Source organism: Thiomonas delicata (assembly GCF_900088825.1).
In the GTDB taxonomy this organism is placed as follows: domain Bacteria; phylum Pseudomonadota; class Gammaproteobacteria; order Burkholderiales; family Burkholderiaceae_C; genus Thiomonas_A; species Thiomonas_A delicata.
This window is the reverse complement of sequence record NZ_LT592171.1, coordinates 1,167,147-1,280,124: the sequence shown is the minus strand read 5'-3', so window position 1 is coordinate 1,280,124 and position 112,978 is coordinate 1,167,147. Positions and strand designations below refer to the sequence as shown.

At 63.6% G+C, this 112,978-nt stretch carries 112 protein-coding genes and 1 tRNA gene (1 of these 113 running past the window's edge); 35 read left to right on the top strand and 78 right to left on the bottom strand.

The genetic code is table 11. From position 1 onward, the window contains the following. From nusA to THIARS_RS15535, 7 genes are all read left to right on the top strand, one after another. Positions 1–180, top strand: partial view of a transcription termination factor NusA gene (gene nusA, locus THIARS_RS15565; protein WP_094161694.1) — the final stretch only. 1,299 nt of this gene lie to the left of the window's left edge; 180 of the gene's 1,479 nt are visible here — the last part of the coding sequence; its start codon lies off the left edge, out of view; it ends in the stop codon at positions 178–180. A gap of 24 nt (positions 181–204) precedes the next feature. Continuing rightward, entirely contained in the window at positions 205–3,078 is a 2,874-nt protein-coding gene (gene infB / locus THIARS_RS15560; protein WP_094161693.1) for a translation initiation factor IF-2, read from the top strand. A gap of 79 nt (positions 3,079–3,157) precedes the next feature. Next, complete coding sequence (rbfA, locus tag THIARS_RS15555; RefSeq protein ID WP_094161692.1) at positions 3,158–3,526, top strand: 30S ribosome-binding factor RbfA; 369 nt, start codon at positions 3,158–3,160, stop codon at positions 3,524–3,526. A 23-nt stretch (positions 3,527–3,549) separates the two neighbouring features. Then, positions 3,550–4,503: a tRNA pseudouridine(55) synthase TruB gene (gene truB / locus THIARS_RS15550; protein WP_094161691.1), complete on the top strand. Its 954-nt coding sequence runs from the start codon at positions 3,550–3,552 to the stop codon at positions 4,501–4,503. Continuing rightward, positions 4,500–6,326, top strand: a complete 1,827-nt coding sequence (gene typA / locus THIARS_RS15545) for a translational GTPase TypA (protein ID WP_094161690.1) — start codon at positions 4,500–4,502, stop codon at positions 6,324–6,326. Before truB ends, typA begins: the two co-directional genes overlap by 4 nt. A gap of 43 nt (positions 6,327–6,369) precedes the next feature. Then, positions 6,370–7,302, top strand: a complete 933-nt coding sequence (locus THIARS_RS15540; protein WP_094161689.1) for a DMT family transporter — start codon at positions 6,370–6,372, stop codon at positions 7,300–7,302. Between the two features lie 2 nt (positions 7,303–7,304). Further along, positions 7,305–8,183, top strand: a complete 879-nt coding sequence (locus tag THIARS_RS15535; protein ID WP_094161688.1) for a spherulation-specific family 4 protein — start codon at positions 7,305–7,307, stop codon at positions 8,181–8,183. Between the two features lie 48 nt (positions 8,184–8,231). Here THIARS_RS15535 and THIARS_RS15530 read toward each other — a convergent pair whose 3' ends face one another. After that, positions 8,232–10,130, bottom strand: a complete 1,899-nt coding sequence (locus THIARS_RS15530) for a diguanylate cyclase domain-containing protein (protein ID WP_186436709.1) — start codon at positions 10,128–10,130, stop codon at positions 8,232–8,234. A gap of 463 nt (positions 10,131–10,593) precedes the next feature. Here THIARS_RS15530 and THIARS_RS15525 point away from each other — a divergent pair, with 463 nt between their 5' ends. From THIARS_RS15525 to THIARS_RS15515, 3 genes are all read left to right on the top strand, one after another. Continuing rightward, positions 10,594–11,796, top strand: coding sequence for a BaiN/RdsA family NAD(P)/FAD-dependent oxidoreductase (locus tag THIARS_RS15525; RefSeq protein WP_094161686.1), 1,203 nt, complete (start codon positions 10,594–10,596; stop codon positions 11,794–11,796). 67 nt (positions 11,797–11,863) lie between these two features. Further along, positions 11,864–12,880: an alpha/beta hydrolase gene (locus THIARS_RS15520; protein ID WP_094161685.1), complete on the top strand. Its 1,017-nt coding sequence runs from the start codon at positions 11,864–11,866 to the stop codon at positions 12,878–12,880. 67 nt (positions 12,881–12,947) lie between these two features. Beyond that, complete coding sequence (locus THIARS_RS15515) at positions 12,948–13,832, top strand: YbgC/FadM family acyl-CoA thioesterase (RefSeq protein ID WP_186436708.1); 885 nt, start codon at positions 12,948–12,950, stop codon at positions 13,830–13,832. On the opposite strand, the gene THIARS_RS15510 is transcribed toward THIARS_RS15515, so the two are convergent. Further along, the gene (locus THIARS_RS15510; protein WP_186436707.1) at positions 13,833–14,705 is read right to left on the bottom strand and encodes an NRDE family protein; all 873 of its coding nucleotides are present in this window, start codon (positions 14,703–14,705) and stop codon (positions 13,833–13,835) included. It abuts the gene before it with no gap. Between the two features lie 22 nt (positions 14,706–14,727). Next, positions 14,728–15,675, bottom strand: coding sequence for a CAF17-like 4Fe-4S cluster assembly/insertion protein YgfZ (gene ygfZ / locus THIARS_RS15505; protein ID WP_186436706.1), 948 nt, complete (start codon positions 15,673–15,675; stop codon positions 14,728–14,730). A 178-nt stretch (positions 15,676–15,853) separates the two neighbouring features. On the opposite strand from ygfZ, the gene mltG reads away from it, so the two are divergent. The 7 genes from mltG (at position 15,854) to THIARS_RS15470 (ending at position 20,915) form a co-directional block, all read left to right on the top strand. Further along, a complete protein-coding gene (gene mltG, locus THIARS_RS15500) occupies positions 15,854–16,822 on the top strand; it encodes an endolytic transglycosylase MltG (RefSeq protein WP_094161682.1) in 969 nt (322 codons plus the stop codon). Continuing rightward, complete coding sequence (gene tmk / locus THIARS_RS15495) at positions 16,819–17,466, top strand: dTMP kinase (protein WP_094161681.1); 648 nt, start codon at positions 16,819–16,821, stop codon at positions 17,464–17,466. Before mltG ends, tmk begins: the two co-directional genes overlap by 4 nt. Beyond that, entirely contained in the window at positions 17,459–18,454 is a 996-nt protein-coding gene (locus THIARS_RS15490; protein ID WP_094161680.1) for a hypothetical protein, read from the top strand. The genes tmk and THIARS_RS15490 overlap by 8 nt, the downstream gene beginning before the upstream one ends. Position 18,455: 1 nt before the next feature. Then, entirely contained in the window at positions 18,456–18,839 is a 384-nt protein-coding gene (locus tag THIARS_RS15485) for a PilZ domain-containing protein (RefSeq protein ID WP_094161679.1), read from the top strand. A 75-nt stretch (positions 18,840–18,914) separates the two neighbouring features. Continuing rightward, positions 18,915–19,709: a TatD family hydrolase gene (locus tag THIARS_RS15480; RefSeq protein WP_094161678.1), complete on the top strand. Its 795-nt coding sequence runs from the start codon at positions 18,915–18,917 to the stop codon at positions 19,707–19,709. A 44-nt stretch (positions 19,710–19,753) separates the two neighbouring features. After that, positions 19,754–20,413: an ankyrin repeat domain-containing protein gene (locus THIARS_RS15475; protein WP_094161677.1), complete on the top strand. Its 660-nt coding sequence runs from the start codon at positions 19,754–19,756 to the stop codon at positions 20,411–20,413. A 97-nt stretch (positions 20,414–20,510) separates the two neighbouring features. Then, a complete protein-coding gene (locus THIARS_RS15470; protein ID WP_186436705.1) occupies positions 20,511–20,915 on the top strand; it encodes a hypothetical protein in 405 nt (134 codons plus the stop codon). Between the two features lie 3 nt (positions 20,916–20,918). On the opposite strand, the gene THIARS_RS15465 is transcribed toward THIARS_RS15470, so the two are convergent. Then, positions 20,919–21,416 (bottom strand): hypothetical protein, encoded by a 498-nt coding sequence (locus tag THIARS_RS15465; protein ID WP_094161676.1) that lies wholly within the window; start codon positions 21,414–21,416, stop codon positions 20,919–20,921. 67 nt (positions 21,417–21,483) lie between these two features. Further along, a complete protein-coding gene (locus THIARS_RS18410) occupies positions 21,484–21,687 on the bottom strand; it encodes a hypothetical protein (RefSeq protein WP_141202441.1) in 204 nt (67 codons plus the stop codon). 82 nt (positions 21,688–21,769) lie between these two features. Here THIARS_RS18410 and THIARS_RS15455 point away from each other — a divergent pair, with 82 nt between their 5' ends. After that, a complete protein-coding gene (locus THIARS_RS15455; protein WP_094161674.1) occupies positions 21,770–22,972 on the top strand; it encodes an acyl-CoA dehydrogenase in 1,203 nt (400 codons plus the stop codon). A 63-nt stretch (positions 22,973–23,035) separates the two neighbouring features. Here THIARS_RS15455 and THIARS_RS15450 read toward each other — a convergent pair whose 3' ends face one another. The 6 genes from THIARS_RS15450 to guaB form a co-directional block, all read right to left on the bottom strand. Next, on the bottom strand, positions 23,036–23,986 hold the full coding sequence (locus THIARS_RS15450) for an LD-carboxypeptidase (protein ID WP_094161673.1): 951 nt from the start codon (positions 23,984–23,986) through the stop codon (positions 23,036–23,038). Continuing rightward, a complete protein-coding gene (tadA, locus tag THIARS_RS15445; protein ID WP_245846001.1) occupies positions 23,983–24,579 on the bottom strand; it encodes a tRNA adenosine(34) deaminase TadA in 597 nt (198 codons plus the stop codon). The genes THIARS_RS15450 and tadA overlap by 4 nt, the downstream gene beginning before the upstream one ends. Before the next feature lie 32 nt (positions 24,580–24,611). Continuing rightward, on the bottom strand, positions 24,612–24,833 hold the full coding sequence (locus THIARS_RS15440) for a hypothetical protein (RefSeq protein ID WP_094161671.1): 222 nt from the start codon (positions 24,831–24,833) through the stop codon (positions 24,612–24,614). Between the two features lie 59 nt (positions 24,834–24,892). After that, positions 24,893–25,726, bottom strand: a complete 834-nt coding sequence (locus THIARS_RS15435; protein ID WP_141202440.1) for a polysaccharide deacetylase family protein — start codon at positions 25,724–25,726, stop codon at positions 24,893–24,895. A 228-nt stretch (positions 25,727–25,954) separates the two neighbouring features. Continuing rightward, a complete protein-coding gene (gene guaA / locus THIARS_RS15430) occupies positions 25,955–27,538 on the bottom strand; it encodes a glutamine-hydrolyzing GMP synthase (protein ID WP_094161669.1) in 1,584 nt (527 codons plus the stop codon). 58 nt (positions 27,539–27,596) lie between these two features. Continuing rightward, positions 27,597–29,072, bottom strand: coding sequence for an IMP dehydrogenase (gene guaB / locus THIARS_RS15425; RefSeq protein ID WP_094161668.1), 1,476 nt, complete (start codon positions 29,070–29,072; stop codon positions 27,597–27,599). Positions 29,073–29,248: 176 nt separating this feature from the next. Here guaB and THIARS_RS15420 point away from each other — a divergent pair, with 176 nt between their 5' ends. Then, positions 29,249–29,788 (top strand): DUF4124 domain-containing protein, encoded by a 540-nt coding sequence (locus tag THIARS_RS15420; RefSeq protein WP_245845944.1) that lies wholly within the window; start codon positions 29,249–29,251, stop codon positions 29,786–29,788. Between the two features lie 51 nt (positions 29,789–29,839). Here the strand turns inward: THIARS_RS15420 and THIARS_RS15415 are convergent, their stop codons facing one another. Further along, entirely contained in the window at positions 29,840–30,811 is a 972-nt protein-coding gene (locus THIARS_RS15415; RefSeq protein ID WP_094161667.1) for an asparaginase, read from the bottom strand. Positions 30,812–30,898: 87 nt separating this feature from the next. Between THIARS_RS15415 and lexA the strand changes: the two genes are divergently transcribed. After that, positions 30,899–31,570, top strand: a complete 672-nt coding sequence (lexA, locus tag THIARS_RS15410; RefSeq protein WP_094161666.1) for a transcriptional repressor LexA — start codon at positions 30,899–30,901, stop codon at positions 31,568–31,570. Between the two features lie 19 nt (positions 31,571–31,589). Here the strand turns inward: lexA and rraA are convergent, their stop codons facing one another. Then, positions 31,590–32,114: a ribonuclease E activity regulator RraA gene (rraA, locus tag THIARS_RS15405; RefSeq protein WP_094161665.1), complete on the bottom strand. Its 525-nt coding sequence runs from the start codon at positions 32,112–32,114 to the stop codon at positions 31,590–31,592. Between the two features lie 191 nt (positions 32,115–32,305). Here rraA and THIARS_RS15400 point away from each other — a divergent pair, with 191 nt between their 5' ends. Continuing rightward, positions 32,306–33,184, top strand: coding sequence for a cytochrome c oxidase assembly protein (locus THIARS_RS15400; protein ID WP_094162177.1), 879 nt, complete (start codon positions 32,306–32,308; stop codon positions 33,182–33,184). Positions 33,185–33,244: 60 nt separating this feature from the next. Here the strand turns inward: THIARS_RS15400 and THIARS_RS15395 are convergent, their stop codons facing one another. Together THIARS_RS15395 and clpB are read right to left on the bottom strand one after the other, a co-directional pair. Next, complete coding sequence (locus THIARS_RS15395; protein ID WP_094161664.1) at positions 33,245–33,844, bottom strand: SCO family protein; 600 nt, start codon at positions 33,842–33,844, stop codon at positions 33,245–33,247. 273 nt (positions 33,845–34,117) lie between these two features. After that, positions 34,118–36,715 carry an ATP-dependent chaperone ClpB gene (gene clpB / locus THIARS_RS15390; protein WP_094161663.1) on the bottom strand — a complete coding sequence of 866 codons (2,598 nt, stop codon included), beginning with the start codon at positions 36,713–36,715 and terminating at the stop codon, positions 34,118–34,120. Between the two features lie 237 nt (positions 36,716–36,952). Between clpB and THIARS_RS15385 the strand changes: the two genes are divergently transcribed. The 3 genes from THIARS_RS15385 to THIARS_RS15375 are packed head-to-tail and all read left to right on the top strand — an operon-like array spanning position 36,953 to position 37,997. Then, positions 36,953–37,276, top strand: coding sequence for an ElaB/YgaM/YqjD family protein (locus THIARS_RS15385; RefSeq protein WP_094161662.1), 324 nt, complete (start codon positions 36,953–36,955; stop codon positions 37,274–37,276). A gap of 8 nt (positions 37,277–37,284) precedes the next feature. Then, on the top strand, positions 37,285–37,668 hold the full coding sequence (locus THIARS_RS15380; RefSeq protein ID WP_094161661.1) for a phage holin family protein: 384 nt from the start codon (positions 37,285–37,287) through the stop codon (positions 37,666–37,668). After that, on the top strand, positions 37,665–37,997 hold the full coding sequence (locus THIARS_RS15375) for a YqjK family protein (protein WP_094161660.1): 333 nt from the start codon (positions 37,665–37,667) through the stop codon (positions 37,995–37,997). Before THIARS_RS15380 ends, THIARS_RS15375 begins: the two co-directional genes overlap by 4 nt. A 9-nt stretch (positions 37,998–38,006) precedes the next feature. Here the strand turns inward: THIARS_RS15375 and THIARS_RS15370 are convergent, their stop codons facing one another. The 7 genes from THIARS_RS15370 to THIARS_RS15340 form a co-directional block, all read right to left on the bottom strand. Further along, positions 38,007–38,525, bottom strand: coding sequence for a molybdenum cofactor biosynthesis protein MoaE (locus THIARS_RS15370; RefSeq protein WP_094161659.1), 519 nt, complete (start codon positions 38,523–38,525; stop codon positions 38,007–38,009). Between the two features lie 35 nt (positions 38,526–38,560). Beyond that, positions 38,561–38,818, bottom strand: coding sequence for a molybdopterin converting factor subunit 1 (gene moaD / locus THIARS_RS15365; RefSeq protein WP_094161658.1), 258 nt, complete (start codon positions 38,816–38,818; stop codon positions 38,561–38,563). 11 nt (positions 38,819–38,829) lie between these two features. Beyond that, entirely contained in the window at positions 38,830–40,062 is a 1,233-nt protein-coding gene (locus THIARS_RS15360; protein ID WP_094161657.1) for a molybdopterin molybdotransferase MoeA, read from the bottom strand. Further along, positions 40,059–40,577, bottom strand: a complete 519-nt coding sequence (gene mobB / locus THIARS_RS15355; protein WP_094161656.1) for a molybdopterin-guanine dinucleotide biosynthesis protein B — start codon at positions 40,575–40,577, stop codon at positions 40,059–40,061. The genes THIARS_RS15360 and mobB overlap by 4 nt, the downstream gene beginning before the upstream one ends. Before the next feature lie 16 nt (positions 40,578–40,593). Further along, positions 40,594–42,003, bottom strand: a complete 1,410-nt coding sequence (gene thrC / locus THIARS_RS15350) for a threonine synthase (protein ID WP_094161655.1) — start codon at positions 42,001–42,003, stop codon at positions 40,594–40,596. Position 42,004: 1 nt separating this feature from the next. Then, a complete protein-coding gene (locus THIARS_RS15345; protein WP_094161654.1) occupies positions 42,005–43,315 on the bottom strand; it encodes a homoserine dehydrogenase in 1,311 nt (436 codons plus the stop codon). Between the two features lie 64 nt (positions 43,316–43,379). After that, positions 43,380–44,624, bottom strand: a complete 1,245-nt coding sequence (locus tag THIARS_RS15340) for a pyridoxal phosphate-dependent aminotransferase (protein WP_094161653.1) — start codon at positions 44,622–44,624, stop codon at positions 43,380–43,382. Positions 44,625–44,726: 102 nt separating this feature from the next. Here THIARS_RS15340 and THIARS_RS15335 point away from each other — a divergent pair, with 102 nt between their 5' ends. From THIARS_RS15335 to THIARS_RS15325, 3 genes are all read left to right on the top strand, one after another. Further along, positions 44,727–45,128, top strand: coding sequence for an Mth938-like domain-containing protein (locus tag THIARS_RS15335; RefSeq protein WP_094161652.1), 402 nt, complete (start codon positions 44,727–44,729; stop codon positions 45,126–45,128). Positions 45,129–45,261: 133 nt separating this feature from the next. Next, positions 45,262–45,726 carry a peroxiredoxin gene (locus tag THIARS_RS15330; RefSeq protein ID WP_094161651.1) on the top strand — a complete coding sequence of 155 codons (465 nt, stop codon included), beginning with the start codon at positions 45,262–45,264 and terminating at the stop codon, positions 45,724–45,726. Between the two features lie 185 nt (positions 45,727–45,911). Next, positions 45,912–47,603 (top strand): PhoH family protein, encoded by a 1,692-nt coding sequence (locus tag THIARS_RS15325; RefSeq protein ID WP_094161650.1) that lies wholly within the window; start codon positions 45,912–45,914, stop codon positions 47,601–47,603. A gap of 11 nt (positions 47,604–47,614) precedes the next feature. Here THIARS_RS15325 and dnaB read toward each other — a convergent pair whose 3' ends face one another. The 6 genes from dnaB to ppsA all read right to left on the bottom strand — a co-directional run bounded on the left by dnaB (position 47,615) and on the right by ppsA (position 52,983). Further along, complete coding sequence (gene dnaB / locus THIARS_RS15320) at positions 47,615–48,979, bottom strand: replicative DNA helicase (RefSeq protein ID WP_094161649.1); 1,365 nt, start codon at positions 48,977–48,979, stop codon at positions 47,615–47,617. 100 nt (positions 48,980–49,079) lie between these two features. Beyond that, on the bottom strand, positions 49,080–49,532 hold the full coding sequence (gene rplI, locus THIARS_RS15315; protein ID WP_094161648.1) for a 50S ribosomal protein L9: 453 nt from the start codon (positions 49,530–49,532) through the stop codon (positions 49,080–49,082). Between the two features lie 17 nt (positions 49,533–49,549). Beyond that, positions 49,550–49,831 (bottom strand): 30S ribosomal protein S18, encoded by a 282-nt coding sequence (gene rpsR, locus THIARS_RS15310; protein ID WP_094161647.1) that lies wholly within the window; start codon positions 49,829–49,831, stop codon positions 49,550–49,552. Further along, positions 49,803–50,111 (bottom strand): primosomal replication protein N, encoded by a 309-nt coding sequence (locus THIARS_RS15305; protein WP_425444263.1) that lies wholly within the window; start codon positions 50,109–50,111, stop codon positions 49,803–49,805. Before THIARS_RS15305 ends, rpsR begins: the two co-directional genes overlap by 29 nt. A 17-nt stretch (positions 50,112–50,128) precedes the next feature. Beyond that, positions 50,129–50,491, bottom strand: a complete 363-nt coding sequence (gene rpsF / locus THIARS_RS15300; protein ID WP_094161645.1) for a 30S ribosomal protein S6 — start codon at positions 50,489–50,491, stop codon at positions 50,129–50,131. Between the two features lie 92 nt (positions 50,492–50,583). Continuing rightward, positions 50,584–52,983, bottom strand: a complete 2,400-nt coding sequence (gene ppsA, locus THIARS_RS15295) for a phosphoenolpyruvate synthase (protein ID WP_094161644.1) — start codon at positions 52,981–52,983, stop codon at positions 50,584–50,586. 194 nt (positions 52,984–53,177) lie between these two features. Between ppsA and ppsR the strand changes: the two genes are divergently transcribed. Beyond that, positions 53,178–53,996: a posphoenolpyruvate synthetase regulatory kinase/phosphorylase PpsR gene (gene ppsR / locus THIARS_RS15290; protein WP_094162176.1), complete on the top strand. Its 819-nt coding sequence runs from the start codon at positions 53,178–53,180 to the stop codon at positions 53,994–53,996. 58 nt (positions 53,997–54,054) lie between these two features. Next, on the top strand, positions 54,055–55,134 hold the full coding sequence (locus THIARS_RS15285; protein ID WP_094161643.1) for a DegV family protein: 1,080 nt from the start codon (positions 54,055–54,057) through the stop codon (positions 55,132–55,134). 3 nt (positions 55,135–55,137) lie between these two features. Here THIARS_RS15285 and THIARS_RS15280 read toward each other — a convergent pair whose 3' ends face one another. From THIARS_RS15280 to rpsB, 16 genes are all read right to left on the bottom strand, one after another. Beyond that, complete coding sequence (locus THIARS_RS15280) at positions 55,138–55,920, bottom strand: TrmH family RNA methyltransferase (protein ID WP_094161642.1); 783 nt, start codon at positions 55,918–55,920, stop codon at positions 55,138–55,140. 12 nt (positions 55,921–55,932) lie between these two features. Continuing rightward, on the bottom strand, positions 55,933–56,538 hold the full coding sequence (rnhB, locus tag THIARS_RS15275) for a ribonuclease HII (protein WP_094161641.1): 606 nt from the start codon (positions 56,536–56,538) through the stop codon (positions 55,933–55,935). Positions 56,539–56,543: 5 nt separating this feature from the next. Next, complete coding sequence (gene lpxB / locus THIARS_RS15270; RefSeq protein WP_094161640.1) at positions 56,544–57,683, bottom strand: lipid-A-disaccharide synthase; 1,140 nt, start codon at positions 57,681–57,683, stop codon at positions 56,544–56,546. A 20-nt stretch (positions 57,684–57,703) separates the two neighbouring features. Further along, a complete protein-coding gene (lpxA, locus tag THIARS_RS15265; RefSeq protein ID WP_222423100.1) occupies positions 57,704–58,498 on the bottom strand; it encodes an acyl-ACP--UDP-N-acetylglucosamine O-acyltransferase in 795 nt (264 codons plus the stop codon). Between the two features lie 7 nt (positions 58,499–58,505). Beyond that, complete coding sequence (gene fabZ, locus THIARS_RS15260; protein ID WP_094161638.1) at positions 58,506–58,952, bottom strand: 3-hydroxyacyl-ACP dehydratase FabZ; 447 nt, start codon at positions 58,950–58,952, stop codon at positions 58,506–58,508. An 18-nt stretch (positions 58,953–58,970) separates the two neighbouring features. Continuing rightward, a complete protein-coding gene (gene lpxD, locus THIARS_RS15255) occupies positions 58,971–60,044 on the bottom strand; it encodes a UDP-3-O-(3-hydroxymyristoyl)glucosamine N-acyltransferase (protein ID WP_094161637.1) in 1,074 nt (357 codons plus the stop codon). A 2-nt stretch (positions 60,045–60,046) separates the two neighbouring features. Continuing rightward, positions 60,047–60,613 (bottom strand): OmpH/Skp family outer membrane protein, encoded by a 567-nt coding sequence (locus THIARS_RS15250; protein ID WP_186436704.1) that lies wholly within the window; start codon positions 60,611–60,613, stop codon positions 60,047–60,049. A gap of 17 nt (positions 60,614–60,630) precedes the next feature. Next, positions 60,631–62,916 (bottom strand): outer membrane protein assembly factor BamA, encoded by a 2,286-nt coding sequence (gene bamA, locus THIARS_RS15245; protein WP_094161636.1) that lies wholly within the window; start codon positions 62,914–62,916, stop codon positions 60,631–60,633. 18 nt (positions 62,917–62,934) lie between these two features. Further along, positions 62,935–64,293: an RIP metalloprotease RseP gene (rseP, locus tag THIARS_RS15240; protein ID WP_094162174.1), complete on the bottom strand. Its 1,359-nt coding sequence runs from the start codon at positions 64,291–64,293 to the stop codon at positions 62,935–62,937. A 57-nt stretch (positions 64,294–64,350) separates the two neighbouring features. Then, a complete protein-coding gene (gene ispC, locus THIARS_RS15235; protein ID WP_094161635.1) occupies positions 64,351–65,526 on the bottom strand; it encodes a 1-deoxy-D-xylulose-5-phosphate reductoisomerase in 1,176 nt (391 codons plus the stop codon). Beyond that, complete coding sequence (locus THIARS_RS15230; protein WP_094161634.1) at positions 65,523–66,356, bottom strand: phosphatidate cytidylyltransferase; 834 nt, start codon at positions 66,354–66,356, stop codon at positions 65,523–65,525. Before THIARS_RS15230 ends, ispC begins: the two co-directional genes overlap by 4 nt. A gap of 16 nt (positions 66,357–66,372) precedes the next feature. After that, complete coding sequence (uppS, locus tag THIARS_RS15225; protein ID WP_094161633.1) at positions 66,373–67,116, bottom strand: polyprenyl diphosphate synthase; 744 nt, start codon at positions 67,114–67,116, stop codon at positions 66,373–66,375. 31 nt (positions 67,117–67,147) lie between these two features. Then, positions 67,148–67,708, bottom strand: coding sequence for a ribosome recycling factor (frr, locus tag THIARS_RS15220; RefSeq protein WP_094161632.1), 561 nt, complete (start codon positions 67,706–67,708; stop codon positions 67,148–67,150). A gap of 26 nt (positions 67,709–67,734) precedes the next feature. Then, entirely contained in the window at positions 67,735–68,445 is a 711-nt protein-coding gene (pyrH, locus tag THIARS_RS15215) for a UMP kinase (protein WP_094161631.1), read from the bottom strand. 32 nt (positions 68,446–68,477) lie between these two features. Further along, entirely contained in the window at positions 68,478–69,386 is a 909-nt protein-coding gene (gene tsf, locus THIARS_RS15210; RefSeq protein WP_094161630.1) for a translation elongation factor Ts, read from the bottom strand. 72 nt (positions 69,387–69,458) lie between these two features. Further along, entirely contained in the window at positions 69,459–70,217 is a 759-nt protein-coding gene (gene rpsB, locus THIARS_RS15205; RefSeq protein WP_094161629.1) for a 30S ribosomal protein S2, read from the bottom strand. A gap of 314 nt (positions 70,218–70,531) precedes the next feature. Between rpsB and THIARS_RS15200 the strand changes: the two genes are divergently transcribed. After that, the gene (locus THIARS_RS15200; RefSeq protein ID WP_094161628.1) at positions 70,532–71,815 is read left to right on the top strand and encodes a DUF3422 family protein; all 1,284 of its coding nucleotides are present in this window, start codon (positions 70,532–70,534) and stop codon (positions 71,813–71,815) included. Positions 71,816–71,825: 10 nt separating this feature from the next. Here the strand turns inward: THIARS_RS15200 and THIARS_RS15195 are convergent, their stop codons facing one another. The 3 genes from THIARS_RS15195 to THIARS_RS15185 all read right to left on the bottom strand — a co-directional run bounded on the left by THIARS_RS15195 (position 71,826) and on the right by THIARS_RS15185 (position 75,832). After that, a complete protein-coding gene (locus THIARS_RS15195) occupies positions 71,826–74,171 on the bottom strand; it encodes a DUF1631 family protein (RefSeq protein WP_094161627.1) in 2,346 nt (781 codons plus the stop codon). A gap of 183 nt (positions 74,172–74,354) precedes the next feature. Next, on the bottom strand, positions 74,355–75,101 hold the full coding sequence (gene rlmB, locus THIARS_RS15190; protein WP_094161626.1) for a 23S rRNA (guanosine(2251)-2'-O)-methyltransferase RlmB: 747 nt from the start codon (positions 75,099–75,101) through the stop codon (positions 74,355–74,357). Further along, positions 75,098–75,832: an ABC transporter ATP-binding protein gene (locus tag THIARS_RS15185; RefSeq protein WP_094161625.1), complete on the bottom strand. Its 735-nt coding sequence runs from the start codon at positions 75,830–75,832 to the stop codon at positions 75,098–75,100. The genes rlmB and THIARS_RS15185 overlap by 4 nt, the downstream gene beginning before the upstream one ends. Here THIARS_RS15185 and THIARS_RS15180 point away from each other — a divergent pair, their 5' ends adjacent. Together THIARS_RS15180 and mnmH are read left to right on the top strand one after the other, a co-directional pair. After that, positions 75,833–76,501 (top strand): arylesterase, encoded by a 669-nt coding sequence (locus THIARS_RS15180; RefSeq protein WP_425444251.1) that lies wholly within the window; start codon positions 75,833–75,835, stop codon positions 76,499–76,501. Positions 76,502–76,503: 2 nt separating this feature from the next. Further along, positions 76,504–77,565 carry a tRNA 2-selenouridine(34) synthase MnmH gene (gene mnmH, locus THIARS_RS15175; RefSeq protein WP_094161624.1) on the top strand — a complete coding sequence of 354 codons (1,062 nt, stop codon included), beginning with the start codon at positions 76,504–76,506 and terminating at the stop codon, positions 77,563–77,565. An 18-nt stretch (positions 77,566–77,583) separates the two neighbouring features. Here the strand turns inward: mnmH and THIARS_RS15170 are convergent, their stop codons facing one another. Genes THIARS_RS15170 through hyfB form a run of 6 tightly spaced genes read right to left on the bottom strand, consistent with a single transcriptional unit; the run spans position 77,584 to position 84,752 of the window. Next, positions 77,584–78,102: an NADH-quinone oxidoreductase subunit B family protein gene (locus THIARS_RS15170; RefSeq protein ID WP_094161623.1), complete on the bottom strand. Its 519-nt coding sequence runs from the start codon at positions 78,100–78,102 to the stop codon at positions 77,584–77,586. 13 nt (positions 78,103–78,115) lie between these two features. Then, complete coding sequence (locus THIARS_RS15165) at positions 78,116–79,636, bottom strand: hydrogenase large subunit (RefSeq protein ID WP_094162172.1); 1,521 nt, start codon at positions 79,634–79,636, stop codon at positions 78,116–78,118. 5 nt (positions 79,637–79,641) lie between these two features. Beyond that, a complete protein-coding gene (locus THIARS_RS15160) occupies positions 79,642–81,096 on the bottom strand; it encodes a hydrogenase 4 subunit F (protein WP_094161622.1) in 1,455 nt (484 codons plus the stop codon). Further along, positions 81,097–81,777: a formate hydrogenlyase gene (locus tag THIARS_RS15155; protein ID WP_186436754.1), complete on the bottom strand. Its 681-nt coding sequence runs from the start codon at positions 81,775–81,777 to the stop codon at positions 81,097–81,099. Between the two features lie 24 nt (positions 81,778–81,801). After that, positions 81,802–82,752: a respiratory chain complex I subunit 1 family protein gene (locus tag THIARS_RS15150; protein ID WP_094161620.1), complete on the bottom strand. Its 951-nt coding sequence runs from the start codon at positions 82,750–82,752 to the stop codon at positions 81,802–81,804. Further along, on the bottom strand, positions 82,749–84,752 hold the full coding sequence (gene hyfB, locus THIARS_RS15145) for a hydrogenase 4 subunit B (protein ID WP_094161619.1): 2,004 nt from the start codon (positions 84,750–84,752) through the stop codon (positions 82,749–82,751). The genes THIARS_RS15150 and hyfB overlap by 4 nt, the downstream gene beginning before the upstream one ends. A gap of 67 nt (positions 84,753–84,819) precedes the next feature. Between hyfB and THIARS_RS15140 the strand changes: the two genes are divergently transcribed. Continuing rightward, complete coding sequence (locus THIARS_RS15140; protein WP_094161618.1) at positions 84,820–85,011, top strand: ribbon-helix-helix protein, CopG family; 192 nt, start codon at positions 84,820–84,822, stop codon at positions 85,009–85,011. An 86-nt stretch (positions 85,012–85,097) separates the two neighbouring features. Here THIARS_RS15140 and dusA read toward each other — a convergent pair whose 3' ends face one another. The 7 genes from dusA to THIARS_RS15105 all read right to left on the bottom strand — a co-directional run bounded on the left by dusA (position 85,098) and on the right by THIARS_RS15105 (position 91,420). Further along, the gene (dusA, locus tag THIARS_RS15135; RefSeq protein WP_094161617.1) at positions 85,098–86,042 is read right to left on the bottom strand and encodes a tRNA dihydrouridine(20/20a) synthase DusA; all 945 of its coding nucleotides are present in this window, start codon (positions 86,040–86,042) and stop codon (positions 85,098–85,100) included. Between the two features lie 208 nt (positions 86,043–86,250). Further along, positions 86,251–86,502, bottom strand: coding sequence for a hypothetical protein (locus tag THIARS_RS15130; protein ID WP_094161616.1), 252 nt, complete (start codon positions 86,500–86,502; stop codon positions 86,251–86,253). A 230-nt stretch (positions 86,503–86,732) separates the two neighbouring features. After that, complete coding sequence (locus THIARS_RS15125) at positions 86,733–87,503, bottom strand: ABC transporter ATP-binding protein (protein WP_245845943.1); 771 nt, start codon at positions 87,501–87,503, stop codon at positions 86,733–86,735. Then, the gene (locus THIARS_RS15120; protein ID WP_094161615.1) at positions 87,500–88,333 is read right to left on the bottom strand and encodes an ABC transporter ATP-binding protein; all 834 of its coding nucleotides are present in this window, start codon (positions 88,331–88,333) and stop codon (positions 87,500–87,502) included. The genes THIARS_RS15125 and THIARS_RS15120 overlap by 4 nt, the downstream gene beginning before the upstream one ends. Continuing rightward, entirely contained in the window at positions 88,330–89,277 is a 948-nt protein-coding gene (locus THIARS_RS15115; RefSeq protein ID WP_094161614.1) for a branched-chain amino acid ABC transporter permease, read from the bottom strand. The genes THIARS_RS15120 and THIARS_RS15115 overlap by 4 nt, the downstream gene beginning before the upstream one ends. Next, the gene (locus tag THIARS_RS15110; RefSeq protein WP_094161613.1) at positions 89,274–90,179 is read right to left on the bottom strand and encodes a branched-chain amino acid ABC transporter permease; all 906 of its coding nucleotides are present in this window, start codon (positions 90,177–90,179) and stop codon (positions 89,274–89,276) included. Before THIARS_RS15110 ends, THIARS_RS15115 begins: the two co-directional genes overlap by 4 nt. 92 nt (positions 90,180–90,271) lie before the next feature. Continuing rightward, positions 90,272–91,420 (bottom strand): branched-chain amino acid ABC transporter substrate-binding protein, encoded by a 1,149-nt coding sequence (locus THIARS_RS15105; RefSeq protein ID WP_094161612.1) that lies wholly within the window; start codon positions 91,418–91,420, stop codon positions 90,272–90,274. Positions 91,421–91,599: 179 nt separating this feature from the next. On the opposite strand from THIARS_RS15105, the gene THIARS_RS18405 reads away from it, so the two are divergent. Beyond that, positions 91,600–91,824, top strand: coding sequence for a hypothetical protein (locus THIARS_RS18405; protein WP_141202438.1), 225 nt, complete (start codon positions 91,600–91,602; stop codon positions 91,822–91,824). Then, the gene (putA, locus tag THIARS_RS15100) at positions 91,815–95,663 is read left to right on the top strand and encodes a trifunctional transcriptional regulator/proline dehydrogenase/L-glutamate gamma-semialdehyde dehydrogenase (protein WP_094161611.1); all 3,849 of its coding nucleotides are present in this window, start codon (positions 91,815–91,817) and stop codon (positions 95,661–95,663) included. The genes THIARS_RS18405 and putA overlap by 10 nt, the downstream gene beginning before the upstream one ends. Before the next feature lie 109 nt (positions 95,664–95,772). On the opposite strand, the gene THIARS_RS15095 is transcribed toward putA, so the two are convergent. The 18 genes from THIARS_RS15095 to fliF form a co-directional block, all read right to left on the bottom strand. After that, positions 95,773–95,849 (bottom strand) — tRNA-Pro (locus THIARS_RS15095). A gap of 26 nt (positions 95,850–95,875) precedes the next feature. After that, positions 95,876–96,334 carry a MerR family transcriptional regulator gene (locus THIARS_RS15090; RefSeq protein ID WP_094161610.1) on the bottom strand — a complete coding sequence of 153 codons (459 nt, stop codon included), beginning with the start codon at positions 96,332–96,334 and terminating at the stop codon, positions 95,876–95,878. A 121-nt stretch (positions 96,335–96,455) separates the two neighbouring features. Beyond that, entirely contained in the window at positions 96,456–96,788 is a 333-nt protein-coding gene (locus THIARS_RS15085; RefSeq protein ID WP_094161609.1) for an integration host factor subunit alpha, read from the bottom strand. A 35-nt stretch (positions 96,789–96,823) separates the two neighbouring features. Further along, the gene (pheT, locus tag THIARS_RS15080; RefSeq protein ID WP_094161608.1) at positions 96,824–99,256 is read right to left on the bottom strand and encodes a phenylalanine--tRNA ligase subunit beta; all 2,433 of its coding nucleotides are present in this window, start codon (positions 99,254–99,256) and stop codon (positions 96,824–96,826) included. 54 nt (positions 99,257–99,310) lie between these two features. Then, positions 99,311–100,360: a phenylalanine--tRNA ligase subunit alpha gene (pheS, locus tag THIARS_RS15075; RefSeq protein ID WP_094161607.1), complete on the bottom strand. Its 1,050-nt coding sequence runs from the start codon at positions 100,358–100,360 to the stop codon at positions 99,311–99,313. A 117-nt stretch (positions 100,361–100,477) separates the two neighbouring features. After that, positions 100,478–100,834, bottom strand: coding sequence for a 50S ribosomal protein L20 (gene rplT, locus THIARS_RS15070; protein WP_094161606.1), 357 nt, complete (start codon positions 100,832–100,834; stop codon positions 100,478–100,480). A 41-nt stretch (positions 100,835–100,875) separates the two neighbouring features. Further along, positions 100,876–101,073, bottom strand: a complete 198-nt coding sequence (gene rpmI / locus THIARS_RS15065) for a 50S ribosomal protein L35 (RefSeq protein ID WP_094161605.1) — start codon at positions 101,071–101,073, stop codon at positions 100,876–100,878. 161 nt (positions 101,074–101,234) lie between these two features. Next, the gene (infC, locus tag THIARS_RS15060) at positions 101,235–101,780 is read right to left on the bottom strand and encodes a translation initiation factor IF-3 (RefSeq protein WP_094161604.1); all 546 of its coding nucleotides are present in this window, start codon (positions 101,778–101,780) and stop codon (positions 101,235–101,237) included. Positions 101,781–101,819: 39 nt separating this feature from the next. Continuing rightward, the gene (gene thrS / locus THIARS_RS15055; RefSeq protein WP_094162170.1) at positions 101,820–103,727 is read right to left on the bottom strand and encodes a threonine--tRNA ligase; all 1,908 of its coding nucleotides are present in this window, start codon (positions 103,725–103,727) and stop codon (positions 101,820–101,822) included. Positions 103,728–104,051: 324 nt separating this feature from the next. Beyond that, positions 104,052–104,504: a flagellar motor switch protein FliN gene (fliN, locus tag THIARS_RS15050; RefSeq protein ID WP_141202437.1), complete on the bottom strand. Its 453-nt coding sequence runs from the start codon at positions 104,502–104,504 to the stop codon at positions 104,052–104,054. A 47-nt stretch (positions 104,505–104,551) separates the two neighbouring features. Next, positions 104,552–105,559: a flagellar motor switch protein FliM gene (fliM, locus tag THIARS_RS15045; RefSeq protein ID WP_094161602.1), complete on the bottom strand. Its 1,008-nt coding sequence runs from the start codon at positions 105,557–105,559 to the stop codon at positions 104,552–104,554. Continuing rightward, positions 105,559–106,167 carry a flagellar basal body-associated FliL family protein gene (locus THIARS_RS15040; RefSeq protein ID WP_141202436.1) on the bottom strand — a complete coding sequence of 203 codons (609 nt, stop codon included), beginning with the start codon at positions 106,165–106,167 and terminating at the stop codon, positions 105,559–105,561. The genes fliM and THIARS_RS15040 overlap by 1 nt, the downstream gene beginning before the upstream one ends. Continuing rightward, complete coding sequence (locus THIARS_RS15035; protein WP_186436702.1) at positions 106,164–107,459, bottom strand: flagellar hook-length control protein FliK; 1,296 nt, start codon at positions 107,457–107,459, stop codon at positions 106,164–106,166. Before THIARS_RS15035 ends, THIARS_RS15040 begins: the two co-directional genes overlap by 4 nt. A gap of 116 nt (positions 107,460–107,575) precedes the next feature. Further along, positions 107,576–108,064 carry a flagellar export protein FliJ gene (locus THIARS_RS15030; RefSeq protein ID WP_094161599.1) on the bottom strand — a complete coding sequence of 163 codons (489 nt, stop codon included), beginning with the start codon at positions 108,062–108,064 and terminating at the stop codon, positions 107,576–107,578. A gap of 42 nt (positions 108,065–108,106) precedes the next feature. Beyond that, positions 108,107–109,417 carry a FliI/YscN family ATPase gene (locus tag THIARS_RS15025; protein WP_425444262.1) on the bottom strand — a complete coding sequence of 437 codons (1,311 nt, stop codon included), beginning with the start codon at positions 109,415–109,417 and terminating at the stop codon, positions 108,107–108,109. A 101-nt stretch (positions 109,418–109,518) separates the two neighbouring features. Further along, positions 109,519–110,241: a FliH/SctL family protein gene (locus THIARS_RS15020; protein ID WP_094162169.1), complete on the bottom strand. Its 723-nt coding sequence runs from the start codon at positions 110,239–110,241 to the stop codon at positions 109,519–109,521. 28 nt (positions 110,242–110,269) lie between these two features. After that, positions 110,270–111,283: a flagellar motor switch protein FliG gene (gene fliG, locus THIARS_RS15015; RefSeq protein ID WP_094161597.1), complete on the bottom strand. Its 1,014-nt coding sequence runs from the start codon at positions 111,281–111,283 to the stop codon at positions 110,270–110,272. Then, positions 111,273–112,952: a flagellar basal-body MS-ring/collar protein FliF gene (gene fliF, locus THIARS_RS15010; RefSeq protein WP_094161596.1), complete on the bottom strand. Its 1,680-nt coding sequence runs from the start codon at positions 112,950–112,952 to the stop codon at positions 111,273–111,275. Before fliF ends, fliG begins: the two co-directional genes overlap by 11 nt. Between the last annotated feature and the right edge of the window lie 26 nt (positions 112,953–112,978).

Sequence of the window (112,978 nt, the reverse complement as noted above, 5' to 3'; positions counted from 1 at the left end):
CTCAAGAGCCTCGAGGGCTTGTCCACCGATCACATCGCGAAGCTGGCCGACGCCGGCATCCACACCCGTGACGATTTGGCCGATCTGGCCGTCGACGAACTCACGGCCATCACCGGGGCCGACGAGGCCCAGGCCAGCGCGCTCATTCTCAAAGCTCGCGAACATTGGTTCAACGCCTGAGATCCGCTGAGCAAGGAACCACACATGGCACAAACCACCGTCGCGCAACTCGCCACCGAACTGCACATCCCCGCCGCCCAGCTGCTGGAGCAACTGGCCGCCGCCAGCGTGCACAAGCAAACGCCCGACGATCCCATCAGCGAGGCCGACAAGGCCCGCCTGCTCGATCATCTGCGCGTGGCCCACGGCGTGGCTGGCGCCGAGCGCAAGAAAATCACCCTCACGCGCAAGCAGACGACCGAGATCAAGCAGGCTGATTCCACCGGCAAGGCGCGCACCATCCAGGTCGAGGTACGCAAGAAGCGCGTGTTCGTCAAGCGCGACGAGGCCCCGCCTGCCGAGGTTGCAGCGCCTGTCGCCCATGAACCCGTGGTCGACGAGGCCGAACTGCGTCGCCGCGAGGAGGAGGCCAAGCACCAGTCGGAACTGCTGGCACGCCAGGCAGAGGAGATCAGCAAGCGCCAGCGCGAAGAGGAGGAGGCAGCGCGGGCGCGCGCCGCCGAGCAGGAGCGCATCGAGCAGGAACGCCGTCTCGAGGCCGAAGCCAAGGCCAAAGCCGCACAGCAAATCCAGCAGGCCAGCGAGCAGACGAGCGAGCAGGTCGCCGAAGCCAGCCGCAAGGCCGCGGAAATGGAAGCCGAGCAGCAGGCCGCGTCGCAAGCCAAGGCTGACGCCAAGCGTGCCTCGGATGCAGCGGTGACCGCCTCGCGCGCTGCGGAACTTGCGTCCGTGGAAAAGCGACGTAAAGCAGCGGAGAAAGAAGCGGCTGCGATTCGCGACATGCTTTCGCGCCCCCGCACCGTGCTGCACGCGCCCAAGCCCGAGGTGGCTAAGCCCGCCCCCGAGGCCGCGGCCAAGCCGGGCGCCACGATCAAGGGCACCATTCACAAGCCGGCCGCCGGCCCCGCCAAACCTGCATCGGCCACTGCCGGGGCGGGGGCGGCCGACGCCAAGGCGAAGAAGCAGGTCAAGTCCGAGCAGTTGTCGTCCTCCTGGGCAGACGAGGCGGCCAAGCGCCGCGCCATCAAGACGCGTGGCGACACCAGCGGCGGCACCGCCGCCTGGCGCGGCGCCAAAGGTGGCTCGCGCCGCGATTCGCGCGAGAAGGAGCAGCCGCGCTTCGTCGCCCCGGTCGAACCCCAGGTGCGCGAGGTGCACGTGCCCGAGACCATCACCGTCGGGGATCTGGCGCACAAGATGGCGGTGAAGGCGTCGGAAGTCATCAAGGTGCTGATGAAACTGGGCCAGATGGTCACCATCAACCAGGTGCTGGACCAGGAAACCGCGATGATCATCGTGCAGGAGATGGGGCATCAGGCGATTGCCGCCAGGCTGGACGACCCGGAGACTTTCCTGGAAGAGGAGGGCCAGGCGCATCACGAGGCGGAATTGCTGCCCCGTGCCCCGGTGGTCACCGTCATGGGCCACGTCGACCATGGGAAGACCTCGCTGCTCGACTACATCCGCCGCGCCAAGGTTGCATCAGGCGAAGCCGGAGGCATCACCCAGCATATCGGCGCGTATCACGTGACCACGCCGCGCGGCATGATCACCTTCCTCGACACGCCCGGCCACGAGGCGTTCACCGCGATGCGCGCGCGTGGCGCCAAGGCCACCGACATCGTGATTCTGGTGGTGGCGGCCGACGACGGGGTGATGCCGCAGACCAAGGAAGCCATTGCTCATGCCAGGGCCGCCGGCGTGCCCATCGTCGTGGCGATGAACAAGATCGACAAACCCGAGGCGAATCCGGACCGCGTGAAGCAGGAACTGGTCACCGAGCAGGTGGTGCCTGAAGAGTACGGCGGCGACTCTCCGTTCGTCCCCGTCTCGGCCAAGACCGGCCAGGGCATCGACGAATTGCTGGAAAACGTGCTCCTCCAGGCCGAAGTCCTCGAACTCAAGGCGCCCGTCGACGCGCCGGCCAAGGGGCTGGTGATCGAAGCCCAGCTCGACAAGGGCCGCGGTCCCGTGGCCACCGTGCTGGTGCTCTCGGGCACGCTCAAGCGCGGCGACGCGGTGCTGGCGGGTTCGAGCTACGGCCGCGTCCGCGCCATGCTGGATGAAAACGGGCGTCCGGTGCAAAGCGCCGGCCCGTCCATCCCCGTGGAAATCCAGGGCCTGACCGAGGTGCCGAGCGCGGGTGAGGAAATCATCGTGCTGCAGGACGACCGCAAGGCGCGCGAGATCGCGCTGTTCCGCCAAGGCAAGTTCCGCGACGTCAAACTCGCCAAACAGCAGGCCGCCAAGCTGGAGAACATGTTCGAACAGATGGCCGAGGGGGCGCAGACGCTGAACCTCATCATCAAGTCCGACGTCCAGGGCTCGCAGGAGGCCTTGGTGCACGCGCTGACCAAGCTGAGCACCGAGGAGATCAAGGTGCAGGTGGTGCACGCCGCGGTCGGCGGCATCACCGAAAGCGACGTCAATCTGGCGATCGCTTCGCAGGCCGTGATCATCGGGTTCAACACCCGTGCCGACGCCGGCGCGCGCAAGCTGGCCGAGCAAAACGGCATCGACATCCGCTACTACAACATCATCTATGAGGCTGTCGACGAGATCAAGGCGGCCATGTCGGGCATGCTCACCCCCGAGAAGCGCGAGGAGGTGCTGGGCTTGGTCGAAGTGCGCCAGGTGTTCCGCATCACCAAGGTCGGCACGGTTGCAGGCTGCCGCGTGCAGTCGGGCGTGGTCCGGCGCTCGGCCCAGGTCCGCGTGTTGCGCAACAACGTGGTCATCCACACCGGCGAGCTGGATTCGCTCAAGCGCTTCAAGGACGACGTGCGCGAGGTCCAGGAAGGTTTCGAGTGCGGTCTGTCGTTGAAGAACTTCCAGGACCTGGAAGAGGGCGACCAGCTCGAGGTCTTCGAGGTCAAGGAAGTGGCGCGCACGCTCTGATGCAACACGCCCCTGCGCCAACCCCTGACAGGTGGCGCGCCGGGGCGGAATGCTTTCTTCCCGACACACTCAAACGACCATGCCACGCCAGGCCACCAGTCCGCACCGGATTCACCGCATCGCCGACCAGATCCAGCGCGATCTCTCGGAGTTGATTCCGCGCGAACTGCGCGACCCGCGCATGGGCCTGGTCACCATTGCAGACGTGCAGCTCACCCCCGATTACGCCCACGCGCGTGTTTACTTCACCGTTCTCGGCGCCGAACCCGATCATGTCATGGCCGCATTGAACGAGCGCGCCGGCTATCTTCACAGCTTGTTGTTCAAGCGTTTGCGCATTCACACCGTGCCGACGCTGCATTTCGTGTTCGATGAATCCACGCGCAAGGCCAGCGACATGAACAGTCTGATCGCGCAGGCTGTCGCCAGCTCCGCGAAAGACGACTGAGCAACAGGCCTCGGCAGGCAGTCATGGCGGCAACACAACCATCCCGGTGGCAGTCGGTGCACGGCGTCGTGCTGCTCGACAAACCGCGCGGCTGTACGTCGCAGAATGCCCTGCAGCAAGTGCGTCGCGCCCTGCGTGCGGAGAAGGCCGGCCATACCGGAACGTTGGATCCTCTGGCCGACGGCTTGTTGCCGCTGTGCTTTGGCGCGGCAACCAAGTTCGCTCAAATCCATCTCGAGGCCGACAAGGCTTATCGGGCCGTGCTGCAACTCGGCGTGACCACCACCACGGACGATGCCGAAGGCGAGGTGGTCGAACGCAGGGACGTGCCGAACATCACGCAAGACGGCTTGCACGCCGTGCTGCAAGGCTTCATTGGCAACATCGCCCAGACTCCACCCATCTACAGTGCACTCAAGCGCGCAGGCAGGCCGCTCTATGCCTATGCCCGGGCGGGGCTGGAGGTGCAGGCGCAACCCAGGACGGTGCGCATCGACGCCATCGAATGGGCCGGGCTCGAAGGGTCTCTGCTGACCCTGGACGTGCGCTGCGGCAAGGGGACCTATATCCGCGCCTTGGCCCGCGACATCGGCCAGGCGCTGGGGTGCGGCGCGCACCTGGCGGCCCTGCGCCGCACCGCGAGCGGTGGTTTCGACGTGCGCCAGGCCTGTACGCTGGATGCACTGCGCGAACTGGATGCCCAAGGCGCCCAGAGCCATCTGCTCCCGGTGGACTGCCTGGTGCAGGATTTGCCGCGTGTCGACCTGGACATGTCGCAAAGCGCCCGTATGCTCCACGGCCAGTCCATGACCCTGGACACGGCGCCAGATCTGCCCCTTGGTTCCGTGCGCCTGCACGGTTTTACAGATTCGAAGACGCCATGCTTTCTTGGCATTGCCCGTTGGGACGGCCACGCGCTGTCGCCGCAACGCCTGCTCAGTAACGAGGAACTGCAACACGCAGTCAACACACCATGACCCGATCCATCCGCAACATCGCCATCATCGCCCACGTCGATCACGGCAAAACCACCATGGTCGACCAGCTGCTCCGGCAGTCCGGCACCTTTCGCCAGAATCAGCAGATCGCCGAACGGGTGATGGACTCCAACGATCTCGAAAGGGAACGCGGCATCACCATTCTGTCGAAGAATTGCGCGGTCGAGTGGAAGGGCACGCACATCAACATCGTCGACACCCCCGGCCACGCCGACTTCGGCGGCGAGGTCGAGCGCGTGCTGTCGATGGTCGACAGCGTCCTGCTGTTGGTGGACGCGGTGGAAGGCCCGATGCCGCAAACCCGCTTCGTGACCAAGAAGGCCTTGGCGCTGGGCCTCAAGCCCATCGTCGTGGTCAACAAGGTGGACCGACCCGGGGCGCGCGCCGACTACGTGATCAACGCCACGTTCGAGCTGTTCGACAAGCTCGGCGCGACCGAGGAGCAGCTCGATTTCCCGGTGGTTTACGCCTCGGGACTGAACGGCTGGGCGACGTTGACCCCGGGCGAGATCGGCACCGACCTCGCGCCGCTGTTCGACGCCGTGCTGCAACACGTGCCGCCGCACCAGGGGCTGGCCACCGACCCGCTGCAGCTGCAGATCTGCTCGCTCGACTACTCCACCTTCGTCGGGCGCATCGGCATCGGGCGCATCAACAGCGGGACCCTCAAGCCGATGCAGGAGGTCGCGGTGTACAGCGGCCCCGATTCCACGCCGTTCAAGGCGCGCGTGAATCAAGTGCTCAAGTTCGAAGGGTTGGAGCGCAAGCAGGCCGAAAGCGCGGAGCCGGGGGACATCGTGCTGATCAACGGCATCGAGGACATCGGCATCGGCGTGACCCTCACCAACATCGACAATCCCCGTCCCTTGCCGATGTTGCTGGTGGACGAACCGACCCTCACGATGAATTTTTGCGTCAACACCAGCCCGCTGGCCGGGAGAGAGGGCAAGTTCGTCACCAGCCGCCAGATCCGCGACCGTCTGGACCGTGAACTGCAGAGCAACGTGGCGCTGCGCGTGCGCGACACCGGCGAGGACGGCGTGTTCGAAGTCTCGGGTCGCGGCGAGTTGCACCTCACCATTCTGCTGGAGAACATGCGCCGCGAGGGGTATGAACTGGCGGTATCGAAGCCGCGCGTGGTGTTCCACGAGGTCAACGGCCAGCGTCAGGAGCCGATCGAACTCGTGACCGCCGACGTGGAGGAGCAGCACCAGGGCGGCGTGATGCAGGCGCTAGGCGAGCGCCGCGGCGAACTGGTCAATATGGAACCCGATGGCATGGGACGGGTGCGTCTGGAATACCGCATCCCGGCGCGCGGCCTCATCGGCTTCCAGAACGAGTTCATGAATCTGACGCGCGGCACCGGCCTCATCAGCAATATCTTCGACGGCTACGACGCCTACAAGGGCGAGATCTCCGGGCGCAAGAATGGCGTGCTCATCAGCCAGGACCAGGGTGAAATCGTCACCTACGCCCTGGGCAAGCTCGACGACCGCGGCCGTATGTTCGTCAAGCCTGGCGACCCGGTGTACGAGGGCATGATCGTGGGCATTCACAGCCGCGACAACGACCTCATCGTGAACGCGGTGCGGGCCAAGCAGCTCACCAATTTCCGTGTTTCCGGCAAGGAAGACGCCATCAAGATCACGCCGCCGATCGAACTCACGCTCGAATACGCGGTCGAGTTCATCGAGGACGATGAGCTGGTCGAAATCACGCCCAAGTCGATTCGTCTGCGCAAGCGCTACCTCACCGAGCACGAGCGCAAACGTGCCGGGCGCGCCGACGCGCAAGCGGCCTGACGCGCCTTCAGCCGCAAGCGCCAGCCCGCTTTGCCACGCTGCCATGACGGTTCGATCCACAGTTCTGGCGCGGCATGCCGGGGCGGCGCTGGCCATGGTCGTGGCCACCTTGATGTGGAGCCAGGCCGGGGTCATCACCCGTCATCTGCACAGCGCCGACGGCCTGGTGCTCGTGTTCTGGCGCAGCGCCTTTGCCGCGCTCGGCGTGCTGGCCTGGCTGCTGTGGCAGCAGGGGCCTCGTGCCACGGCCCGAGACCTGCGCACGGCGCCGCGCCTGTTGTGGCTGTCGTCCGTGTTCTGGGGCCTGATGTTCACCGCTTTCATGGTCGCGCTCACGTTGACCACGGTGGCACAAACCCTGGTGGCAGACAGCCTGAGTCCTCTGATCGCAGCGGTTCTCGGCTGGGCGGTGTTGCACCACAGGCTTCCCGCGCGTACCTGGGGTGCGATCGCTCTGGCCATGCTGGGCATGGGCTGGATGGTGTGGAGCAATCTGCGGTCCGCACCCGGTGACGGGCACTTGGCAGGCCTGCTGGTGGCTTTGATCGTTCCCTTTGCCGCGGCGGGCAATTGGGTCAGCCTCCGCCGCGCCGGCAGTGCCGTGCCCATGCAGGCCGCGGTGATGATCGGCGCTTTGTTGTCCGCACTTGCCGTTTCCATCCCCGGTTGGCCGGTGGCGGTCGACGGACATGACCTGTTCTGGCTGGCCTATCTCGGCGTTTTCCAACTTGCCTTGCCCGGGATGCTCGCCGTCTGGGCCGCGCAGCGGTTAGCACCGGCCGAGGTGGGATTGCTGGGTTTGCTCGAAGTCGTGTTCGGCACGCTCTGGGCCTGGATCGGCGCTGGCGAACGCCCTGCCGGCAGCACCCTGATTGGAGGCGCACTGATTCTGGCCGCGCTGATCGGCAACGAGATTCTGGGCAGGCACCAGGCCCGTCGCCTTTGTAAGGCACGAGAGGAATTGGCGGGCGTTTGAGCATGGCGCATTCCCGGTTTGCCTTGCTGATGACCGCCGTCACGGCAATCACGGCGATTTGGCTCACGTCTTGCGGCGGAGGCGGCTCATCGCCCCCGGCAACCGCGCAGCGCAAGGCGATGGGCATTCTCGTGCCCTTGTATGCCTATCCGCAGGTAACCAGCGGCAGCGGCGCCAGCCAGGTGGCACAAGCCAGCCCGGCGTGGACCGCCGTCGCCTCGGGGGCGGCCCTCGTTCCCACCATCGCCATCATCAATCCGGCCAGCGGTCCCGTCGCATGCACGAACCCGGCTTCGGCCACGCTGCTGGACTTCCAGCGCGGCATCGCACAGCTGCACGCCAGTGGCGTGACGGTGCTGGGCTATGTGCACACCAGCTATGGCCAGCGCCCGCAGTCGGCGGTTTTGCAGGACGTGCAGACCTATGCGCAGTGCTATGGCCTGGATGGCATCTTCTTCGACGAAATCTCGGCCAGCGCCAGCTATGCGAGCTACGACGCGTCCATCGCGAATGCCGCGCGCGGCGGGATCAGAGCACCGAGCGGCGCCCCGGCGCTCGTCGTCTTCAATCCCGGCACCTACCCAGAGCCACAGGTGGCGCAAAGCGCCGACATCACCGTGATGCATGAAAGCGCCGATCTCAACGTGCCTGCAGCGCCTGCAGCCTTGGCAGCCTATCCGGCAGGCCGCTGGGCTTATCTTGCTTTCGGTATCAGCCAACCTGTGCAAGGCGCGCTGTCCAAGTTGTTTGCCGACGGCACCGGGGATGTCTACATCACGGATCAGGGTGCCGGCGGAACCGATCCGTGGACACAGATCGCCACGGATTACGTTGGCTTGGTGCAGGCGATCCAGGCCCTCAACCGTACTGCCGCGCCATGATGCGCGTCGGTGACGTTCATGGCCGGCGGCCGCTGGCCATGAACGAATTCATGATCCTGCCCTGGGCGAAGGTGTCGCCTGCGAGAAGAAGCGATAGGTGCCACGCCCGGCTTCCTTCGCGACATACATCGCCGTATCGCTGTTCTTGAGCAGGGTTTCGACATCGTCACCGTCCTGCGGGTAAGCCGCGATACCGATGCTTGCGCCGATGTGCAAGACGAGGCCGTTGATCAGAAAGGGTTCGGCGAGGGCATCGAGTATTTTCCTGGCCACGAGGGCAGCGTCCTGGATTGCGTTGAGCCATGCGAGGAGGACGATGAATTCGTCCCCGCCCTGTCGGCCAACCGTGTCTTCCCCACGCAGCGTTGTTTTCAGGCGCTGGGCGACGGCTTGCAGGAGCTGATCGCCTGTGTCATGCCCGAGTTCATCATTAATGCTCTTGAATCGATCCAGATCGATGAACATGACAGCGAACTGAGCCTGGGTTCGTCGTGCGCGAGCCAGGGTTTGCTGCATGCGGTCCTGGACGAGGCGACGGTTGGGGAGGTCGGTCAACGCATCGTATTGTGCGAGGTGGTTGATTTCCGCCTCTGCCGCCTTGCGCTCGGTGATGTCGTGCATGATGCCGATGAACTTGCGCTCGCCGTTCAGAGAAAACTCTGAAATCCTGATTTCCATCGGAAAAATCTGGCCATCGCTCCGACGCGCCTGTACCTCGCGTGTGGTGCCAATCACATGGGCTTCCTCCGTTTGCAGATAATGTTCCAGATATCGATTATGTTCGCTGGCACTGGGTTCTGGCATCAGTAACGAGACATTTTTCCCGATAACCTCCGCAACGTCGTATTTGAAAATGCGCTCGGCCGCCGGATTGAAAAGCTCGATGTCGCCGTTGGCAGCAATGCTCACAATGCCTTCGTCCACATTGTCGAGAAGCAGACGTACGCGATTCTCACTGTCGCGCAGACGTGCGTTTGTGGCGCGCGCCTTCCGCTCGGAATGAGCCAATGCATTAACCAGAGGCGCCAGCAACCAGCGGAGTGACAGGAGTGCCGCGCCAAGAAGGCCGAGCATCAAGGGCAGGAGATAATATAGTTGACCCCATATCGGAGCATAAAGCTCAGAGCTGTCTATTTTGAGAACCATGCCAAGGCCCGAGTCACCCAGGGGTCTGTAGGCCGCGACAACTTGCTGGTGTCTGTAGTCCTGCGAAATAATGAAACCCGTTTTTCCATCCAGGGCATAATCCATAGGAAATGGGCTGCCTTGGGAGGAAGTTCGAGGTAGGTTGAAAATATTATGCATCAGCGTAGTGGGGAAGCATCGCATCATGTCTTTCCCGGATGAGGCGCACAAGGCCAAATCCGATGTTGTGTGCAACCCCTTGCGCCGAACGAACATGCTGCCAAGGGTTGGTAGGGGTTTTTCCGTGAGTGCCGACCCGATCACATGCTTTCCATCCACGATCGAGACTGACATGCGCAAAAAGAACCGACCTCCTTTATAGAGGAGTTGCGTCTGGTCGGGGACGTGAAGGGGGGCTTCAAGTTCGGGGCGCTGCAAGAAATGACCCGCCCGGACAATTTCGTGCCCGCGCCGATCGAACAGCGCGATGGCCGAGAATCCGGTTGAAACGAATGATTGCACGCCTTTTTGCAATGCGGCCACGTCGGCATCATGATGGCCCGGTGAATTCAGGAGCTCTATTTGTTGAATGATAAACGGGCGCGTCGCCACCATGGTAGTTTTCTCGAAACCTTGACGTAGCTCGGTCATGGCGAGGGATGCATGATTTTCCAGGGATGATTGCAGACTATTGATAAGTAAGTTTTCAGCATGATTTTTCATGATGTAGAAAACCATCACGCCGGCCGATACTGTCATTGCGATTAAAATCGCCCTTGCGATAGCAATGATATATTTTGGATTGATTTTTGATCGTTGCATGCTTGAATTCCATGGCGTGCCGAGATGTTTGACGTTTCTCGTGCTGCGCAATCGAGGTCGAATTTCGATGTGTAGGTTGCATCTATGCGGCACATGCAGCCTATATGAAAATGGGAATCCAGGAAATGGGATGAGCACTGACCACATCGGCATGGGAGGTAAGGTGTAGGCCTTGTAATTACGTGGCTTGCCGGCCTTGAGCGCCGCGATCAATCAGGCGCAGAGTCGGAGCGCGTTCATGCCAAGCATTGAACTCCGCACGCCGTCGTCCGGCGTCTTTCACCGTCTTCAAGGACATTTGGGCCTTGAGGTTGGTGGCGCGGTTGCGTCCGGCTTCGTGTTCGTCACTGCTTGCGTTCGATCAGGCAAAATCCTTCCCACGCATGCAAGCCATCGACTTATCCCGTGTTCAGTTTTGCCGAGCCGCTTTTCCGCGAGAGGCAAGGTCAGACGAGATCGCCGCATGCAGGTAGGCCGCTATGACGTGGCCATCATCGGCGCCGGTGCTGCCGGCATGATGTGCGCGGCCGTGGCGGGGCAACGCGGTCGGCGTGTGGTTCTCATCGAACATGCACACCGGGTTGGCGAGAAGATCCGGATCTCCGGCGGCGGACGTTGCAACTTCACCAATGTGCATGCCGGCCCCCAGCACTATCTCTCGCGCGAGCCGCAGTTCGCACGCGACGTGCTGCGCGCCTATTCGCCCCGCGACTTTATGGCATTGGTGAAGCTGCATCGCATCGGTTTCCACGAAAAACACAAAGGCCAGCTGTTCTGCGACGACAGCAGCCAACGCATCATCGACATGCTGCGCGCGGAATGTGCTCAGGGCCGCGTGCAGTGGATGCAACCTTGCGGCGTACGGCATGTCGAGCCGACCGGCGCCGGTTTTCGTCTCGGTACCGATCACGGCGTTTTGTTGGCCAGGCGCGTCGTGGTGGCCACGGGCGGCTTGCCCGTGCCCAAGATCGGGGCCTCCGATTACGGCCTGCGCCTGGCGCGCCAATTCGGCCTGCAGGTGGTGCCGCCTCAGCCAGCGTTGGTTCCCTTGACCTTTGCCACGGAGCATTGGCAGCCCTTTGCCGGGCTGGCCGGCGTGGCTGGCGAGGTCAAAGTGTCGTGCGGCGCGCAGAGCTTTGACGAAGATCTGTTGTTCACGCATCGGGGTTTGTCGGGCCCGGCCATTTTGCAGATCTCCAGCTTCTGGACTCCGGGCGATAGTCTCCGGATCGATCTGGCCCCGGGCCACGACCTCGGCAGGCTGTTGCGGCAGGCCAAAACGCAGTCGCGCCAGTCGCTGCTGAATGTGCTGGCGCAATGGATGCCCAGGCGCCTGGCCCAGGTCTGGGTGGAAGCGCAGGGCCTTCCGGGCGACCGGCGCCTTGCTGAAGTGGCGGACGCCAAGCTCACGGCGCTCGGCGCTACGCTGGCCGCCTGGTCGGTGCGGCCCAGCGGCACGGAGGGCTGGCGCAAGGCCGAGGTGATGCGCGGCGGCGTCGACACGGCTGAGCTTCACCCGCTCACACTCGAGGCGCGCCGGGTTCCGGGCCTGCACTTCATTGGCGAAGTGGTGGATGTGACGGGTTGGCTGGGCGGCTACAACTTCCAGTGGGCCTGGGCCAGCGGCCATGCGGCCGGTATGGCCGTCGGCGCGTCGCCGGACTGACGCACGCCAGGCGTCGCCCTTATGCTGCGTGATCCCGAGTCCCGATACGAATCCGAACCGCCCCGCCATGCCTGAGACGTCCGATGCCGCGCCGCATGTCCGGCCATCTGCGAACGCGTTTGCCGAACCCAGCCCCGTGATGCGGGCGTTGCTGCAACGCATGGCCCGCGCCGGACACCCGCCCCTGTGGACATTGAGCGTCCAGCAGGCGAGGCAGGCCTATGACCTCGCGACCGGTGTGCTGGATGTGGCACCGCCATCCGAGGTGGACGTCATCGACCTGGACTGTCCGACGCGCGATGCGAAAAGGCTGCGCGTGCGCCGATACCAGGCCAGAGGCGACAAGACCGCCGCGGCATGGGAAGAGCCGTCCGGAGCCTTGCTCTACACGCACGGCGGCGGTTTCGTCATCGGCAGCGTGACCACGCACGACATCCTGTGCCGGCAACTGGCGCTGTATTCCGGTTGCGCCGTGTTGTCGCTGGACTACCGCTTGGCCCCCGAGCATCCGTTTCCAACAGCGGTGGATGACGCCTGGGATGCGCTGATCTGGCTGCGCGAAAATGCGCCCATGCTCGGCATCGACCCCGAGCGCATCGCCGTCGGCGGCGATAGCGCGGGGGGCACCCTGGCGGCGGTATGCGCCATCATGGCGCGCGATGCAGGCTGGCCGCTTGCCCTGCAGATGCTGTTCTACCCCGGTACCGCCGGATGGGCCAACACGGCCTCGGCTCAGCGCTACGCGCATGGCTATTTGCTTGAGCGCGAGCACTTGGACTGGTTCTTCGGCCATTACCTGCGCGACCCCGGCGAACGCGACGACTGGCGTTTCGCACCTTTGCTGGCGAGTGATCTTTCCGCGCTCGCTCCGGCGTGGATCGGCGTTGCCGGGTGCGATCTGTTGCACGACGAAGGCGTGCTCTACGCCGATCGGCTGCGGCAGGCCGGTGTGGCGGTGGAGTTGCGCGAATGGCCGGGTGTGACCCATGATTTCATCCGCATGGGACGCGCTCTGCACGAGGCGGGAGAGGCTGTCCGCGCTGCGGCTGCGGCCCTGCGCACGGCCTTGTGCGTGCAGACTTGACGCCGGCCAACCCGCAGACCTCCAGCGGGAATCCGCTTTCATCAGCCACTTCACCACACGCATGCCCATGATGCATTCGCAACGCGCAGATTTCCGTTTTTTCCATCGGCTCCAGGTGCGCTGGGCCGAGGTCGACATGCAACAGGTCGTCTTCAACGGACATTACCTCCTGTATTTCGACACCGCCATGAGCGCGTACTGGAAAGCGCTCGGCCTGCCCTATGCACAGGCGTTGCAAACCCTGGGTGGCGACTTCTACGTGAAAAAGGCGGCTCTGACGTACCACAGCCCTGCGCGTTTGGACGACTGGATCGAGATCGGCATCGGCCTGGCCAGGCTCGGCAAGAGCAGCATGGTGCTGCGCACGGCGATGTTCGTACAGGACCGCCTGCTCACCAGCGGCGAAATGGTCTACGTGTTCACCACGCCAGGCCCGCAAGCCCGCGCGCAAGCCATGCCGCAAGCCCTGCGCGAATTGCTCGAGTCCTACGAGCGCGGCGAACCGATGCTGCGCGTTCAACTGGGGGATTGGCATGCGCTCGGCGAGCATGCGCGCGCGATTCGCACGGCCGTCTTCGTGCACGAACAGGGCATCCCCGCCGAGCTGGAATGGGACGAGCACGACGTGCGTTGCCGCCACGCCGTCGTGTTCAACCGCCTGGGCATGCCGGTGGCCTGCGGCCGGCTTTTGCCCGACGGGCATATTGGCCGCGTGGCGGTGATCCAGGCCATGCGCGGCAGTTTGACCGGCCGATTGCTGATGCGCGATCTCATGCACGAGGCGAAATTGGCGGGTCATCGGCACGTGGAGATCTCGGCGCAGCAGGCCGTCACGGAGTTCTATCGCAAGCTGGGTTTTGCCAGCATCGGCCCACCGTATCTGGAAGCCGGCATCCCCCATGTGCCGATGCGGGCGGATCTGGCCCGACTGCCGGTCTCGCCGGCGCCATGATTATTTCATCGCATCGACGTGAGGCAAGCCGCTGGACCCGGCGCCGCGCAAGCGCTCCCGATGTGCTTGCCGTGCGCGCCAGTTCCAGACGAAATCCACCGGGGCAGCGGGCATCGGTTGATGCTGCAGTTCGCGCACATGCACGCCGCCGTCCTGCTCCAGGCGCAGAAGGGTAGAGCTACGCGTGCCATAGCCTGGCATGCGGATGAAGTTGGCGGAAAGCGCGCGCTCCCGCTCCAGGCTCACGCCGGTGCTGGGCAGTGCCGCGTCAGCGGCCGAACGGTCGTGGAGCAGGGCGCCGCGCAAAGCCTCAAACTGGTCTGGCAACTCGCGCGACACCTGCTGCGCCAGCGCCGTTTTCATTCCGACGACCTTGGGCCAGGGGGTGTCCAGCGCGGCGTTGGACAAGCCATGCACCCCAGGCTCCACCTCACGCAAGGCCTGGGGATGGTTGGACAGCCAGACCAGTTGACCACACGCCGCGTCCCCAAGCAGCAGATTGAAGCCGGCGTAGTTCTGCGCGTCTTGCATGACTGCCTCGGCATAAGCGCCTGGGCCGCGGTTCGGCATGGCATGCTCACCGCGCGGGTCGACACCGAGGAGGTAGCGTAGGGGCAGAAGGCCGCGCGATGGGGCCTGCGGCCGTTCGCGCCCAGGGTCGCGCACATTGGTCACGGCGGCGAAGCGCCCAGTGTCGGACAAGCCGAGCCAAATGCCGCCGCTACGCGAATCCCGTCCGCTCAACACCAGGACTGGCAGCTGCGGATCGGGCTGCCACCAGCGCATCGGCAGGGTGGGGCGGTCCAGCCACTCGTCGCGATTGGCGGCCAGCAACAGGGTTTGCGCATGCCCCGGCTGCCATGACCAAGCCATCAGGCACATTGCATCGATGGGCTCAGTCTTGCGGCGGCAAGATGTAGGGCAGATCGGCCACACGCAGGACGGGGCCGTCAACGGTTCGTGCGTGCAGGCTGCCAGGTTCCCCGGTGGCACTGATTTTCAACTCCGCCAAGGACTCCCAACCGGTCCGGGCCGGGGCGGCGTTGATCACCATGCCGCACGGTTGCGCCGCGTCTGCGCTGTGGACGATTTCGTCACCCGGCTGGAGCGGCCCCTCGCTGAGCACGCGGTAAGTGCGGCGCTTGATGGTTCCCCTGTACTGCATCCGGGCGACGATTTCCTGCCCGGGGTAGCACCCCTTCTTGAAGTCGACCGCCCCGAGAGCTTCGTAATTGAGCATTTGCGGCACGAACTGCTGCGCCGTGGCGGCCGTGATGTGCGGGATGCCGGCCCGAATTTCGGCAAGCGCCCAGTCCTGCGTCGTGCCCGCGGCCAAATGGTTTTGCAGATTCTCGATGCTTTGCATGCCGATGGGGGATTCGGCGACAAGCAATATGCGCCGCATGCCCGGAGCGTCCGGCAGGCGCAGCAGAACCAATCCTACGCGCTCCAGCTGCGTCCATGGGGGGGCGGGGCAGGGCCAGGCGTCCGGCCCCAGGGTCCCGGCATCGTCCGATGGCTGGAGCACGCCGAACACGCCGCGCTGGGCGGTCACATCGTCGAGTTTGCACTGGAGCCGCAGGATGAACATGCGCAAGCGCTTGAGCACGGCTTCAGCCAGCGTGCCGTCGAGCAACAAGTCGATCGCATGATTCCCTTTCTTCCACATCAGGAAATCCGCCAGCATGCGGCCCTGGGGGGTGCAGAACGCTGCCATACGCGCCGTGCCCGGCGGCCAGCTCTTCACGTCCTGGGTCAACTGGGCCTGCAACAATTCGGCGGCTTGCGGGCCGTGGGCCTGCAGGACGGCTAGATGGGGCAGTGCGGTGATGGTTGCGGTCATGCTTGGGGAATCTATGGAGCGAAATGAGGGGCAAGGGCGTCAACATGCTTGGCGAGCCTTGGATGGACGGCCGGTTGCCGCAGCCCGGAAAAAGGCTAGGCTAGTATAGAAAGTTGTCCGTTTTGCCGAGAGTCCGTCCTTGAAAACTCGTTGGCCAGTCCGTCTTTTCCTTCTCGGCATGATCCTCGCGCTCATCGCCGCCGCGTCGTTCGTCGACTGGGCCCTGACACCGATGCGGTTAAGCTCCACGCCGCTGGATTTTTCCGTGAAACCCGGCAGCACGGCGCGCGTGGCGGCCATGCAAATTCGCGATCAAGGAGCAGGGCTCTCGCCGCGCTTGTTCTACTGGCTCGCCCGCCTGAGCGGCAAGGGTACCCAGCTCAAGGCCGGCAGCTATGAAATCGAGCAGGGCACAAGCCCATGGCAATTGCTGCAAAAAATGGCGCGTGGCGACCAGTCCCTGCTGGCCGTCACGGTGCCGGAAGGCTGGACCTTCAAGCAGTTCCTCGATACGTTGAATCAAGCTCCGGGGCTCGACCATGATGCGCAAGGTTTGAGCGCGACGCAGATCATGCAGCGCATCGGCGCCCCTCCTGGCACCCCGCCCGAGGGTTGGTTCTTTCCCGACACATATCTTTATGCGAACGGCTCCTCCGAGTTGACCATTCTCAAGCGTGCGTATCACGCCATGCAAAGGCAGCTCGATGCCGCCTGGGCCGCTCGCCAGCCTGGCCTGCCCTTGCAGACGCCTTATCAGGCTTTGATCCTCGCCTCCATGGTCGAAAAGGAAACCGGCAAGCCAAGCGACCGCGACAAGATCGCCGCCGTGTTCATCAACCGTCTGCGCAATGGCATGCCGCTGCAGAGCGATCCCACCGTGATCTATGCCTTGGGAAGTCGTTATACGGGGGCAATCACGCGCCAGGACCTGCAGATCCCATCGCCATACAACACCTATATCCATGCTGGCTTGCCGCCGACACCGATCGCTTTGCCGGGAGACGCGGCGCTGCAGTCGGTTCTGCATCCAGCTGCCACACGGGCCTTGTATTTCGTCGCCCGCGGCGATGGCAGCAGCGCGTTCTCGGACACGCTCGCGGAGCACAATGCAGCCGTGAACCGCTACATCCTCAAGAGGTCCCCTTGAACACGAACAACAACCGTGGCTTGTTCATTACTCTGGAAGGAATCGACGGGGCGGGCAAGACCACCCAGTTCGACACCATTGCGGGGTTCCTGCGCGCCGCGGGCCGGCACGTGACGACCACACGCGAGCCTGGCGGAACCCCACTGGGCGAGCGCATCCGTGCCTTGCTGCTGACGGAAGCCATGACCACCTCGACCGAGGCGCTGTTGATGTTCGCGGCGCGCCAGGAACATGTCTTGCGGGTGATCGAGCCGGCCTTGCTGCAAGGGCACGACATCGTCTGCGATCGCTTCACCGAAGCCACTTTCGCCTACCAGGGCGCCGGCAAGGGCATCCCACAAGATCGGCTGCAGACTCTTGCACGCTGGGTGCATCCTGGGCTGAAGCCCGATTACACCTTTCTGATCGATGTCCCCGCCGAACTCGCGGCGCGGCGCCTGCATGCGCAAGGCCGAGCACGCGACCGGTTTGAGAACGAATCGCTCGATTTTTTCATGCGCGTGCGCCAACATTACCTCAATATGGCCGAGGCAGAACCTGCGCGCTGGGGCGTAATCGACGGGACGCAGAGTACTGATCAGGTTCGTCTCGACATCATCTATTACATGAAAAATATCATCCAACCTACTGTTTCAAATGGATGATTTTCAACCTATTCTCCTGCATGGCGCTGCCGGCCTGGGCATCTGGAATGCATTGTTCACGGCCGCCTCGGCCATGCTCTGCGAGCAAGCTTCATCGGCTGAAATTCCTGACCCCACCGATCGGAACCTCCGCGCCTGCGGCGAATGCGCGGCGTGCCGCCTGGTTCGCGCGGGGACGCATCCCGATTTGATGGCTCTCGTCCCCGAAGCCATGGCATCGGAATTAGGCCTGAACATTGCCGAGGGCGCGGAATCCTCCACTAGCGGCGAAAAACGCAGCCCCAGCAAAGACATCCCCATCGACGCCATCCGCCAGCTCGTGGACTGGGCGCATGGCACCAGCCATCGAGGCGGACTCAAGGTCGCCGTCGTCTACCCGCTCGATGCGTTGGCGCCCCCTGCCGCCAATGCATTGCTCAAAACACTTGAAGAACCGGCCCCAAGCCTTTATTTTTTAACGGGAACGCATCATCTCGATCGCATTCTTCCTACGCTACGCAGCCGTTGCCGGCTCAAGCCCATGCCGCGCCTGGGGCAAAACGAGGCCTTGCGCATCCTGCGGGAACGAGGCGTTGCAGACCCCAAGGATGTGGCCAACTGGTGCCGCAATGCCGTGCATGGGGCGGACCCCGATGGCGGGCTGGCCTGGGCGCGACATTTGCTGAGCGCGCTGCCCATACAGGGGAAGACCCAAGGGCATGCCGGCCCTATCGGCGCGCCGCCCGCACTGCCGATTGCCGTTGCCGCCTTGCAAAAACTCAATGCGGACATGCTACGCACGCAATTTGGGCAGCAGCCACTGTATCTACCGACCGAAGCGCCCACCCTCGCAACGCTCGGAAGGCAGGCCGGCGTGGTGCGGCTGCAATCTTTCTGGCGGCGGCTTGTCGAATACAGCGGCACCGCCCATTTTCCGCTTCATGCCGGACTGACCGCCGACGCATTGACCCTAGAATTCAAGCAACTCTTCCGATGGAGCGCGCATTGAGATGGCCACGACTTCCGCACCCTCAGCCCCCGGCGGGCTTGGCGCCCGCCCCAGCGTCATCCAGCTTGCGATCAAGGAAAAACCCGCCCTTTATGCCGCGTTCATTCCCTTCTTCCCGGAAGGCGGCATTTTCATTCCAACCACGCGTGAATATCGCCTGGGGGATGATGTCTATCTGCTCTTGACCGTCATGGACAATCCCCAGCGCTTTCCTGTCGCGGGAAAAGTCGCCTGGGTCACGCCAGCCAACGCCGCCGGGAACAAGACCCAGGGCATCGGCGTACGCTTTCCGGGCGATGAAAAATCACGCCAGTTGCGCCAAACGATCGAGGACATTCTCGGGCCGACCGCGGAAATCGCGAGCCGTGTCACCCATACCCTGTAACTGCGCAGCCTCCTTCGTCGCCCTCGGGCACGTATCGATCCATCCACCTGACCGCCAATCTGGCGGTCTTTCTCCATGGCTTTGACCGACTCACACTGCCACCTCAATTTTCCTGGCTTGCGCGAGCGCCTGGATGACATCTTGTCGGCCATGGACGCCAACGGTGTAACGCGGGCCATGAACATCTGCACGCAGATCGAGGAATTCGACGACGTGCTCGCCTCTGCCGTGCAACACCCGCAGATCTGGGCGACCGTCGGCGTGCATCCCGACCAGGAGGGCCTGACGGAGCCCGATGTGTCCCAACTTGCTGAATTGGCAAGCCATCCGCGTGTCCTTGCGCTGGGGGAAACTGGATTGGATTACTTCCGCCTCGAGGGGCGCACGCCCGCGGACATGGAGTGGCAGAGACACCGTTTTCGCGCCCACATTCAGGCCGCACGCCAAGTCGGCAAGCCACTGGTGATCCACACGCGGTCGGCGGCTGACGATACGCTGTCCATCCTGAGAGAAGAGGGCGCCGAAGTCGTGGGAGGGGTGTTCCATTGCTTTACGGAGACCTGGGACGTGGCGAAACAAGCTCTGGACCTCGGCTTCTACATATCCCTTTCCGGCATCTTGACATTCAAAAACGCCAATGACTTACGAGAGATAGCGAAGAAATTACCCGAGGATCGTATCCTGATTGAGACCGACAGCCCCTATCTCGCGCCAACGCCTTTTAGAGGTCAAACCAACCAACCTGCCTACACACGCTTCGTCGCCCGCTGCCTTGCACAATTAAGGGGCGGCACGGAGGAAGCTGTCGAGCAGTACACAGAACGTAATTTTGATCGTCTTTTCATGAGGTTAGATGGAAAATTTCAATAAAAAACATAACTTGAAACCAGCTTGGTGCATTATTGCATAAGAACATGAGAAAAATTTCCTATCTTATTGTTTTGATTGTATTAATCTCCGCCTCACCTTGGGCTGCAGCGGGGTCTTATACCGATTTTTTTCGTGCCATCGCGACGGACGACACCGCCGCCGTGCAGGCCTTGCTCGCCAAAGGCTTCGATCCGAACGCCGTGGATGCGCGTGGAAATTCCGCGCTTTATCTGGCCCTCAAGGACAAGTCCTTCGACGTTGCCAAGGTCTTGATTGCACAACCCAAGCTGAACTTGAATCAACTCAATCCCAGTGACGAAAACGCATTGATGATCGCCTGCTTGGAAGGCGATGACGACCTGGTCGAGAAGATGGTCGCGCGCGGCGCTGAAATCAACAAACCCGGCTGGACGCCCCTGGCTTATGCGGCAACCAACGGCCATACCCGAATCGTGAAATACCTGCTGGACCACGCTGCTTATATCGACGCAGCCGCGCCCAACGGCACCACGGCGTTGATGATGGCCGCATATTTTGGCCATGACGCCACGGTGAAACTCTTGCTCGAGGAGGGTGCGGACCCGGGCTTGAAGAACGCCATGGGTTTCACGGCGCTAGACCTGGCTACGCAACGCGGTCACATGGCGGCTGCGAAGCTGATCGCCCACGCCATCGCCATGGATCGACAATCAGGCCATTGGTAATGGGCCACGCGTGCCGGCTGTAGAAAGCTAGCTTGAGTCACACACATCAGAGCATATTGGCATTATGTTAAATGTTGTTGAACGGAAGCCCCCCACCTTGAAATTTGTCTTGGCACGCTCATCTGCGAACTTGAACGAGGATGTTTTTCCTCACGAGGCAGCTATGAACGAGCACCCTGTCATCAATTCTTCACCCCCTGAGCACCTGCATTCGCTCGCTTCCCTCGCATACCTGCTCGAACGCCTGGAGCGAAGCCCGTTGCAAGTCAGTGCGGATCAGTATCGGCTTGTCGCGCTGCGACTTCGCGATGAGCTCGCGGGCGCCCGATTGGATGCTCGGCTTGATGCCTTGCTGCGTGCGTATCCTGCAGCTTCTGAAATGTATGAGAACCTGCAATACGAACAGGCCGGATTGTGTCGCTGTGCGCTGGACGCTTCGGCCCGGACGGAGATACTGGCGAAACGGATTCTGCGCGATGTCGCGGGGAGCGCCGACGCATGACCTTTAGAAGTGGATGTAGATCGCAAGCAAGTCGCAGACGATGGCATTGTTGTTGATTTCTCCGGCAAAAAATGCCCTGTGCGTCTCGCTGGTGAGGGGGCCGTCGATCCCGAACTTGAACTGGATCTCGCCATGATGCGCGAGCGCAGTTTGCGCAAGCAACTCATACTTTGCCCATGCCTTGGCCTTGATATAGGCTGCCACAACCACCCGTTTTTCTTGATCGAGGCGCATGGAAGCCAGGCCGAAGCGTTCGGCATCGATGCTTCTGTGCAGGACGACGCTCGTATATTCGCCGACGACATGGTGGCCGCCTTCTGCGAGATTCGTTTCGTGGTAGACGCCGACCGAGGCCTCGCAGTCATGAATGGCGAGGATCGGCGTTGATTTCTCAGTCAGTGCCTCGGCGTCCACATGGCTGCGGCCGGCGTAGTCGTAGGCCATGTGCTCACCGTCCAGGGCCATCGTTCTGAGCTTGCCTTTGGTGACGGACCATCCCATGATGCAGCCTCCCGACAGAAATGCATTCCAGCAACCGACGTCAGGCCCAGTGCAGGCCGTCTACCGGTCATGTTGTATCGATCACCCATCCATAAAGATGGCCTTCGGCAGTTTTGACCCAGCCTACGGGAATCACACACGCAAGGCAACTACGCTGGGCGATGCCTTCCAATGCCTGATCGACTTGGGCCGGATTGGCGCCCTTCTCCACCAGCTGCTTCGCGTACCGAGCACCACCATGGCCTTTGCTGCATTCGCCGAGCGACGACATGGCAGGCCCAAGACGAAACTTGCCGCAAAATAAAATTCCGCAATGCGGCATGCCTGATGCCGATCACCCGCCCTCCCCGCCCATGAACCATGCCTCCGCCAATTCCCCTGCGTCGTCGTTCCATTGGGATGATCCGCTGCGCCTCGACCTGCAACTCACGGATGACGAATCGACCCTGCGTCAGGCCACGGCCGATTTTTGTCTGCGTGAACTGGCGCCCAGAGTGCTGGAGGCCTTCCGCCACGAGACCGCCGACCCGTCCCTGTTCCGCATCTTCGGCGCCATGGGCTTGCTCGGTTCCACGCTGCCCAGCGAATATGGCGGTGGCGGGCTCAACCATGTCTGCTACGGCCTGATCGCTCGTGAGGTCGAGCGTGTCGATTCGGGCTATCGCTCGATGCTGAGCGTGCAGTCGTCCCTGGTCATGCTGCCCATCTATGCCTTCGGTACCGAGGCGCAGCGCCGCCATTACCTGCCCAAGTTGGCCTGCGGGGACTGGATTGGCTGTTTCGGCCTGACCGAACCCGACCATGGCTCCGACCCCGGCGGCATGCGCACCCGCGCTACCGAGGTTCCAGGCGGATTCAAGCTGCATGGCAGCAAGACCTGGATCAGCAATGCGCCTATCGCCGACGTGTTCGTGGTCTGGGCCAAGAACGACGCGGGAAAGATCCGCGGCTACCTCCTCGACAAAGGGATGCGCGGCCTTTCAGCGCCCAAGATCGAAGGCAAGGTGGGGCTGCGCACCTCGATCACCGGCGAGATCGTGATGAACGACGTCTTTGTCCCCGCCGACCACGAACTACCACACGCCGAGGGTCTCAAGGCGCCGTTCACATGCCTGAATTCGGCACGCTATGGCATTGCCTGGGGCGCGCTGGGCGCCGCCGAATCGTGCTGGCATACTGCGCGGCAATACGTGCTCGACCGCAAGCAATTCGGGCGTCCGCTGGCGGCCAACCAGCTCGTGCAAAAAAAACTGGCCGACATGCAGACCGAAATCGCGCTGGGGCTGCAAGCCTGTCTGCGACTGGGCCGGATGAAGGACGAAGGCGTCGACGCGCCCGAAATCACCTCCATGCTCAAGCGCAACGCATGCGGCAAGGCGCTGGATGTGGCCCGCATGGCGCGCGACATGCTGGGCGGCAACGGCATTTCGGATACCTACGGCGTGATTCGCCACCTCGTGAACCTGGAAGTGGTCAATACCTACGAAGGCACGCATGACATACACGCCTTGATCCTGGGTCGGGCGCAAACGGGCATCCAGGCGTTCACGGCTTGAGGCATCCGGCCGTCCCGCTGGCCACAACGTGGGACCACGGCGGAACGATACAACGCGATGGTTTCAGCCGTGGGCGTGGGCGAACACCAGGAATGCCTCCGAGCCATCGCGCACCAGGCGGCAGCGTGCGCCATGCGGCAGCGTCAGCTTGGTCTGCACGTGCCCGAAAGGCAAGCCCGTGATGAGCGGCACGCCATGGGGCTTGAGTTGCCCACGCAGCCAGGCGACCGCCGAGTTCAAGTCGAAGCCTGCGTCATGCGGCGTGAGCTTGTAGTCGGTGAACGCCCCCAGAACCACCGCTTTCTGGCGTTGCAGCACGCCGGTCTGCAGAAGCTGGATCAGCATGCGTTCGATGCAGTAGGGATGCTCGGTCACGTCTTCCAGGAACAGCACGCCACGCACTCTGGGCAGGTAAGGCGTGCCGACCAGGCTGGCCACGAGGCTGAGATTGCCACCCCACAACACGCCGCGCGCGTCGAGGCCGCGCGGCGCGTCGCTGCAGGCAAAACCCACGGCTTCCTGGCTGCCGTCATGGGCGTCGAGGAAACTGTCCACGGTGATGTCGTCGAGCTTGTCGGAACCGAAGTCGAAAGCAGCCATCGGACCGCTGTGCGTGACGGCGCCGGTTTGCGCCAGCATGGCCAGTTGCAGCGCGGTGAAGTCGCTATGCCCGACCCAGAACTGACGCCGCTGGGTCACGGCCTCGTGCAGCAGGGCATAGTCGAGCCGGGGCAGGATGCGCGACAAGCCATAACCTCCCCGTGTGGCCATCACCACATGCGCCTTGCTGCGCGCGGCCCGGTGCACGGCCTGCACACGCTGCGTATCCGTGCCGGCAAAGCGCTGCACGCGCCCCAAGGCCTGGGGATCCAGCTCGACACGAAAACCCAGAGCCTGCAAATGCGCTTGCGCGCGTGCGATGCGCTGCGCGTCGGGAACCGCTCCCGAAGGCGAGAGCAGACGCAGCAGGCCTCGGGACGTGGGCGGGGTTTGTGTTGGCGGGGAGTCGGTCATGGCGATTCGGGGTTTGACGTTGCAGCGGCATCGGGTTCGTCAAGATGCCGCACGTCGATGCCGGCCAGCGGGGCTGGACCTTCGGCGTGCAACGATGCGTGCTGTTCGTCTGGGTCAGCGCGATCGGCCGGTATCGCCGGCTTCTGCTGCAGCGCCTGTGTCTGACGCCGCCGTTCGCGAAAAAAATCCTGCAGCAGACGGGCGCAATCCTGCGCCTCCACCCCACCTCGCAAAGCACAGTGGTGGTTGAGGCGCGGTTCGTCGAATAGGTTGATCACGCTTCCCGCTGCGCCTGTCTTGGGATCTGGCGCGCCGAAGACGACACGATCGAGCCTCGCATGCATCAAGGCCATCGCGCACATGGCGCAAGGTTCCAGCGTGACGTAGAGCGTGCACCCCGGCAGGCGGTAATTGCCGAGCAGACTCGCCGCTTGCCGCAATGCGACGATTTCGGCATGCGCGGTGGGGTCGTTGTCGCCGATGGGCCGGTTGTAACCGGTGGCGATCACCCTGCCCTCGCGCACGATCACCGCACCGACTGGAACTTCGCCCAGCAGCCAGGCGTTCTGCGCCTGATCGAGGGCCTGACGCATGAAGGCCTTGTCGGTCAGGTCGATCTCCGCGCTCAAGGCTGGCTTCCATTCGTCCCGGCGGGACGCGATGCGTGGATGGCCTGTTCAAGTTCCTGTTTGTATTGCTGGGGTGTGATCAACCCGGCGTGCTCGCCCATGGTCGAGGCGGAACTGCCTGCCGCGGGAGCGGTGAGTCCTTGCATTTGCGTCTTGGCTGCGAGCAGGACCAGCAGCAGGGCCACGACCAGGGCCAGGACACTGAACAGCATTTTCATGGGGAACAATGGAAATCGACGAGCCAGCCAGCAGCATAGCCGGACCTGGCAGTGCGATCTCAAGCCGTCGGACGAAGCATGCGCCAAGCCAGCAAGGGCAGATGGCTGGAGACAGGAATGCGCGGGATGGCGATCGGGTCGACTCCGGCCAGCACGTGCCCCTCCTGCGTCGTTACAGCGGCACGATAAGTTCGACGGGCTACGGCGCGGACTCGCGCGTCGCTGGAGCCGTTGGGGTAGCAGAACAAATCGACCGTACGCCTCAGCCGCGCCTCGAGCAAGGCGCGGCTCTCGTGCAGTTCCCAGCGCAGGCTCGCATCGTCGAGGGTGGGCAGGATGGGGTGCGACATGGTGTGCGAGCCGATGGTGATCAGCGCCGGATCGAGTTGCGCGAAATCGTCCCAGGCCAGAGGATCGAAGCGATCGCTCTCCTCGGAAGTCGGCGCGAAATCGGGCGAGGCGTCCCGAATGCGCTGCTCGACATCCTGGCGCTTGCCAGGCGTCAGGGTCTTCATCCAGTCGATGATGGGTTCGACCGCGCTCTGCGGGGCGCCGGCCAGGTTCGCCACGCTGGTGCGCGTCGGCGCGTCCATGCGATTCAAGCGAGCACGGGCCTCGTGATTCCAGAGCCATCGCCCAGACTCGATCAATCCTGGACAGACAAAGTACGTGGCGGGTATGCCCAGCCGCTTGAGTACCGGATAAGCGTGCCGCAGGTGGTTGCGCAAGCCGTCATCGAAGGTGAGCGCCACGTCGCCGCCCGCCGGCTTGCCCGAGGCCAGGTTTTCCAGCAAAGTATCCAAGGAAACCAGACGATAGCGGCTTTGCATCCAGCGCAGCAAGGCCTCGAAGCCGGGTACGGGCAGATCGGGCCCGCCCACTCCATGCAGCATGACGACGCGCCGCACAAGCTGGCGACGCGCCAGCCGTTCGGACAGACCACTGCACAACGCAAGAAAATGTAGGAAGTGGCCCAATGTCGCCTCCAAGCAGCCCGTGCAGATGATTTTCGCACGAGGCCGGGCGCCCGAACGGGGCCACCCCCCGAATCGGTGGCGCCGAGAGTCGGGGGGGCCAGGTGTGCCAAGAACACGTGGGAACAATAGAAATGTGGGATCCGCCTACTCCCACTCGATCGTGGCCGGAGGCTTGGATGAAATGTCGTAGGTGACGCGGTTGATGCCGCGCACTTCGTTGATGATGCGGCCGGACACCTTCTTGAGCAGGGCGTAGGGCAGTTCGGCCCAATCGGCAGTCATGAAATCGCTGGTCTGCACCGCGCGCAGCGCGACCACATAGTCGTAGGTACGGCCATCGCCCATCACGCCCACGCTCTTGACAGGCAGGAACACGGCGAACGCCTGCGAGGTCAGTTCATACCATGTCTTGCCCGTGGCGGCGTCGCGGGTGTTGCGCAGTTCCTCGATGAAAATGGCGTCGGCCCGGCGCAGCAGTTCCGCGTATTCGCGGCGGACTTCGCCAAGAATGCGAACCCCCATTCCCGGACCCGGGAATGGGTGGCGATGCACCATGTCGGGCGGCAGTCCAAGCGCTACGCCAAGTTCGCGAACCTCGTCTTTGAACAGTTCCCGCAGCGGCTCCAGCAGCTTGAGCCCCAGGGTTTCGGGCAGGCCGCCGACGTTGTGGTGGCTCTTGATGGTGATGGCCTTCTTGGTCTTGGCGCCGCCGGACTCGATGACGTCCGGGTAGATCGTGCCCTGCGCCAGCCACTTGGCATTGACCAGTTTCTTGGCCTCGCGCTGGAAGACCTCGACGAACTCGCGGCCGATGATCTTGCGTTTCTGTTCCGGATCCTGCACCCCAGCCAAGGCGCCGAGGAATTCCGCACTCGCATCGACGTGCACGACCTTGGCATGCAAGCGCCCGGCGAACATCTCCATGACCAGTTGCGCTTCGTTCATGCGCAGCAGGCCATGGTCGACGAAGACGCAGGTGAGCTGGTCGCCGATGGCCCGGTGAATGAGGGCGGCGGCGACGCTGGAATCGACCCCGCCGGACAAGCCGAGAATGACCTCCTCGCTGCCGACCTGCTCGCGTATGCGCGCAATCGCCTCCGTGATGTAGTCGCCCATGACCCAATCGGGTTTGGCGCCGCAGATGTCGAGCACGAAGCGACCCAAGATCTCTCGCCCTCGAACCGTGTGCGTCACTTCGGGATGGAATTGCACGGCGTAGTAACCGCGGGATTCATCGGCCATGCCGGCGATGGGGCAACTCGGCGTGCTTGCCATGAGCTTGAAACCCGGGGGCAGCTGGGTCACCTTGTCGCCGTGGCTCATCCAGACCTTGAGCATGCCGTGCCCTTCGGGCGTGCGGAAGTCCTCGATGCCGTCGAAGAGCCGGGTGTGGCCGCGCGCGCGCACCTCTGCATAACCGAATTCGCGGTGGCTGCTGGCATCGACTTCGCCGCCGAGCTGCACGGTCATGGTGAACATGCCGTAGCAAATGCCAAGCACCGGCACGCCGGCATCCCAGACGGCCTGGGGGGCGCGCAAGTCCTGATCCTCGTAGGTGCTGGCATGGCTGCCGGAGAGGATGATGCCCTTGGGGTTGAATTGCCGGATGAAGTCATCGCTGACGTCGTTCGGGTGGATTTCGCAGTACACATGCGCTTCGCGCACGCGGCGTGCAATGAGCTGCGTTACCTGGGAACCGAAGTCCAGGATCAGAATTTTGTCGTGCATGTGGCTGGGTCCGTGGCCAGGCAGGGTGTCGAGCCGAGGACTCTGTCCTCGGCTGGCGTCAATCGACGTGATAGTTGGGCGCTTCCTTGGTGATCTGCACGTCATGGACGTGGCTCTCGCGCATACCCGCGGAGGTGATTTCCACGAATTGCGCCTGACTGCGCATGTCCTCGATGCTGGCGCAGCCGCAATAGCCCAGTGAAGACCGCACACCACCCACGAGCTGGTACAGGATGGCCGCCAGGGGACCCTTGAACGGCACGCGACCCTCGATTCCCTCGGGCACGAATTTCTCGGCCCCGGCGGCCGAGGAAGCCTGGGTGCCGTCCTGGAAGTAGCGGTCGGCCGAACCGGCGTTCATCGCGCCGATGGAACCCATGCCGCGGTAGGTCTTGTACGAGCGTCCCTGATACAGGATGACCTCCCCCGGCGCCTCTTCCGTGCCGGCGAACATGCTGCCCATCATCACGGTGTGCGCGCCGGCGGCGATGGCCTTGGCGATATCGCCGGAATAGCGCACGCCGCCGTCAGCCACCAGCGGAATACCTGTGCCCTGGAGCGCCTGGGCGACATTGGCGATGGCCGTGATCTGCGGCACGCCCACACCAGCCACGATGCGTGTGGTGCAAATCGAGCCGGGGCCGATACCGACCTTGACGCCATCGCCGCCTGCGTCGGCCAGCGCGCGCGCAGCTTCGGCGGTGGCGATGTTGCCTCCGATCACATCCACGTCCGGGAAATTCTGCTTGACCCAGCGCACACGATCGATGACCCCCTGGCTGTGTCCGTGCGCGGTATCCACCACGATCACGTCCACGCCGGCGCGCACCAGCGCCTCGACGCGTTCCTCGGTGCCCTCGCCCACGCCCACGGCCGCGCCCACCCGCAGCTTGCCCTGGGGATCACGCGCCGCGTTCGGCCGTTCCGTGGCTTTCTGGATGTCCTTCACGGTCATCAGGCCGCGTAGTTCGAAGGCGTCGTTGATCACCAGCACGCGTTCCAGGCGATGCTCGTGCATCAAAGCCTTGGCTTCGTCCAGTGTGGCGCCCTCGCGCACCGTGACCAGGCGTTCGCGTGGCGTCATGATGTCGCGCACCGGAGCATCCAGGCGGGTCTCGAAACGCAGATCCCGATTGGTGACGATACCGACCACCTTGCCGTTTTCGATGACCGGAAAACCGGAAATACCATGCTGGTGCGACAAGGCCAGCACGTCGCGGACCTTCACCCCGGGAGAAATCGTGATCGGGTCCTTCAATACGCCGGATTCGAAACGCTTGACCCGCGCCACTTCCGTGGCTTGGGCCTTGGGCGTGAGATTCTTGTGGATGATGCCGATGCCGCCTTCCTGCGCGATCGCGATGGCCAGCTTGGACTCCGTGACCGTGTCCATGGCTGCCGAAACAAGCGGGATATTCAAGCTGACGCGCCGCGTCAGGCGGGTTGAAAGGCTGGTGTCTTTGGGTAAAACTTGTGAATAAGCCGGGACCAATAACACGTCGTCAAAGGTCAACGCTTTTCCGAGAAGGCGCATAAATCCTCCAGGCGCAAAACGCGATGATAAAAGACGCGGCGATTTTGCATCGCGCGCCGGTGCGGCGAGCCGGCAACACAGCGGCGTCAACCATGCCCAAGTGGATGAAAAGGAAGCCAAGATGCGGCCGAATCCCTTAAGCTTCGATCAAAATCATGGAGCATCGGATGTTTGCTATGGATCTCATGCACACGCTGGCTTGTGCAATGCGCCCCTTCGCCGCACGCGCCGCGCTGCTCGCGGCCTGCGCCCTGCTGGCGGCCTCTCCTGCACAGGCCCAATGGAAATGGATATCGTCGGCGGGCGTGGTCCAGTACAGCGACCAACCGCCCCCATCGAACATTCCCGCCAAGAATATTCTGGCCAAGCCGCTCGCCGCCACGGCACCACAGGAACCCTCGGCAAGCGCGGCGGCTGCCTCGGCCGCCTCACCGCCCGCCAAGGAGCAAGCCCAAACCCAGGCCGCCCGCGATTTGCAGCAAAAGCTTGAGCAAGACAAGCGCGCCAAGGAAGCGGCACAGAACCTGCAAAAGCAGATCGAGGCGCAGGCGCGCCAAGCCAATTGCCTGCAGGCGCAACGCCAGCTGCAAACCCTGGACAGCGGCGTGCGCATGGCCGAGGTCGACCCTCAGGGCAATCGCACCTACGTGACCGACGCCCAACGCGCCGCGCAGCGCCAGCAGGCGGCGGCTGCCATCGCGGCCAATTGCCGCTGAGCGCACGCGGCGGAGGAAACCGTCGGATGGCGCTGCCCCCGGTTTGCCGCGTCAGCCCTTCGCTTGCGCCGCCAGTTCGAGCATCAGTCGTACGCGGATTTTGACGGCATTCAGCCCGTCGTACGCGCCGCCTTGCGGCATCCCGGCTCGCGAGGCATAAACCACCCTGACCCCCGCCGATTCGGCGACGTCCAGAGCCGCCTGCAAGTCTTCATGAACCGTGCCGTGTCCAGTACCGATGACGACCAATCCGCCAAGTCCGGGCTGTAGCGCACCGCTGCGCGAAGCCTGCAGCAGGGCGCGCACCACGCCGCCGTCCGCCCCGGCGTGACTCGACACCAGTTCCACCCGCGGCCAGTTTCCCGCGGACGGCACACTTAGCGTTTGCGGCTTCTCGCCAGGATGGTTCCGCGTGAATTGCAGCCCTTGAGGCCCGACAAAACCCAGCGGCCCCCGCTCGCCCGAAGTAAAAGCGTCCAAGGCCATCGGGTGCGCCTTGGTGACATCGCAAGCGCCATGCACGCGGCCGTGCAGCGCGCACAGCACCCCGCGCCCCGCCGCGTCGGGGCTGGCCGCAACCTGCACCGCGTCATAAAGATTGCGCGGCCCATCGGCTGACAACGCGGTGGCGGGACGCATCGCCGCAGTCAGGACCACGGGTTTGCCGGGGACCAAGACACACTGCAGGAAATAGGCAGTCTCCTCCAGCGTGTCGCTTCCATGCGTGACGACACAGCCGACGGCATCCGGCCTGGCGAACCACTGGGCGATACGCGTTGCCAGCTTGCTCCAAACCTCGGGGCGCATGTCCTTGCTGTCGATGCTCGCGACTTGTTCCGCGTGAAGCTCGGCCAGCAGTTCGATGCCGGGCGCGGCCTCGACCAGCTGCGCGATATCGAGCACCCCCGCGCGGTATCCGCCCTGGGCGGGATGGGCCGTGGAAACGCCTGCAATGGTTCCTCCCGTGCCCAGCACGAGAACTTTGGGCAGAGGCAGCCGGTCTGCGGATTGCGTCGGATTCATATCTGGATAAAAATACAGGCTGTGCAGGATGACAGTAGACCGAAAGGTTGGGCGCCGGAAAGGGGCCTGCCCTTTCAAGGAGCCCCCATGCAAGCATCAAACAGCAAGCTTACTGCGCGCCAGAGCGAGATCCTGGCGCTCATCGCCAAGGCCATCGAGCGCACCGGTTACCCGCCGACCCGCGCCGAAATCGCCGCGGAGCTGGGTTTTCGCTCCGCCAACGCGGCTGAAGACCATTTGCACGCGCTGGCGCGCAAAGGCATGATCGAGCTGTCTCCCGGCACTTCGCGCGGCATCCGGCTCACGAGCTTGGCTCGCCAGGCGTCCAGGCCGGCGACTTGCCGCCCGCTTGCGCGCGCACTGCCCGGCATGGAACAGCTCATGCTGCCGCTCATCGGGCGCGTGGCGGCTGGCAACCCCATCCTGGCCCACGAACACATCGAGCGCACCATCGAAGTCGAAGCCAAGCTTTTTCAGGCGCGTCCCGACTACTTGCTCAAGGTCAAGGGCATGAGCATGCAAGGCGCCGGCATTCTCGATGGGGACTTGCTCGCCGTGAGGCAAACGCAAGATGTGCGCAATGGCCAGATCGTCGTCGCGCGCCTGGGTGACGAAGTCACCGTCAAACGCTTTCAGCGCAGGGACGGTCATATCGAACTGCTGCCGGAAAATCCCGACTTTCTTCCCCTCGTCATTCAACCCGGCCAGCCGATCGAGATCGAAGGTGTGGCCGTGGGCCTGATCCGGCACGCGTTCTGAACCAGGCGAAAGCGCCACGCTATGCGGAGGTGGACGCGGTGGCGAGGTGCAGCGCCTGCGCGCTGACGAGCATGCCGTCCACGTCCGCGTACAACCAGTCGCCCGGACGCACCCACACCCCCTGGATGCGCACCGCCACATCGCGGCTACCCTCGCCCAGCTTGCTCGGCGGCATCGGCATGCACGCCAGCGCGCGCACGCCAATCGGGGCGGCAGCGATTTCCGCGACATCGCGCACGCAACCGTCGATCACGACTCCGGCCCAGCCGTTGCGCGCCGCCAACGCCGCCAGATTCCCGCCGAACAGAGCGTGACGCATGGAGCCCCCGCCGTCGACCACCAATACGCGTGCCATGCCTGCCGTCTCCAGCGCAGCGCGCACCTGGCTGTTGTCTTCATGGCATCGCACCGTGCTGACTTGGCCGTGAAAGGCCAACAGGCGGCCGAAATTCTTGAACTGTGGGGGCAGCACCCTCACCGATCCGGCGGCGATCGCCTCGATTTGCTGATCGCAAAAATCACAGGTTGAAATCGTCTTGGTCATGTGAATTCTCCTGTTCGCTTGAAAACCGCACCAGACAAGATGCCGCCATTGAAACCGTAATCGGCACCGCAATGCATGTCCCAGGTCAAACCGAACACGCTCGCCCGCATGCATCGGCCGATCGGACCTGGGAGGGTATGGGTAGGGGGTTATGCTTGCATCCGAATCCTTGAATCATGTCCTCCGATTTCATGACTAGCCTGCTGCACTGGTTTGAACCCTGGTATCCATCATGGCCGATGGCCGCGTTTCTTCTTGGGGGCGCCGGGCTCTACCTGGCTGGGAGCTGGCGGCGGCATACGCCTTGGTGGCGCCAGATGTGGTTCTGGCTCGGCTGGCTGCTCATCTATCAGGGTTTGCAGACCCAATGGGATTACTACGCCGAACACCAGTTCTTCCTGCACATGCTGCAGCAGATGGCTCTGCATGATCTAGGGCCCTTGCTGGTGATGCTCGCCTGGCCTGGGCCGACCTGGCGTGCGGGGCTTCCGGCACGTTGGCGCAGCCGCTACCTGATGCCCATCATGCGCACCACGCCGATGCGTGGCTTGACGGCGTTCGTGCTCAATACCTGGATTGCCGCCATCTTGTTTTCCGGCCTGGTCGTGTTCTGGCTGATCCCGGTCATCCATGTCGGCGTGATGCTCAACACCACGCTGTATCAGTTGATGAACTGGACGATGGTGTTCGATGGCCTGTTGTTCTGGTGGCTGGTGCTGGACCCGCGCTCGACTCCGCCGGCGCATATCCGCCCGGGCGGGAGAATCTTCCTGCCCATCCTCGCCATGATTCCGCAAATGGTCCTGGGCGCCGTCCTGGCCCTGACCAGCGCCGACTGGTATCCGATCTACACCCTATGCGGCAGAGCCATTTCCGGCATCGAGCCGCTCACCGACCAGCATCTCGGCGGCCTGATCCTCTGGATCCCCGCTTCGGGATTGAACGTGATTGCCGCGATGGTGGCCTTGCGCAACTGGATGCGCCTGTCGGAGCGCGGCCGTTTGCAGGAAAAGGCGCGCCAGCCGCGGCCCGGGCCGTCATCGGACGCCAAGCCAAGCGCAGCGGCTTGAGAACAAACCACCCGAAGCACGGCCTCTTGCGTCCCGGCGCCGAGCAAGGCCCGCAAACGTTCAGTCGTCCAGCAACTGCCGCAGATCATGCACGATGGACTTGACCGGTGACTGGTCCGACCCGATCAGCGTGCCTCGTCCGCTCTTGCTGAAGACATAGATGGCAGCGCTGTGATTGACCACGTAGTTGCCGTACTTGTCCTTCTTGCCGTCATCAAAGGCCACGTGGTAGCGTTTGGCCACGTCCTGAATCTGCTCCATCGTCCCGGTCAGCCCCACGGCCTGCGGACTGAAGGCCTGGGTATAGGCGTGCAGCACCGGCAGGGTGTCGCGTGCCGGGTCGACTGAAACGAACAGGATGCGCACATCCTTGCCCTGCGGCCCCAACTCCTTCACAGCCTCGGCGAGATGCGACATGGTCAACGGGCAGACGTCCGGGCAATGCGTGTAACCGAAATACAAAACGACAACCTTGCCCTCGTAGTCCTTGGCCGTGACCTTCTGGCCCGTGTCCGCGGTCAGGTCGAACTTCAAGTTCGGCAACACCGTGCCGACATAGTCCAGGTCCCAATGCTGCTTCTTGCCGCAGCCTGTCAACATCAGGCCAAGGCTCAGGGCTGCGCCGGCAAGAAGCAGGTGTCTACGTTCGGGCTTCATCATCGATCAAAGGAGTCAGGTTTCGGGCTTTGCCCAGCATGAGGCGAAGGCCACATGCTAGCGGTCCCGCACGCGCGCCCATGTCCATGCGCCTGCGATGCGGCCGCTGCCGGATGCCATCGCCACGAGCGACGACTGCGGCATCGGGCGCGAGAACGCTCTTGGTACGGGGCAAATCCGAGGCCAGTACGTAAGAGAGAAAATGCCGGCCCGAAAGTTCGGCGCGACGGCCCGGCCCTTGCGCGAGCGCAAATTCCCAAGGGCTGGGCCGATGCTTCAATGCACGATGCGTTCGAACACGATCTTGCCCGCCCGCGCGTCGACTGGCACGACCGATTTCGGTCCGAACTCGCCTTCCAGAATGCGCCTGGACAGCGGATTCTCGATCTGGCTCTGGATCGCGCGCTTGAGGGGGCGCGCACCGAAAACCGGGTCGTAACCCGCCTTGGCGATTTCGACGATGGCGGCGGGGGTCACTTCCAGCCGGATGTCCATCTGGGCGAGCCGACTTTCCAGCGACTTGAGCTGGATGCGCGCAATGCCCTCGATCTGGTCCTGGCTCAGGCTGTGAAACACGACGACCTCGTCGATGCGGTTGAGGAATTCGGGGCGGAAATGCTGTTTGATCTCCACCCATACCGCATCACGCACCGCCTCCTGGGGCTGGCCGGACATGGCCATGATGTGCTGCGACCCCAGATTCGACGTCATCACGATGACGGTGTTCTTGAAGTCGACGGTGCGCCCCTGCCCATCGGTCAGGCGCCCGTCGTCGAGAACCTGCAACAGCACGTTGAACACGTCCGGATGCGCTTTTTCCACCTCGTCGAGCAAGATCACGCTGTAGGGTTTGCGCCGCACCGCCTCGGTGAGATAACCGCCCTCCTCGTAGCCCACGTAGCCTGGCGGCGCGCCGATGAGGCGGGCCACCGAATGCTTTTCCATGAATTCACTCATGTCGATGCGGATGAGGTGATCGTCGCTGTCGAACAGGAACTCCGCCAGCGCCTTGCACAGTTCGGTCTTGCCCACGCCCGTGGGGCCGAGGAACAGGAAAGAACCATAAGGCCGGCGCGGGTCCGACAGCCCGGCGCGCGAACGGCGGATGGCGTCCGACACGGCGCGGATCGCCTCGTCCTGCCCGACCACGCGCTGATGCAGCCTGTTCTCCATGTGCAGGAGCTTGTCGCGCTCGCCTTGCAGCAGCTTGGACAGCGGGATGCCCGTGGCCCGACTCACGACCTCCGCGATTTCCTCGGCTCCGACCTGGGTGCGCAGCAGGCGCGGCATGCTCTTGCCGCGCGTGTCTTGGCCGGACGTTTCCATGGCCTGAGCCTCCTTCAGCTGGCGCTCAAGCTCCGGCAGGCGGCCGTATTGCAACTCGGCCACCTTGTTGAAGTCGCCCTTGCGCGTCAACTCTTCGATCTGGAAGCGCGTCGCGTCGATTTGCTCCTTGATCTGCGCCGAACCCTGCACAGCGGCCTTCTCGGCTTTCCACACCTCTTCCAGGTCGGCATATTCCTTTTGCAGTTTGGCGATTTCCTCCTCGATCAGGCCGAAGCGTTTCAGCGAAGCCTCGTCCTTTTCCTTGCGCACCGCCTCGCGTTCGATCTTGAGCTGGATGATGCGCCGGTCGAGCTTGTCCATCACCTCGGGCTTGGAGTCGATCTCCATCTTGATGCGCGAGGCCGCCTCGTCGATCAGGTCGATGGCCTTGTCCGGCAGGAAGCGATCGGTGATGTAGCGGTGGCTGAGTTCGGCCGCGGCGACGATGGCCGGATCCGTGATATCCACGCCGTGATGCAACTCGTACTTTTCCTGCAGGCCACGCAGGATGGCGATGGTGGCCTCCACCGTCGGCTCGTCGACCAGCACCTTTTGGAACCTGCGCTCCAGCGCAGCGTCTTTCTCGATGTACTTGCGGTACTCGTCCAGGGTGGTCGCGCCGATGCAATGCAACTCGCCACGCGCAAGCGCCGGCTTGAGCATATTGCCGGCGTCCATCGCGCCTTCGGCCTTCCCGGCGCCCACCATGGTGTGAAGCTCGTCGATGAACAGGATCACCCGCCCTTCCTCGGCAGCCACTTCCTTGAGCACGGCCTTCAGGCGCTCCTCGAACTCGCCGCGATACTTGGCCCCGGCGAGCAGCCCTGCCATGTCCAGCACCAGAACGCGCTTGTTCTTCAACGTCTCGGGCACCTCGCCAGCCACGATGCGCTGCGCAAGACCCTCGACAATGGCTGTCTTGCCCACGCCAGGCTCGCCGATGAGCACCGGGTTGTTCTTGGTCCGGCGCTGCAGCACCTGGATGGTGCGGCGAATTTCGTCGTCGCGGCCGATCACCGGGTCGAGCTTGCCGGAACGTGCCCGCTCGGTCAGGTCGAGGGTGTACTTGTTCAGGGCCTCGCGCTGCTGCTCGGCGTCGGCGCTGGTCACGTTCTGCCCGCCGCGCACGGCGTCGATGGCTGTCTCCAGCGACTTGCGGCTCAAACCGTTGTCCCGCGCCAAACGGCCGGCGTCCCCCTTGTCGTCGGCCACCGCGAGCAAAAACATTTCGCTCGGAATGAACTGGTCGCCGCGCTTGGTTGCCTCTTTTTCCGTCAGATTGAGCAGGTTGTTCAGTTCGCGACTGATCTGGATATTGCCCTCGTTGCCCTGCACCTGAGGCAGCCGGCCGATGGCGGCCTGGACCGCGGCGGCCATCCCCGATACATTGGCCCCGGCCCTACCGAGCAGTGCCTTGGGTCCATCCTGCCGCAGCATGGCCGCCAGCAGATGCAAAGGTTCGATATAAGGGTTGTCCTGCGCCACTGCCAGCGACTGAGCCTCGCCAAGCGCTTCCTGAAATTGGGTCGTCAGTTTTTCGAATCGCATGGATTACTCCGGGTTACGGGGTCGCAGATGCGGCATTCAGGCCGCATTTTCAAGTCCAAATTCCATGCATATCTTGATCTGGATGAAACGGCGTAAGCTCTACCAAGAGCATCATGGGCTCAAAACGCGGAGCGGATGTTCGGTCCCGGGGCGCCCGACTTGCCGCGAAGCTTGTCTGACCGCTTGCAATACAGCATTCAGCCTCCATGTCTTTTTCAACCTCAAGGAGAATTCAAGATGGCCAGAATCGCAAACAACAATCCCTCCGCCGCCACCGACAAATTGGTCACCGATCTCAAGGAGGTGGCTTCTGACGCGGAGGAACTGCTCAAGCTCACCGCAGGCCAGGCTGGCGAGAAGATCGCGGACGTGCGCGGACGGCTAAGCGAGCGTTTGTCCAGTGTCAAATCGCAATTGGTTCAGTTCGAAGCCGAAATGCTGGAAAAAGGCAAGGAAGTCGCGCGCGTCACCGATCAGTACGTGCACGACAACCCCTGGAAGTCCATCGGCGCGACCGCCGGGGTGGCTTTCCTGCTCGGACTTCTGATCGGCCGCAGGTAAGGTTTTCCGTGGCTGAGGAAGCTCAATCGAGCTGGGGTGGAAGCCTGCGCTCCCGGCTCGACATCTTGCTCGGTGCGGCGCAAACCCGGCTCGCGCTGCTGACGGTCGAGTTGCAGGAAGAAAAGTTGCGCTTGGCGCGGCTTTTGTTCATGACCGTGCTGACGGCTCTGTTCCTGGGCTTTGCCGCCGTGTTCGCCGTCCTGTGGGTCACCGTGGCCCTGTGGGATGACCATCGGTTGCTCGCGCTGGGCTTGAGCACGGGCCTATTCCTTGTCCTTGGCCTTGCCGCCGCCTCGGTGGCGGCGCGCACGGTCGCAGCGGGAAGCCAGCTGTTTGCGGCCAGCCTTGCCGAGCTTGACAAGGATCGTGATGCGCTGAAAACCCGGCCATGAGTCCCGAATCCGTCGATTTGCTGCTGCGCAAGCAACGCTTGCAGCTCCAGGCCGCGCAGCAGCGCCAAGCCTACATCGGCATGCTGCAGGACGTCGAAGCAGGCCTTGCCAAGCTGGAAAGCCTGCAAGCCATTGCCCAAGGCCTCGGAAAGTCCTTGCGCCGCCATGCGCGGGGCCTGTCGGTCGCGGGCCTACTGCTTTTCCTGTGGCGACCCCGCGGCGCGCTGCGTTGGCTGCGTCGCGGCTGGCTGGTCTATTGGGGCGGGAAACGCCTGCGCACCGCGCTGAACGCGGTTCTGCTTGCCGCGCGGGGCGCGTTTTCTGGCTGAACCGGAGCCTCAGCGCGGCGCGGCGCCGACGTTGGTCGCGGCAACGCCCCACCGAGCCAGCGCCGCATCGTCGGCTTCCCGTGCATCCACCCACTGGGCGCCTTGCGAGGTGGTTTCCTTTTTCCAGAAAGGGGCCTGGGTTTTCAAGTAATCCATCAGGAAGGCGCAGGCCTCCAGCGCCGCGTGTCGATGCGCCGAGGCCACCGCCACGAGCACGATCGGGTCGCCCGGCAGCAAAACACCAATGCGGTGGATGATGGTGGCGGCCTGCAGCGGCCAGCGCTGCTGCGCCTCGCGCACCATGCCCAGAATGCTGCTCTCGGTCATGCCCGGGTAATGCTCGAGTTCGAGCGCTTGCACGCTTTGCTCGCCGAGGGCCTGGGTCGCCGTGTTGTGGGCGCGGCAAATTCCTTCGAAACACGCGACGGCGCCGATGTCGGTACGCCCGGCGCGCAGAGAACGCATGACATCTCCGGCATCGAAGGCTTCGCGCTGGATGCGGATGGTGGGCTCGAAGTGTTGCGTCATAGAGCGATGCTCTGCGTCAGGCTGGGACGCGGAGGTCAACCTCCGGTCACGGGGGGAAAGAATGCCACTTCGCAACCAGGACGCAGCGGCGTTTCGGGTTCGGCCATGACGTGGTCGCGCGCCACGCGTAGCGGTTTGTCGGGTGCCAGAGCCATGGCGTGCCGCGGACTGCGCTGCGCGAGCCAGTGGCGCACGTCACCGAGGGTACGCAGATCTTGCGGCAGCTCCAGGGTTTCGCTGCCATGGCCGATGGCTTCGCGCACACTGGCGAAATAGCGTATCGTCGTTTGCATGGGCTTGGGCGTCAGTTCAGCAAGTCGGAGTACGGCAGGAAATTCACCAGCTCTCCAGCCTTGAACGTCTTGCCCGGGGCATTGTCCACCAGTCCGTCGCTCCAGACTGTGGAGGTCAGCACGGCCGAATTCTGATTGGGGAAGAGTTCAACCCTGCCGTCGGCGTCGAGACGCGCGCGCAGGAATTCCCGGCGTGTGTCAGCCTTGAGCCAATCGCTCGCGCTCGGCAGACGCAAGACGCGCGGTCCGCATGTGTTTGCGCCTTGCAGGGCGAGCAGGAATGGACGCACGAACATCAGGAAGGTGACGAAACTCGACACGGGGTTGCCTGGCAGACCGATGAAATGGGCCGTGGTGTCGCCCGCCGCGCGCCGCAGCGAGCCAAAGGCTAGGGGCTTGCCGGGTTTCATGGCGATCTGCCACAACGCGAGCCGCCCGAGCGACTGCACGGCGGGCTTGACGTGATCCTCACCGCCGACCGACACGCCCCCGGAGGTGAGCACCAGGTCATGTGCCTCGGCTGCCTGGCGCATGGCGTCCTGGGTGGCGTCCAGCCGGTCCGGCACCTGGCCGAGGTCGGTCACGGCGCAGCCCAGGCCCTGCAGCAGCCCGGCGAGCAGAAAGCGGTTGCTGTTGTAGATGGCACCCAAGCGCAGGGGCGCTCCGGGCTGGGTGAGCTCGTCGCCGGTGGACAGCAGGGCCACGCGCGGACGCGGAGCCACGGCCAGGGTCGCGATGCCCACCGAGGCAGCCTGTCCCAGATCCTGCGGTCGCAGGCGGTGCCCGGCGCGCAGGACGACACTGCCAGCCTGCACGTCGCAGCCCTGCGGACGCACCCATTCCCCGGCCTTGGGTACATGCTGGACGATCACGGTGTCGGCTTGCGCGACACATTGCTCTTGCATCACCACGGCATCGGCACCTTCGGGAATCAGCGCGCCAGTGAAAATCCGCGCGGCCTCGCCTGCCCCCAGCGCCTGCCCCACATGCCCAGCGGCTATGCGCTGCGTCACGCGCAAACGGGTGCCGGGCTGACCGAGATCGGCGCTGCGTACGGCGTAGCCATCCATCTGGGTGTTGGCCGCCGGCGGCACGTCGATCGGGCTGCGCACGTCGGCCGCCAATACCCGTCCGAGCGCCTGTATGGTCGGTACCTGTTCCGCGGGCCCAAGCGGGCAGGCCGCCTGCAGCAAGGTCTGCAAGGCGGCTTCCATCTCGATCAGGTCACTGGGTTTCGAATTCATGGGCGGTAGGTGAAACGCTCTTGCTCGTCGAGTAGCCATTGCGCGATCGCGGCGGGCTGGTTGAGATCCAGCAGTCGGGCCGTGGTCGGTTGCGGCAGCTTGTCCGCATCGTCCGTGGCGATGGCCAGGATATGGGGATCGTCGGGGTAGCACACCGGCTTGCCGGCCGCGTGGCGCCACACCTCGATTTTAGGAATAGGGGCGTGCTTGAACCCTTCGACAAACACCCAATCCACGGTTTCGAGCATGGGTAAAAGATCGCCAACCGTGTATTCGACCGGTTGCGCCGACTCCCGCTGCAAGGCGAGCAAGTGGCTCGACGCCACCAGAACCTCGTACGCGCCAGCCTTGCGGTGGCGCCAGGAATCCTTGCCCGGGTAGTCGATATCGAATTTATGGTGGGCATGCTTGATGACGGATACCTTCTGCCCGGACAGGCGCAAATGCCCGACGAGTTGCTCAACCAGCGTGGTCTTGCCGCTGCCGGAGTATCCAGCGAAACCCACGACGCGCATCGAAAGCACCCCGGCCTCAGACATGCTGCGTGATATAGGCTTTCAGCGCGTCGACATCCGGTTTCATCACCGTGAAGCGTTGCGGACGCCGCTCCAGATCCTCGCTTCCTGGCGGACGCGGAGGCTCTTGCGCAATGGCTTCCACGAGCGTGGCGGAGAATTTTGCGGGCAGCGCGGTTTCGACCACCAGCATGGGCACGCCCTCGTCCTGATGCGAACGCGCCACGGCCACGCCATCGGCGGTATGCGGATCGATCATCACCCGATCGCGCTGCCAGACCTCGCGGATGGTCTGCACCCGCTGGGCATGATTGCTGTGGCCTGAAACCATGCCGCTGGAGCGCATCCGGACGTAGGCGGGGTCATGGGAGAGGTCGAAAAAACCCCGCTCGGTCAGCTGCCGTTCGAAGAGGTCGCGCGTGCGCGACGCGTTGCGTCCCAGCATGTCGAACACGTAGCGCTCGAAGTTGGAGGCCTTGGAGATGTCCATCGACGGACTCGAGGTGTGGTGGGTCTCGGCGGGGCCGCGGGGCCGGTAAACCCCGGTGCGGAAGAACTCGTCGAGCACATTGTTCTCGTTGGTGGCGAGGATCAGCTTATGGATAGGCAAACCCATCTGCCGAGCCACATGCGCGGCCAGGATGTTGCCGAAATTGCCGGAAGGAACCGCGAAAGACACCGGATCGCCGATGCTGCGCGCAGTACGCAGATAACCTGCAAAGTAGTAAACAACCTGGGCCACGACACGCGCCCAGTTGATGGAGTTGATGGTGCCGATGCGATGGCGGCGCTTGAACTCCAGATCGCCGGAGACGGCCTTGACCATGTCCTGGCAGGTGTCGAACACGTCCTGCACGGCGATGTTGTGGATGTTGTCGTCCGTCAGGCTGTACATCTGCGCGGTCTGGAACGGGCTCATCTTGCCGAATGGCGAGAGCATGAACACGCGGATGCCATGGCGCCCGCGCATCGCGTACTCCGCCGCGCTGCCGGTATCGCCGGACGTGGCGCCGAGAATGTTGAGAACCTCCCCGCTGCGGGCAAGGGCATGCTCGAACAGGCGGCCGAGCAATTGCATCGCCATGTCCTTGAAGGCCAGGGTCGGCCCCTCGGACACGCCCAGCAGGGCCATGCCGCCCGACAGGGGCTTGATGCGCACGATCTCGTCGCTGCCGAAGTGTTCCGCCGTGTAGGTGGCGTGAACCAGTTGGCGCAAGGCCGCGGCATCGGCCGGGGCGGTGTAGCGCCGCAGGATCTCGAAGGCCAGATCCGGATAGGACAGGCCCTGCAGGGATTGCAGATCGCCGCGAGTCAGACTCGGGTAATGGTCGGGCAGGTAAAGCCCGCCATCCGGGGCCAGACCCTCGAGCAGGATGTCGTCGAACTGGCGCTGCGCCGCCTCGCCGCGGGTGCTGAGATAGTTCATGTCAGCGCAACTCCTCTTTGCGCAAACGCACGATCGGAGCTAAGACGGTATCCAGCGCCTGGATGCTGGCCAAGGCCTGGTTCATCCGGCTCTCGATGGTTTCATGCGTGAGCAGGATGACATCGGTGTGCTGGTCGCTTTCGCCCGAAGGACGTTGCAGCAAAGCGTCGATGGACATGCCGCCCTCGGCCAGAATGTGGGTGATTTCCGCAAGCACGCCGGCTTCATCGCGCACGCGAATGCGCAGATAGTAGGCCGTCTGCACCTGTTCGATCGGCAGGATGGGGGTATCGGCCAGCGCACCCGGCTGGAACGCCAGATGCGGAACGCGCTGCTCAGGATCGGCTGTGTGCAGCCGCGTCACATCCACCAGATCGGCGATCACGCTCGAGGCCGTCGGCTCGGGGCCCGCGCCCTTGCCGTAGTACAGCGTTGCACCCACCGCATCGCCCTGCACCACCACGGCGTTCATCGCCCCCTCGACGTTCGCCACGAGACGCGTGGCCGGGATCAGGGTGGGATGCACGCGCAATTCGATGCCTGCGGGCGTGCGCCGCGTGATGCCAAGCAGCTTGATGCGGTAGCCCAATAACTCGGCATAGCGGATATCGGCCGCGTCGAGCTTGGCGATGCCCTCGATGTACGCCTTGTCGAACTGCACCGGCACACCGAACGCAATGGCGCACAGAATGGTGATCTTGTGCGCGGCGTCGATGCCCTCGATATCGAAGCTGGGATCGGCCTCGGCATAGCCCAGGCGTTGGGCTTCGCCGAGCACGGTTTCGAAACTCGCGCCCTTGTCGCGCATTTCGGACAGGATGAAATTGGTCGTGCCGTTGATGATGCCGGCCACCCACTCGATGCGGTTGGCAGCCAGCCCCTCGCGCAGGGCCTTGATGATGGGGATGCCCCCGGCCACGGCGGCCTCGAATGCCACCATCACGCCCCTGGCTTGCGCGGCAGCGAAGATTTCATTGCCATGCAAGGCGATCAGCGCCTTGTTCGCCGTCACCACATGCTTGCCTGCTGCGATCGCAGCCAGGACCAATTCGCGCGCGGGCGAGATTCCACCCATCAACTCGACGACGATGTCGATATCGGATCGGGTCGCCAGTTGCATGAAGTCCTGGGTGATTGGCAGGTCCTGGCCCAGGGCCTCGCGCGCCTTCTCCGGGTTGCGCGCAGCGACTGCGGCAACCTCGATGCCACGCCCAGCGCGGCGGCGTAGTTCCTCCTGATTGCGCTCGAGGACTTTGACCACGCCGGAAGCCACGGTGCCCGCGCCCAGCAGGGCAATCTGAATTGGATTCATCGTCGGAAAAAAGGGAGGAGAAGGCCTTGCGAATATTGTTCGCATGCCGAACAAGGCATCACCGTTAAGCCGCAATCAACTTGCGCTTGCGCTGATGGTCGAGGAAGCGTGCGATGCGGCCGATAGCCTCGGTCAGGTCGTCGGCATTCGGCAGAAAAACCAGACGGAAATGGTCCGGCCGCGGCCAGTTGAAACCCGTACCTTGCACGATGAGCACCCGTTCTTCCGCCAACAGGTCGTATGCGAACTGCTGGTCGTTGGCGATCGGGTAAAGCGCGGGATCAAGCTTCGGGAACATATAGAGCGCGGCCTTGGGCTTGACCACGCTCACCCCCGGAATCTGGGTCAGCAGGTCATAGGCCAGGTCGCGTTGTCGGGTCAGTCGTCCGCCCGGTGCGACCAAGTCCCGGATGCTCTGGTAGCCGCCCAGGGCCGTCTGGATCGCCAATTGTCCGGGTGTATTGGCGCACAGACGCATCGAGGCCAACATGGACAGGCCCTCGATATAGTCGCGCGCGCCGCGCTTGTTGCCCGACACCACCATCCAACCCGAACGGTAGCCGCAGGAGCGGTAATTCTTGGACAGACCGTTGAACGTGACGAACAGCACGTCATCCGCCAACGCGGAAATGCTGGTGTGGACATTCCCGTCATAGAGTGTCTTGTCGTAGATTTCATCGGCGAACAACACGAGGTCATGCTCGCGTGCGACCTGAATCAATTCCAGGAGCAACTCGCGCGGATAGAGCGCGCCGGTGGGATTATTCGGGTTGATGACGACCAGCGCACGGGTATTGGACGTGATCTTCCTGCGGATATCGGCGATGTCCGGATACCAGTCGGATTGCTCGTCGCAGACGTAGTGCACCGGTCTGCCCCCCGAAAGGGAAACCGCGGCGGTATAAAGCGGGTAGTCGGGCGAGGGAATCAGCACCTCGTCGCCATTGTTCAGCAGGGCGTTCATGCTCATGACGATGAGTTCCGAAGCCCCGTTGCCGAGAAACACGTCGTCGATGGTCACCCCGGCCACACCCTTTTCCTGCGAGTAGTGGACGATGGCCTTGCGTGGCGCGAACAGACCTTTGGAGTCGGTGTAGCCGGCCGCTTGCGGCAGGTTGTGGATCATGTCCTGCACGATCTCGTCGGGCGGATCGAAGCCGAACACGGCCAAGTTGCCGATGTTCAATTTGATGATGCGTTGACCATCTTCTTCCATCTGCCGGGCCTTATCCAGCACCGGCCCGCGGATGTCATAGCAGACATCCGCCAACTTGTTCGATTTCCGAAATTCCCGCACACAGCCTCCCATACCCTGAACCACCCTGCCCCGCGAGCCGTTCAACCGGGGAGCGAACCCTATAATTTACCGCGTTTACTCAGCACCCTACCCGGGGTCAGACCGCGACTGTCCATGAAGCTGCAACCCGACTCAAATCAGGCCTCCTACAGCATTTCCGCACAAGGCCAAGGGTTCGTGGAGGTCAACCATGTCCGCCATCTGCAAGGCATCTGCCTCGGCACCGATGCGGCGCCGGAACCTTGGGGATGCGCCGGATTCGCGGCGCTGACCGAGGCCGACTTTACGCGCCTGATCGCGTTGAGACCGGAAATCGTCATCATCGGCACTGGAACGCAGCAGCAATTTCCCCATCCGTCCTTGCTGCAGCCGCTGATGGCGCAGGGCATAGGATTTGAGGTGATGAACACCGCGGCGGCCTGCCGCACCTACAACATCCTTGCGAGCGAAGGCCGCCGGGTCGTCGCGGGCCTGGTCGTCAGCCCCACAAATACCGGCACTCCGGATGATTTGTAACCCGGCTTGTTAAAATGCGCAGTGTTGTTGACGGGTGACTTCGGCATGCGTGGGCGTTTGGCCTTCGGGGTGGCGACAGGGGGCCAAGAAACCAACTGTTGCCGACATGTACGGCCCGCTATCAGGAGACTTCATGGCTTTGGTGCTTAACAAGCTTGTTCCGGATTTCGAGGCTACGGCCACGAGCGAAATCAAATTCAGCCCGAAAAATTATCTGGGCAGCAAACTCATCCTGTACTTTTACCCCAAGGACATGACCCCCGGCTGCACGACCGAAGCCATGCAGTTCCGCGACTTGTATCCCCAATTCGACAAGGCTGGCGCCGTCATCTTTGGCGTATCGCGCGATAACCTGGTTTCGCATGACAAATTCCGCGCCAACCTCGAACTGCCCTTTGACTTGATCGCGGACACCGAGGAAAAGCTTTGCCACATGTTCGGCGTGGTGAAGAACAAGATCATGTACGGCAAGAAAGTCAAGGGCATCGAGCGCAGCACCTTCCTGGTCGATGCCGAGGGTGTTCTTCGCCAGGAATGGCGCGGCGTGAAGGTTGCAGGCCACGTCGAAGAAGTCCTCGAGGCCGTGCGCAAACTTTGAATCCGGATCATTCTTGGCTCGTCCGTTCTGCGCCAGACCCAAGGCGCAAGGACCTCTGCCTTTCGCCTGCCAGCCCGACAACCGCCCTTTGGTCTCGACCGAACGGCGGTTGTTTTGTTTCTCAGGCATGCGTGCTCGTTCAGCACAGCAATTCACTCTGAGTTTCTTTTCCCACTCCAACCGTCATGCCCCTGCCCAAGCCTCCCTCGAAACTCGGATCACTGGTCAAGGCGTCCTCGACGCCGGCGACAACCGAGGCCGTGAATGTTCATCCTCCAGTCAAGGCGCGCGCGGCTTCGGCAAAACCTTCTCAAGCGCGGCCCGCGCAAAAAGCGCAAATTGCACCAATGACTGCATCCCCTGTGCGCGACTTGTTGCCGGCCACCGGGCCTGTTGGCGAAGTCTTGGTGGCGGCAGCGTCCCCTTCAGAAAACGCCAAGGCGCCGCGCAAACCTGCCAAGCGCTCTGCGGCGCAGGCTCCGGAGGTCTCCAAGCTGTTCATGCTGGATACCAATGTGCTGATGCACGATCCGACCTCGCTGTTCCGCTTCGAGGAGCACGACGTTTATTTGCCCATGGTCACGCTCGAAGAACTCGACGGGCATAAAAAAGGCATGTCGGAAGTGGCACGCAATGCGCGCCAAGCCAGCCGTGAGCTGGATGCTCTGGTCGCTGGCGTCGAAGGCAGCATCGAAACAGGCATCCGTCTCGATCACACGGGGCACCGTGAAGCGCGCGGCCGTCTGTTCTTCCAGACGAAGGCGCATGAAGCGCGCCTACCCGAGGCCTTGCCCCAAGGCAAGGCCGACAACCAGATCCTGGCGGTCTTGCAGGCCCTGACACTAGCCAACCCCGATCGTCCCGTGGTGCTCGTGTCCAAGGACATCAATATGCGAGTCAAGGCTCGCGCCTTGGGCTTGCACGCGGAAGACTACGCCAACGACAAAACCCTGGATGATGCCGATCTGCTCTATAGCGGCGTGCTGCCCTTGCCGGCGGATTTCTGGGAACAGCAAACCCAGTCCGTGGAAAGCTGGCAGCAGGGCGGACACACCTACTACCGCCTGCAAGGTCCGCTGGTTTCGGCCATGCTGGTCAATCAGGCCGTTTACTGGGAATCCCCTAGCGCGACCCCACTGTACGCCCGCGTGAAGGAGATTCGCGCATCCACGGCGGTACTGCAGGTCATACGCGATTACAGCCACCAGAAAAATGGGGTATGGGGCGTGACCGCGCGCAATCGGGAGCAGAACTTCGCTCTGAACCTGCTGCTCGACCCGGAAGTGGACTTTGTCACGCTCACCGGCCAGGCGGGAACGGGAAAGACCCTGCTTGCCTTGGCCGCTGGCCTGCACCAAGTCCTGGAAGATCGCCGCTACAACGAAATCATCATGACGCGCGTCACGGTGCCCGTCGGCGAGGACATCGGCTACCTGCCCGGCACGGAAGAAGAAAAGATGTCGCCGTGGATGGGCGCGCTGGACGACAATCTCGAAGTGTTGAATCAGGCTGGCGGCGCTTCGCAGGGCGGTGAATGGGGCCGTGCGGCAACCCAGGAACTCATCCGCTCGAAGATCAAAATCAAGAGCATGAATTTCATGCGTGGCCGCACCTTCCTGAATAAGTTCGTCATCATCGACGAAGCCCAGAACCTGACGCCGAAGCAAATGAAGACGCTGATCACCCGTGCCGGACCCGGGACCAAGTTGATCTGCATGGGCAATATCGCCCAGATCGACACCCCCTACCTCAGCGAAGGCAGTTCGGGCCTGACCTATGTGGTGGATCGCTTCAAGGGCTGGAAGCACAGCGGGCATATCACCCTGGCGCGCGGCGAGCGCAGCCGCCTTGCGGATTACGCCACCGAAATTCTCTAGGGTCCTCCTGCTCAGAACTCGCGCGCCAGATTCTCGAATCGCGTGAGCTGGCGCAGGAAGGCCAGATTCACGGTCCCGATGGGCCCGTTACGCTGCTTGCCGATGATGATCTCGGCCACGCCTTGGTCCTTCGAATCCTTGTTGTAGACCTCGTCGCGGTAGATGAACAGGATCACGTCGGCATCCTGCTCGATGGCGCCGGACTCGCGCAGGTCGCTCATCACGGGACGGCGGTCGGTACGTTTCTCGAGGTCACGATTGAGCTGTGACAGGGCGATCACGGGACAAGCCAGTTCTTTCGCCAGAGCCTTCAGCGAACGGGAAATCTCGGAGATCTCCGTCGCCCGATTCTCACCGTCGCGCGAGGACGTCATCAACTGCAGGTAATCGATCACGATCAGGCCGAGTTTGCCGCATTGTCGGGCCAGGCGACGCGCCCTGGCACGAACTTCCAGCGGATTGAGCGCCGGAGCCTCGTCGATGTGGAGTTGCACGTCGTCCAAGCGTTCAATGGTCTCGGGCAAACGCGACCACTCGTCTTCGGTGAGTTGCCCGGTTCGCAGATGCGATTGGTCGATGCGCCCCATCGAGCCCACAATGCGCAGAACAAGTTGCGAGGCCCCCATTTCCATGCTGAACACGGCAACCGGCAACTGCTCATTGACCGCCACGTGCTCGGCGATATTGAGGGCAAAGGAGGTTTTCCCCATCGATGGACGGCCGGCAATGATCACAAGATCGCCCGGTTGCATCCCCGCCGTCATGCGATCGAGGTCGGCAAACCCCGTCGCCACACCGGTGATATCGGAACCGCCATGCTCGGAGAGTTGCTGCACGCGGTCCAACAATTCGCCCAACAATTGCTTCATCGGCTGGAAACCCGCCTTGCCGCGCGCCCCGTCTTCCGAAATGGCAAAGATCCTCGACTCGGCTTCGTCGAGGATCTGCTGCACCGCTCTGCCTTGCGGGTTGAGCGCACTTTGCGCAATCTCGTCACTGATCGTGACGAGATTGCGCAAGATGGCGCGTTCGCGAACGATCTCCGCATAGCGACGAATATTGGCCGCACTCGGTACGCTTTGAGCCAGGCTGTTGAGGTAAACCAGTCCTCCGCAAGATTCGGCCTGCCCTTGCAACTGCAAGGCTTCGAGGACCGTAATGACATCGGCTGGCTTGGTCGCCTGGATTAATGCGCTGATGGTCTGATAAATGAGCCGGTGTTCATGGCGATAAAAAAAACTGACGTGCAGGATGTCGGCAACACGGTCGAAAGCCTGGTTGTCGAGCAGCAGGCCTCCGAGCACCGACTGCTCAGCTTCCGCCGAATGCGGCGGCGTACGCAAACCTTCGATTGCGGAATCCATCAGGGCGGACATGGCGAGGACTTTACCAGCGAGACAGCAGCGGCGGGGTAAACAAGATTTCAGGGATAAAAAAGCCGCGCATAGCGCGGCTCGATCGTCAAAGGCGTGGGCCTCAAACGTGCTCGCCCAGCACCGAAACGGTGATGCTTACGGTCACGTCGGTGGCCAAGGACACCTCAACCGCGTGATCACCCACGGCCTTGAGAGGGCCGTTCGGCATACGCATCGCGGCCTTCGGCACGGTGAAGCCCTGCTTACCGAGAGCCTCGGCGATGTCGTGGTTGGTCACGGAGCCAAACAGCCGGCCGTCGACGCCGGCTTTCTGGACGAGTTGAACCGTCATGCCCTCCATTTTCTTGGCCAGTTCCTGGGCAGCGGCGAGTTTCTCGGCCGCCAGCTTTTCCAATTCGGCGCGCTTGGCTTCGAATTCGCGCAGGGCCTGCGCCGTCGCGGTACGTGCTTTGCGTTGAGGAATCAGGAAATTACGGCCGTAGCCGTCTTTCACCTTGACCACATCGCCGAGGTTGCCGAGATTGGTCACTTTTTCGAGCAGGATGACTTGCATGGGATGTCCTTTGCTATTCAGCTCTTGTGCTGGTCGGAGAACGGCATCAGAGCCAGGAAACGGGCGCGCTTGATGGCCGTGTTGAGCTGGCGCTGGTAAATCGCGCGCGTACCGGTCAGGCGGGCTGGAATGATCTTGGCGTTCTCGGCCAGGAATTCGCGCAGGGTGTCCAGATCCTTGTAGTCGATGCGCTCGACGCCCGCGACGGTGAAGCGGCAAAAACGCTTGCGCTTGAACAGCGACGATTGCTGGTTGCGCTTGGGTTTGTTCTTACGATCGGTTTTCTTGAAAAAGGCCATGTTCAGGCTCCTCAATCCATTCGGTGATGTTCAGTTTGAGTGTTCGAGATCCGCGACGATTGGGCATCAGGAATCCGGCGAGTCGCAGAGTCTGGCCTGCCTCCACGTATTGGAGTTTGCAGGCCATCTCGGCGAAGGCGACGCCTTGCAAGTCCAATTCGATGTGCTGAGCCTGCGTGCCGACATGCTGAGTCGATGCATGGGTCAAACGCAGATCCAAGACTTCGATGCCGGCCGGCGTATAGCGCAGACGACCGCGCTCGACCACTGCCGCGAGTATCTCGAGTCGGTTGATGCTCAGGCAACTTGCTCCGGCTGCGCCTTGCGGGCCTCTTCGCGCTCGACCGAGCGCATCATGATGGAAGGCTGGGTTTCAGCCTTGTCCATCTTGACGATCAGGTGGCGCAGCACCGCGTCGCTGAACTTGAAGCTGTGCTCGAGTTCCTGCAGCACGTCCTGGTTGGCCTCGATGTTCAAGCACAGGTAGTGAGCCTTGGCCAGCTTCTGGATCTGGTAAGCCATCTGGCGGCGCCCCCAATCCTCGAAGCGGTGAACCACACCGCCCTTGCTGGTGACAACGCCCTTGTAGCGCTCGACCATCGCGGGAACCTGCTCGCTCTGGTCGGGATGGATGATGAGAACGATTTCATAGTGACGCATAGAGACTCCTTCTAACCCGCTCGGGGCTTCTTTACGGATAAAGCCACCCGGGGCGTCAGGCCCGGTGTGGCAAAGAAACATTTAATTATAGATCACTGCAAGGGCTTGCCGGCCAGAGCCTGCCAGGTCGCAACCACGGTATCCGGATTGAGCGAAATCGATCCGATGCCCTGCTCCATCAGCCATTGCGCCAGATCGGGGTGATCCGACGGCCCCTGGCCGCAGATGCCGATGTATTTGCCCTCGGCCCGGCACGCGTCGATCGCCTGCTTGATGAGCGCCAGCACGGCCGGATCGCGTTCGTCGAAGGCCTCGGCCACGAGTCCGGAATCGCGGTCCAGGCCGAGCGTGAGCTGGGTCAGGTCGTTCGAGCCGATCGAGAACCCATCGAAGAACTTCAGGAAATCGGATGCCAGCACGGCATTCGACGGCACCTCGCACATCATGATCAGGCGCAAGCCGTTCTCGCCGCGCTTGAGGCCATTGCGCGCCAACAGTTCGACAACGCCCTGCGCTTCGGACAAGGTGCGCACGAACGGCACCATGATTTCGACATTGGTCAGCCCCATCTCGTCGCGCACGCGCTTGAGTGCGATGCACTCCATCTCGAAGCTCTGCGCAAAATCAGGCGAGACATAACGCGACGCTCCGCGGAAGCCCAGCATAGGATTCTCTTCATCGGGCTCGTAGCGCGACCCGCCAATCAGCTTCTTGTACTCGTTGGATTTGAAATCCGACAGGCGAACGATGACCGACTTGGGATAGAAGGCCGCGCCGATGGTGGCGATGCCCTCGGTCAATTTGTCGATGTAAAACGCGCGCGGGCTCGCGTGACCGCGCGCCACACTCTCCACAGCCTTCTTCAGGTCGGCGTCGACATTGGGATATTCAAGCACGGCGCGCGGATGCACGGCAATGTTGTTGTTGATGATGAACTCCAATCGCGCAAGTCCAACGCCGGCATTCGGGATCTGCGAGAAATCGAATGCCAGCTGCGGATTGCCGACATTCATCATGATCTTCAACGGAATGTCGGGCATTTCGCCGCGCTTGACTTCGTTCACGGCGGTTTCCAGCAACCCCTCGTAGACAATTCCCGTATCACCTTCGGCGCAAGACACCGTGACCAGCATGCCGTCCTTGAGCAACTCGGTGGCGTCGCCACAGCCCACCACGGCAGGAATACCCATCTCCCGCGCGATGATCGCGGCGTGGCATGTGCGGCCGCCTCGATTCGTGACGATGGCCGAAGCTCTTTTCATCACCGGCTCCCAGTTCGGGTCGGTCATGTCGGTCACCAGGATGTCGCCCGCCCGGACCTGGTCCATTTCGGCAACGGAGTTCACCACGCGAACCGGACCGGCGCCGATCTTCTGGCCGATGGCGCGCCCAGTCACAAGGGCCGCGCTCTTTTGCATCAAGGTATAACGCTGCTCGATGCGTCCCTGCGCGCGTGATTTGACGGTTTCCGGACGGGCCTGCAGGATGTAAAGATGCCCATCCTTGCCATCCTTGCCCCATTCGATATCCATGGGTCTGCCGTAATGCTGTTCGATGGTCAGCGCGAATTTGGCCAGTTCCGTGACCTCCGCGTCACCCAGGCTGTAGCGATTGCGTAGTTCCGAAGGCGTATCCACGGTCTGCACGAGATGTGCGGAGCCAGGGGGCGCGAATTCCATGCGTAGCAGCTTGGACCCCAGATTTCGACGAATGACGGCGGATTTCCCCGCGCGCAATGTGGGCTTGAAGACATAGAACTCATCCGGGTTCACCGCGCCTTGCACCACGGTTTCACCAAGACCGTAGGAAGACGTGATGAAGACGACGTCCTCGAAACCGGATTCCGTGTCCAGCGTGAACATGACGCCGGCCGCGCCCAGATCGCTGCGCACCATGCGCTGGATCCCGGCCGACAAGGCCACCTGGTGATGCTCGAAGCCCTGGTGAACGCGGTAGGAAATGGCGCGGTCATTGAACATGGAGGCGAACACATGCCTCACCTTGTCGAGCACGGCATCAATGCCCGTGACGTTCAGATACGTTTCCTGTTGCCCGGCGAAAGAGGCGTCAGGTAGATCCTCGGCCGTCGCGGAAGACCTGACGGCAAAGCTGGCATCGGGTTGGTCGGCTGCGAGTTTGCCGAAATGCTCGCGGATGGAGTGCTCAAGCCCGGCCGGCAGGGGCGTTTCCAGCACCCACTGGCGGATACTCGCGCCCGTGCTGGCCAAGGCGCGCACGTCGTCGGCATCGAGCTGATCGAGGGCCTGCCTGATCCGCGCATCGAGCCCGCCCTGCTGCAAAAACTGGCGAAAGGCGTAAGCCGTGGTGGCAAAACCTCCTGGAACGCGCACGCCGCTTGCTGTGAGTTGGCTGATCATTTCGCCGAGGGAGGCGTTCTTACCGCCCACCACGTCGACATCCTGCATTCTCAACCGCTCGAATGGCACCACCCAATCGGTGTCGCTAAAGCGCACCTGGCTTTGATTTGACATGGACAACCCTCAATAGAATGAAAGAAAACTGGGCAAGTCCTGCCACGGCTAGGCAAACACGGAGGCTGCATGTGTTGTTGGTCCTGTTCTGATGCAGTCATGAGATGTCCGCAGATGCGCGCTGGTGCGAAGCCGTGCAGGCTGGTCTATGCCTGGGATTCTAGGCCCAGCTTCCCTTTTTGATGCAACGCGACATGCCCAATCCTTCCGTGTTCTTCGTCTCCGACGGCACCGGGATCACGGCCGAAACATTCGGTAACGCGATTCTGGCGCAGTTCGACGTCCATCCACACCGCGTACGCTTGCCTTTCGTCGACACGGTCGACAAAGCCCACCGGGCGGTCGAACGCATCAACCACGCCGCGCGCAACGAAGGCCGCCCGCCCATCGTGTTCATCACCCTGGTGAATGCGGATGTCTTGCATGTCATACGGGAATGCAGCGGCTTGGTCCTGGACATGTTCACCACGTTTATCGAGCCCCTGGAAACGGCGTTCGGCATCAAGTCGAACCACCGCATCGGCCAGTTCTCCGAAGTCACGAGCAGCTCGCGCTATGCCGACCGCATGGACGCCATCAATTTCGCGTTGATGCACGACGATGGCCAGTCTTCCCGCAATCTGGCCTTGGCCGACGTGATTCTGGTTGGGGTTTCACGCAGCGGCAAAACGCCGACTTCGCTCTATCTCGCGATGCAGCACGGCGTGCGCGCGGCAAACTATCCGCTCATCCCGGAAGATTTTTCCCGCATGAGCCTTCCATCGGCCTTGGTGCCGCATCGCACGAAGCTGTTTGGACTGAGCATCGCTCCCGAGCGACTGAGCGCGATTCGTACCGAACGCAAACCCGGCAGCAACTACGCGTCGCTGCCGAATTGCGTCGAGGAGGTCGCGGAAGCAGAACGGCTGATGCGACGCGAAGGCATACGCTGGCTGTCATCCACGCACAAATCGATCGAGGAGATCGCCACCACCATCCTTCAACTCATCCGCCCCGATCGTCTGGAATACTGAAACCTGGCGACCGCCGCGCACGGGTTGATTCCCGCCGCAACCCCAACCTCGAGCAACCATGGCCACGACTTCGTATGAAAGCAACAAGAACGAGTACCTGTTGGGGTTTGCTTCGACCCAGCAGCAAAGGCCCGAGCGCGAGTTGGCCCTGCCGGTCAATCCGCAGCGGCAGCAAAATCCTTATGGTGTGGTCATGGTCGACGCGGCCGCCGACACCTCGGGGGCGATGACCCAAAATCCGCGCATGCGTGTCCTGCCGCTGGCGATTCAGTGGCCTGGGCGCACGTTCATGGACAAGGGTCTGCGCGAGAAGCGCAGCGAGTTGCGCCACCTCAGCCGCGAACGCTTGCGCACGGCGCAGATCGCCGCGCCCAGCGTCGAGGGACTGGAATACCGCCTCTATCCGAACATCGCCGTCAATGCCGACTGGCTGATCTATATCGGCTCGATGCGCGCGCTCAGCGATCCCGCAGCCGCCCTGCAGACCCTGCTGCTGCAGCATCTGGAGGAAATTCATGAGATGCGCCGCAGCCGAGGACTCGCCCCGGAACTCCAGGTGCTTTGCCTGGACGGAGGTTCAATGCTCTCGGGCCCTGCCCTGCAGGCGCGCGTCCTCTTGAAAAAACTCGACGCTGGGGAGCCCGCAGCCCAGGTGGCACAGGCGGCAACGCAACTTGCCGGGATGACGCAGCAGTGGCTGGTTCCACGCTACCCAGCAGACCTCGCGTCAACCCTGTCCCGGCTCGCCAATCCGGCACTGGCCCCCTGGGTTCAGGCCTGTTCAGCGGGAATCAGCCGCCTTTGGAATCCCTATCCGATTCTTTCCTGCGATGCGCAAGGCTTGCACTGCGACGCCCGCGCCAAGCGCTGGCGCACTGCGGTATCCGAGGTTTTTGCCATCGCCGAGAAAGCGCTGCAGGATGGCGGCCCACAGGGAACCCATCTACAAATCAGTTTCGATGGAAGTATCCGCGAGCTGCAAGCCTGGCCCGAGTTCGCCCGTTTGCGCCTGCAGGCAGACCGCATGCAAGTGCGCCTTCATGTCACGCACATGAGCCTGGCTGGGCGGATCTGGGCGTCGAGCGGCTCGCTCAGCCTGGCCCTGATCCAGGCGCCCGGAAGCCGGCGCCACGCGTAGGTCCTAGGCCTTGACCAGCTTGCGCTGCCGGACCCCTTCGAACAGGCACACGGCCGCGGCGGAGGCCACGTTGAGCGACTCCACGGCCCCGGCCTGCGGGATACAAACCATGGCCGAGCACTTCGCCATCAGGTGCTCCGATATGCCCTGCCCCTCGTTTCCGAACACCCAGGTCACGGGCCGATCCAAGGACAAGTCATACAGCGCCATGTCGGCCACGGCTGCCGTGGCATAAATGGGGCGCGGCACGATGTTGGCCACCTGATCCCAGGGCGCATCCTCGAAAATGGGCAGGTAGAAGTGGGCCCCCATGGCCGCGCGCAGAACCTTGGGCGTCCATGCACCGGCCGTGCCCCGCAGCAAATAAACCGCACCGCAGCCAGCTGCTGCAGCCGTGCGCAACATCGTGCCGACATTGCCCGCGTCCTGAATGCGATCCAGCACGATCGCGGTACCTGGCTTGGGTTTTGCGCCACGCGGTTTGTCGATCAACATGCCCACCTGCGGGCCGTTTTCCACCGTTGAAATCCAGCTGAACAGGGCGCGATGCAGGATGACCGTATTGGTGCTTCCGGCGCGCTCGACCAGTGCGGCGATCTCGGGCTGCAGCAGGCCGTCGTCGGTCGTCACCAGCGGATCGGCATGGTGCCCGCTGTCAAGCGCGGCTTGGACGAGATGGATGCCTTCCAGCCAGACCTGGCCAAGGCGCTTGACCGCGCCGGGTTCGCTGCTGAGCGCGCGCAGGGTTTTGACCAGGGGATTTTCAGCGGAAATGATGCGTTTCACGGCGTTCTTCGCTCAGGGTTGGATCAGGCGACGTATCGGGGAAAAGCTGCGTCGGTGCTCGGCACAAGGCCCATGCTGTTGCAGAGCCTGTCGATGCTGCATTGTGCCGTAGCCGAAATGGCGCTCAAACCCGTAAACGGGGTATTGGTCGGCCAGGTTTTGCATCAAGCTGTCGCGGAACACTTTGGCCACGATGGACGCTGCGCTGATGGCCGGCTGTGTGGCGTCCCCCCCGACGATGGTCTGACATGCCACGGGAAGGTCGGGGGCGCGATTGCCGTCCACCAGTACGAGTTCGGGCCGCAGTGCCAGCCCAGCCACCGCGCGCTGCATGGCCAGGAAGGTCGCCTGCAGGATGTTCAGCCGATCAATTTCTTCGACGCTCGCCTGTCCGATGCACATCGCGAGGCAAGCATCTCGAATCAGCCCATCGAGTTGCACTCTGCGTCTGGCGGTCAGCGCCTTGGAATCGGCCAGGCCGCTGATCACCCGGGCTGGGTCGAGAATGACGGCTGCCGCCACGACGGGGCCAGCCCATGGACCACGACCGACTTCATCGCAGCCGGCAACCAGGCCGGGCAACCGTTCGACGCTTGAGAAGGGAAGTTCGGCCTGCATCGTGCTCAGCGCAGGCGCGCACTTTCCAGAATGGCCTGCGCCGCAAGGCTCGCCGTCGGACGACGCAATTGCGCATGCATCTCGCTGAAACATGCGCGCAGGTGGCGCTGTCGCTGCGAATCATGGAGCAAAGCCTCGGCTTCGTCGGCGAGCGCGCGTGGCGTACAGGCGTCCTGCAGCAGTTCGGGAACCAGGAACTCGCGGGCCAGGATGTTCGGCAAACCGATCCAGGGCTGGTAACCTTTGCCGGCCATCATGCGCCAGGACAAGGCCGGCAGGCGGTAGCCGATGACCATGGGGCGCTTGAACAGCGCACATTCCAGTGTCGCCGTCCCGCTGGCCACCAGGGCGATGTCGCAAGCCGCCATGGCCAGGTGGGACTGTCCGGCAAGCAACTGGATGTCGAGTGCGGGGACATCACGCAACTGCCGGCGCAGCGCCGGCATCAACCCCTCTTGCGCGACCGGCAGCAGAACCCGCACCCCGTGGCGTTGCTGAAGCAGGGCCGCGGCGCCGAGAAAGCTCGGCCCGATCTGCGCCACCTCTCCTGCCCGGCTGCCGGGCAGGACGGCGAGGACCTTGGCCGTCCCCTCAAGGCCGAGCAAAGCGCGTGCGGCCTGCTGGTCGGGTTGCTCCGGAATGACCTCGGCCAGCGGGTGGCCGATATAGGTCGCCCGTACCCGCGTGCCCTTGTAAAGCTCGGGCTCGAAGGGAAATACGCACAGCATATGGTCCACGGCCAGGGTGATGCCCTGCAGGCGTTCGCGTCGCCAAGCCCAGATGGAGGGGCTGACCAGATGAACCGTGGGAATGCCCGCCGAACGCAAATGGCGCTCCAGCCCGAGATTGAAATCGGGCGCATCCACACCGACGAAGGCCGCGGGGGCTTGGCGCAACACGCGCAGACGCAAGCGTCTGCGTATCCAGAGGAGTTCGGGCAGGCGAGGCAGGACCTGCGCATAGCCGTTCACGGCGAGGCGCTCGGTGGGCCACCAGGCGGTGAAACCCTGCTCCTGCATGCGCGCCCCCCCGATGCCCGCACACACCAGGCCGGGTTCTGCGGCATGCAGGGCGCTCAGGACATGGGAGGCGAGCAAGTCACCGGACGGCTCTCCGGCGACCATGGCTATCGAGCCGGCAGGCATGCTCGGAAACCGTGTCTGAATCAGGGCCGCACGATGCCGCGCTTGCTGCCGGCGAGAAAGGACAGCAAACGCGCCAGATCGTCATGGCTGTCCGCATGCTCGCGCTGCAACGCCATCAAGGCACCGAGGGCTTCCTGCAGCGCCAGCCCCTGGCGATACAGCTTGCGGTAGGCCTCGCGCAGCACGGCAATGCGGGCGGAGTCAAAACCGCGGCGGCGCAAGCCTTCAGCGTTGATCCCGTGCGGCACCGCGGGGCTGCCGGCCAAAAGCACGAAGGGAGGCACATCTTGCGTCACCACCGAGCTGATGCCGGTCATCACATGCTCGCCGATGTGCACGAACTGATGCACGCCCGTGTAGCCGCCCAGGATGGCCCAGTCGCCGACGTGCACATGGCCGGCCAATTGGGCGCTATTGGCGAATACCGTGTGGTTGCCGACCTGGCAGTCGTGCGCCAGATGCACATAGGCCATGATCCAGTTGTCGTTGCCCAGCCGGGTGACGCCGGCATCCTGCACCGTGCCCAGGTTCAAGGTGCAGTATTCGCGAATCGTGTTGCGGTCCCCGATATGCAATTCCGTGGGCTCGCCCGCATATTTCTTGTCCTGCGGCACGCCGCCCAGGGAGCAGAAAGCGTGGATGCGGTTGTCGCGCCCAATGCGGGTGCGGCCCTGGATGCAGACATGCGGGCCGATCTCGGTGCCCGCATCGATGCAGACCTCGGCACCGATGACGCTGTAAGGTCCGATGCTGACATTCGGTGCGATTTGCGCCTTCGGGTCGACGAGCGCCGTTGCGTGGATCAAGCTCAAGATAACTCCGTCAATCGATCATGCGCTCGGTGCACATCAACTCGGCTTCCGCGACCGCTTCATCCCCGACGCGGGCCACGGCGTTGAACTTGTAGATGCTGCGCATTCTGCGCACCAGTTCGACTTCGAGCATGAGTTGGTCGCCCGGCTCGACCGGGCGCTTGAAGCGGGCGCCGTCGATGCCGACGAGGTAATAGACGGAATTGTCGTTGGCCGTCGTCTCCAGCGTTCCGAATGCCAGGATGCCGGCGGCCTGCGCCAAGGCTTCCAGTATCAGCACGCCCGGCATGATGGGTTTTTGCGGGAAATGGCCGGCGAAATACGGCTCGTTGAACGAAACGTTCTTGTAGCCCAGGATGCGCTTGCCCTTCTCGAATTCCACCACCCTGTCGATCAGCAGGAAGGGGTAGCGATGAGGCAAGAGTTTTTGGATCTGGTTGATGTCGAAAACAGTCATGGCTTGGGCAGGATGTGCTTAGGTCTTGTCGATGTTTTTGTCTTGGCGTTTCTCGAGTTGTCGCAGGCGGCTTCTCAAGGCGCCCAATTGCCTGACGGCGGCAGCATTTTCGGCCCAATTCGCCTGGGTATCGAGCGGAAACACCCCGGCGTAACGCCCGGGCTGACTGATGGAACGCGTCACCAAGGACATGGCTGAAATCGTCACGTGGTCGGCAATCACGAGGTGACCAAGAATCCCCGCGCTTCCGCCGATGAAGCAATAGGCGCCAATGCGGGCACTGCCCGCGACACCGACGCAACCGGCCAGGGCCGTGTGCGGTCCGATTTCGACGTTGTGTCCGATCTGCACTTGATTGTCGATTTTCACGCCGTCGCCGATGCGGGTATCGTCCAAAGCGCCGCGATCGATCGTGGTGTTGGCGCCGATTTCCACGTCGTTCCCGATCACGACGGCGCCGGTCTGCGGGATTTTCACGCCCGCGCCTTGCTCATCGCGTGCATAGCCGAAACCATCGGAGCCGATCACCGCTCCCGCGTGCACGATGCAGCGCGCACCGAGGATGCAGCCATGCAGCACCACGGCGCGCGGATGCAAACGTGTGGCGGCACCGATGACGGCATTGCGACCGATGTAGCAACCCGCGCCGATGACGGCCCCATCCGCCACCACCGCGCCACGCTCGATCACGGCGCACGCGCCCACGCTTGCGGTGGACGCCACCCGCGCGGCGGGGTCCACGACCGCTGTGGCGTGAACGCCGGGGGTCGCGTCCTCGCCCTGCAACGCAGAAAACCATTGCGCCAGGCGCGCGTAATAAAGGTAAGGGTCGGGGGTGAGGATTGATGCAGCGAAGCGACTGGCTTCGGCCTCGAAATCCTGAGGCAGGATCACGCAACCGGCCTTGCATGTTTCGAGCCAGGCGCGCTTGCCGGGCTGGCTGAGAAAGGCGATATCCGCCGGACCTGCCCGATCCAGGGGAGCGATGCCGCGGACGCGGCGCTGGCTGTCCCCTAGCAGCGTGCCGCCCAATTTCTCAACAATGTCGCCAACCCGCAGGCCTTCCCCCGCCCCCAAGGGCCACTCGCTCATCTTTACTTGCCGGACGCATCCAGCGCCTTCAGGACCTTGTCGGTGATGTCGATACGCGGGTTCACGTAGACGGCGTCCTGAAAGATGATGTCGTAATTGTCCTTCTCGGCGATCTCCTTGACCACCTTGTTGGCCTTGTCGAGCACGATGGCCAGCGCGGCGTTGCGCTTGGCGTTCAGATCCTCTCCGAATTCGCGCTGTTTGCGCTGGAACTCACGATTCATCTCCACCAATTGCTGCTGGGTGTTGATGCGGTCGGAATCGGACATCACCGGCCCATCCTTTTCCAGCTTCTGATTGAGCGCCTTGATCTTCGCGGCCATGTCCTGCAGTTCCTTGTCGCGCTTGGAAAACTCGGCCTCCAGTTTTTGCTGGGCCGCTTTTGCCAAGGCCGAGTCCTTGAGGATGCGTTCGGTGTTGATGAAACCGATCTTGCCGCTGGACGCGGCGGCATTCGCTGAAGGCTTCGCTGGCGCAGTCTGGGCCAACGCAGGAACACAGGACAGCAAAGCGGCGGTGCACAAACTTGCGCTCAGGGTATAGCGGGTCAGACGGGTCATCAACTTCATGGTGTCAGAGAGCGGGTTCAGAAGGCGGTACCGACGGTGAACTGGAACGCCTGCAGCTTGTCGCCGGGCTGCGAGCGTATAGGTTTGGCAATGCTGAATTTCAAGGGGCCGATCGGCGAGATCCACGAGACGGCGATGCCGACCGAAGCGCGCATGTCCGCCAAGCTGACCTTTTGGTTCTCACCCCAGACATAGCCGCTGTCGAGAAAGGTCGACATACGCAAGCTCTTGTCGGCGCCGGTCCCCGGGAACGGGAACTGGTATTCCAGATCCGCCACCAGCAACTTGGCCCCGCCCAGCGCGTTGCCTTGGGCATCCTGCGGGCCGAGCGAGCTTTGCTGAAAGCCTCGAACCGTGCCGATGCCGCCGGCATAGAGGTTCTTGAAAATTGGCAGCGGCTGCCCGTTGAGGCCATGCGCGTAGCCGAGCAGCCCATTGAACGCCAGATTGGTCTGCCGAGTCACAGGCAAGAATTGCTGGTACTCATAGGTCGAACGGAAGTAGCGCAAGGTGCTGAACGGACTGTACTCCACGCTCAAACGCTGATAGCGGCCATCCGTCGGGACCAGGGCACTGTTGCGGCTGTCGCGCTGCCAGCCGATGGTCAGCGGCACGCCCGACGAAGTCTGGCCGAACTGGTTGACGTAGCTGATATAGGCCGCCGGGGCGCCGGGGGACAGGTCCAGGGTGTAGCGCTCGAAACCCACGCCGAAGAACACGCGGTCGAGTTCCGTGAAGGGCACGCCGAACTGCACGTTGAATCCCGGCGTCTTGATCGTGTAGTTGTTGCCCTGGCTGGAATACGGCTGGATGGTGCGGTAGTAGACATTCACCGTGCGGCTGATGCCGTCCTGGGTGAAATAGGGGTTCGTACTCGAGACGGCCAGGGTGCGGTAGTAGCTCGAGGTGTTGAAATCAACGCTGAGGTTGTTGCCGCTGCCGAAAATATTGTCCTGGCTGACCGACGCGTTGAACGAGAGATGGTTCGCGCTCGAAAAACCCACCCCTAGGCCGAGCATGCCGGTGGGTTTCTCGGTGACGTGCATGTCGAGATCGACCTGGTCGCTGGTGCCGGGAACCTCGCGGGTGCCAAGGGTCACATCCTTGAAGTAACCCAACCTGTCGACGCGGTCGCGCGACAACTTGATGCGGTCGACGTCGTACCAGGCATCCTCGAACTGGCGGAACTCGCGGCGGATCACCTCGTCGCGCGTGCGGGTGTTGCCGGAGATGTCGATCTTGCGCACGTAAATGCGCCTGCCGGGATCGGAGTCGATGGTGAAAAAGACCTCGTGCGTGTCGTGATCGATCTCAGGCTTGGGTTCGACACGGGCGAAGGCATAGCCGTAGACACCGAACTTGTCGACCATGGCTTTGACGCTCTCATTGAGCAGCTTGGCGCTATAGACATCCCCCGGCTTGAGCTTGACCAGCGGCCTGAACTCGTCATCCAGGCCCAGATAGTTGCCTTCGAGTTTGTAGCCTGAAACCGTGTACTTCGGTCCCTCGTGGATATTGACCGTGATATAGATGCTGTCCTTGTCCGGAGACAGTTCCACCTGGGTCGACTCGATGCGGAAGTCCAGATAGCCACGGTCGAGATAGTAGGAACGCAGGGTTTCCAGATCGGCGTTGAGTTTGGCACGCGAGTACTGGTCCGACTTGGTGTACCAGCTCAGCCAGCCGGGTGTAGACAGGGAGAACAGATCGCGCAGATCGCTCTCGCTGTAGACCTTGTTGCCGACGATCCGGATGGCGCGAATCTTCGCGATCGCCCCTTCGGTCACATTGAACAGCACATTGACGCGGTTGCGTTCGAGCGGGGTGACCGTGGTGCTGACCTCGACGCCGTAATAGCCCTTGGCCAGGTACTGCTGCTTGAGTTCCTGCACGGCGCGATCCACCAGCGCCTGGTCGTAGGGATGCGCCTCGCCAAGTCCGACCTGGCTGAGAGCCTCGATCAGGGTCTTCTTCGGAAACTCCTTGGTCCCCGTGAAGTCGACATTAGCGATCACCGGGCGCTCTTCGACGATGATGGTGACGACGTCGTGATCGGTACGGATACGCACGTCCTTGAACAGGCCCGTGGCGAACAGCGCGCGAATGGCAGCCGCGCCGTTTTCCGGGGTGTAGGTGTCGCCCACACGGAAGGGCAAATAGCTGAAAACGGTCCCGGGTTCGGTCCGTTGCAGGCCATCGACGCGAATGTCCTTGATGATGAAAGTGTCGGCGGCGTAGGCCTGTGCACAGGCCACAGCCAACACGGCCACGGCAGTACCCTGCAATGCGTGACGGAACCTCAAATTAACCTCGGAGCGGAATCAATGGAATGGCCCGATCAGTCGGGCGAAGTCGTTGTACAGAGCAATGGCCATCATGAGCGCGATGACGGCGAGGCCGCCTTGCTGCAGCCTTTCCTGCAAACGCTGGGGAATACTGCGACGCGTAAAACCTTCGATCGCATAATACAAGAGATGCCCCCCGTCCAAGACCGGCAGAGGCAGCAGATTCAGCACGCCAAGGCTCACGCTGATGATGGCCAAAAAACTGAGGTACGCAAGCCATCCCAGTTCGGCGCTGCGGCCCGCGTAATCGGCAATCGTCACAGGCCCGCTCAGATTGCTGAGCGAGGCTTGGCCGATCACCATCTTGCCCAGCGTCTTGAGCGTCAACGCGCTGAGTTCCCAGGTTCGTGAAAAACCCTGGCCTATCGCGGCCAAGGGCCCGCTCTTGACCACCACGGTCGGGATTTCGCCGCCGAGCATCGCACCGATTCGCCAAACCTGCTGTCCATTCGCGGCGGCGCTCTGGCGCTGTGGTTGCACGCTCAGCACAACGTCTTGCTGGGCGCGCCTGGCAACCAAGCGTAAGGGCCGGCCGTCGCTGGCCTGAATGGCCCGCAGCAGCGCACCTGCACTCGCGATTGGCTTGCCGTCGGCCTGCGTGACGAGATCCCCTGGGAGCATGCCTGCTTTGGCTGCCGGACTGCCGGGAATGACCTTGTTAATCTTGGCCGGGGGGCTTTTCAGGTGCAAACCCCAGGAAGCCAGGAAATCGGGTTGACTGGCCTTGTCTTGCGCATCGGTGAAGTGCAGCACGACGCTCGATGGTCTGCCGTCCGCGGCCCTGATGTGCATCGTGACGGTCTGCCCGTCGAGCGCGGCGCTCAGCAACTGGAATTGCAGATCCTCCCAGGATTGCACGGCCTGCGTGCTACTGCCCATGGTCACGGACTGGACAAGATCTCCTGAGCGCACCCCGGCCTGCGCGGCGGGGCTGCCGGCGGGGGGCGCCCCGAGCAAGGCAAGCGGCTGGCGGACCCCGACGAAGGCGACCAGGGCGAACAAGACCACGGCCAGCAGGAGATTGGCCGCCGGGCCGGCTGCGACGATGGCCGCACGCTTGCGTAGGGGTTGCCGGTTGAAGGCGCGTGGAAGATCTTCCTCCGCGACATTGCCCTCTCGCTCATCGACCATGCGCACGAAGCCGCCCAGCGGAATCGCGGCGATGACGAATTCGGTGCGATCTGCCCCGCGCGTCCATTTCAGCAGCGGTTTGCCGAAGCCGATTGAGAACCGCAACACCTTGACGCCGGCCGCGACGGCCACCCGGTAATGCCCATATTCATGGATGGTGATGAGCAAACCGAGCGCGAACAGAAATGCAAGCACTGTGACCATCAGAAACCCCTTGGGACGCCGCGCATCCGGCAGCACCGGAACGCATTGTGCCCCGGTTCAAGCAACCAGCGCATCGATATGGAACTGCGCTCGCGCCCGCGCCCTGGCATCGAGATCGAATAGATCGTCGAGCCCATGCACGCGGCCCACGTCGACATCCTGCAAGGTCTCTGCATTGACGCGGTAAATCTCGGTAAAGCGAATACGGCCTTGCAGAAACGCGCTCACGGCCTGCTCATTGGCGGCATTGAGCACGGCACACGCCCCCACCGGCATCGAAAGGGCTGCGTAAGCGAGCCCTAGACCGGGAAAGCGTTGCGGATCGGGTTGTTCGAAATCAAGCCTGCCAATGCGCGCCAGATCGAGCCACGACGCACCGGAAGCCATGCGCTGCGGGTATGCAAGGCCATAGGCGATGGGCGTACGCATGTCGGGCGCGCCGAGTTGCGCCACCACCGAACCATCGCGGTAGCCGACCATGGAGTGCACGATGCTCTGCGGGTGGATCAGAACCCGAATCTTCTCCGCTGGCATGCCGAACAGATGATGCGCCTCGATGACTTCCAGCGCCTTGTTCATCATCGTGGCTGAATCCACCGAGATCTTGCGGCCCATGCTCCAGTTCGGGTGCGCACAGGCCTGGTCGGGGGTGATGTCGTGCAGCGCGGCCGGGTCAAGCTGCCGAAACGGGCCGCCCGACGCCGTGAGCGTCATGTCGCGCACGGTGTCGGCCCAGTGGGCGCGGTCGTCAGGCAGGCTTTGCAAGATTGCGCTGTGCTCGCTGTCGATGGGAATGAGTTCCCCGCCCCCCTGCCGCATGGCCTGCATGAACAAGTCTCCGGCGACCACCAGCGACTCCTTGTTGGCCAGCAGCACGCGCTTGCCGGCATGCGCCGCGGCCAGGCTGGATGCAAGCCCTGCGGCGCCGACGATCGCTGCCATCACGATATCGGTTTCGGCAGCCGCGGCAAGCTGCGTATGCGCCGCGTCGCCCTGCATCACCTCGGTCGAACTGCCGCATGCCTGCAAAGCCGCACGCAAGCGCGCGGCAGCCGCCGCGTCACTGAGCATGGCATAGCGCGGCTGGAAGCGCAGGCATTGTTCCAGCAGCAAGTCGTCGCGCTGCTTCGCCCCGAGTGCAAAGACCTCGAAGCGATCAGGATGCAGAGCGAGGACCTCCAGGGTGTTTTGTCCTATGGAGCCGGTGGAACCGAGAATGGCGACGCGCTTCATGCGAGAAACAAGATGGCAACCGGCAATAGGGGCAGCAAGGCGTCGACGCGATCGAGCACGCCGCCGTGGCCGGGCAACAGGGCGCTGCTGTCTTTGACCCCGGCATGCCGCTTGAGCAGCGATTCGAACAGATCACCCATGATGCTGAGCGCAAGAAACAGCGCCGCGCAGCCCAGCATGGCCGCCATGCCGAACATCCGGTCGATGCGGGCCAGCAGGGTGTCGGACAACGCGGGCACGAGGCTGCACAACAGGCCATATGCCAGAACGGCCAAGAGCGCGGCGTAGACGCCGGCCCAGGTTTTGCCTGGGCTGATCCGGGGGGCCAGCTTGCGCCGTCCGAAGGCGCGGCCGCCGAAATACGCGGCGACATCGGCAACCCAGGCGACCAAGAGCACCGACAGCAGGAAGCCCGCTCCAGCCTGGCGGGCCCGCAACAAGGCCAACCACGCCGCGAACATGACAACGAAACCCAAAACCGCGAGGATGTGGGGAACGGCAAGAGGTTTTGGCAACGCCGCCCTGGGCAAGCTGGAGACCAGGAGCACCGCCCAGACCAGCGCCGCGGCGACAAAAGCCCCGTCCAGTCCGAGATGCGATCCGGAACCCAAGGTCATGCGAGACAAGGTTCCTGCCGCCACGATCAGCCACAAGGCGGCCCAGCCCAAGGCAGCGACCGGTTTTTGCCCGGCAAGGCGCGCCCATTCCCACATGCCAGCGCAGCCAAAGGCCCCGGCAACACCGGCGAACACAAAGGCTGAAGCGAAAAACAGGGACGGCAGCAGCACTGCAAGCAGCACTGCCGCCGTGATGATGCGGGTACGAAGCATGAATGTTGCGCAGCCTTCAGGCCACGCGCAGACCCTGGACCCGCACCGGAACGGTGCCGAAGCGCCGCTCGCGTTGTGCATAGTCGGCGATGGCGATGGCCAACGATTTCTCGTCGAAATCGGGCCAAAGGGTATCGGTGAAATAGAACTCGGTGTAGGCGACCTGCCAAAGCAGGAAGTTGCTGAGGCGCCGCTCTCCACCGGTACGAATGAGCAAGTCCGGCGCCGGAATGTCGGCCAGGCATAGATGCCGTTCCAGGTTCTGCTCGGTCACCGCTTCGCCGCTGGCCTGCAAGGCCTGCATGGCCTGCACGAGATCCCATCGACCGCCATAGTTGATGGCGACGTTGAGCACCAGGCGCGTGTTGGCTGCCGAGAGATCTTCGGCCTGCTGCATCAGATCGCGCATCGGTGCCTCGAATGCGCTGCGGTCGCCGACGAAACGCAGGCGCACCCCCTGTTCGGCGAGTTCGCGCGTTTCGCGCCGGAGGGCCTGCACGAACAGGTCCATCAGGGCCTTGACCTCGTCAGCGGGGCGATTCCAGTTCTCGGAAGAAAAAGCGAAGACGGTCAGATAGGACACGCCCTGCGCGATGCATCCGCGCACGGTGCTTTTCAGCGCGTCCACGCCGAATTTGTGGCCTGCCGTGCGCGGCAGAAGCCGGCGCTGCGCCCAGCGCCCATTGCCATCCATCACCACGGCGACATGGCGCAGGCCGGCAGGTGCCGGCTCGGATCGTTTCGGAGTTTGCTTCGACACCAGATTCGCTCCTTGCTCGCACGGCGGGCCGTCAGACCGCCATGATTTCCGCTTCTTTCTGACTCACCAGTTTGTCGACTTCCACGATGAAGCGGTCGGTCATTTTCTGGATATCGTCCTGCGCGCGGCGCTCATCATCTTCCGACGCCTCTTTCGCTTTGACCAGATCCTTGAGCTGCTGGTTCGCGTCGCGGCGCAAATTGCGCACCGCAATCTTGGCGCTTTCCGCCTCGTGCTTGATGACCTTGACGAGTTCCCGCCGGCGCTCTTCGGTCAAGGCCGGCATGGGCACGCGGATCTGATCGCCCTGACTCTGGGGGTTCAGCCCCAGGTCCGATTCGCGGATGGCCTTCTCCACGGCCTGGGCCATCTTCTTTTCCCAGGGCTGCACGCTGATGGTGCGCGCGTCGAGCAAATTGACATTGGCCACCTGGTTGATGGGCATCATGGTGCCGTAATAGTCCACCATGACGTGGTCGAGCAGCCCGGTGTGCGCGCGTCCCGTCCGCACCTTGGCCAGATCGGACTTGAGCGCTTCGATGGATTTGAGCATCTTCTGCTCGCTGGTTTTCTTGATCTCGGCGATTGTCATGATGATTCAGTACGGGGATCTGTGATTCAAAGGTGCACCAGTGTGCCCTCGGACTCGCCCTGCACCACGCGCAAAAGCGCACCGGGTTTGAAAATGCTGAAGACCCGGATGGGCAGGCCTTGGTCGCGGCATAGGGCGAAAGCCGTCGCGTCCATCACCTGCAGCCGCTTGACGATGGCTTCGTCGAAACTGATGCTGGTGTAGCGTGTGGCCGCAGGATCGCTGGCCGGATCTGCAGTGTAAATGCCGTCCACCTTGGTGGCTTTGAGCATGACCTCGGCGCCAATTTCCGCCGCGCGCAGGGCGGCCGCGGTGTCGGTGGTGAAGAACGGGTTGCCCGTGCCACCGGCGAAAATCACCAATTTTCCTTCTTCCAGATACTGCAGAGCCTTGGGGCGCACATAGGACTCGACCACCTGGTCGATGCTGATCGCCGACATGACGCGCGCCAGCAAACCGGCATGGCGCATGGCATCGGCCAGAGCGAGGGAATTCATCACCGTGGCCAACATGCCCATGTAGTCGGCGGTGGCGCGGTCCATGCCGACCGCGCCGCCTGCGACGCCGCGGAAAATATTGCCGCCGCCGATGACGATGGCGACCTGAACTCCGCTGCGCGCAACCTGGGCGATGTCCTCCACCATTTTCACGATGGTGGCGCGGTTGATGCCGTAAGCATCGTCGCCCATGAGGGCTTCACCCGAGAGTTTGAGCAAGACCCGTTTGTAGCCACTCATGCGCTGTCGCTCCTGGCAGAAGGTTGGTCGAATCAGCTGGCGCGTGCCGCGGCCATTTGCGCCGCGACCTCGTCGGCAAAATTCTCCGACTTCTTCTCGATGCCCTCACCGACCACATAGAGGGTGAAACCCTTCACCGTGGTGTTGGCCGCCTTGAGCATCTGCTCGACCGTCTGCTTGTCGTTCTTCACGAAAGCCTGGTTGAACAGCGAGACTTCCTTCAGGTATTTTTGCACCGACCCCTCGACGCGCTTGGCCACGATGTCGGCGGACTGGGGGGTCTTGCCCTCGGCCATGGCCTTCTCGGCGTCCTCGGCGGCCTTTTGCGTCGCGATCGAACGTTCGGATTCGATCAGCGCGGCCGGCACGTCGGCGGACGACAACGCCACCGGTTTCATCGCGGCCACGTGCATGGCCACATCCTTGGCTGCCACCTCGTCGCCGTCGAACTCGACGACGACGCCGATGCGTGTGCCATGCAGGTAGCTGGCCAGCTTGGCGTCGCCGGCAAAACGCTTGAAGCGGCGGATCGACATGTTCTCGCCGATCTTGCCGATCAGCACGGCGCGGCGAGCTTCCACACTGGCGCCGTCGATCTCCAGCGCCGCCAACGCTGCGACGTCGGCCGGATTGCGCTCGGCGACAAGCTGCGCGAGCGTCTTGCCGAAAGCGAGGAAATCGTCGTTCTTCGCGACGAAATCGGTCTCGCAGTTGATCTCGACCATGGCACCGGTGTTGCCGGCGATGTGGATGGCGATGATGCCCTCGGCCGTGACGCGCGATGCAGCCTTGCTGGCCTTGCTGCCAAGCTTGACGCGAAGCAACTCCTCGGCGCGCGCCATGTCGCCATCGGCCTCGGTCAACGCCTTCTTGCACTCCATCATGGGCGCGTCGGTTTTGGCGCGAAGTTCAGCGACCATGGATGCGGTGATTGCCGCCATTTTGTTCTCCTGGATTGAAGAAGGGGGCTGCGAACAGCCCCCTCGGTAGATCGAAAAAGCGTGAGGCCAGACTCAGGCGGCGTGCTGCTCGTCCTGCACTTCGATGAATTCGCCCGATTCTTCGGCGGATGTCTGCACGACCTCGTTCAGCGCGTCGTTCTTGCCTTCGAGAATGGCATCGGCCATGCCGCGGGTGTACAGGGCCACGGCCTTGCCGGAATCGTCGTTGCCGGGAATGACATGGTCGATCCCGATCGGCGAGTGGTTGGTATCCACCACGCCGATGATGGGAATACCCAGCATGTGCGCCTCGGCGACGGCGATCTTGTGATAGCCCACGTCGATGATGAACAACGCATCGGGCAGCGCAGACATGTCCTGAATGCCACCAATCGACTTCTCCAGCTTCTCCAGCTCGCGCTGGAACATCAGCTGTTCCTTCTTGGTCATGTGCTCCAGCGCGCCTTCGGCGGCTTGGGCTTGCATGTCCTTGAGTTTCTTGATCGAGCCCTTGACCGTCTTGAAGTTGGTCAGCATGCCGCCGAGCCAGCGCTCGTTGACGAAGGGCATGCCGCAGCGCTCGGCCTCGGCCTGCACCAGTTCGCCAGCCTGGCGCTTGGTGCCGACGAACAGAATGGTGCCGCGGCGTGCGGCCATCTGGCGCGCATACTTGCAGGCATCCTGGAACATCGGCAACGTCTTTTCGAGGTTGACGATGTGAATCTTGTTGCGATGGCCGAAGATATAAGGGGCCATCTTGGGATTCCAGAAACGGGTCTGGTGACCGAAGTGCACCCCCGCTTCCAGCATTTCGCGCATTGAAACACTCATGGTTTGTCCTAGGTTGGGTCTGAAATCTGGCCAGAACCCTGGGCAAGCAGCCGATGCCTCCGCGCAAGCGGAGCCCATCGAAACCTGCCATCGGGCACCTGGTAAGGCCAGTTTGCGATTGTTTTGCAGGGCCCGCCGGAGCGAACTCAACAAAACCTGAGCATTATAAGCCGCATCGTGCATCCTTGAATCGGGCGACGCGGCCTGGGCTGGCTTGTCCGGCATGTTTTCGAAAGCCGTCGTTCCCCCGGCGGGGCGAAACCTTCCGGGTATGCTCGGTGTCGTCCGCACTTCTCCTCCGCGCCCTGGCAACCATGCATGAATACGTATTGCGCCAACAGCTGCACAACGAAATCCACGCCCGGCCGTACGAGCACCTGCTCACGCCGCTGCAAATCAGCCACATGGCCTACCTGGCAGACGCGCAAGCACAGGCGCAGGCCCATGTGCATCTGTGCCGGCTGCTGGAAAACCATCATCTCCCGCTCCCCTCGGAGGGCAGTAGTTTTCACGTCGCCGATATCGGCCCGGTGCGTTTGCGCTGGGAGCGCCATGGAGAATTCACGTCCTACACTTTCATCAGACCGGGGCTGGCGACCGACCAACAGTCCTGGTTCGGGCATTGCGCCTGCGCCGACATTTCGGACGCGTGGCGCGAAACCATTCCCGGCGCACTGATCTGCGCCAACCACATCGCCCTGCTTCCCGACCACCCGGGCGATGACTGGCCGCAGCACGATCTGTCCGCCGTGCTCGACGCCGATGCGCTCGTCGCATCGGAAGTCGCCGACGGTCAGGCGCGTGTCTATACCGACCTGCGCATCCATGCCGACGGCTTCGCCCGGTTCGTCATCGTCAGCCGTGCAATCTCGCCGCGCCGCCGCGGCAGACTGGCGCAACGCCTGCTGGAGATCGAAACCTACCGCATGCTTTCGTTGCTGGCACTGCCGGCAGCGCGGGAGATCACCCCCCTGCTGGCCCAGTATGAACAGGAATTGGCCCAGATCATGGACGCCATCCGCAGCAGCCAGCCCGAGCGCGACCGTCAGACCCTGGAACGGCTGTCGCAGTTGGCCTCCACCGTCGAAAGCCTCTACGCCCAGCACCATGCGCGCTTCACCGCGTCGAACGTGTACTACGACCTGGTGAACCGGCGCATCGCCGATTTGCGCGAGCAGCAGTTCATGGGCCTGCAGACGCTCGGCCAATTCATGGACCGGCGCCTGGCTCCGGCGATGCAGACCTGCTCGCACGCCATTCGGCGCCTGCAGGGCTTGTCGGAGCGCATCTCGCGCTGCAGCAACTTGCTGCGTACCCGCGTGGAAGTGCAGATGCAGCAGCAAAACCGGGAACTGCTGGCGTCGATGAACCGGCGCCAATACCTGCAGCTGCGTCTGCAGCAGACCGTGGAGGGATTGTCGGTGGCGGCCATCACCTATTACGCCTCGTCGCTGGTCGGGCACCTGTTCGAGGCCATGCATCGCTGGCTGCACGTGGATGCCGCCGTGGCACAGGGTTGGTCCATCCCCGTCATCGCGCTGGCCGTATGGCTGGGCCTGCGCCGCGCCCACCAGCGGCTGGCCAAGGTGGATCGGTAAGTCCCGTCCTTCAGGCGGCCTCGCGCGCGCGCTGGCGCAGGCCGCTGTAGACGCCCTCCACTGCGCGGTCCATCAGGTTCTTGTCTTCCAGCGGGAGGATGTGGCCGCTCCTGAGCAGGCGCTCGAAGGCGCGGCGCGTGAGGGAATGCGCCTGGCCGCCGACACGGCTGGTGAACATGAAGAACATGCCCTGGGGGCTATGCCAGGCAAGCTGGGCGCGCGTCCATTGCCCTTGCAGATGCCAGTGCACCCAATGCCCTTCCTGCAGCGAGTCGATGAAGGCCAGCGGGTCGTCGATCGCCTGCTGGACCGGCGATGCGTCCGCACCCTGATGCATCTCGGGCGAGGTGGCCGGGGCCGACAGGTCGAGCTGCAGATCCAACGCATCGATCAAGCCCGAGCGCTGACGGTCTTCCTCAGGAAGCCGCACGTCGTCGAGCGCTCCGAACTGGGGTTGTGTCTGCCCCTGCGGGATGCGCAGCAGGCGCTCCCACTCGTTTTGCAACAAGAACGCGTCCGCGGCCTGCCCGGTCGTGGCGGCGCCCTCGCCGCGGATGGCCTGCGCGTGCGTGCGCATCAGGCTGGAGAAAAAGGAGGTGCGCTGCTCCTGCGGCCAGTCGATCAAGGCCAGCCCCTCTTCGAGCCGGCGAACCAGTCCCGGCAGTCTGTGCAGCAGATCCTTGCGTTGCGGCTCGCTGGTCTTGGCCTGCACGCTCCAGAGCAGGTCGCTGCCGGCCTGCTTGAAGGCCAGCGTGGCTTCGGCGTTTTCGCCGTGACCAAGAACCGATTCGACCAGGACGGACGTCCAGGCTCCGCGCATGAACTCCTTGAGGTAGTCGTCGATGTCCAGGTGATCCAGCAGGCTGGAGACGTGCCGGCTCAGCGCGGCGCCAAGCACGGAGCGGAACTCGGCGCGGCGCAAGGCCTCCACGGCCTCGCGCTCGGATTCCTGGGTCAGCGCGGTTCGATGCGCGATCCAGGCGTCGAGCCGCTCCAGCTGCAGCGCATACACCTCCTCGGTTTCGCTGTCGGCGTTGACGACCGACTCGACCATGCCGTCGAGCCAGTCGAGGAAGCCGCTGGCCGCGGCGTCCTCGGCGTTGACATAGCCGGCGCTGTAGCTGGCGATGCGATTGATCAGCTTGCGCGTCGGGTGGTTGCGCGAACTGAACACCCCGGCATCCGCCAGTGCCAGGCGCAGGATCGGAATCTGCAGACGCCCGAGCGCGGCGCGCACGCGCGGCAGCAGACGCGGGTCGGCCAGAATATGGTCGAACATCAGCGAGACGACGTCGATCGTGAGCCGCTCCAGCGGCCGCGAGGTGGCCGCCTGCAACTCCTGGCGGTAGTGCTCGATGATGTTGAGCGGCGGCCCGCCGGCGGCGAACCGCTCGGCCGCCTGCGTGAAGCCTTCGCCGACGCCGAGGCGGTTCGCTTGCGTCAGGCGGTCGAGGGCGGAACGCAGCATCGCCGTCTGCATGGCCTGGCCGAAGGTCGATTGCGGGCCTGCCAGCGCCTCGTCCAGCGAACCCGCCGCATGCGCGCCAAAGCCGGCCGCATGCCCCTGCATCAGACTCTGCATGCTGCCCTGCAAGAGTCGCTGCACTTCTTCCAGGCTCAGGGTTCCATCGGCGCCCACCGCGGCGCCGGCCGTGGCCGCATCTTGACTCGGCGCCGGCGCAGCGCGCGCCGGGCTACGCGGACCGGAAGTCCGTACCGCGTAGCGCGCGGGACTGATGTGGGCGGCCTCCAGCCTGCCGTTATAGGCGTGATAGGTTTCCTTCAGCGCGCTGGTCATGGCCACGCCGAACGCCCGCAGCAAGGCCAGCCTGGCCGTGTGATCCACGTCCAGACTGCCGAGCGCCCGCTGCAGCGAGCGGCCGAACACTTCGGGACGCAATGGGTTGGCGCGCGCCAGGTCGCCAGCGGAAGCTTTGTCTTTTTGCCGCAGCGACTCCATGCGCGCGTTGAGATCGCGTATTTCCCACTCGGCGCCGGACTCGATCATGCGGATGAGCTGGGATACCTCCACGTCTTCCTGCACGCTCTCGTCCCGCACCAGACTGAGTTCGTCCATCCGGTACTCGGCGGGCTGGGTCGATGCGGCGGGTTTGCCCTGGATCTCCTGCTGCAGCAAGGTACTGAACTGGTCGACGAAGGCGCGCACCAGATCGCCCTCGGCCTGGCGCAGCACCATCAGAAGATCGCTGTAATGCTGGCGGTCGCGGCTGCTCAATGCCGATTCGGCGTGCGTCTGGAATGTTTCGACAACCTGCTTGGCCACGCGCCGGATCAAGTCGTCCGAATCGCTGAGCGCGGCGTCGATGCATTGGCGAAACAGATCGGTTTGCGACATGGTCCAAGAAAAATGAGGCCGAGCTCAGGGTGTCAGCACGGCGCCCGCCGTGCAGATGGCGCCATAACGCCCACTATAGGGCTGTGAAGCCATGCGCTCAATCGCGCAGCCCCTGAAAGCCGGGTTCAATGCCGCGACCGCGCAACATGTGCGCATTGCCACGCGCCCGGCCGACGCTACGAGTCAGTTCGACGCCGTGCCGACGCGCTGACGCACCGCCTCGAACAGGCAAACACCGGCGGCCACCGAGACATTGAGGCTGTCCACGTGACCGCGCATGGGAATGTGCACCAATTGATCGCAGCCCTCGCGCACCAGCCTGCGCATGCCGCTGCCCTCGGCGCCCAGCACCAGGGCCGTCGGACCCGTCATTTCCGCGGCATAAAGCGTGGTCTGCGCTTCACCGGCGGCGCCCACGACCCACAGGCCGCGCTCGCGCAAGGCGGCCAGTGCGCGCGCCATATTGGTGACCATGATGTACGGCACCGTGTCGGCCGCACCGCTGGCAACCTTGGCCACGGTCGGCGTCAAGCCCACGGCACGGTCCTTCGGCGCGAACACGACATGCACTCCGGCGGCATCCGCCGTGCGCAGAACAGCGCCGAGGTTGTGCGGATCGGTCACGCCGTCGAGCCCGAGCAGCAGCGGCACGCCTGCGGCGGCGTCGAGCACCGCATCCAGGGTGGACAGCTTGTCCAGCGGCTCGACCCGTGCCACCACGCCCTGGTGCCTGTGCGTGCCGGCCAGTGCATCCAGGCGCGCGGCGTCGGCGGGGACGACGGCCAGCCCCGCCGCCTGCGCGCGGGCGAGGAATTGCTGCATGCGCGCATCGTGCCGGGACATGTCGACCAGCAGCTCGCGCACCGAATCCGGGGCCGCGCGCACGCGCGCGCCGACGGCGTGGAAGCCATACAGCAGCTTGAGGGTCAAATCGCCACCTCGGAAACGGTTTCGGACGCGGGCGGGGTCGAGGCAGGAATGTGCAACCGCCCTGCACGCAGTTCAACCACGGCATCGCAGCGCGATGCCAGTTGCATGTCGTGCGTCACCAGCACCAGGGTCGTGCCCTGTTCGCGCTGCAGCCCGAACAGCAGGTCGATGATGCGCTGCCCGGTCACGGCGTCCAGGTTGCCGGTCGGCTCGTCGGCCAGCAGCAGCGAGGGCCGGGTGGCGAAGGCGCGTGCGAGCGCCACGCGCTGTTGTTCGCCGCCGGAGAGCGTGGCGGGCATGTGGCGCAACCGGCCTTCCAGGCCGACGCGCTCCAGCATGGCCTGGGCCTCGCTGCGTACAGCTCCGCCGCGACCTGCGATGTCCATCGCAAGCATCACATTTTCCAGCGCGTTGAGGTGGGCGATGAGTTGGAAATTCTGGAACACGAAGCCCAGCCTGCCCGCGCGCAAGGCCGCGCGGCCGTCCTCGTTCAGCGCAAACAGGTCGACGCCCTCGATCCATACCTTCCCCGAGGTCGGCCGGTCGAGCCCCGCCAGCAGACCGAGCAAGGTGGATTTGCCGGAGCCGGACGGACCGACGATGGCCAGGCTGGATGCGCGCGCCACGCTCAGGCTGACGTCGTCGAGCAGGGTCAGCGCCCCCTGGGCATCGGAAACAGTCTTGCCCAGGTGCTGGGCGACAATGGCGGCATGTGGATCGGTGGACGGCATATGAACTGCGTGCGGAACTGGACGGTCATTCTAGGAACTGTGCTGGCCTTGCTCGCCGGCATGGCTTTGTCGGGCATCGCGCGCGTCGCCACGGCGGCGCCGGTGTCGCACCCGACCCTGCTCATCGTCGGCGACAGTCTCTCGGCCGGATACGGCCTGGAAACGGGCCAGGGCTGGGCCAGCCTGCTGGCCCGGCGCATGGCCAGGCGTTTCCCGGCCTGGACCGTCGTCAACGCCAGCGTCAGCGGCGACACCACGGCCGGCGGACTCAGCCGGCTTCCCGCCCTGCTCGCGCGCGACAAACCCCGCGTGGTCATACTCGAATTGGGCGGCAACGATGCGCTGCGCGGACTGTCCCTGGCATCCACGCGCGCCAACCTCACCACGATGGTGCAGCAAGCCAAGGCCGCCGGGGCCCGCGTGCTGCTGCTGGGCATGCAGATTCCGCCCAACTACGGCGCGGCCTACACCAAGCGCTTCGCCGCCATCTACCCCGAAGTCGCCAAGTCGCAAAGGGTCGCGCTGGTGCCGTTCTTCCTGTCCGGCGTGGTGGATCACCCGGCCTGGTTCCAGGCCGATAACATCCATCCTGCGGCAATCGCCCAGCCGGTCATGCTGGAAACGGCCTGGCCTTTTCTCCAGCCCCTACTGCGCGCCGCGCAAAAATAGCGATGAGTTTGCGGCCCCTATCTGCCGACGAGGCACTGACCCGACTCGCCGAATTCGGCGCCGTGCTGGATGTGCGCAGTCCCGGCGAATTCGCCCTCGACCGCGTTCCCGGCGCGTTGAACTGGCCCGTGCTGGATGACGCCGAGCGTGCGCACGTCGGCACCATCTACAAGCAGATCGGCGCTTTCGAGGCCAGGAAAATTGGCGCCGCGCTGGTTGCGCGCAACATCGCCAGGCACATCGAGCGGGATGCGCAGAACTGGCCCAAGGACTTCGCGCCGCTGGTGTACTGCTGGCGCGGCGGTAACCGCTCCGGCGCCATGGCGCACGTGCTGGCGCAAATCGGCTTTCGCGTGCATCTGGTGCAAGGCGGCTACAAGGCCCTGCGCGCCGCCGTGGTCAGGCAGTTGGACGCGCTTGCCGGCCAGTTCCAGTTCGAGGTGATCTGCGGCCCGACCGGAAGCGGCAAGAGCCGGCTGCTGCAGACCCTGCAGCGCCACGGCGCGCAGGTGCTCGACCTGGAGGCGCTGGCCGCGCATCGCGGTTCGGTGCTCGGCGCCCTCCCGGGCGAGAACCAGCCCAGCCAGAAGCAGTTCGAAACCCGCATCTGGTCCGCGCTGCGCGGCTGCGCGCCCGAGCGGCCCGTTTTCGTCGAATGCGAAAGCAAGAAAATCGGCAAGCTGCAGATCCCCGCCGCCTTGCTCGATCGCATGCACGCCAGCCCTTGCCTGCGGCTCGAGGTCGATTTGCCGATCCGCGTGCAAATCCTGCTGGAAGACTACGCCGCACTGACGCGAGACCCGCAGGAGCTCCTGAAGCGCCTGGACACGCTGACCGAGCTGCGCGGCAAGCAGACGATTGCGCGCTGGCGCGAGCTGGTCGCCGCCGGCGATTTCCCGACCCTCGTGCAAGAGCTGCTGGCCCAGCACTACGACCCGAGCTACAGCGGTTCGATGGCGCGCAACTACCAGGGTTTCGCGCGGAGCAGCGCCTGGCCGGTGGCCGGCTCCGCGCAGCAGGCCTTCGACGCCGTAGCCCGTCAACTCGCACCGCAGGCGGCCTGAGCGCGACACCGCCCCCGTTCATCGGGCCTGGCGCCGCACGGCTCGCAAAATGCCCTCGAGCAAGGCCTGCGGACTGGGCGGACAGCCCGCCACGGTGACGTCCACCGGCAGGACGTTCCCCACCCGCCCGCAACTCGCATAGCTTTCGCCGAACACGCCTCCCGTGCACGCGCACTCCCCAGCGGCCACCACCAGCCGCGGCTCGGGCATGGCTTCATAGGTGCGCCGCAAGGCCAGCTCCATGTGGCGCGAAACCGGGCCGGTGACCAGCAGCATGTCCGCATGCCGCGGGCTGGCGACGAACTGCAGCCCCAGGCCTTCGAGGTTGTAGTAGGGATTCGACAGCGCTTGGATCTCCAGCTCGCAGCCGTTGCACGAGCCGGCATCGACCACCCGGATGGCCAGCGCGCGGCCAAGAATGCGCAGCAGCTCGGCCTGCGCATCCGACTTGTCCGCGGCCTCGACGGCCATGCTCGCGGCGTGCGTGGTTTCGCTGATGCGGCCGACGCGGGCGATCTGGCGCAGGGTTTTCCACATGATGCGGGGTTCCTCAGCGATCGTGTCCGGAATAGGACAGGTTGAACGATTTGTTGATCAGCGGGAAGTCGGGCACGATGTCCTGGACCATGATCCACTCCAGCGCCGGCCAGTTCTGCCAGGATGGATCATGCGGATGGCAGCGCGCGATGCGTCCGCCCTCCCCGGCTTGCAGCGCGATGAAAGCCGGCCCGCGCCATCCTTCCACCACACCCAGCGCCAGTCCGGGGGCAATGACCTCGGGCAGCGCCAGGATATGCGGCCCTTCGGGCAGGGCATCGAGCAGCGCGAGGCTCAGGCGCAATGACTCGAACACCTCGGCGAAGCGCACCGCCACCCGCGCGGCGACATCGCCACCCTGCTCCACCGCGATGCGCACGCCCAGCTTGTCGTACGGCGCGAGGCCTGGGATCGCCCGCAGGTCCAGGGCCTGGCCGCTGGCGCGCGACGCCAAACCCAGCATGCCGAGGCGACGCGCCAGATCGGGCGCGACGCGGCCGGTGGCGGCGAGCCGGTCCTGCAGGCCCTCATGCTGGTCGAGGATGACCTTCAGTCGCTCCACCTCCCTGCGCAATACGCCGCACTGGGTACGCAGCATGGACTGCGCGTCGTCGTCCAGGTCGAACGCCACGCCGCCAGGCTGGATCGCGCCCATCGGGTAGCGGGCGCCGAACACCCGCGCATTCAAGCGCAGCAGGTCTTCCTTGAGCCGCGAGAACTGCGCGAGGCCGAAGCCGAAACCCGCGTCGTTGACGATGGCACCCAGGTCGCCCAGGTGGTTGGCAAGACGCTCGCGCTCCAGCAACAAAGCTCGCAAGGCGCCGGCACGCGGCGGAATCCTCACCTCCGCCAAGGTTTCCAGCGCCATGCAATAGGCCCAGGCGTTGGCCGCGGCACTGTCGCCGCACAGACGCGCCGCCAGGCCTGCGCCCTCGTTCAGGGTCAGCTGCTGAAAACGCCGTTCCACCCCCTTGTGCGCGAAACCCAGGCGCGGCTCCAGGCGCAAAACCTTCTCGCCCACGACGGAAAAACGAAACTGCCCGGGTTCGATGATGCCGGCGTGGACAGGGCCGACGGAAATCTCGTGCACGCCTTCGCCATCCACTGCAACGAAGGCGTAGCGCTCGGCTTCCGGTGCCCTTTCGGGCCCGCGCTCGGGGGCATCGCGACGCAGCGGGAATTCGTCGGCGCCCCAGGCCGTGTGGCGCAGCCAAGGACGCGAGTCCATGCCCGGCGCCTGCAGGCCGAGCAAGTCGCGCAAGGCGCGCTGCAGGCGGTCGGCCACCGGAAACAAGGCGTGCAACGCCGGGTAATGGGTCACGCCGCAGGCCAGCACAAGCTCGGCCAGGGTGAGCGCATCGCGCTGCAGCCAGCAGGCGTGCACAGTGAAGCCACCGCACTGCAGGCGCGTATCGCTGCCCCACAGGGCCAACAGTCGCGCGTCCTGCGCATGCATGTGCTGCGCCAGCGCGGCCCAGCCCTGCGCGTCCACCACGCGGTGATCCACCGCCATTCCGGAGCACAGTGCGCGCATCGCCGTCATCCTCCGATCATGCTGCTGGCCAGATGCCACCACGATTCCAGGAACGTCGGGACATACAGACCGAGCAGCAGCACCAGCGCCAAATGGGCGAACACCGGCAGCATGTCAGGCTGGTGCGGAAGCCGGCGCAAGGTGCTGGCCCCGAACACCATGCCCTGCACGCGCATGAAGATGGCGCCGAAGGCCACGCCCAGCGCCAGCAGCAGGATGGGTGTGGCCCAGGGCTGGGTCTGCATCGCGGTGGTGAGGATGAGGAACTCGCTGGCGAACACGCCGAAGGGCGGCATGCCGACGATGGCCAGCGCCCCCAGCATCATCCCCCAGCCCAATGCCGGCGACTGCTCGCGCAGCCCCTGGATGTCGTCCATGCGCTGCGTGCCGGCCTTTTGCGTGGCGTGGCCGGTGGTGAAAAAGATGGCGCTCTTGGTCAGTGCATGGCCCGTCATGTGCAGCAAGGCCGCGAAATTCGCCACCGGGCCGCCCATGCCGAAAGCGAAGGTGATGATGCCCATATGCTCGATGGACGAGTAGGCAAACATGCGCTTGACGTCCTTTTGCCGCCACAGCAGGAAAGCGCCGACCACCACCGAGAGCAGGCCGAAACCCATCAGCATCTGTCCCGGCCAGGCGGCGTGCACCGCGCCGTCCACCAGCACCTTGCAGCGCATCACCGCGTACAGCGCCACGTTCAGCAGCAGCCCCGACAGCACGGCCGAGACCGGCGTGGGCCCTTCGGCGTGCGCGTCCGGCAGCCAGCTGTGCAGCGGCACCAGTCCCACCTTGGTGCCATAGCCCACCAGCAGGAAGACGAAGGCGATGCCGATGATGCTGGGTTCGAGCTGCCCCTTCACCGCATTCAGGTGGGTCCAGAGCAAGGCGCTCATGCCTTCGGCGCCAAGCACGCGTTCGGCGGCGAAATACAGCAGCACGGTGCCGAACAAGGCCAGCGCGATGCCCACGCCGCAGAGGATGAAGTATTTCCACGCCGCCTCGAGGCTGGCCGCGGTGCGGTACAGCGACACCAGCAGCACGGTGGACAGCGTGGCCGCCTCCATCGCCACCCAGAGTATGCCCATATTGTTCGTGGTCAGCGCCAGCAGCATGGTGAACATGAACAGCTGGTACATGCTGTGATACAGCCGCAGGCGCCGCGCATCGACCCGCCCATGCTCCTGCTCGATACGCATATAGGGCCGCGAAAAAGCAGCCGTGGTCATGCCGACGAAGGCCGTCAGCGCGACCAGGAAGACGTTGAACGGATCGATGAAGAATTCGGCCGCCAGAACCTGCATCGGCCCATGCGCGATGACATCCGCGGTCAGCACGCAGGCGGCGACGAACGTGGCTGCGCTCACCGCCAGGTTCAGGCGCGGCGCAATAGGACGATGGCCGAAAAACGCCAGCATCGCGGCGCCAAGCAGCGGCAGGGCCAGAACGGCGAGCAAGTCCATTCAGTCGTCTTTCAGGGTTTCCAGATGCCGCAGATCGAGGCTGTCGAATTGCTCGCGGATCTGGAAAAAGAAAATGCCCAGCACGAACACGCCCACCAGCACGTCCAGGCCGATGCCCAGTTCCACCACCATGGGCATGCCGTGCGTGGCGCTGGTCGCCGCGAACAGCAGACCGTTTTCCATCGCCAGGAAACCCACCACCTGGGCGATGGCCTTGCGTCGCACGATCATCATCAGGAAGGCGAGGAACACCACGGCCAGCGCGATGCCCAGGGTGCTGCGCGTGGCCGCGCCGGCAAATTGCGAGATCGGCTGCGCCAGCACGAAGGCGAAGATCACCAGCAGGATGCCGATGATCTGCATGGTGGGAATGTTCACCAGGGTCTCCGTGTCCCGCTCCACCTGCAGCCTGCCGATGAGCTTGTGCAGGATGTAAGGCAGCACCAAAACCTTGAGCACCAGGGTGATGGCGGCTGAGGTGTACAGCTCGGGCTGCCCGGTCGAATAACCGACCACCACGGCGCAAGCCACCAGGGCGGCGCCCTGTCCGGCAAATAGATTCACAAGGTTGACGACGCGGCGCTGGGCCAGCATTGCAAAGGACAGCAGCAGCAGCACCGCGGCAAACAAGTGGATGAGTTGGGTGCTGAGCGGAAGCGCGGCAGCAACGCTGCCAACCATGGATGTCGCGACGGCCGGCATGGCTCAATGCTCCAGCGTCAGATGCACCAGCAACCCAAGAACCGCCAGCAGGAAGGCGGTGGCCAGGAATTCCGGCGCACGGAAAATGCGCAGCTTGGCACTCAGGGTTTCGATCAGCGCGATGACCAAGCCCGCCGCCGCGAGCTTGATGAGCAGCGGCGGAATCGCGGGCAACAACCATAGGATGCCATCGGCACGGCTGGCCATGCCCCAAGGCAGGAACAGGGCAAAGCCGATGCAGGCGTAATTGAACAGCTTCAACGCGCTGGCCCATTCCACCAGCGCGAGGTGGCGCGCCGAATACTCCAGCACCATGGCCTCGTGAATCATCGTGAGTTCCAGGTGCGTGGCCGGGTTGTCCACCGGAATGCGCGCATTCTCGGCGAGCAGCACCATGACGAAGGCCACCGCCGCGAAGGCCAGGCTGGCATGGATGGCCAGGGCCCGCGATTGCAACGTGTCGGCGATCACGGGTAACAGCGTGCTGCCGGTGATCAGCGAAGCCGTGAACAGCACCATCAGCAGAGCCGGCTCGGCGAGGAAGCCCACCATCATCTCGCGCCGCGCCCCCATGCTGCCGAAAGCGGTGCCGATGTCCATGCCGGCCAGCGCAATGAACACCCGCGCCAGCGCGAACAGACCGACCAATGCGATGGCATCCGCCGCCGAGGCAAAGGGCAGATCGGTACTGAGCGAGGGAATGATGGCCGCGGCGGCCACCATGATGCCGAACAGCATGTAGGGCACGGCGCGAAACAAAGGCGTAGCCTCGTGCGCCAGCACGACGTCCTTGTGCAGCAGCTTGCGCAAGCGCAGGTAGGGCAGCCACAAGGGCGGCGCGGTGCGATTGGCGAGCCAGGCGCGGCACTGATTCACCCAGCCGAGGAACAGCGGCGCCAGCGCCACCGAAGCCAATACCGCCAGCAGCTGCGTGAACAAGGCCGCGGCACTCATCGCACGACCACCATCAGCAACACCAGCAGAGTGATGAAGCTGTAGAAGAGGTAGACCGCAATGCGCCCCTGCTGGATGCGTCCGATCTGGCGGGCCAGCCACAGCACCGCATCGGCCAGGGGCATGTAGAGTTGCGCCCAGAAACGGTCGAGCACCACCACGCGGTAGCGCGGAGCCGCGTCGGTCGGGGCCGGCAGATCCACGCGAGTCTGGTAGAACGGGGCAAACAATCTGCGGATCGGCTGGCCCATGCCCTCGGCCGTGTCCTGCATGCGCGGTGTCAGGCCCGTGGCTCCGCAGCCCCAGGCTTCGGCGCGGCGCGTACGACCGGCGAAAACCCGATGCGTGACCAAGAACGTGAAGCCGATAACCAGCAGCCCGACCAGCAGCACGACCACCGGGTTATAGGCTGCCCGCTGGGGCGACGTTGGCACCAGCCAGGTCCAATTGCCGGTCCGTGCGAGTCCATGGCCAAGAAGCTGCAGGCTGACGCGGTCGATGGCCTGCAGCACCAGACCCGGCAACAGCCCGAGCAGCACGCAGCCCGCCGCAAGCCACACCAGACCGGCGCGCTCCAAGAGACCGGCGTCATGCGCATGTTCCAGTTCCGGTTCGCGCGCACGGCCGAGAAAAATCACGCCGTAGAACTTCACCATCACATAGCCCCCCAACGCCGCGGTGAGCGCCAGAACGGCAGCCCCCAGCGGGATGAGCATGCCGAAGAAGGGCTTGGAAATACCCGGCGTGAACAGAAAAGCCTGCAGCAGCAGCCACTCCGCCACGAAACCGTTGAGCGGCGGTAGTCCGGCGATGGCCAGGGTGCCAACCAAGGCCGTCCAGCCGACCCACGGCATGCGCCGCAGCAGGCCGCCAAGCCGTCCCAGGCTGCGTTGGTGGGTTGCATGCAGCACGGAGCCCGTGGCGAGGAACAGCAGGCTCTTGAAAAAGGCATGATTGAGGACGTGGTACAGCATGGCCGCCAGCGCCAGCGCGGCCAGCGCGGGCATGCCGATGCCATGGAACACCAGAGCCAGGCCAAGCGCCGCAAACGCGATGCCGATGTTCTCGATGGAGGAATACGCCAGCAGTCGCTTCATATCGGTTTGCACTGCGGCGAACAACGCGCCGAACAGCGCACCGAACAGGCCCAGCGCCAGCAGCGGCACGCCCCACCACCACAGCGGCGCGTGCAGCAAGTCGAAGCTCACCCGTAGCAGGCCGTACAACGCCGTCTTCAGCATGACCCCGCTCATCAGCGCCGACACCGGCGACGGGGCGGCGGGGTGCGCCTCGGGCAGCCAGATATGCAAGGGAACCAGTCCGGCCTTGGCACCGAACCCGGCCACGGCGAGGCCGAAAGCCACCGTGGCCCAGGCGGGCGAAAGATGGGCCTGGCGCATCGCATCGAAGGTCAGCCCGCTGCCCCCGCCCTGCATCATCACCCCGAAGCACAGCAGCAGAGCGATGGCACCCAAATGCGCGAGCAGAAGGTAGACGAAACCGGCGCTGCGGATCTCCGGAAGGCGATGCTGGCTCACGACCAGGAAGTAGGACGACAGCGCCATGACTTCCCACGCCAGCATGAAGGCATAGGCGTCGGCGGCCAGCAGCACCATGGCCATGGCAGCCAGAAAGATGTGATATTGCAAGCCGAGCAGGCCCGGGGCGGTGCCTTCGCCTGAACGGAAATAGCCCGCTGCGAACACCGAAATGCCGATGCTGGATGCGCCGAGCAGGAACAGGAAAAAACCGGACAGCGCGTCCAGCCGCAAATGCATGGGTAGCCCCGGCAAGCCGATTGGCAGGGTCAGCGAAGACGCCGGCGCGAACAGCGCCAGGAGCCCTACGCCGGCCAATACCGCACTACCCAGGGCGCCAAGGGGAAATACGCCATGCGCGACCCAGCGCGTGGACTGTGGCGCCAGCAAGCCAGCCAGCCCGATCAAACCCCAGCCCAGGACGACACCCAAAGCAACGGGCAGCAGCAAGGGGGCGTCCATGACGGGTTTTCGTTGGATTCAAAATCACATACTATGTGCATGACATGTTAATCCAACCCGTACCAAAATGGAACAACGCACCAGCAGACTGACCGTGCTGATCGATCCGCAGAAAAAGGCGGTGTTCGAACACCTGTGCGCGCGCGAGGACCAGACCCCCTCTCAGGTGGTTCGGCGTTTGATCCGGGAATACATCGAGGCCCAGCTTGGCCGTCCTTGGAAACCGGGCGAATCGCTGGATGACGCACTCGGGCGCTGAATACAGCGTTCAAGGCTCCGGTGCCGGCTGCCGCGCGTGGATTGCGACCGCAGGAATGACACCCTGCCGATGGCGCGGGCCTGTCTTCAGGCCGCCAGTCGCGCCTGCTCGGCCTGCCGGAAGAGTTCGGTCGGCGGCAATTGGCGCCGCGCCGGGTCGCTCAGCGCCTGACGCCACAGCCTGGCACCAGGCTCGCCTTTCCAAAGGTTCAGCATATGGCGGGTGATGGCGAAGGCCGGCACACCCTGCCAGGCCATGCGCTGCGCATACGCCTGCATGCTGCGCTCGACATCCTCCGGCACCGCATGCCGCGGGTTCGCGCCGAAGTACAGCCCATCCCAGCTCGCCAGCCACCAGGGCCGCTGATAGGCCTCGCGTCCGACCATCACGCCATCCACGTGCATCAGGTGTTCACGCACCTCGGCATCGCTCTTGACTCCGCCGTTGAGCACGATGGTGAACTGCGGAAATTCGCGCTTGAGCCGATACACGAGTTCATGTCGCAATGGCGGAATCTCGCGGTTGTCCTTGGGGCTCAAGCCCTGCAGCCAAGCGTTGCGCGCATGCACGATGAATACCGAGGCTCCCCCCTCGGCCACGGTGCCGACGAAATCGCGCACGAAGTCGTAGCTCTCGACGCGGTCGATGCCGATACGGTGCTTCACCGTCACCGGCAGGTCGTCGCCCACCGCGTCGCGCATGGCTGCCACGCCGTCGCGCACCAGGGCCGGCTCGGCCATCAGGCAGGCACCGAAAGCGCCGCGTTGAACGCGCTCGCTCGGGCAGCCGCAGTTGAGATTGATCTCCGAGTACCCCCAGCGCTGCGCCAGCTTCGCGCACGCGGCAAGATCCTGGGGCTCGCTGCCCCCCAACTGCAACGCAAGCGGATGCTCCTCGCCGCTGAAGTCCAGGTGCCGCTGCTGATCACCATGCAGCAAGGCGCCCGTAGTCACCATCTCGGTGTACAGGCGCGCATGACGGCTGAGCTGGCGGTGGAAATAGCGGCAATGCCGGTCGGTCCAATCGAGCATCGGCGCAACCGAAAGCAACCACGGATTGTGATTTTGAAGCACTTCTTTTCAATGGAATTGGGAGCGGCGCGGACATCATCGAAGCCCGAGGCGAGCAACATACCAGCACGCGGGTTCACAGGACCCAGATCAGCCGCGTCCGAGGCCAGATATGCATCCTAGGCGAAGATGATGATCCCGCTCGTGCGTTCATGCCGGCCGCGCCCGCCTACTCGACCTTCTTCACCGCGTGTACCGTGGCGTGGTAGCCATGTTCCACGCCGCTGGCAACGTCGCTGCCGACGACTTTGCCCGCATGGACAACGGCATGCCCGGTTTCGGCACCAACCCCCACAACCTTCTTGCCAGCATGGACGGCGTCTTCTTTGACGTTGTGGGCGAACTGGGTGAAGGTCGTGGCGTGCGCCGACGTGGCCAAGGCGAAAAACAAGGCGGATACGAAAACGTAGTGGATCTTCATGCGACATCTCCGGTTGAGCGAGGCTGAACAGGTCTCGCGTTGACCCTCCCCGCAAACGGCACAGTGCCGATGGCCTGCGCCGTGTTGTCGTTCGTCGTGGCGAATTGTGCCAGCCAAGTGGGAAAGCTCAGGCCATTTCGGCAATCGCCGGCTTGCCTCGCTGCTGTCCATGCAGATGCAGATCCGAACCACACCTTAAAGTTCAGCCGCGAACCAGACCGGGGCGCAGCTCAGGGTTGCTGGCGTGCGCCGTCAGCGGAGCTTGTTTCCCGGCCCAGATACGTGGCCTGCACTTCGGGCGACTCGAGCAGTTCGCGCGCGCTGGCTTGCAGGGCGATGTGCCCGGTTTCGAGCACATAGCCGCGATCCGCCAGCTTCAGCGCCATGCGTGCGTTCTGCTCGACCAGCAGCAAGGTCATGCCCTGCTGCCGGATCTGGCGCAGCGCGCGAAAAATATCGCGCACGATGATCGGCGCCAACCCCAGGCTGGGCTCGTCGAGCAGCAACAACCGGGGCTTGGCCATCAGCGCGCGACCGATGGCCAGCATCTGCTGCTCGCCGCCCGACAAGGTGCCAGCCAATTGCCGGCTGCGCTCCTCCAGCCGCGGAAACATGAGCAAGACCTGCTTCAGGCTTTGCGCCGCCTCGGCCGGCGCCCGGGTGTAGCCGCCGAGCATCAGGTTTTCCGCCACGGTCAGCGTGGGAAAAACGCGGCGTCCTTCTGGTGCGTGGGAAATGCCCAGGCGCACGATGCGGTCGGCGCCCACGCGTGTGATGTCCTCGCCGCGAAAGCGCACATGGCCGGCTCGCGGTCGCAGCAAGCCACTGATGGTGCGCATCAAGGTGGTCTTGCCCGCGCCATTGGCGCCGAGCAGGGTGACGATCTCGCCTTCTTCCACCCGCAGGCTCACGCCTTTGAGCGCCTGAATCTGGCCGTAGCGCACGTCCAGGTTCTCAACTTCCAGCAGACGCATGGAATGGCCCACCGATCCGTCGCTCATGCCCCGCCCCCGCCCGCGGCCAGATGGGCAGGCCGTGAAACCGGCGCCTGGACGTCGTCTTCATCGTCGTCCTTGCCGAGATACGCCTCGATGACTTGCGGATGGTTGCGAATGTGCTCGGGTGTGCCTTCGGCGATCTTGCGCCCGAAGTTGATGCAGACGATGTTGTCGGTCACGTTCATCACCACGTTCATGTCGTGCTCCACCAGCAAGACGCTGATACCCTGATCCCGCACCGCCAGAATGGTGCGGTTCAGCGCGGCGGATTCCTGGTCGTTCAGGCCCGCCGCCGGCTCATCGAGAATCAACAGCCTGGGCTTGGCGATCAAGGCGCGCGCCAGTTCCACCCGGCGTTGCAGGCCATAGGGCAAGGACGCCACGTCCTCGTCGGCCACCGTGTCGAGTTCGAGCCGCGCCAGCAGCTCGCGCACCTTGGCGCGCAGCTCCACCTCTTCGCGGCGCTGAAACGGCGTGCCCAGCAAGCCCTGCCACCAATGCTGGCGCGTCTGCAAGTGCAGCCCCGCCAACACATTCACCAGCACCGTCTGGCCGTAGAACAGCCGGATGGTCTGGAAGGTGCGGAAAATGCCGGCGCGGGCAATGCGGTGGGGCGCCCAGCCGGTGATGTCCCGTCCGTCCAGTTCGATGCGCCCTTCGGAAGGTCTGTAGACCCCGGTGATGAGGTTGAACGCGGTGGTCTTGCCCGCCCCGTTCGGCCCGATCAGGCCGACCACCTGCCCTTGCCTGACCGAGAAACTCAGATCGCCGACCGCCTGCAAACCGCCGAAGCGGATGCCCACGCCGTCCAGGCGCAACAGCGCGTCGCTCATTCTTTCGCCTCCTGCCGCTGGGCGCGCGGCCAGATGCCCTGCGGACGCAGCACCATCACCACCACCATGGCGATGCCGAACACGAAGTAGCGGTACTGCGCGAAACTGCGGAAGGCCTGGGGCACGACGAACATCAGCACCGTGCCGAGCAGGACGCCGGGGATCGACCCCTGCCCGCCCACGAGCACGATGGCGAACAACGTCACCGATTCGGTGAACACAAAGGCCCCTGGGCTGACCGCCGCCATCAGCGTGGCGAACAGCGTGCCGCCGAACCCGGCCAGCCCGGCGCCCAGCGCGTAAGCCAGCACGCGGTAGGCACGCGCATCGACGCCCATGGTCGTGGCGGCGAGTTGGTCGTGCTTGATATAGAACAGCGTGCGGCCGAGGTGGGAACGATCGAGATTGCGGACCAGCAGCAGCACCGCCGCAAACGCCAGCCAGTCGAGCCAGAACTGCGCGTTCTGGCTGGCGAGCTGCCAGCCGAACAGACTGGGCACGCCAATGCCAAAAATACCGTCGGCTCCACCCGTCAGATGCGCGACGTTGTTGTCCAGCGCCAGAATGAAAATGGCGTTGAAGCCGATGGTCGCCACCAGCAGATAGTCGCCGCGCAGCTTCACGATGGGCGCCGCGAGCAACGCACCGACGAAGGCTGCCAACAGCACCGCCAGCGGCCAGGTGGCAAGGATGGGCCAGTTGAACTGCGTGTTGAGCACGGCCGTGACATACGCCCCCACGCCGAAGTACACCGCATGCCCCATGTCGAACATGCCCGCCCGTCCCAGCACGATGTCCTGGCTCAGGGCGACGATGGCATACACCGCGAACAGCGAGGCGATGAACACCCAGGTCTGGTCGAGGCCGAACGGCACCGCCAGCCCCAGCACCCAGATCGCCGCGCCGACCCAAGGATTGCGCAACAGCGCGAGGATTCGTTTCATACCTTCTCCGCCACGCGTTCGCCGAGCAGTCCGGACGGCCGCACCAGCAGGATGCCGATCAGCAGGGCGAATGTGATGGCCTCCTGCCACGAACTCGACAGGAAGCCCGCGGCGAAAGCATTGAACAGCCCCAGTAGCACACCGCCGAGCATGGCTCCCGGAATGTTGCCGATGCCGCCGATGATGGCGGCGATGAAGGCGTTGAGCCCGTAGGTCCAGCCCATCGTGAAGTACACCTGCCGGTAGTACAGGCCGATGAACAGCCCACCCACCGCGCCGATGGCCGGACCGATGATGAACACGCTGGAGATCACCCGATTGACGTTGATGCCCATCAGCCGGGCCGCGTCTTGGTCGCTCGCGGCAGCGCGCATCGCCGTGCCGTAACGTGTATGGTGCACGAACCAGTACAGCACGGCCATGAGCACCGCCGAGCCCAGCATGATCAGCACCTGCACCAGGTCGATGCGGGCACCGCCGAAGGTCCAATGCATGGCCGGGAGCAAATTGCTGGGGAACACCTTCAACTGCGGCCCCCAGAGGAGCATGATGCCGTTCTCGATGAACAGCGAGGCGCCCAGCGCCGACACCACGGCCGAGAGCCGGTCGGCCTTGCGCAGCGGCCTGTAGGCGGTGAACTCCAGCGCCAGCCCAGCAGCGGCAACGACCACCGCGGCCAGGATGAACGCCGCCCCCACAAGCAGCAAATGACTCTGCCCGCTGCCGGCCCCCGAGCCCAGGGCGACGAGGCCGATGTAGGCGCCGAAAATGCACAGATCGCCATGGGCGAAATTGATCAGCCTGAGCACACCGTAGACCATCGTGTAGCCCAGTGCGATCAGGGCATAGATCCCACCGACCGTCAGACCGTTGACCAACTGCTGCAGCACAATGCCGAGCATGAGCGTCTCCTCTTCTTCATCGCAGGCGGTCGTGGCGTGGAAGCGTACGCGCCATGACCGCCCTGCCCCTGTGCCGGGGCTCGGGTGGATGTTTACTTGGTCACCGCTTCGGGCGGATAGGTGATCTTGTAGCCACCGTTGGACATCACTTCAAATGCCACGTACGGGCTGCCGGTGCGCTCGCCCACGGCGTTCCAGGAGAACGTCCCGGTCAATCCCTCGAAATTCTTCAACGCGTGCAGGGCCGGAATCAACTTGGCGGGCTCCACGCTCTTGATCTTCTCGGCGGTGTCGAGAATGGCTCGGAAACCATCGGCATTGGTCAGCGTGAATATGCTGGGCGGCTCATGGCCGTAGGCGGCCTTGAACTGGGTGAGGAATTCCTTGGCCGCCGGATACGGCAAGTCCTGCGGCGCCGGCACGTTGATGATCACCGCTCCGGCCGCGGCGTTGCCGGCAATCTTGGCGAAGGCCACATTCTGGTTTGCATCGCCGCCAACGAACTTGGCTTTCATGCCCAGCTGCGCCATTTGCGCCTTGATCAAGCCGCCGTCGGTGTAATAGCCCGAAAAGTACACCACCTGCGGGTGCAGGGCATTGAGCTTAGTCAGCACCGGCGTGTAGTTCTGCGATCCGGCATTGATGTAGGCCTTGTCGAGCACATCGATGCCGTCCTTCTTCGCATCGGCCACCACCGCATCGGCCAGGCCCGTGGCGAAGCTGGAGTGGTCGGTCACCACGGCGATGCGCTTGTCGCCCATGGCCTTGAAATAACCGGCGGTGAACAAGGCTTCGGCGCTGTTGGGCGGCGCGTTGCGGAAAAAGGTCTTGTAGTTGCGCTGCGTCAGTTCGTCGCTGGTGCCGTCGGAGGTCTGAATGACGTTGGCGCGCGCATAGATCGGTTCGGCGGCCAGGGCGGCGCCACTGGTGTAACTGCCGATCACGGCAAGCACGCCGTCGTTCACCAGTTGCCGCGCGCAAATCGCTGCCGCGGCGGCCTCTCCCTGGTCGTCGCAGACTTTCACTTCCAGCGGGTGGCCGAGCAGGCCGCCCTTGGCGTTGGTCTGCTTGACCAGTAGTTTCACGGCATCGGCAATACCTTGGCCTTCATTCGCGTACTGACCGGTGATCGGGGCCTGCACGCCGATCTTGATGGGCGAAGCGGCGAAGGCCTGCGGCGCCGCAAGGCAAGGGCCGACTGCGGCCAGGGTGAAAAGAAGGGTTTTGGACAGTTGTCGCATGTTGCTTGTCTCCTCGTTTGGCGATGTGAAGATGAATGTGAATGGCCACAGTCGGGCCCTTGTTCGCAGCGGCAAAAGCCGATGCCCAGCACCAGTCCGACAGCCCCCAGACCAAATGACGACAGCGGACGGCAAAGATCCAGCGCGCATCGATCCCGGCCCGGCGTGAAGCGCGCCCCATGGGTCACGTCGGTCAAGCACATTGGTTCAAGCCCCCCAACCATCGACAGGAAGGTCGTGCGCCGCAAATCTGCGGAAGGTCGCTGCACGTCGCCATGGTGCTAGAAGGTTTCACCCATCAGGAAGAAAAGGTAACACCGAATACACGAGAAAGCTTTACTTCTCAGGATAAAGGTGTAACTATTCTCGACTTCATGGCGCAAGAGGTACAACCATGCCAGTGACAACCATAGGCGTGAAAATTGATGAGCATGTTCGTCTTCGTATCAAATCTGCCGCCGAGGCGCATGGACGCACGCCGCATTTCGTCGTGAAGCAGATGATCCTGCAAGGCCTGGAGCGCCTCGAGCGTGGAGACGCGCTGGAGGTTGCCCCGAATGACGGCGAACTCCAGCCCGACCCGCTCCAAGACCATCCCTCCACCCCGGTCGTGCCCTTTCTCGATCTGGCACAGGACGTTCAGCCGCAAACCGTGCTGCGCGCGGCCATCACGGCGGCCTATCGCAGGCCCGAACCTGAATGCGTCCCCGCCCTGCTTGCCCAAGCCACGCTGCCGCCGAAGCTTGCGGCCGCAGCGCAAGACACCGCGCGCCGCCTTGCCACCCGATTGCGCGCCAAACGCACGCGCGGAGGCGTCGAAGCACTGCTGCAGGAGTACGCACTGTCGAGCCAGGAAGGCATTGCCCTGATGTGCCTGGCCGAAGCGCTGCTGCGCATCCCCGACACCGCCACGCGCGACGCATTGATCCGCGACAAGATCTGTTCGGGCGACTGGCAAAGCCATCTGCGCGGCGGGCGCTCGCTGTTCGTCAACGCGGCGACCTGGGGGCTTTTGCTGACCGGAAAACTCGTGGCCACCAGCAGCGAGGCCAATCTGTCCTCGGTCCTGACCCGTCTCGTTGCACGCAGCGGCGAACCCGTGGTGCGCGGAGGCGTGAACATCGCCATGCGGCTCATGGGCGAGCAGTTCGTCCTGGGCCAGAACATCGCCGACGCCCTGGCCAACGCCCGCAAGTGGGAAGACAAGGGTTTCCGTCATTCCTACGACATGCTGGGCGAGGCGGCGCTCACGGCGCAGGATGCCGAGCGCTATCTGCGCGACTACGAGCAGGCGATCCATGCGATAGGCAAGGCCGCGCAGCGTCGGGGCATCTACGAAGGACCAGGCATTTCGATCAAGCTCTCCGCCTTGCATCCCCGCTATGTACGCGCGCAACGCCAGCGCGTCGTGGACGAATTGCTGCCGCGTCTGCTGCGGCTTGCGCGCCTGGCGCGCGACTATGACATCGGGCTGAACATCGACGCCGAGGAAGCCGACCGACTCGAAATGTCGCTGGATTTGCTGGAAAGCCTGTGCTTCGATCCGGCGCTTCAGGGGTGGAATGGCATCGGTTTTGTGGTCCAGGCCTACCAGAAGCGTGCGCCCTTCGTGCTGGACTTTCTCATCGACCTTGCACACCGCTCGCAGCGACGTTTGATGGTGCGGCTGGTCAAGGGCGCGTACTGGGATTCCGAGATCAAGCGCGCACAGATCGACGGCCTCGAAGGCTTTCCCGTCTTCACACGCAAGGTGCACACCGACATCTCGTACCTGGCCTGCGCGCGCAAGCTGCTGGCTGCGCCAAGCGCCGTCTTCCCGCAATTCGCCACGCACAATGCGCACACCGTTGCCGCCATTCATGCGATGGCGGGAGAAAATTTCTACATCGGCCAGTACGAGTTCCAGTGCCTGCACGGCATGGGCGAGCCGCTGTACGAGGAAGTCGTCGGACCCGAGGCCCTGAACCGCCCCTGTCGCATCTATGCGCCCGTGGGTACGCACGAAACCCTGCTCGCCTATCTTGTGCGCAGGCTGCTCGAGAACGGAGCCAACACCTCGTTCGTCCACCAGATCAACGACCCGAAACTGAGTCTAGACGACATCGTCGCCGACCCCGTCGAACTGGCCAGCAGCGTGGTGCCGCTGGGGGCTGGGCATGAAAAGATCGTGCTGCCGCGCGCGCTGTTCGGTTTTGCCCGCGAAAATTCCGCCGGGCTCGATCTCAGCAACGAGCAGCGCTTGGGCTCGCTGGCCTCGGCTGGGCTTGCAGGGTTAGAGATGACGTGGCTGGCACGTCCCATTCTGGGCGGCGGCGAAGTGCAAGGCCAGGCGCGTCCGGTCCTCAACCCGGCCGATCTGCGCGATACGGTGGGCCAGGTCATCGAAACCGATCCTGCCTTGATCGATACGGCCTTCACCTTCGCGCTGCAGGCGGCGCCCGTCTGGCAGGCCACGCCGGCGCAGGATCGCGCGGCGATTCTGCGCCGTGCGGCCGATCTTCTCGAAGAGCGGCTTCCCAAGCTGGTGGGATTGATCGTGCGCGAAGCCGGCAAAACCCTGCCTGCGGCCATTGGTGAAGTGCGCGAAGCGGCCGACTTCCTGCGCTATTACGCGGCCCAGGTGTCGTCGCAGTTTCACAATGCCGTACAGCGCCCGCTCGGTCCGGTCGTGGCCATCAGCCCGTGGAATTTCCCCTTGGCAATTTTCACCGGACAAATCGCCGCCGCCTTGGCCGCGGGCAACGTCGTCCTGGCGAAACCGGCCGAGGAAACCCCGCTCATTGCCAGCTGTGCCGCGCATGTGCTTCTGGAAGCCGGGGTTCCGGCAGGCGCGCTGCAATTGCTTCCGGGCGATGGTCGCGTTGGCGCGGCGCTGGTTGCCGATGCGCGTGTCCGTGGCGTGATGTTCACCGGCTCCACCGAGGTGGCGCGCCTGATTCAGTCACAACTTGCCAGCCATCTCGACGCCCAGGGCCTGCCCATTCCCCTGATCGCCGAAACGGGCGGACAAAACGCCATGGTGATCGACTCGTCCGCCTTGCCCGAGCAGGCCGTGACCGATATCGTCGCTTCGGCCTTCGACTCCGCCGGGCAGCGCTGTTCGGCGTTGCGCATCGTGCTGGTGCAGAACGACATCGCCCCCCGTCTGCTGGAGATGCTGCTTGGCGCAACCGCCGAACTCGCCATCGGCCGACCCGATCGGCTCAGCACCGACGTGGGTCCGGTCATCAGTGCCGAAGCGCGAGACACCATCACCGCGCATATCGAGGCGATGCGCGGCCGCGGCTTCAAGGTCAGCGCTTCCGAACTGCCGCAAGATGCGCGCCACGGCTATTTCGTCCCCCCCACGATCATCGAGATTCCGTCGATCGACGTCCTCGGGCGCGAGGTCTTCGGGCCGGTGCTGCACGTCCTGCGCTATCAGCGCGGCGAGCTCGATGCCGCCATCGACGCCGTCAACGCGCTGGGCTATGGTTTGACGTTCGGCATTCATAGCCGCATCGACGAAACCATCGCGCACGTGACCTCACGCATCAGCGCCGGCAATATTTACGTCAATCGCAACATCATCGGCGCGGTGGTCGGCGTGCAGCCCTTTGGCGGGCATTCCCGCTCGGGCACCGGGCCAAAGGCAGGGGGCCCGCTTTATCTGCGCCGATTGATCGCGCCCGGTTCCGGGCCATGCTTGCCGACGGCTCAACCACCGCAGCCTCTGCTGGATCTCATCAAAGCCCTCGAAGACCAGGGAGTCGAGACCGCGGCGCTGCACACCTACGCAGCCCAGGCCCCGGCGCGCCAGATGACCGTGCTGCCAGGACCGGTTGGCGAGCAGAACCAGTACGGGCTCGAGGCACGGGGTGCGATTTTGTGCCGCGCCGACACGCAAGACGCTTTGCTGCGGCAGATCGGTGCCGCGCTGGCCACGGCCAACGTCGCGCTGATTTCAGGCAAGGCCGTCGACGCCGTCTCCGCGCTACTGCCCTCCACGCTGCGCGACCATATCCACCTCGCATCGCAAGACGCGACGCCCGACGCTGCGCTCTACCACGGCGATCCCGCCGGGCTTCTTGCTTTTCAAAGCGAATTGGCGCACTACACCCATGCGGTGGTGCCGGTTTACGCACTGCCACGTGACGGTCTCACGCAGATGGACTACCCGCTTGAAATGCTGCTCCGCGAGCGGGTCATCAGCGTCAACACGGCGGCCGCCGGCGGCAACGCCAGTCTGATGACGATCGGGTGATGCCGAACAGAGCCGGCGCATCGGCTCGGCCCGCGTCCGTGTGCACGAACGGGTGTGGAATGCCTCGGTTGCCGGCGCCTGGTATTCGCCACGAAGACACCACTCTTATTGGTCGGGGCGAGAGGATTCGAACCTCCGACCCCCTGCACCCCATGCAGGTGCGCTACCAGGCTGCGCTACGCCCCGTCGACCAAGCCAATAAATATAGCAGATTATTCGAGGCTCAGGAGAGATCTGAGCGCAAGCAATTGACTGCGTAGATCGTCCCGCATCGCCACCGGCCAAATTTCGGGCTCGCCGCACGGCAAGCGGGGCGCGGGGTGCGCGTCTGAAGCCACGCCATTGGCCTGCACGGCGGCGGGCTGCGACTGCGGTTCGGTCGCCGCGAGTGCGGGTTCGTGCGTCTGGGCCTCCCCCTGCGACAGTTTGGCGCGTGCGCCGTGGATGGTGAAGCCCTGCTCATACAGAAGTTCGCGGATACGGCGGATCAGCAGCACTTCATGGTGCTGGTAATAACGTCGGTTTCCGCGGCGCTTCATGGGCCGCAACTGGCTGAATTCCTGCTCCCAGTAGCGCAACACGTGCGACTTGACGCCGCACAACTCGCTGACCTCACCGATGGTGAAGTAGCGCTTGGACGGAATCGGAGGCAATGCCGTGGACGCGTTCATGGCTGCGAGTCAAGCCGGGCAGGTTGTTGCGGAAGTTGTACGTCAACTATACGGGGCGGGCCATGGCCGGGACAAACCGGCCGCTGATTGCCGCCGAGATCGCCCGCCGATCCATGGGCATTCAATGCTCCTCGATTTCCAGTTGGTTTTGCAGCTGTTCCTTGAATTTTTGGCTGGGATGAAAGGTCACCACGCGTCTGGCCTGAATGGGAATGATCTCTCCGGTACGCGGATTGCGTCCCGGACGCTGCGCTTTGTCACGCAACTGGAAATTGCCGAAATTCGACAGCTTCACGTCATGCCCGGAGGCCAAGGTTTCGCGGATGAGGTCGAAGAAGGCATCCACCATGTCCTTGGATTCCCGTTTATTCAAACCGATGCGCTCGTAAAGCAATTCGGACAGCTCGGCCTTGGTCAGGCTGGGGGTCAGCAGATTGGTGACTAGTTTTTCCATGATCGCAATTTCCCGAAATGAGCTTTGAGCCTTGCTCAGGCGCGAAGCCGTGCGCCCAGTTCCCGTTGCATGGCTTCGACGATGCCGGCGCACGCGGCGTCAGCCTGCGCGTCGGTCAGTGTTTCATCCGCTTGCAGCGTCAGGCGCAGCGCAACGCTCTTGCCTGGCATGCTTTCTTGTTCCCGCGGCTGGAAGACATCGAAGATGACGCTCTTGGCGATGATGCCGCAGCGTGCATCCGTCGCACGGGCCGTATCGACCACGCGCAAGAAGCGGGCCGCGGAAATCGCGGGGTCGAGCACGAAGGCCAGATCGCGCTGCGCCGCGGGCGTGCGGGCAACGGGCTGCAATGACGGCATGGCTTGGTGCTGCAGTATCGCGGCATCGAGCTCAAACACGATGGGCGCATGGTGCAGGCCATATTTGAGCACCAGCCGTGGATGCAGTTCGCCGAGCGTGCCGACGACCTGTTCGTCCAGCAGGACTGCCGCACAGCGTCCCGGGTGCAACGCGGGATGGCGGTTGGGTTCGAAGCGCAACCGGCCAGAACCTGCGCAGAGCTGCTCGACGTCGCCCTTGACATCGAAGAAATCGACCAGACGCTCGGGCTGCGCCCATCCTGTGGGCCAGATGGGGCCGTAGGCTAGCCCGCCGATGCGCGTGGGTTGATCCAGGCCGCCAGGCTGGGTTGGGTCCGCCAGTCGCTGACTACGCAGAAAAACGCGGCCCAATTCAAAGATGCGCACGCGGCGCGCCTTGTGATTGAGATTCAGGCGCAGGGTTTGAAGCAGGCTGCCGAGCAGCGTGCTCCGCATGACGCTGGCCTGTGCGGCAATGGGATTGAGCAACCGGATCGGATCCGCATTGCCCGCCAGATCTGCCTCCCACTCGGGTTCGGCAAAGCTGAACGAGATGGTTTCCTGGTAGGCGAGATTCGCCAGCTTCAGCCGCAACTGATGCATGCTGCGCCGGCCCTCGGTCGCCGGCAGCATGCGCGCCGAGGCGAGCGGCGGGGCCGCCGGGATGCGGGCATAGCCGTGGATGCGTGCCACTTCCTCGATCAAATCCTCCTCGATCTCCAGATCGAAGCGATAGCTGGGCGGCTCGACGATGAACGTGGCGTCGTGCGCCTGGCCTTCTTGCCGGAACGGGAGCCCCAAACGCGTAAAGATCTTGGCGGCATCGTCGGCGCCAATGGCCATGCCGATGACCTTTGCGCAACGGGCCATGCGCATGCGCACCGGCTTGCGCTCGGGAAGCGCGATCTGCTGGTCGCTCATCGGGCCGGCCTGACCGCCGCAGATCTCCAGAATGAGCTGGGTGATGCGTTCGGCGTGCTGCACCGTCGTCGCGTAGTCCACCCCGCGCTCAAAACGTGCTGCGGCGTCGGTGGAAAAGTTATAGCGGCGGACACGGCCACGAATGGCGTCGGGCCACCAGAAAGCGGCTTCGACGTACACATTGCGCGTGTCGAGCGTAACTGCGGTGGCCTCGCCCCCCATGATGCCCGCCAGCGACTCGATGCCGCGCCCGGCGGCAATGACGCCAACCCGTTCATCCACCTCCACGGTCTGGCCGTTGAGCAGTTCGAGCGATTCCCCCGCCCGGCCCCAGCGGACCTCGAGGCCGCCCTCGATCTTGTCGAGATCGAACACATGCGAAGGCCGCCCGAGCTCGAGCATGATGTAGTTGGAAATGTCCACCAGGGCCGAGATGCTGCGTTGTCCAGCCCGCTCCAGGCGCTGACGCATCCAGGCCGGTGTCGTGGCGTGAGCATTGACGCCGCGGATCACGCGTCCGGAAAAGCGTCCGCACAAATCAGCCGCCGCGATGTGTACCGGCAGCGTGTCGGCAATGGCGGGAGGGATCGCGGGAAATTGCGGCTGTACGAGAGGGGCTCCGGTCACGGCCGCGAGTTCGCGCGCCACGCCGAACACGCTCAGGCAATGGCCAAGGTTCGGCGTGAGCTTGATGGTGAAAATGCAATCGTCCAGATCGAGCGCCTGACGCAGATCCAAACCCGGCTTCAGATCCGGCTGGAGGCCGAGCAGTCCGGCGTGATCCGAGGACAGGCCAAGTTCCTTTGCCGAACACAACATGCCCTGAGAGGACACGCCGCGCATGGTGGCCGGACCGATGTGCAGCGGCCGGCCACCGTCCGCAGCGGGCGGGAGGATGGCGCCGATGCGTGCGCATGGCGCCTTCATGCCGACTGCGACGTTCGGCGCTCCGCAGACGATTTGCAAAGGCGCATCGCCGCCCACGCCGACCAGGCACACGCGCAGCCGATCCGCATCCGGATGCGGATCGATCTTCAGGACTTCGCCGACCACCACGCCGCTGAATGGAGGTGCGGCACTGCGCATGTCTTCGACCTCCAGGCCAGCCATGGTCAGGCTGTCGGCGATTTGTTCACTGCTCAAGTCTGGACTGCAAAATTGGCGCAGCCAGGATTCAGGCACTTGCATGGGCGGGAAATCGGTAGGAGATTGAGAAAAGGCCCTTGTACGGAAACTGCAGCGTCAAGCCGGATTGAACTGCTCGAGAAAGCGCAGATCGCCGGCATAGAACAAGCGCAGGTCGGCGATGCCGTAGCGCAGCATGGTCAGGCGCTCGATGCCTGAGCCGAAGGCAAAGCCGATGTATTGCTCGGGGTCGAGTCCGAAATTGCGCACGACGTGGGGATGAACCTGTCCGGCGCCCGAGATTTCGAGCCAACGCCCCTTGAGCGGACCGCTGTCGAACATCATGTCGATTTCCGCCGAGGGCTCGGTGAAGGGGAAATAGGACGGGCGAAAACGCAGGGTCATGTCATCCCGCTCGAAGAAGGTCTGCAGAAAACCCGTGTAGACGCCCTTGAGGTCGGCCAGAGACACGTTCTTGCCGATCCACAGCCCTTCGAACTGATGAAACATCGGCGAATGGGTCGCATCGCTGTCGACCCTGTAGGTGCGGCCCGGGGCGATGACCTTGATGTCGGGCATCTCCGTCATGCCGGCATGCCGCTGCACATGCGCCCTCGCATAGCGCACCTGCATCGGGGAAGTATGGGTGCGCAGCAGCAGCGGCTGGCCGCGCCCGTCCTGCACATCCACGTAGAAGGTGTCCTGCATCGAGCGAGCCGGATGGTTCTGCGGCGAATTCAGCGCCGTGAAATTCGACCAATCGTCCTCGATTTCCGGGCCATCGGCCACGTCGAAGCCGATGGAATTGAAGATGGACTCGATGCGCATCCATGACCGCGTCACCGGATGCAGGCCTGCGCCCCGCTGACCTCTTCCCGGCAGCGTGACATCGATGGCCTGGGCCGCCAGCCTGGCTTGAAGCTCTGCCTCGTCCAAGGCATCGCGTCGCTGCTGCAGCGCCAGCTCGATACCCTGCTTGGCTTGGTTGATGATGGCGCCGCGTTCGCGCCTGATCTCGGGCGGCAGTTGAGCCAGTTCCTTCATCAGTGCCGTGATCGCGCCGGTCTTGCCGAGATAGCGGGCCTTCGCGTTTTCAAGCTCGGCCGAATTCGAGATGGCCGCGAACTCCGATTGGGCCCGATGCACCAGATCCTGCAGTTCCGTCATGGTGTGGAGACTCGAGAAGATGCTGAAGCGACAGCGAGAAAAAAGGCCCGGATCGACCAGGCCTCGAAAACAACGAGCCGGATGGGCCCGAACGGGCCCATCCGGCGGTCATGGGACTCAGGCCAGCCTGGCCTTGACCTGCTCGACGATCTTGCCAAAAGCGGCGGCGTCGTTGACGGCCATTTCGGCCAGCACCTTGCGATCGATTTCAATCGCGGCTTTTTTCATGCCGTTCATGAACACGCTGTAGCTCATGCCGAATTCACGCACTGCCGCGTTGATGCGCGTGATCCACAGCGCGCGGAATTCGCGCTTCTTGGCGCGGCGGTCACGGTAGGCGTATTGACCGGCCTTCATCACCGCCTGCTTGGCGATGCGGAAGACGTTTTTGCGGCGGCCGCGGAAACCCTTGGCCTGATCCAGAACTTTCTTGTGGCGGGCGCGAGCCGTTACACCACGTTTGACGCGAGGCATTTGATCACTCCTTCATCAGCTAAAGACAAGAGCCCGCGGGCTCAGGCGAACGGCATCATCTGGGCGATATGGCCCATGTTCGTGGCGTGCACATCGGTGGCGCCGCGAAGCTGACGTTTGCGCTTGGTCGATTTCTTCGTAAGGATGTGACGCTTGAAAGCCTGGCCGCGCTTGACCGTGCCGCCCGGGCGGACACGAAAGCGCTTGGCCGCGCTTTTTTTGGTTTTCATCTTGGGCATTGAAAGCTCCATTGAGGTTGATATGTACGCAGGCGGCTGTTTGTTGCAGCACTTGAGCCCACGCCCACTTGTCATCAGCAGGGTTCGCCAACGGCAATCCCTGCTGTATACCGCACGCAGATCGACAAGATCTGCGGGACGGATCGTTACAGCTTGCGCTGTTATTTCTTCTTGCGGGGCGTCAGAACCATGATCATCTGACGTCCTTCGAGTCTTGGCATCTGCTCGACTTGACCATGCGGCTCCAGGTCATCCCGCACGCGCTCCAACAAGCGCATGCCAATGTCTTGGTGGGTAATTTCACGTCCGCGAAAGCGCAGCGAAACCTTGGCCTTGTCCCCGTCGTCAAGAAAGCGCTTCAAGTTCCTGATTTTAATCAGATAATCACCTTCGTCGGTGGCTGGGCGGAACTTGACTTCCTTGATCTGGATTTGTTTTTGCTTGAGCTTGGCCTCGTGAGATTTTTTCTGTTCCTGATATTTGAACTTGCCATAGTCCATCAAGCGGCAGACGGGCGGCGTGGCCGTCGGGGCGATCTCGACCAGATCGACGCCCTGCTCTTCGGCCAAGCGCAAGGCCTCGGTGATGGACACGATGCCAAGCGCCTCGTTGTCTTCGCCGGATAGACGAACTTCAGGCACAGAAATTTCACGATTGAGGCGGTGAGCCCTTTTTTCCGGGGCGTTGCGGCTCTGTACAGTAGCGATGGTTCAACCTTTCAATGCGGTGGACAACTGTGCTCCCGGCTATTGCAAATCAGCCAGTTCCTTGCGTGTTCTTTGGGAAAACTCGGCAAGAGGGAGCACACCCAGGTCTTTGTTGCCGCGCGCCCGCACAGATACGGCTTGCGATGCGCGTTCCTTGTCGCCGACCACGAGGAGATAAGGAATTTTTTGCAACGAGTGTTCCCGGATTTTATAGGTGATTTTTTCGTTGCGCAAATCGGACTCGACTCTAAGGCCTTGTTTTTTCAGCGCTTGCGTGATTTCTGACGCATAGGCGGCGGATTCGTCGGTGATATTGAGCACGACGGCCTGGATGGGCGCCAGCCACAAGGGCAGCGCGCCGGCGTGATGTTCGATCAGGATGCCGATGAAACGCTCCATGGAGCCGACAATGGCCCGATGCAGCATGACCGGACGCTTGCGCACCGAATTTTCATCGATGTAGTCTGCGTCTAAGCGCTCCGGCATCATAAAGTCCACCTGCATGGTCCCGACTTGCCAGGCACGGCCGATCGAATCCTTCATGTGGTATTCGATCTTGGGGCCGTAAAAAGCGCCCTCTCCCGGCAATTCCGTCCAGCGCACGCCGCAGGCGCCGAGCGCGGCACGCAGGGCGGCCTCGGCCTTGTCCCACACGGCGTCCTCGCCGATGCGCTTGTCCGGGCGGAGCGCGATTTTCAGGTCGATTTCGGTGAAGCCGAAATCGGCGTACACCTGCATGGCCTGCCGGTGGAAGGCCGTGACCTCGGATTCAATCTGGTCCTCGGTGCAGAAAATATGTCCGTCGTCCTGCGTAAAGCCACGAACGCGCAGCAGGCCGTGCAGGCCTCCGGACGGCTCGTTGCGGTGACATGCCCCGAATTCGCCGTAGCGCAAGGGGAGCTCGCGATAGCTGCGCAGCGCGGCGTTGAAGAGCTGGACGTGGCCGGGGCAATTCATCGGCTTGAGCGCGAACTGGCGCTTTTCCGACTCGGTGAAGAACATGTTCTCGGCGTAGTTGTCCCAGTGACCAGACCGTTTCCACAGACTGACATCGAGCACTTGCGGGCAACGCACCTCCTGGTATCCGCTATCGCGATAGACCTGGCGCAGGTACTGCTCGACGACTTGCCACAAGGCCCAACCCTTGGGATGCCAGAATGCCAGGCCGGGGCCATCTTCCTGGAAGTGGAACAAATCGAGTTCCTTGCCCAGGCGGCGGTGATCGCGCCGCTCGGCTTCCTCCAGGCGTTGCAGGTAAGCGGCTTGCTCCTCCTTGCGTGCCCAAGCCGTGCCGTAGATGCGCTGCAGCTGCTCGTTATGGTGATCGCCGCGCCAGTAGGCGCCAGCCACCTTCATGAGCTTGAAGACCTTAAGCCTGCCCGTAGAAGGCACATGCGGACCGCGGCAGAGGTCCGTGAAGCGTCCCTCGGTGTAAAGCGAGACATCCTCGCCAGCGGGAATGCCGGCGATGATTTCCGCCTTGTAATGCTCGCCTTGACCCTTGAAGAAGGTGACGGCCTCGTCGCGGGGCACGACCCGGCGCACGACGGGTTCGTCACGTGCAGCGAGTTCGGCCATCTTGGCCTCGATCGTCGCCAGGTCCTCGAGCGTGAACGGGCGCTTGTAGGCGAAGTCGTAATAGAAGCCGTTGTCGATGACCGGTCCGATGGTGACTTGTGCCTCGGGGAACAGCTCCTTGACCGCGTAGGCAAGCAGGTGGGCGGTTGAGTGGCGGATGATGTCCAGCCCCTCGGGGTCTTTATCGGTGACGATCGCGACGTGCGCGTCATGGCTGATGCGGTGGCTCAGATCGACGAGCTGGCCATTCACCTTGCCGGCAAGAGCCGCCTTGGCGAGGCCAGGGCCGATCGAGGCGGCCACCTGGGCCAGCGTGACGGCGCCCTCGTATTGGCGTTGAGAACCGTCTGGGAGCGTGATGTTCGGCATGGATTTGCGAATGTTGGGCATAAAAAAGTGCGGTCAAGCCGCACTTTTGGATCACTCCGAATGTTCTGTCTTGAAACGAAACGAAGCCGCGCGAACTCAACCCCTGCTGGATTCAGCGGGTCAAGCGAGTTCGCGGTGTCATAACCATGGCTGGAGAATGGGATGTGGAGAGGATCGAAGGCTGTCGCCGTATCGCATGAGAAGAACCAGGGTTCTTCTTCGTCATTGCCTTGTTAATCATAGTTCAGTTTCAACCGTGGCTCCGCGAGACGACAGACCGTTCTTCGGACCATTTTCGCGCATGGGTCAATCTTGCCTGGCGATTTATCCGAGCCGCCGGGCGCGTTCCGCAGGGCTGACGATATCGGTCAGGCGAATGCCGAACTTGTCGTTGACCAGCACGACTTCCCCGCGTGCGATCAGGAAACCGTTGACCAGCACGTCCATCGGCTCGCCTGCGAGGCGGTCCAGATCGACGACCGAACCCTGGGCCAGTTGCAGAAGCTCGCGAATCTGGATCTTGGTCCGCCCGAGTTCGACCGACAGGGTCACAGGGATGTCCATGACCAGGTCGAGTTGGTTCAGATCCCCAGCGTTGCCGGCTTCTGGCCGCAATTCAGGAAATGACGCCCGTTGCACAGCCGCCCCGATTTCGGCGCGGGCTTCGGCGGAGGAGGACTCGGCCGCGGCCTCCGTGACCTGTTCGGCCATTGCTGCGGCCCAGTCGTCGGTTTCCGAGCCGGCGGTCATGTCGGGGCTTCGTGGTTCATCAGCCATGGTGTATCCAGGGTATTGAGCAGGGGATCGATGGAGTGCGGTGCGGGTCATCGCCCTAAAACGTTCAGCGGACGCGCATGGGTCGATTCGGGCAACAGGCGCTGTCGCACCTTGAGGGCCATGTGATCGCCGCGCTGGCCGAATTCACCCGTCAGCACCGCAGTGCCATCGACGCGCGCCACGACGGTTTCGGGCATGTCGACGGGCAGAACATCGCCCACGCGCATCTGCAGCAGTTCGCGGACCAGAATGGGGCGCTGCAGGAGTTCCACGCGCATTTCGACTTCGGCTTCGCGTATTTCGTTTTGCAGGGCCTGCATCCATCGATGGTCGACCTCGCTGCGGTCGGTGGTCATGCCCGTGGTCATCTGATCGCGAATCGGCTCGATCATGCTGTAGGGGATGCAGACATGCAGACTGCCGCCGCCGCCTTCGATTTCCACATCGAAGGTCGAGACGATGACCACCTCGGTGGGCGTTGCGATATTCACGAACTGCGGGTTGACCTCGGAGCGCATGACTTCGATGTCCAGGGGAAGAACCGGCTTCCACGCCGTTTTATATTCCCTGAACACCATGTCCAGCATGCGCGCGATGATGCGTTGCTCCAGGGGAGTGAAGTCGCGTCCTTCGATACGTGCATGAAAACGGCCATCGCCGCCAAAAAAATTGTCCACGACGCTGAAAATCAGGCGGGGATCGAAGATGAACAGCGCCGTGCCGCGCAACGGCTTGATCTGCACCAGATTCAAATTGCTTGGGACCACCAGAGTGCGAATGAACTCGCTGTATTTCAGCAGCCGGACCGACGCCACCGAAATTTCAGACGTGCGCCGGAGAAAATTGAACAGGCCGACCCGCCACAGGCGGGCGAAACGCTCGTTGATGACCTCCAGCGTGGGCATGCGCCCGCGCACGATCCGATCCTGGCTCGACAGATCGTACGGACGTATGCCGCCGGGATCGGCGGGTTCCTGTTCCACGGGAGGTTCGTCGCCGCTCAGACCCTGGAGTAGAGCGTCGACTTCATCCTGTGACAGAACGTCCTTGACCATTACTGCACCACGAAAGCCGTGAAATAGACCCCTGCGATCGGCCCCTTCTCGCCGGTCGCAGGCTTGGCAGGCGAGGCCCCATGCGCGGCATTGCCCGACTCACGCGCGAACAGCTGGTTGATGGCCCCTTGGATTTCCTTGCGCAACTGCTCACGAACCGCGACCGTACTGACTTTGCTTGCCTCCTGGGAGGCAAGGATGCGCAAAATGGTGTTGCGAATTTCGGGCGTCATGGTCTTGACCTCTTCGTCCGCCTTGGGTTCGTAGGTCTTGAGATCGATCTTGACTTGCAGATAGTGCGTGTTGCCATCCTGGCTGAGTACGTTGGTGACGAAAGGCTCCAGACTAATGTAGTGCGCAAGCTTTTCGCGCTGGGCCGCCAGTTGCTGGGCGGAAAGCTGCGGCTTGGGCCGCAACATGAACCACCAGACACCTCCTGCTCCTCCCCCCAGAATGACCACGACCAAGGCCGCGACGATGATCCATTTGCCCTTGCCTGCTTTGGCCCTGGCCGGTTTTTCTGCCATATCGATGCTCCAGAAGTCATGCCGAACTTGATGCTCTAAACGGCACGAATCCCGTGAAATTGAGCATGACGTCCAGATCACACATAAGTATTGACCAACCCTTGCTTCCAGTCCGACGCCGCCGCGCCACCCGGCTGCGGCCCGGCTTGCGCTGGCAGACTGCCCGACTCGACCCCTTGTATTCCGGCTCTCGAGGGACGGTTCTGGAATGCGCCGCGCCCATGGCCGCCCGCGTTGACGGAGGTTTGCATCAGCGTCAGGCCCGCACCTGTAAACAGATCGTGCAATTGCGGCATGGCGCTCTCAAGCGCCTGGCGGACGGCTTGATGCGGTGAGACGAACTGCGCGTCCACCTGTCCGTTGTGCAACGTCAGATGGACGTCGAGCGGACCGAGTTGGGGCGGGTTGAGATGAAGGGTCGCCAATTGCTGCTGGCCATTGACGGCGAAAAGCAACTGCTGGCCGAGTTCCTGCCCCCATGGCGCGCCACCGACTGGCGTGTGCAGCGATGCCGTATAGGGCTGTGCCGAAGCCGACGTCGAGGGGATGGGGGCGGCGCCCGGCATGAGCGTGGCGGCAAATGAGGTGGGCGCGCTCGCCGGAGGCGTCGCCGCGTCGGCGCGTTGCGCAGCCCATCCATCCTTGGCCTGCCCGCCCCGATCCTGGGTCAGCACGCCAGTCATGGCTTGAGCCAATTTTTCCGCGCCACGAACATTGGCGGATTTCGATTCGCTGTAAGTGGTCATCGCGGCTTGGAAAAGATCGCCTTGGGCCGGATGGCTGCCGTTTGCGCCGGGCAGGATTGTCCCGCCGGGGCCGGCTTCCGCAGAGGCGTTCGTCTGCGACGGCGAATCGGAGACCGGCTTCCTGGCGGGATTGCCGTCGAAGCCATGTTGCCCGGCGGCGGATGGGGCGAGGGCCTGCGGCAAACCTGGGGATGAAAGCGGCGATGCAAGCGCCAGTTGGCTGCCGCCGGGCGGCAAAGTCTTGCCGCTCCCGACCGACGTGACGGAATTTGCCGCCCCCGACTCCGACCCCGGCGGGGCAAGGGTTTGCGGATTCAGCGGCAAACCCGAAACGGGAAGCGCGCCTTGCTGGAGTCCGGGAACCGTCTGCTCGGCGTGCTTCGGGGCTGGCCTTGCCTTGTCCTGGCCGCGCTTCGAATCCGCGGCGGCTTGTGGCGACGCGACCTTTTCCGACGCTGAGGCGCCGGAATCCTGGCTCTGCGCCGCTTGGTCGCGTCCCTGGGCTTGTGACAACGCCGCGGAAAACGCCGGTTGCCCATCGCCTGCCTGGCTCGAACCCTGGGTCGTGCCGGCGGAACCCGGCGGTCCGGAGCCGGTTGCTTGCGAGGTGGCGGATATGGTGGTCATGCTGAGATTCATTCGTGGCTTCGCATCGAATCAAGCAAGAGCCGCGCCAGCCTGTCGTGCCAGCCTCTGCCGCCAAAGTCGCCGGCTCCGCAAGAGGTCCGACCGCCTTACAGTGTTCAGAACCGGGTCGGCTGCTGCGTCGTCGTCGAGAACTGCGACTGGGGGCTCAAGGCCCATTCCTGCATCTCGTGCTGGGCCTGCCTCTGCTGATGCGCCTTCACGAAAACATGCTGCTGGGCGAGCAGAAGTTCATAAGCCTTCTCACGCTGCCGCGCCGAGGCCCAAGCCTGCTGCTGCTCGGCATGCAGAGTCTGCAGGCGGTTGATCTCGGCTTGCTGGGCCGCCAGCGCGGCGCCGACCTTGGCGATGAAGGCACGCAGGTCGCGCACCTTGCTCCAGTCGCCTCCCTGGGCCTCGATCGCCTGCAGATGCTGCCGGTATTGCTGGGCATAGCTCAGCAAGCTGTCATGCTTTTGCATGGCCTGCTCGTGCTGGGCCTTGAGTTGCTTGAGGGCGAGGGCGATTTGCTGCCCAAGCTCGGCGGCTTGGGCGTGGAGCGTCTGCAGCGCTTCGATGCGCTGGGGTGTGGCGTTGCGGTGCGGCATATTTGAAACCTAGCATTGTGCCTGGCCTAGCGCAGCCCTTGTCTACCCCAGGTAGGGCGACATGAGTTGCGCCAACATGGACTGGCTCGTCGGAAGATTGACGGCTTCATGCATCCCTTGGCGCAAAAATGACCGGATTCCGGCGTGGGCCTGGACCGCCAGATCCAAATTCGGATCGCTGCCCGGGGTGTAAGCGCCGACGGCGATCAGATCTTGTTGACTGGCATACCGCGAATCCAGCTCCTTGAGCTTGTACATGCGCCGCAATTGCTCGGCATCGGTCAGGTTCGGCATGACGCGGCTGATCGACGCCTGCAAATCGATGGCCGGAAAATGCCCTTGCTCGGCCAGCCGCCGGCTCAGCACGATATGGCCGTCCAGGATGGCACGCGTATTGTCGGCAATCGGATCTTGCTGGTCGTCGCCTTCCATCAGAATGGTGTAGAAGGCCGTGACGCTTCCACCGCCTTCGCGCCCGTTGCCGGCACGCTCGACCAGTGCCGGAAGCTTGGCGAAGACCGAGGGCGGGAAACCGCGCGCAGCAGGGGGTTCTCCCGCCGCCAGCGCCACTTCGCGCAAGGCCAGCGCATAGCGGGTCAGCGAGTCCATCAGCAGCAGCACGTGCTGGCCCTGGTCGCGGAAATATTCCGCCAGGGCCGTGGCCAGCCGTGCGCCGCGGATGCGCGAGAGCGCGGGCGCATCGGCAGGCGCGGCAACCACCACGGCACGGCGCAGACCCGCCTCGCCAAGAATGTCCTCGATGAATTCCTTGACCTCTCGTCCGCGCTCGCCGATGAGCCCGACCACGATCACGTCGGCGTCGGTATTGCGCGCCATCATGCCCAGCAGCACGCTCTTGCCCACGCCGCTGCCGGCGAACAGACCCATGCGCGCGCCTCGCCCCACGGTGAACAGGGCGTTGATGGCGCGTATGCCCACATCCAGTGGTTTGCGCACGAGAGCGCGATCCAGGGGATTGATCGGCGCGCTCGTCAGGGTGGTGAATGCCGAAGCGAGCAAGGGACCATGACTGTCGAGCGGCTTGCCGCTTCCGTCGAGCACGCGGCCACACAATTCGATGCCGGCGGGAATGCGCAAATCGCCGGGAATCGGGGTGACCCGGGCGCCGGGGGCCAGGCCTTGCATCTCGCCCGAGGCCATGAGCTGGATATGGTCGCCGTTGAACCCCACGACCTCGGCCGCGACGCGGCGGTGACCATCGGCGGTGATGGTGCAGCGCGTACCCAGGCTGATGTCCAGCCCCTGCGCCTCGAGGATGAGTCCGCGCACGCGAACCAGGCTGCCACTGGGCTGAATGGGCAATTCACCTGCCGCCAGCAGGCGTTTGTGCAGCGTGCGCACGCGGGCCAGGGCTTGCGAGGCGGATTGCCCGGCTTGGGACGGAGCCCAGGCTTGCCCTTGCGCGTCCTGCTCGCTGGCACCGGTCTCCTGGCTCACAGCGATCCTTCCTCGAACAAACGTGCCATGACCTGGCGCCAGCGCTCCTCGATGCGCAGATCCAATTCGGACTGCGTATCGTGCCCGCTGCGCGGGCGCCAGCGGCGATCCGGCGTGGCGCGTTGCGCATCGGAGCCCGAGGCCAACATCAAGTCGCCGCGCTGCAGGGTTGGGTCGGCGATCAGGCTCACGCCGCCGGTTTCCAAGTCGGGGGCGAGTTCCTGCAGCAGCTTGACGTCATCGGGATGCAGCCGCACCCAGGGTACCCCCGCGTGGGCCGGGAATGCCGAGAGCGCGCGATGCAGCAATTCCAGCAGTTGCTCGGGGTGGGCATGGAGTTCGCGCGTCACGACCTGGCGCGCAATCTCGAGCGCCAAGGCGACAACCGCTGTTTCCAGGTCCGACTCCAGTTGCTGCACGGGAGCCGCGAGCCGCTGCAGGACGGCACGCAGGGCCGCCAGATCCGCCTGCGCTTGGGCGCGCCCCGCCTCCAGTCCGGCCGCGTGGCCCTCGGCCCAGCCCTGACGCCGCCCCTCCTCATGGCCCTGCGCGCGCGCGGTATCGAACACCGATTCGAGACCTTGCGCCGTGGGCAGCTTGATCGGGGAATCGTCGCGCAAATCGGCATCCCGCGAGCGGGCCGCTGGCGACGAACCCAGTTCGGGGGCCAGCCACACCCTGGCCTGTGCTGCGGATTCCTTCGGAATGATGTCGCTCATCACAGCCTAGAGTGGTGGGAGGGGACGGTCACGAGACCAAGGCTTCCGCGCTGCTGCCGCCGAGCTGGATCTGCCCCGCGGACTCCAGGCGCGTCGCGATCTGCAGGATTTCCTTCTGGGCCGCCTCGACCTCGGACAGCCTGACCGGGCCCTTGGCCTCCAGGTCGTCGCGCAACATCTCGGCCGCGCGCTTGGACATATTGCCGAGGAATTTCTCCTTCAGCGCGGCATTGGCTCCCTTGAGCGCGAGAATGAGGGTTTCGGACGAGATTTCGCGCAACAACGTCTGCATGCTCCGGTCGTCGACATTGATCAGATCGTCAAAGACGAACATCTGGTCCTGCACCTTGTTGGCGAGTTCTTCGTCCTGCGAGCGCAGGAACTCCATGATGCTGTTCGACTGCGTGGAGTCGAGCTGGTTAAGAATCTCGGCAGCGACCTTCGGTCCGCCCATGGCGCTGACCTGCACGCCTTGGGATTCACCAGACAGCGTTTCCTCGAGCGCATCGTTGAGCTCGCGCAGGGCGCCAGGCTGAAGTCCGTCCAGATTGGCTAGCCGCAGCAACGCCTCGCTGGCCTGCCTGGGCGGTAGGAAATGCAAGACTTCACCGGCCTGGTCGGATTCCAGATACGACAGCACCAGGGCAATCACTTGCGGATGTTCGAGCTTGATGAGTTCGGCAATCGCGCGCGGTTCCAGCCATTTCAGATTTTCCAAGCCGCTGGACTCGCCCCCGTGGAGAATGCGCTCGATCAAGGAGTTGGCGCGATCCCCTCCCAGCGCCTTGGTCAGTGCGCCGCGCAGGAACTGGTCGGCGCCGAGCCCCAGGGAGGTTTGCCGCTCGAGCTTCTCGCGAAATTCGCGCATCACGGCGTGGGCCTGATCGGTGCTGACTCGACCAAGCTTGGACATCGCCAGTCCCAGGCGTTGCACTTCGCGCGGTGCAAGGTGCTTCATCACCTCGGCCGCCTGGTCTTCCCCCAGGCTCAGCAGCAACACGGCGGCACGGTCCAGTCCCTTGAATTCGTCGTCATTGGCCATCGGCAAGCCACTCCTTCACGACCTGGGCCGCCCTGCGTGGATCCTGCTTGACGAGTTCCCGCGACATGGCCGCATCGGATTCGAAATCGTGGCCGATATGCACCACATCGGGAGCCAGTTCGGCCTGCGGCCTGCCTTGGCGCGCGGGTCCAGCCTCGCTGGCGCCCTCCCCGCCGCCTCCGGCGGGCTCCGTGCCGGCGCCACGACCCGCGCCTAGCTTGCGTACGGCGCGATAGATGAACAAACCGAGGATGAGCGCAACCAGATAGGGCACGCCCTGACGCACGCCATCCCACAACCATGCCGAACGCCACCAGGGCAAGGCCTGCTCGGCAGCCATGATCTGCGCGGAGAACGGCATGTTCACCACCGAGACCTTGTCGCCGCGCTGCGCGTTGTAACCGATGGCGTTTTCCACCAACTGCTTGATCTGGGCCAGCTGTTGCGGGCTCATGGCGCGCGGCTTGGACGCCACGCCGGTTCCGCCTCCAGGTTGATCGTTGACCAACACGGACACGGAAATCTGCTTGACGGTCCCCACGGGAAGCTGCGTATGGCTGACCGTCTTGTCGAGGTCATAGTTCGACGTGGCGGAACTGCTGGCCGCCGTGGGCGCCAGGGCTTTCAGACTGGGCGTGATCTGGGCGAATTGCTGCGGTGTCAGCGGTGCCGAGGCCGAGCCGACCGCGAAGGGCGCCGTCACCCCGCCTGGCGGCTGGTTGCTGAGCGCGCCGGGCACGCCGGCCGGCACATTGCCGCTGCCGGTGCTGTGGGAGGACTGCGTTTGCTGGCTGAGCAGGTGCCCCTGGCCGTAATACACCGAACTGGTTTCCGTCTTGCCGAAGTCCAGGTCCGCCGACACCGCAACGCGCACGCCATCATGGCCCACGATGGGGGAGAGAATGGATTCGATCTGCTTGCGATATTGCTGTTCGATCGCGTTGCGGTAAGCCAGTTGGCTCGGTTCGATGCCGGTGTCGTTGTGGCTGGACGTCGTGAGCAGATTGCCGTCCTGGTCGACCACGGTGACATTCTTGTCGCTGAGCCCGGCAACCCCAGAAGACACCAGGTGCACGATGCCGGCGACCTGGGCGCCGCTGAGCACGCGCCCCGGGTACAGCTTGAGCAGGACCGAGGCCGAAGGTTTCTCGGCCTCGCTCAGAAATACGGATGGCTTGGGAATGGCCAGATGCACCGTGGCCGACTCCACGGCCGAAAGCGACTGGATGGTCCGCGCCAACGACCCTTGCAGGGCGCGCTGGTAATTCACCTGTTCGACGAACTGGCTGGTTCCCATCGGCTCGTTGTCGAGCACCTCGAAGCCGACGCCGGCGCCTTTGGGCAGGCCATCCGCGGCGAGTTTCATGCGCGTGGCATAGACCTGATCCGAAGGAACCTGGATCACGGCGCCGCCGTCGGTGATCTTGTACGGCACATTGAGTTTCTGCAACTCGGCGATCACCGATCCGCCGTCGCGTTCGGACAGATTGGTATAGAGAACCTGGTAGCCCTGATTCTTGCTCCACAGCAGGATGGCCACGATGAGCGCCACCAGAGCGGCCAAGCCGGCCAGCAGGGTGAAGCGCTGGTTCATGCTCATCCGGCGGAAGGCTCCGAACAGATCTTGCTGCAGGGCCGGGGATGGCATGGCGGTGTCAGTCGTGGCCATGAGAAGGGTGTCGTCGGTGAAACCGT

Bases quoted from the DNA above. Each gene is read 5' to 3' on its own strand.
- infB (WP_094161693.1), top strand. From the start codon at position 205: ATGGCACAAACCACCGTCGCGCAACTCGCCACCGAACTGCACATCCCC.
- rbfA (WP_094161692.1), top strand. From the start codon at position 3,158: ATGCCACGCCAGGCCACCAGTCCGCACCGGATTCACCGCATCGCCGAC.
- truB (WP_094161691.1), top strand. From the start codon at position 3,550: ATGGCGGCAACACAACCATCCCGGTGGCAGTCGGTGCACGGCGTCGTG.
- typA (WP_094161690.1), top strand. From the start codon at position 4,500: ATGACCCGATCCATCCGCAACATCGCCATCATCGCCCACGTCGATCAC.
- THIARS_RS15540 (WP_094161689.1), top strand. From the start codon at position 6,370: ATGACGGTTCGATCCACAGTTCTGGCGCGGCATGCCGGGGCGGCGCTG.
- THIARS_RS15535 (WP_094161688.1), top strand. From the start codon at position 7,305: ATGGCGCATTCCCGGTTTGCCTTGCTGATGACCGCCGTCACGGCAATC.
- THIARS_RS15530 (WP_186436709.1), bottom strand. From the start codon at position 10,130: ATGCAACGATCAAAAATCAATCCAAAATATATCATTGCTATCGCAAGG.
- THIARS_RS15525 (WP_094161686.1), top strand. From the start codon at position 10,594: ATGCAGGTAGGCCGCTATGACGTGGCCATCATCGGCGCCGGTGCTGCC.
- THIARS_RS15520 (WP_094161685.1), top strand. From the start codon at position 11,864: ATGCCTGAGACGTCCGATGCCGCGCCGCATGTCCGGCCATCTGCGAAC.
- THIARS_RS15515 (WP_186436708.1), top strand. From the start codon at position 12,948: ATGATGCATTCGCAACGCGCAGATTTCCGTTTTTTCCATCGGCTCCAG.
- THIARS_RS15510 (WP_186436707.1), bottom strand. From the start codon at position 14,705: ATGGCTTGGTCATGGCAGCCGGGGCATGCGCAAACCCTGTTGCTGGCC.
- ygfZ (WP_186436706.1), bottom strand. From the start codon at position 15,675: ATGACCGCAACCATCACCGCACTGCCCCATCTAGCCGTCCTGCAGGCC.
- mltG (WP_094161682.1), top strand. From the start codon at position 15,854: ATGATCCTCGCGCTCATCGCCGCCGCGTCGTTCGTCGACTGGGCCCTG.
- THIARS_RS15490 (WP_094161680.1), top strand. From the start codon at position 17,459: ATGGATGATTTTCAACCTATTCTCCTGCATGGCGCTGCCGGCCTGGGC.
- THIARS_RS15485 (WP_094161679.1), top strand. From the start codon at position 18,456: ATGGCCACGACTTCCGCACCCTCAGCCCCCGGCGGGCTTGGCGCCCGC.
- THIARS_RS15480 (WP_094161678.1), top strand. From the start codon at position 18,915: ATGGCTTTGACCGACTCACACTGCCACCTCAATTTTCCTGGCTTGCGC.
- THIARS_RS15475 (WP_094161677.1), top strand. From the start codon at position 19,754: ATGAGAAAAATTTCCTATCTTATTGTTTTGATTGTATTAATCTCCGCC.
- THIARS_RS15465 (WP_094161676.1), bottom strand. From the start codon at position 21,416: ATGGGATGGTCCGTCACCAAAGGCAAGCTCAGAACGATGGCCCTGGAC.
- THIARS_RS18410 (WP_141202441.1), bottom strand. From the start codon at position 21,687: ATGTCGTCGCTCGGCGAATGCAGCAAAGGCCATGGTGGTGCTCGGTAC.
- THIARS_RS15455 (WP_094161674.1), top strand. From the start codon at position 21,770: ATGAACCATGCCTCCGCCAATTCCCCTGCGTCGTCGTTCCATTGGGAT.
- THIARS_RS15450 (WP_094161673.1), bottom strand. From the start codon at position 23,986: ATGACCGACTCCCCGCCAACACAAACCCCGCCCACGTCCCGAGGCCTG.
- tadA (WP_245846001.1), bottom strand. From the start codon at position 24,579: ATGCGTCAGGCCCTCGATCAGGCGCAGAACGCCTGGCTGCTGGGCGAA.
- THIARS_RS15440 (WP_094161671.1), bottom strand. From the start codon at position 24,833: ATGAAAATGCTGTTCAGTGTCCTGGCCCTGGTCGTGGCCCTGCTGCTG.
- THIARS_RS15435 (WP_141202440.1), bottom strand. From the start codon at position 25,726: ATGCTGCATGGAGTGGGCGGGCCCGATCTGCCCGTACCCGGCTTCGAG.
- guaA (WP_094161669.1), bottom strand. From the start codon at position 27,538: ATGCACGACAAAATTCTGATCCTGGACTTCGGTTCCCAGGTAACGCAG.
- guaB (WP_094161668.1), bottom strand. From the start codon at position 29,072: ATGCGCCTTCTCGGAAAAGCGTTGACCTTTGACGACGTGTTATTGGTC.
- THIARS_RS15420 (WP_245845944.1), top strand. From the start codon at position 29,249: ATGGATCTCATGCACACGCTGGCTTGTGCAATGCGCCCCTTCGCCGCA.
- THIARS_RS15415 (WP_094161667.1), bottom strand. From the start codon at position 30,811: ATGAATCCGACGCAATCCGCAGACCGGCTGCCTCTGCCCAAAGTTCTC.
- lexA (WP_094161666.1), top strand. From the start codon at position 30,899: ATGCAAGCATCAAACAGCAAGCTTACTGCGCGCCAGAGCGAGATCCTG.
- rraA (WP_094161665.1), bottom strand. From the start codon at position 32,114: ATGACCAAGACGATTTCAACCTGTGATTTTTGCGATCAGCAAATCGAG.
- THIARS_RS15400 (WP_094162177.1), top strand. From the start codon at position 32,306: ATGACTAGCCTGCTGCACTGGTTTGAACCCTGGTATCCATCATGGCCG.
- THIARS_RS15395 (WP_094161664.1), bottom strand. From the start codon at position 33,844: ATGATGAAGCCCGAACGTAGACACCTGCTTCTTGCCGGCGCAGCCCTG.
- clpB (WP_094161663.1), bottom strand. From the start codon at position 36,715: ATGCGATTCGAAAAACTGACGACCCAATTTCAGGAAGCGCTTGGCGAG.
- THIARS_RS15385 (WP_094161662.1), top strand. From the start codon at position 36,953: ATGGCCAGAATCGCAAACAACAATCCCTCCGCCGCCACCGACAAATTG.
- THIARS_RS15375 (WP_094161660.1), top strand. From the start codon at position 37,665: ATGAGTCCCGAATCCGTCGATTTGCTGCTGCGCAAGCAACGCTTGCAG.
- THIARS_RS15370 (WP_094161659.1), bottom strand. From the start codon at position 38,525: ATGACGCAACACTTCGAGCCCACCATCCGCATCCAGCGCGAAGCCTTC.
- moaD (WP_094161658.1), bottom strand. From the start codon at position 38,818: ATGCAAACGACGATACGCTATTTCGCCAGTGTGCGCGAAGCCATCGGC.
- THIARS_RS15360 (WP_094161657.1), bottom strand. From the start codon at position 40,062: ATGAATTCGAAACCCAGTGACCTGATCGAGATGGAAGCCGCCTTGCAG.
- mobB (WP_094161656.1), bottom strand. From the start codon at position 40,577: ATGCGCGTCGTGGGTTTCGCTGGATACTCCGGCAGCGGCAAGACCACG.
- thrC (WP_094161655.1), bottom strand. From the start codon at position 42,003: ATGAACTATCTCAGCACCCGCGGCGAGGCGGCGCAGCGCCAGTTCGAC.
- THIARS_RS15345 (WP_094161654.1), bottom strand. From the start codon at position 43,315: ATGAATCCAATTCAGATTGCCCTGCTGGGCGCGGGCACCGTGGCTTCC.
- THIARS_RS15340 (WP_094161653.1), bottom strand. From the start codon at position 44,624: ATGGGAGGCTGTGTGCGGGAATTTCGGAAATCGAACAAGTTGGCGGAT.
- THIARS_RS15335 (WP_094161652.1), top strand. From the start codon at position 44,727: ATGAAGCTGCAACCCGACTCAAATCAGGCCTCCTACAGCATTTCCGCA.
- THIARS_RS15330 (WP_094161651.1), top strand. From the start codon at position 45,262: ATGGCTTTGGTGCTTAACAAGCTTGTTCCGGATTTCGAGGCTACGGCC.
- THIARS_RS15325 (WP_094161650.1), top strand. From the start codon at position 45,912: ATGCCCCTGCCCAAGCCTCCCTCGAAACTCGGATCACTGGTCAAGGCG.
- dnaB (WP_094161649.1), bottom strand. From the start codon at position 48,979: ATGTCCGCCCTGATGGATTCCGCAATCGAAGGTTTGCGTACGCCGCCG.
- rplI (WP_094161648.1), bottom strand. From the start codon at position 49,532: ATGCAAGTCATCCTGCTCGAAAAAGTGACCAATCTCGGCAACCTCGGC.
- rpsR (WP_094161647.1), bottom strand. From the start codon at position 49,831: ATGGCCTTTTTCAAGAAAACCGATCGTAAGAACAAACCCAAGCGCAAC.
- rpsF (WP_094161645.1), bottom strand. From the start codon at position 50,491: ATGCGTCACTATGAAATCGTTCTCATCATCCATCCCGACCAGAGCGAG.
- ppsA (WP_094161644.1), bottom strand. From the start codon at position 52,983: ATGTCAAATCAAAGCCAGGTGCGCTTTAGCGACACCGATTGGGTGGTG.
- ppsR (WP_094162176.1), top strand. From the start codon at position 53,178: ATGCCCAATCCTTCCGTGTTCTTCGTCTCCGACGGCACCGGGATCACG.
- THIARS_RS15285 (WP_094161643.1), top strand. From the start codon at position 54,055: ATGGCCACGACTTCGTATGAAAGCAACAAGAACGAGTACCTGTTGGGG.
- rnhB (WP_094161641.1), bottom strand. From the start codon at position 56,538: ATGCAGGCCGAACTTCCCTTCTCAAGCGTCGAACGGTTGCCCGGCCTG.
- lpxB (WP_094161640.1), bottom strand. From the start codon at position 57,683: ATGCCTGCCGGCTCGATAGCCATGGTCGCCGGAGAGCCGTCCGGTGAC.
- fabZ (WP_094161638.1), bottom strand. From the start codon at position 58,952: ATGACTGTTTTCGACATCAACCAGATCCAAAAACTCTTGCCTCATCGC.
- lpxD (WP_094161637.1), bottom strand. From the start codon at position 60,044: ATGAGCGAGTGGCCCTTGGGGGCGGGGGAAGGCCTGCGGGTTGGCGAC.
- THIARS_RS15250 (WP_186436704.1), bottom strand. From the start codon at position 60,613: ATGAAGTTGATGACCCGTCTGACCCGCTATACCCTGAGCGCAAGTTTG.
- rseP (WP_094162174.1), bottom strand. From the start codon at position 64,293: ATGGTCACAGTGCTTGCATTTCTGTTCGCGCTCGGTTTGCTCATCACC.
- ispC (WP_094161635.1), bottom strand. From the start codon at position 65,526: ATGAAGCGCGTCGCCATTCTCGGTTCCACCGGCTCCATAGGACAAAAC.
- THIARS_RS15230 (WP_094161634.1), bottom strand. From the start codon at position 66,356: ATGCTTCGTACCCGCATCATCACGGCGGCAGTGCTGCTTGCAGTGCTG.
- frr (WP_094161632.1), bottom strand. From the start codon at position 67,708: ATGACAATCGCCGAGATCAAGAAAACCAGCGAGCAGAAGATGCTCAAA.
- pyrH (WP_094161631.1), bottom strand. From the start codon at position 68,445: ATGAGTGGCTACAAACGGGTCTTGCTCAAACTCTCGGGTGAAGCCCTC.
- tsf (WP_094161630.1), bottom strand. From the start codon at position 69,386: ATGGCGGCAATCACCGCATCCATGGTCGCTGAACTTCGCGCCAAAACC.
- rpsB (WP_094161629.1), bottom strand. From the start codon at position 70,217: ATGAGTGTTTCAATGCGCGAAATGCTGGAAGCGGGGGTGCACTTCGGT.
- THIARS_RS15200 (WP_094161628.1), top strand. From the start codon at position 70,532: ATGCATGAATACGTATTGCGCCAACAGCTGCACAACGAAATCCACGCC.
- THIARS_RS15195 (WP_094161627.1), bottom strand. From the start codon at position 74,171: ATGTCGCAAACCGATCTGTTTCGCCAATGCATCGACGCCGCGCTCAGC.
- THIARS_RS15185 (WP_094161625.1), bottom strand. From the start codon at position 75,832: ATGCCGTCCACCGATCCACATGCCGCCATTGTCGCCCAGCACCTGGGC.
- THIARS_RS15180 (WP_425444251.1), top strand. From the start codon at position 75,833: ATGAACTGCGTGCGGAACTGGACGGTCATTCTAGGAACTGTGCTGGCC.
- mnmH (WP_094161624.1), top strand. From the start codon at position 76,504: ATGAGTTTGCGGCCCCTATCTGCCGACGAGGCACTGACCCGACTCGCC.
- THIARS_RS15170 (WP_094161623.1), bottom strand. From the start codon at position 78,102: ATGTGGAAAACCCTGCGCCAGATCGCCCGCGTCGGCCGCATCAGCGAA.
- THIARS_RS15165 (WP_094162172.1), bottom strand. From the start codon at position 79,636: ATGCGCGCACTGTGCTCCGGAATGGCGGTGGATCACCGCGTGGTGGAC.
- THIARS_RS15160 (WP_094161622.1), bottom strand. From the start codon at position 81,096: ATGGACTTGCTCGCCGTTCTGGCCCTGCCGCTGCTTGGCGCCGCGATG.
- THIARS_RS15155 (WP_186436754.1), bottom strand. From the start codon at position 81,777: ATGGTTGGCAGCGTTGCTGCCGCGCTTCCGCTCAGCACCCAACTCATC.
- THIARS_RS15150 (WP_094161620.1), bottom strand. From the start codon at position 82,752: ATGAGTGCCGCGGCCTTGTTCACGCAGCTGCTGGCGGTATTGGCTTCG.
- hyfB (WP_094161619.1), bottom strand. From the start codon at position 84,752: ATGGACGCCCCCTTGCTGCTGCCCGTTGCTTTGGGTGTCGTCCTGGGC.
- THIARS_RS15140 (WP_094161618.1), top strand. From the start codon at position 84,820: ATGGAACAACGCACCAGCAGACTGACCGTGCTGATCGATCCGCAGAAA.
- dusA (WP_094161617.1), bottom strand. From the start codon at position 86,042: ATGCTCGATTGGACCGACCGGCATTGCCGCTATTTCCACCGCCAGCTC.
- THIARS_RS15130 (WP_094161616.1), bottom strand. From the start codon at position 86,502: ATGAAGATCCACTACGTTTTCGTATCCGCCTTGTTTTTCGCCTTGGCC.
- THIARS_RS15125 (WP_245845943.1), bottom strand. From the start codon at position 87,503: ATGAGCGACGGATCGGTGGGCCATTCCATGCGTCTGCTGGAAGTTGAG.
- THIARS_RS15120 (WP_094161615.1), bottom strand. From the start codon at position 88,333: ATGAGCGACGCGCTGTTGCGCCTGGACGGCGTGGGCATCCGCTTCGGC.
- THIARS_RS15115 (WP_094161614.1), bottom strand. From the start codon at position 89,277: ATGAAACGAATCCTCGCGCTGTTGCGCAATCCTTGGGTCGGCGCGGCG.
- THIARS_RS15110 (WP_094161613.1), bottom strand. From the start codon at position 90,179: ATGCTCGGCATTGTGCTGCAGCAGTTGGTCAACGGTCTGACGGTCGGT.
- THIARS_RS15105 (WP_094161612.1), bottom strand. From the start codon at position 91,420: ATGCGACAACTGTCCAAAACCCTTCTTTTCACCCTGGCCGCAGTCGGC.
- THIARS_RS18405 (WP_141202438.1), top strand. From the start codon at position 91,600: ATGGGTCACGTCGGTCAAGCACATTGGTTCAAGCCCCCCAACCATCGA.
- putA (WP_094161611.1), top strand. From the start codon at position 91,815: ATGCCAGTGACAACCATAGGCGTGAAAATTGATGAGCATGTTCGTCTT.
- THIARS_RS15090 (WP_094161610.1), bottom strand. From the start codon at position 96,334: ATGAACGCGTCCACGGCATTGCCTCCGATTCCGTCCAAGCGCTACTTC.
- THIARS_RS15085 (WP_094161609.1), bottom strand. From the start codon at position 96,788: ATGGAAAAACTAGTCACCAATCTGCTGACCCCCAGCCTGACCAAGGCC.
- pheT (WP_094161608.1), bottom strand. From the start codon at position 99,256: ATGCAAGTGCCTGAATCCTGGCTGCGCCAATTTTGCAGTCCAGACTTG.
- pheS (WP_094161607.1), bottom strand. From the start codon at position 100,360: ATGACGGAACTGCAGGATCTGGTGCATCGGGCCCAATCGGAGTTCGCG.
- rplT (WP_094161606.1), bottom strand. From the start codon at position 100,834: ATGCCTCGCGTCAAACGTGGTGTAACGGCTCGCGCCCGCCACAAGAAA.
- rpmI (WP_094161605.1), bottom strand. From the start codon at position 101,073: ATGCCCAAGATGAAAACCAAAAAAAGCGCGGCCAAGCGCTTTCGTGTC.
- thrS (WP_094162170.1), bottom strand. From the start codon at position 103,727: ATGCCGAACATCACGCTCCCAGACGGTTCTCAACGCCAATACGAGGGC.
- fliN (WP_141202437.1), bottom strand. From the start codon at position 104,504: ATGGCTGATGAACCACGAAGCCCCGACATGACCGCCGGCTCGGAAACC.
- fliM (WP_094161602.1), bottom strand. From the start codon at position 105,559: ATGGTCAAGGACGTTCTGTCACAGGATGAAGTCGACGCTCTACTCCAG.
- THIARS_RS15035 (WP_186436702.1), bottom strand. From the start codon at position 107,459: ATGACCACCATATCCGCCACCTCGCAAGCAACCGGCTCCGGACCGCCG.
- THIARS_RS15030 (WP_094161599.1), bottom strand. From the start codon at position 108,064: ATGCCGCACCGCAACGCCACACCCCAGCGCATCGAAGCGCTGCAGACG.
- THIARS_RS15020 (WP_094162169.1), bottom strand. From the start codon at position 110,241: ATGAGCGACATCATTCCGAAGGAATCCGCAGCACAGGCCAGGGTGTGG.
- fliG (WP_094161597.1), bottom strand. From the start codon at position 111,283: ATGGCCAATGACGACGAATTCAAGGGACTGGACCGTGCCGCCGTGTTG.
- fliF (WP_094161596.1), bottom strand. From the start codon at position 112,952: ATGGCCACGACTGACACCGCCATGCCATCCCCGGCCCTGCAGCAAGAT.